Raw genomic sequence first — 85,275 nt, 5'->3', positions numbered from 1 at the left:
TGCCAATCGAGGTGACCGCGATGTCGTTGTTCTGGATCGCCGTCAGCAGCGACGATTCCGAATCCGACAGGTTGTAGCCGTGCGTGATCACCACGTTATGGTCGAGCAGCAAATCGGCATCGGCCACGCTCAGCGTGACGGCCGTTGCATTGGTGGTGCTCGCCGAGCCGTTAAACTGCGAGTTGGTCACCGATTGATCGGGATCGAGCGCCGCCAGCAGATTGGCCGCCGTGTCGGCCAAGCCGTAGCCATTCGTGATCGTCACATGATGGGTCAGCAGCGTATCGGCATTGGCCACGCTCAGCGTGACCGCCGTCGCATCCGTCGTCGCCAGACTAGTCACACCCGTCAAGCCAAGATCAGCGTGCCCGATCGCCGCGAGCAGCGCCGCAGCCGTATCATGCACCGCCCCAATCACCGTCGCCGCATTCAACGCATGCAGCGCATCCGCATTAGCCACCGACACAAAGCTGTCAGTCACCGTCACCGCCGGCGACGATGCAACCGCACTATGATTGGCCGAAAGCAGCAAATTAGCCGCCGTATCGTGAATCGCCTTGATCGTCGTGTGCACGTTCAGTGCATACAAGGCCGTCGCGCTACCCGCCGACACGAACGCGTCGGTCGTGATCACCGAGCCCGCCGCCGTAACCGCCGCGCCACCCGCCAGGATATGCGCCGCAGTATCGCTAATCGTATAGGCCTGCGTGCCGCTATTGGCGAACGCATGAATCGCCGTGGCTTGCGCCACCGTCGCCGCTGTCGTCGCGGTGACATTGACCACATTGCCGGCCAGGCCCGCCGGCGCCCCTGCCAGGTTGGCCGCTGTGTCCGACAGGTTGTATTTCGCAGTCGGGTCTTTCGCGACGAGTGCCTGCGCGCCCGCCACCGTTTCCGTCAGCGTCGTCAGCGTGGCGCTCTGCGCCCCCGCAACCGAGTGCGCCGAATTCGGGTTCAGCGTCGTTGCCTGCCCGATCGCCGTGTTGCTGATCGTCGTAGTGGTCAGTTCAGCCGTATTCAGCGGATCGCCGGCGTTGCTATTGATCGTGCTCAGTACCGTGCCGCTGGCCAGGTCGATCGGGGTCTGCCCCGCGTTCGCGACCGCGTTGGTAAGCGCAGTCACCATTGAAGCCTGCGCCGTCGGCGAAGTACTGCCCGCCGCGGAGTTCACCGTGACGGTCAGGAGCGTGGCAATCTGCGCCGCGATTTTCTGTACCGCCAGCGCGGTCGGATCGTTGGCGGCCGCCGTCAACGGGTCGTAGGTCGTCAGCGAGACACCGGCCGGAATGCCGAGCCCTTTCGCGATCACCGCCTCGGCTTGTGCGACCGACACGCTGTGCTGAGCCGCATACGCCTGAACCAGCGTCGTCAGCGGATTGACGACCGTCGATCCTTGCGGGGCCGTCAGCGTGATCGTGTTCGGCAGACCCGTATCGATGTTGACACCGCCCACCGCGATGATCGCGCCCTTCAGGGTGGTGGTCAGACTGAAATTGCCGTTCGCATCCGTCACCACACCGGTATCGCCGGCGGCGACCGGAATACCGTCGCCGTTCACGTCGATATAGATGTGCGCGCCCTTGATCAGACCATCCGCCACCTCGCCGGCAACCTTGGTGCCAGGCGTGGCGGCGGGAGAGCTGCTGCCGCTACTGCTACCGCCGCCACCACCACCGCCAGCAGCGGCGGCCGCCACGCCGCCGACCAGCGCAGCACCGAGCAAGCCCAACCATACGCTGGTCGGCACGCCACTCGAAGCAGCCGGCGCCGTTGCCGCGCCCGCCTCCGAACTGCCGTCCGTTGTGCCGCCGACATCCGTGCTCCCGCTCGCGTCGCCGGCCGAACTGCTGGCATCGCTCACGCCACCCGTCGAGGTGTCAGTCGTCGCGGTGCCGGTGTTGGCCGCTTGAACCGCGCCACCATCCGTGTCGTGCGACGTCACCCCTTCGCCCTTGTGGGCACTCGCGTCGTGTTCGACTTTGTCGCCCGTCTCGTGGCCCCGCGCCTTATTCGCATGCTTATGCTGCGGGTCCAGCGGATTCAAATGGTTAGCAATGACAGCGTCATTCGATGCAACTGCAACAGTATGATTCGCGTCAGTTTTCTTTACGCCCTGATTGCCACCAAGCTTCTTGACCGGCTGTACCGTTGAATTCTTAATGCTCACTGTCTTGCTCTCCGAAGAAATCGTAATAGCTCATGCCGCTACAGGCCGGATATTCGCTTCCGGTGCGGGCTACCACATTGAAGTTGATATGGGTTCAGGTATCGCGTCGATGACAACCCGAGGGGGGTGAACGACCGTACCAGTGGGTCCGCCAATGAAACTCGCAACGCTTTAGGAGATGTCCCTGCGGCAAGACAACACCTGATATCCGGCTTTGTTTCGACAGCCATTGACGCCACGATTTCAGGCGCGCAAACGTTGCCGAACAGTCCACTTTGCATGAGTTGGTGCCGGAGATCGGGAATGAACACAGGGCACTCATTGCGCGCGCATCTCTCAGAGCAATCCTGCGAGCGGTCCCGACATGCAGGCGCGAAAGTATGTTCTGGTGCGGCGACGCGGCGAGCCCGAGCAGGCCAGCCCCGATATGAAATGAATCAGTTCCACCATCTTCACGATGGGAACCTCCCCGTATTTTTGATTGGCATGTTTTTTTTCGCGCTTAGGTTTTAGGTCCGCGCTGACAGGTCGAGAGGATACCAGAGCTTTTCTCATAAAACTTTACCGTGCGTATCAGTTTTTCTAAGAACGATGAACTTCACAAAACAGCCTGACGTACCCCGCGAAGTTGATTTTGGTGCTATTTCACTCACACCATGACACCGAATCTAATCTGTCGAGAATGGCCTCCATGCGGGGAAATTTTCTCTACTCTTTTATTGGCAAACGTTTGCTATTCGAAATAACGACACACCTACTCTTTTATTAGCAAACGTTTGCCGTTCGAAATAACGGCGCACCTACTCTTTCATTGGAAAACGTTTGCTATTCGCCGTGAGTGCCCATTCAATCGGGGCACGTCTCAACAGCGTACGGGACACAACTTCTGCGTCATTCCGAGAAGAACATCAAAGGTCCCGCACACTGCGCCGATAGCCCCGTACGTCATGCAACGCAAACCGTTCGGTTGGCTTCATGCGAGCTGGCGTGAGCGGTCGAGGCTCGAAGTTCGTCACAAATTCGATCGTGGTAGCAGCGCCGTTGTGCAGACGCAACGGCTCGTCAGCGTCGTCTCAGTCTTTCACAAGAGCACAAAACATTCTGACAGCGCAACTCGTAATACCTCACTCAACCATGAGGTCCCTCTTACATCACGCCTCTTCGCTAATGAACAGATACAACGGACTCCGAACATTGATATTTATTGAGACGGAAAGACGTGCAATGATCGCCGCCGGTTCTGCGAATCACGCTGCAACGTTGCGTGAGCAGACGCTTTGGCAACACTGCAGATTCCCGCACTTTCATCCCGTCAACATGACCAATTTTCTGTTCGGCCTCGTCTCGAACCTTGCTTTGCTGGCTATCGTGCTGATCGTGTGTCATCTGTGCAACCGGCTTGCACCCGGCGCGGCGCTCAACGGTGCGCACATTTTCGTCGCGCTGGCTTTAGCCGCCTTGCTGTTCGATGCCGCGCTGACCTTTCTCGTGTTCGCCGATGCGCAGACCCGCTATGGCACATTCAGCACACCGACCGCGTTCTTCGAACGCGCCAGCGCGTATGTGCTGGCCGCCATTGCCGCGTTGGCGTGGCAGTACGTGGCAGATCGCGCACGCGCCACCAAAACGAACAAGAACACATTGGTCATTCGCACGTCCCCGTATTCCGAGTCACGTCTGCCGATGTAGCCCCACGCGGTCCAGGCACGAGATTTCGCCTGCGACAAATGCACGACACGAGCAGCATGTGCTACCAGGCGCCTACGCCCCTGGTATAAGGCACATTACGGCCCTCCTCAGCGCCGCAGCACACCATCGGTTTTCTCCCGTCACGCAATCCGCATCAACAGGAACGGACCTTGCGTATGCGCGTGCCGTCGCGTATAACTTCCGAAGATTGAGGGTTATCGCTTACGCCCGTCGTCGGGCATTTGCCGCTGTATTGCACTCCCGCCGTTCAATCAGTCGAAGGCAGCTTAACCAGCGAGGAATATCTTGGATCTCGAAACCGTACGCGTGTTCATCATGACCCGAGGCATCGACCTCGGCACCAAGGTACTCGGCGCAATCGTATTGTGGGTCGTCGGCCGCTGGGTCATTGGCTTGATCACCGGCCTGCTTCGCAAACTGCTGGCGAAAAACGGCCGAGTCGATCCAACACTCGCTCACTACCTCGGTTCGATTCTCGGCGCGCTGCTGAACCTGCTGCTGATCCTCGCGATCTTGCAAGTGTTCGGCGTTCAGACTACCTCGTTCGCCGCGTTGCTCGCCGGCCTCGGTCTTGCAATCGGCACTGCATGGGGCGGCTTGCTAGCCCACTTCGCGGCGGGCATCTTCATGCAGGTGCTGCGGCCGTTCAAGGTGGGCGATTTTGTCATGGCGGGCGGCGTCACGGGCACGGTCTCGGAACTGGGGCTGTTCGGCACAACCATCGTGACGCCCGACAATGTGACGACCATCGTCGGCAACAACAAGATCTTTTCGGACACAATCTCGAACTACAGCGCTTTGCCCGTGCGGCGCGTCGAGCTGACCGCGAAGATTGCGAACGGCGTCGATCCTACGGATGCGATGAACCGGTTGAAGGCGGCCGTTACGCAGATTCCGAACGTGGTCGAGAGTCCCTCACCGGATATCGAAGTGCTGAGCTTCACGCCCGAAGGACCGTTGCTGTGCGTGCGGCCCTACACGCACACCGATCATTATTGGCAGGTCTACTTCGACACCAACCGCGCAATCATCCAGACCTTCAAGGACGCAGGCTATCCAACACCGGAAACACCGCTTGCGCCGCGTATAGTCAGCAGTTGATCAAGAGCATGGCTTAGCAGGTCTGAACTGAGGCTGACGCTTGCCAAGATAAAGCGTCTTTGCGCTGCGCCAGCGGTACAAGCTACCCGTAACCAAGCCGCACCAAACGAAAACGGCGTCGCGAGATTCGCGACGCCGTTTGTTCATCCAGCTTCGTACTACGTGAAGCGTTAGCGGCTACCCTACTTGGCCGCGGCGTTCTTACGCATCACTTTCCACAGCGCGCCAAGCACCACCGGCACCACGGCCGCGCCGATACCCACCAGCACGATCACATTCAGATATTGACGGATGAACGGAATGTTGCCGAAGAAGTAGCCGAGCAATACCAGCAGCAACACCCAAAACAGCGCACCGAGGATGTTAAACAACTGGAACCGGCTCACCGTCATCTCCGAGGCACCGGCAACGAACGGCGCGAAGGTGCGCACCACCGGAATGAAACGCGCCAGCACGATTGTCTTGCCGCCATGCTTTTCATAGAAGTTATGGGTCTTCTGCAGCGCGGCGCGATCGAGGAAGCGCTCAAGGAAAGGAATGTGCGAATTGAACACCCGTGGCCCGATGGCCCGCCCAATCATATAGTTAACCGTATTGCCGGCGACCGCCGCAACAAGCAGCAGCACGATCAGCAGGCCGAGATTCATTTCGCCGCTCGCGCAGAAGGCGCCGCCGATGAACAGGAGGGAATCGCCCGGCAGAAAGGGCAGAACGACCAGCCCGGTTTCGCAGAACACGATAAGAAACAGCACCGCGTAGACCCAGGTGCCATACACGTGAATGAAGTCGCCCAGAAACTTGTCGATATGCAAGACAAGGTTGACGAAGTGTAGCAACGTGTCCAAAAAGCGTCCTTTATTAAGCGAATGTGAACGTAGCGGGAACGGCCGCGTCAGCGGCCTTGCAGGCGATGCGCAGCGAGCGCGTGCTCGCTGCCGGAAATTGACCGCGTCATGATACCGAAAGTGCCCCGTTGCGATTAAAAATCTGCTCGCGCCGAATCGCTATAATTTCGCCATGTCAGAATTCTCCGAAACGCCTGCCGGCACCGCCGACGCGGCCGCAATTTCCGCCGCCGCGCCCGTCCTACGCCCGTTACGGGCGATCCAGCCCCTTCCCGATCAGCTGATCAGCCAGATTGCCGCCGGCGAAGTGGTCGAGCGGCCAGCCTCAGTGGTCAAGGAATTGCTGGAAAATGCGCTCGACGCCGGCGCGCAGACGCTGCGCATCCTGCTCGACGAAGGCGGCGTCAAACGCATCTCGATCACCGACGACGGCTGCGGCATCCCCGAAAACGAACTCGCGCTCGCGCTGATGCGTCACGCGACCAGCAAGATCCGCTCGCTCGCCGAACTGGAAGCGGTCGCCACGCTAGGGTTTCGCGGCGAGGCGCTGGCGTCGATTGCGTCGGTTGCGCAGATGGCCATCACGAGCCGCACCGCTGACGCGCCGCATGCCGTTCGCGTCGACGCGCATACCGGCGTATTGAGTCCCGCCGCCGGCACCCAGGGCACCACGATCGAAGTCCGCGAGCTGTACTTCAACACACCCGCGCGCCGCAAATTCCTGAAAAGCGAGCAGACCGAACTCGGCCACTGCCTTGAGCAGATTCGCCGCGCTGCGCTGGCGCGGCCGGATGTGGCGATTTCTGTCCTGCATAACGGTAAGGCGGTCGAACACTGGAACGCCAGCGAGCCGCCCGCGCGGGTCGCGAAGATTCTTGGCGAGACCTTTGCGACTGCACATTTGCCGCTCGACGAATCCGCCGGACCGCTTGCCGTCTACGGCTGCGCCGGCTTGCCGACCGCGAGCCGCGGACGCGCGGATCAGCAGTATTTCTTCGTCAATGGCCGGTTCGTGCGCGACAAGCTGCTCACGCACGCCGTGCGCGCCGCCTACGAAGACGTGCTGCACGGCGACCGCTATCCGTCCTACGTGCTGTTTCTCGACCTGCCGCCGGAAGCGGTCGATGTGAACGTGCATCCGTCCAAAATCGAAGTACGGTTTCGCGATTCCCGTTCGATTCACCAGTTCGTGTTTCATGCCGTGCAGCGTGCGTTGGCGCGGCACGCGGGCGCGTCGCCGGAAACGACCGCTGGTGGGCATGCCGCGCATCTGGAAGCGTCGCCGCCGGGCGGCCCCGCTTCATTCGGCGCTACGCCGCTGGGCGGTGCGGGCGCTGGAAGCGGTGGTGGCTTCGGGAGTGGCGCAGGCGGCCTCGGTGGTGGAATAGGCAGCGGAATGGGCAGCGGATTCGGCTCCTCGCAGCCCGGCAATACCTGGATGCGTCAGGCTCGCATGACGCAGGGCACGCTGCCGGTTGCGCAACCGCTGGCGTTCTACGACGCGCTGTTCGGCCGTAGAGACACGACCACCGGCACAACGGAAGGCGCGACGTTGCTCGAAGCGCGCGACTCGGCGGCAGAAGCGCCGCCCCCGTACAACACTTCAGCGCCCTACGCAGCGCCTGGGTTCAATGCCTCAGACGAGCAACCGCTCGGCTTCGCGCTCGGCCAGATCCACGGCATCTATGTGCTTGCGCAGAACGCGCACGGACTCGTGATCGTCGACATGCACGCCGCGCACGAGCGCATCCTGTACGAGCAGTTCAAGAATGCTCTCGCCGATCGCACGATTGCGGTGCAGCCGCTGCTGATCCCGCAAACGATGCAGGCCGATCCGATCGAAATCGGCACGGTCGAAGAAGAGCGCGACACACTGGACGCGCTCGGTTTCGATCTCGCTGTGCTGTCGCCGACTACGCTCGCGATCCGCGCCGTGCCCGCGTTGCTGAAAGACGCCGATCTGCAGGCGCTGGCACGCGCGGTCCTCTCCGACCTGCATGCGTTCGGCGGTTCTCGCGTGTTGACCGAGCGTCAGCACGAGTTGCTCGGCACGCTCGCATGCCATCACGCGGTGCGCGCGAACCGGCGTTTGACGCTCGATGAAATGAACGCGCTGCTGCGTCAGATGGAGGCGACCGAACGCGCCGACCAATGCAACCACGGGCGCCCGACGTGGTACCAATTGACGCTGTCCGATCTCGATCGGCTGTTCATGCGTGGGCAATGACGGTGCGCCTGAATAAGCTTTTTCGGCGCGCGGCGTCTTGCCTATGACCTCAAGCACTTCAAGCATTCCCGCGCCGATCCCTTGCCTGCTCGGCCCGACCGCATCGGGCAAAACCGCTGCCGCGCTGGCGCTGGCCGCACGGCGGCCGGTGGAAATCATCAGTGTCGATTCGGCGCTGGTCTATCGCGAGATGGATATTGGCACCGCCAAGCCGACGGAGGAAGAACGCGCGGTGGCGCCGCACCATCTGATCGATATCGTCGATCCGGCCAACGCGTATTCGGCGGCGGAATTTCGCAGCGACGCGTTGCGCCTGATCGGCGAGATCAGCGCGCGCGGGCGGCTGCCGTTATTGGTCGGCGGGACCATGCTGTACTACAAGGCGCTCACGCAGGGGCTAAACGACCTGCCCGCCGCCGATGCCGACCTGCGTGCCACGCTCGATGCCGACGCCGCACGTGACGGCTGGCCGGCGCTGCATGCGCGGCTTGTCGCTGTCGATCCCGTGACGGCTGCGCGCCTCGCGCCGAACGATTCGCAGCGAATTCAGCGGGCGCTCGAAGTTTTCATGCTGACGGGGCAAGCGATGTCCACTTTACTGGCCGCGCCCGCTCGAACGGATGACGCCGCTTTGGCGTGGCGCTTCGTGCCTATCGCGCTGGAGCCATCCGAGCGTAGCGTGCTGCATGCGCGCATCGAAAAGCGCTTCGACGCCATGCTGGCCAACGGCTTTATCGACGAAGTCGTGAAATTGCGCGAACGCGGCGATTTGCTGCCCGAGATGCCGTCCATGCGCTGCGTGGGATACCGGCAAGTCTGGGAATATCTCGACGGGGCGGTCGATTACTCGACCATGCGGGACAAGGGAGTCTTTGCGACCCGGCAATTGTGCAAGCGGCAGCTCACATGGCTGCGCAGCATGACGGAGCGGGTTGTTGTTGATTGCTGCGATCCCAGTGCGACTGCGCAGGTCGTCAGCTTGATTGAAGAATTGATTTGAGGTTTTTACCCGCGCGGCGCTTTCTTTCCGTGCGCCGCGCGCAGGCAAACCAGCCCTAGGTCAAGCTGGTTAGAGGACCACCGTCTGAGCTTCACCGGCCGCGCTCTCGCGAATCACGCCGATCTTCCAGACCTGCTCGCCAGCCGCCGACAAAGACGCGATCGCAGCGTCGGCATCAGCAGCAGAAACAACCACCGCCATCCCGATGCCACAGTTGAACACGCGGTGCATTTCCGCATCCGCCACGCCGCCGTGCTTCTGCAGCCACGAGAACAGCGGCGGCATCGGCCAGCCGCGATGATCCAGCTCAGCCGTCAGACCTTCACGCAGAACGCGCGGAATATTCTCGACCAGCCCGCCGCCCGTGATGTGCGCCATACCCTTGACAGCGATCTGCTGCATCAAGGCCAGCAAAGGCTTCACATAAATATGCGTAGGCGCCATCAGCGCGTCGGCCAACGAACGGCCGTCAAAATCCGCGTTCAGATCGGGCTGCGCACGCTCGATGATCTTGCGCACCAGCGAAAAACCGTTCGAATGGATGCCGCTGGAAGCCAAACCCAGCACCACGTCACCTGGGGCGATCGTGCTGCCGTCGATAATCTTGCTCTTTTCCACCGCACCGACTGCAAAACCGGCCAGATCGTATTCGCCGTCCGGATACATACCAGGCATTTCAGCCGTCTCGCCGCCGATCAGCGCGCAGCCGGACAGTTCGCAGCCATGCGCGATACCCTTCACGACCGTCGCCGCGGTACCGACGTCCAGCTTGCCGCAAGCGAAATAATCGAGAAAGAACAGCGGCTCGGCGCCCTGAACCAGAATGTCGTTGACGCTCATCGCCACCAGATCCTGGCCGACGGTGTCGTGTTTGTTCAGTTGAAAGGCGAGGCGCAGCTTGGTGCCGACACCGTCCGTGCCCGAAACCAGCACCGGTTCCTTGTACTTCTTCGGCACTTCGAACAGCGCACCAAACCCGCCGATGCCGCCCAGCACGCCGTCGCGCATCGTCTTTTTGGCAAAGGGCTTGATCGCGTCGACAAGGGCGTCGCCCGCGTCGATGTCCACGCCGGCGTCACGATACGACAAACCTTGGGCCGAATCGGTTGAATGCTGGGCGGATTTCGGTTGATTCATGGGGAAGAGCTCGAAGGTCGGTAAAATGCGATTTTACCCGATGCCGACCAGAGTTGGCGCTTCAGCGCTTACTCTGGTCCCATACAGAGTTGCCGGCCGGCTGGCTGGAATTTGAATCATCCTGAATCTTCCGGTCGCGACGACACCTGGGAACAATTTTGCAAGAGAACTCCTCGATCCTGACGCCTGTACAGCGCCGCGCCTTCATCTGGCTGGCGATTGCGTTGGTTGTCGGCATTCTGCTCTGGCTCCTGAGTCCGGTCCTCACGCCGTTCCTGCTCGGCGCCATTCTCGCGTACATTCTGCAACCGGGCGTCGCGTGGATGGTGCGCCGGCGTGTGCCGCGCGTACTCGCCGCCTTGCTGATGATGCTGCTGTTTTCGTTGCTGATGACGATGCTCGTGCTGCTGGTGCTGGCCGTCATCCAGAAAGAAGTTCCGCAGTTGAAGCAACAGGTACCCGTGCTGTTCGCGCACGTGAGCGCCTGGCTGCAACCCAAGCTGGCGATGCTGGGCCTCGCCGACTCGCTCGATTTCGCCAGTATCCGCGATCTGGTGATGGGGCAGCTCGAAGGCAGCGCGCAGCAGGTCGCGCTTTATGCATGGACCTCGATCCGCACCAGCGGCAATGTGATGATGACGGTGGTCGGCAACCTCGTGATGGTGCCGCTCGTGCTGTTTTATCTGTTGTACGACTGGAATCGCATGCTCGCTCGCATGCAGATCGTGGTGCCGCGGCGCTGGCTCGAGAAGACGCTGCAACTCGCGCGCGACATGGACCAGATGCTGTCGCAATACCTGCGCGGCCAGTTGCTCGTGATGGCGGTGCTCGCGATCTACTACGCGATTGCGCTGACCGTCGCGCGCTTCGAAATCGCGCTGCCGGTCGGTATTTTCACGGGCCTCGCTGTGTTCATCCCGTACATCGGTTTTGCAACCGGGCTCGCACTGGCGCTGCTCGCGGCACTGCTGCAGTTCGGCGACTGGTACGGCTTCGGCGCGGTCGCATTGATTTACGGTGTCGGCCAGATCGTGGAGAGCTTTTATCTCACGCCGCGCCTGGTTGGCGAACGGATCGGCCTGCACCCACTCGCGGTCATCTTCGCGTTGCTCGCGTTCGGCCAGTTGTTCGGCTTTTTCGGCGTGTTGCTGGCGCTGCCGGTCAGCGCCATTCTGTCGGTGGCGATGCGCGAGTTGCGGCAAAGCTATCTGGCGAGCACGCTTTACAACAACTGAGTCACTGACTGCTCATTGACTGTTTATTGATGTTTTAGGGCCCGCGGTTCGGGCCATTTGCGGCCTAAGCCCCATTTTCGGCATTAACCTACTGTGCTTCGTCAACTGACGCTCGATCTCGGCACACCGCCGCCATCGACATTCGACAATTTCTTCGCCGGCGCCAACGCCGAGCTGGTCACGCGGCTGCGCGAGCTCGACAACGCGCTCGCGGCCGGGCCAGTGGCCGATCGCACCTTCTACATCTGGGGCGAAGCCGGCAGCGGCCGCACGCATCTGCTGCAGGCGCTCGTCCACGAAGCGCCGCCGGGCCATGCGCGCTTTGCCGGTCCGCAGAGCAGCCTCGCCGCCTTCACGTTCGACCCGCGCGTCGCGCTGTATGCGATCGACGATTGCGACGGCCTGTCCGCGGCGCAGCAGATTGCCGTGTTCAATCTGTTCAACGAAGTGCGCGCGCACCCCACCAGCGCGCTTGTCGCCGCGGGCAATGCGCCGCCGATCGGCATGACGGTGCGCGAAGATCTGCGCACGCGCCTCGGCTGGGGCCTCGTGTTTCACCTCGCGCCGCTGCCGGACGAAGGCAAGGCCGCGGTTCTCAAACACGCGGCGCGCGAGCGCGGCATCATGCTTGCCGACGACGTGCCCGCCTACCTGCTTACGCATTTTCGCCGCGACATGCCGAGCCTGATGGCGTTGCTCGACGCGCTCGACCGCTTCTCGCTCGAACAGAAACGCGCGGTCACGCTACCGCTTCTACGCACCATGCTGGCCTCGCCCGAAGCCGATGACCGGCGCACAGCGCCCGCCTCATCTGCGTCACCCGCTGCGTCTCCCGCCGCTTCAAGTAAAATAGGCCCCCATGGCTAACCTCGCACTCTTCGACCTCGACCACACCCTCATTCCCACCGACAGCGACCATGAATGGGGCCGCTTCATGGTGAAACAAGGCATGGTCGACGCTGAAAACTTCGCCCGTGAAAACGACCGCTTTTTCGCCGACTACAAAGCCGGCAAGCTCGACATCCACGCTTATCTGATCGCCATGCTCACGCCGCTCGCGAAATACACGCGCGCTCAGCTTGCCGACCTTCACGCGCAGTACATGCATGAAGTGATCAAGCCGGCGATCTTCCCGGTCGCGCTGGAGCTGGTCAGGGAGCACCGTGAAGCCGGCGATCTCTGCTGCGTGGTCACCGCGACCAACGAATTCATCACCCGCCCGATCGCTCAGGCGTTCGGCGTCGATGCACTGATCGCCTGCGAAGCGGAAACCGTCGACGGCCAGCCGCATTCGCCGTACACCGGCCGCCCCACCGGCACGCCGAGCTACAAGGAAGGCAAGATCGTCCGTACCGAGGCGTGGCTGGCTTCGCTCGGCAAAACCTGGAGCGACTTCGAGCACAGCTATTTCTATAGCGACTCGCACAACGACATCCCGCTGCTCGACAAGGTCACCGATCCGATCGCGACCAATCCCGACGACACATTGCGCGCCCATGCGCAGGCCAAAGGCTGGCGCATCCTCGAACTCTTTCAACCCTCGTGATCAAAAAACTTATCCGCAAGCTATTCGGCCAGGACTCGGCGCCCGCTGACGACACCCCGCCCGCCGAAGCCGAAACAGACGAAGCCGGCGAGGCACCGGCACGCAACGCGTCCGGCGCCAGCAAAGCGCGTCGCAAACCGGCACGCCCAGCCGCCAAAGCCGTGCGGGACCCCGACGTGCCGGTCATCATTCCGCACGACGTGCATGGCATCGATCAGTCGCTGATCTCGAGGAACGCGATTCGCGTCACCGAGGGCCTGCAGGAAGCGGGGCATCGCGCGTTTATTGTCGGCGGTGCGGTGCGCGATCTGCTGCTCGGCATCAAGCCGAAAGACTTCGACGTCGCGACCGACGCCACGCCCGAACAGGTGCAGAAGCTGTTCCGCCGCGCCCGCATCATCGGCCGCCGGTTTCAGATCGTGCACGTGCAGTTCGGCCAGGAAATCATCGAAACCTCGACGTTCCGCGCGCTGGTCGATCCACCCGCGGCCGACGCAGCGCCGCCGCGCCGCCTGAAGCGCGACGAGCTCGACCGCCGCACCCATGCGGTGGACGCCAGCGGCCGCGTGCTGCGCGACAACGTCTGGGGCGAGCAGCACGAAGACGCCACGCGCCGCGACTTCACGATCAACGCGATGTACTACGATCCGGCCACGCAAACCGTGCTGGACTACCACAACGGCATGGCCGACATGCGCGCGCGTCTGTTGCGCATGATCGGCGACCCGGCCACGCGCTATCGCGAGGATCCGGTGCGCATGCTGCGCGTGGTGCGTTTTGCCGCCAAGCTCGAGTTCGAGATCGAAGACCAGACCCGTGCACCGATCGCCAAAATGGCCGATCTGATCAACAACGTGCCCGCCGCGCGTCTGTTCGACGAGATGCTCAAGCTGATGCTGTCGGGCCACGCGCTCGCCTGTTTGAAACGTCTGCGCCAGGAAGGCCTGCATCACGGTCTGCTGCCGTTGCTCGACGTGGTGCTGGAGCAGCCAATCGGCGAGAAATTCATCACGCTTGCGCTGACCAACACGGACGCCCGCGTACGCGCCGGCAAGCCGGTTTCGCCGGGCTTCCTGTTCGCCACGCTGCTGTGGCACGACGTCCAGACGCGCTGGCAACAATTTGAAGCGAACGGCGAATATCCGGTGCCGGCGCTGCATCGCGCGATGGACGAAGTCCTCGACATGCAAACCGAGAAGCTCGCGATCCACAAGCGCTTTTCGTCGGATATGCGCGAGATCTGGGGCCTGCAGCTGCGCCTCGAGAAACGCTCGGGCAGAAGCGCGCTGAAGCTGCTGGAACACCAAAGATTTAGAGCGGGGTATGATTTCCTCCTGTTGCGCTGCGAATCGGGCGAACTCGATGAGTCGGTCGGTGCGTGGTGGACGGAGTTCATTGAAGGAGACGTCGCTGCGCGTGAGACTTTGCTCACGCAAGGCGGGAAGGACCGGAGCCCCAGAAAACGACGGCGGCGCAGCAGTGGCGCCAGAACCCGCAAAGCGGGCGAGGGAATGGAGGGCGGTTCGCCAGAACGCACAGCCAACGACGCGGGCCACGACGGCTCGCACGATGACTGACACAGCGTCGGCGGTTGCCGTCGAACGATAGTCGCAGGAAGTTATGCCATGACGGTTGCTTATCTCGGCCTCGGCGCGAATCTCGGGGACGCGCGCCAGACCCTGAAAGACGCGGTGGTGTGCCTGGCCCAACAGCACACCATCACCGTGCTCGCCAAGTCGAGCCTGTATCGCACCGCCCCGATCGACGCGGGCGGCGACGATTATTTCAACTGCGTCGTGAAGGTCGATACGACGCTCCCCGTGCGTCATCTGCTCGCGCTGTGCCACAAGATCGAGCATCAGTTCGGCCGCGAGCGGCCGTTTCGCAACGCCCCGCGCACCCTCGATCTGGACATACTGCTGTTCGGCGATCAATCGATCGACGAAACCGATCTGATCGTGCCGCATCCACGTTTGATCGAACGCGCCTTTGTACTCGTGCCGCTCGTCGAGATCGACGCAGCGCTGATCATCCCGCGGCACGGCCGCGCCGAGGCGCTGCTTGACGGCGTGAGCAATCAACGCATCGAAAGGGTAAAGGGGGCCTGCCAGTGTTCAATGCTTAATGCATTGACTGCGGACGAGTCTGATTTGGACAAGGGCCGTTGCGAATGAATTCGCCGCCGCTCACCGTCACCGCGCCGCAACTACGGCCGCCCTTCGGCTATCTCGCGATCGAAGGGCCGATCGGCGTCGGCAAGACCTCGCTCGCGCGGCGGCTCGCACAGCGCTGGTCGATGCAGGAGCTGTTCGAGCGGCCACAAGACAATCCCTTTCTCGAACGTTTTTATCGCGACACCGCGCGTTATGCGCTGCCCGCGCAATTGCACTTCGCCTTGCAGCGCGCGCAGCAGGCCCAGAACGTGGTGGCCGCGCATGGGGCGGGCACACCGCTTATCGCCGATTTCATGACGCAGAAGAACGACATCTTCGCGCGTCTGACCCTGCAGGAAGACGAGTGGCAGCTTTATCGCGCCCTCGCCGCGCGACTCGACGTGAGCGCGCCGGCACCGGATTTCGTGGTCTATCTGCAAGCCAGTCCTGAAGTGCTGTTCGCGCGCATCCAGAAACGGGCCGTGCCAATGGAACTGCAGATTTCCGATGCCTATCTGCACGCGCTCTGCGACGCCTACAACGAGTTTTTTTATCACTACGACCAGACGCCCGTGCTGACGGTCAACGCTGAACATCTGAATCCGCTCGACTCGGACGCGGACCTTGCGCTACTCGCCGAACGCATCGAAACCATGCGTGGCCGCAAGGAATTCTTTGTCAAAGGCACGTCGCTTTAAGCGGCGCGCGCCTCTCTTTTTTCCAACGGATTTCCCCATGACCTATTTGCAGGAAGCGAGCCGGAACGCTATCACCGTGCCGAAACTGCAGGCGATGCGCGATGCAGGCGAAAGGATCGCCATGCTCACCTGTTACGACGCGAGCTTCGCCGCGCTGCTGGATCGCGCGGGCGTCGACGTTCTGTTGATCGGCGACTCGCTCGGCAATGTGCTGCAAGGCCAGACGACCACGCTGCCGGTGTCGCTCGCCGACATCGCGTATCACACGGCGAGCGTTGCGCGGGCGCGGCCCTCGGCGCTGGTGGTAGCCGACCTGCCGTTCGGAACATACGGCACGCCGGAGGACGCCTTCAGGAGTTCGGTGGAACTCATGCGCGCCGGCGCGCAGATGGTGAAGCTCGAGGGTGGTGAGTGGCTCGCGGACACGGTGCGCTTTCTGGTCGAACGGTCGATTCCGGTGTGCGCGCACGTCGGCCTCACGCCGCAATCGGTACATGCGTTCGGCGGCTTCAAGGTGCAGGGCAAGACCGACGCCGCCGCAAGCCAGGTACTGCGCGACTCGCTCGCCGTGCAGAACGCGGGTGCCCAGCTAATCGTGCTAGAAGCGATCCCGACGCTGCTCGGTAGTGAAGTCACGAAGCAATTGCGGATTCCGACGATCGGCATTGGCGCGGGCCTGGACTGTTCGGGTCAGGTGCTGGTACTACACGACATGCTGGGAATTTTCCCCGGCAAGCGGCCGCGCTTTGTGAAAGATTTCATGCAGGGGCAGCCGAACATCCAGGCTGCCGTAGAGGCGTATGTGCGTGCCGTGAAGGATGGCTCGTTCCCGGGGCCTGAGCACACGTTCTGAACACGCAGTCTGATATCGGATCGCGCCGTGCGGGCGCGGTCAGGCGTGTTTGTCCTGTTTTGCCCTCTTTTGCGTCCTATTTGGGACCCGTCTGATATCGCCCGAAAAGCGGGGCATCTATCTTCGTCTACCTTGCTGACGCGGCTCTGCCGCTTGCCGAAGAGAGATGACCATGAGCCCCTTTTGCCTGATCGACGTAGCGGGAATCCGCAACCACGCCTCCGCACCGCATGACGTGCGGGAATCCACATGGCTCGCAAGCCTGTCAGGATGGATGACCCGCGTGCTGCACGTTCGCCACAGTTAAGCCGGCGGGTGGCTCGCGGCGCTCAAAGCCGGCAGCGCGGATGCCTTGGCTTTTAAGCCCTTCAACTGCCTAGCCCCTTATCCTTCTTAGCCCAGGACGTGCGCCTGAACCGCGCCTCGCAGCGCGTTGCACACGAGAAGCGCTTCGGCATTCTGCACATCGACTCGAGTCAGCACGCGTTCAGCCGCGTGAAGGTTGATATCCTCCAGCAGCACGCCCCGCATGATCCCGGGCAGTAGGCCCGACGTTAATGGCGGCGTCCACCACCGGCCCCCCAGCTTCACAAACACATTCGACCGGCCGCCTTCGGTCAATTCGCCGCGCTCGTTAAAGAACAGCGTGTCGAAAGCACCCTTTGCTTCCGCTTCGCGCCAAGCGCGATCATAGTCCGCGCGACGTGTGGTTTTGTGCTGCAGCAGCGGATCATTGGCATCCGTCGCGGGGAACGCGTGGTCCGGCCCGAGCAGCACGCCGACGGTCGAGCCGGCCAGCGGCGTCAGCACCATCGCCGTTATTTGCACCGCGCCGTTTTTGCTCAACGCGAGGCGGATACGGTGCGGCGTTTGCGCTGGCAACGCCGCACATTTCTCCGCGATTTGCGCGCGAATATCGTTTTCATCGTCGAATTTGAAGCCTAGCGTCGCAGCACTCGCCGAGAGTCGCGCAAGATGGCGCAACAGATGGCGCACGCCCTCTTCCCGCGCCGCATACATCGTCTCGAAGAGCTCGAAACCCGGCTCCGCGCCGGTCAGAAAGCTGGCCTTCAATTGGCACTCCGCATATTCGTCGGCGGCGACGCTGTCGAGCACGATACCGGCGCCAACGCCCATCTTGCCTTGCAGTTCACCCGGCTGCCCGGTCGGGGTTAAGATCAATGTGCGAATCGCGACGGACAGGCAGAAGTCGCCGCAGGCGGTGTCGCTTATGGCCGTTGAAGGTGCATCGAGCCAGCCGATCGCGCCAGTGTAAAGACCGCGCGGCGTGCTTTCGAGCTCGTCGATCAATTGCATCGTGCGATGCTTCGGCGCACCGGTGATCGAGCCGCATGGAAACAGCGCGCGCATGATCTCGGCGAAAGACGTGCCGGCGTGCAACGTCGAATGCACCGTCGACGTCATCTGCCAGACCGACGCATACGGCTCGACCGAAAACAGCGCCGGCACATTGACCGAGCCCGTCTGCGCCACGCGTGACAGATCGTTGCGCAACAGATCGACAATCATCACGTTCTCGGCGCGATTCTTCGGGTCGTTTGCAAGGAACTCGGCGGCACGACGATCGGCTACGGGGTCGGCTGATCGCGGCGCCGTGCCTTTCATTGGCCGGGCGCGCAACATGGCGCCTTCCTTCTCGATGAACAATTCCGGCGAGCACGATAGCACCCACTTGTCGCCCGGCAACGCGATCAGCGCGCCGTACGGCACCGGCTGACGAGCCCGCAGCCGCCGATAAAGCGCGGTCGGCGAGCCGAATACGTCGAAACCAAGCCGATACGTGTAGTTGACCTGGTAAGAATCGCCTGCGCGCAGGGCGGCATGGATCGCGTCGATCGCTTCGTTGAATTGCTGTGGATCGACGCTCGCGCGCACGTTCGCCGTGCCCGCCACAGACGCCTCGGCCGCGCCGCCGTCGCGTTCCGCGAGCCACGCATCTACGTCGTCACGCGACAGTTTCTCGCAATGTTCAAACAATAAAAAACGCAGCGTGGCATCGCCACGCTGCGTTTCTTTCACTGCCCGGTGAGTTTGGCTGCCGTCGAGAAGGTGCCGGCCAAACTCGTAGTCGGCGAGCACGACGGCATGCAAACCACGCCGGGTGTCCGCGGCCACGGTCTTACACACGGCTTCGAGTTGCGCGGCGTCCGCGCAACTCCGTTCATGCACAAAACCCGTGTACAGACGACTCGAACGGCGCGCCGCCGTCGCGCCGCAATCGTCGAGCAACGCGAAAACTGCGTCGCGCTCATCTGCCGTCATGCTTACCGCCAAATCAAACCGCTATTAATCGAAGAAGCTCTTCACCCGATCGAACCAGCTCTTGCTCTGCGGGCTATGTCGCGCGCCGCCTTCCACGAGCGCCTTTTCGAATTGCTGAAGCAATTCGCGCTGCGGCTCGGTGAGCTTGACCGGCGTTTCGACTTGCACGTGCACGTACAGATCGCCGGCAATGCTCGAACGCAGCCCCTTGATACCCTTGCCACGCAGACGGAAGGTCTTGCCCGACTGCGTGCCTTCCGGCACCGTGAAGCTCGCGCGGCCCGCCAGGGTCGGCACTTCGATTTCGCCGCCGAGCGCCGCCGTGGTGAACGGAATCGGCATCTGGCAGTGCAGGTCGTCGCCGTCGCGTTCGAACACCGAGTGTTGCTTGATGTGAATCTCGACGTACAGATCGCCCGACGGACCGCCGTTGATACCCGGCTCACCGTTGCCGGCCGAGCGGATGCGCATGCCGTCGTCGATACCTGCCGGGATCTTCACTTCCAGCGTCTTGGTTTCCTTCACCTTGCCCGCGCCGTGGCAGTGGCCGCACGGGTCAGGGATATGGGTGCCCGAGCCGTGGCACTTCGGGCAGGTCTGCTGGATGCTGAAAAAGCCTTGCGACATCCGCACCGAACCCGAACCGCTACAGGTCGGGCAGGTTTCCGGCTTGGTGCCGGGCTTGGCGCCCGAACCGTGACAGATTTCGCACGACACCCAGCTCGGCACGCGAATTTGCGTGTCGTAGCCGTGCGCGGCCTGTTCCAGCGTGATTTCCATGCTGTAGCGCAAATCGGCGCCGCGATACACCTGCGGGCCCGCACGGCCGCCGCCGCCGCGGGCGGCACCGCCGGCCGCCTGACCGAAGATGTCGCCGAAGATATCGCCGAACGCATCGGCAAAACCGCCGAAGCCTTGCGCACCGGCTCCGCCCATGTTCGGATCGACGCCCGCGTGGCCGTACTGATCGTACGCGGCACGCTTTTGCGAGTCCGACAGCATTTCATAGGCTTCCTTCACCTCTTTGAAATGCTCTTCCGCATCCTTGTTGCCGGGATTGCGGTCGGGGTGGTGCTTCATCGCAAGCTTGCGATAAGCCTTCTTGATTTCGTCGTCGCTCGCGTTCTTTGCGACGCCCAGAACCTCGTAGTAATCCCGTTTCGCCATATCGGTTCAACGCCACTCGCGCAATGCGACGCGGTGGCTCCTCTTGAATGCTGGAGTCTTGCGACTCGTCCGGCCGCTGTTTCCCGCCGCTTTCACGCGACTCAAAACAACGCCCTCCATAAAACAAATGTGCCCGGAGAGCCCAAAAAGGCTCACCAGGCGCGATAACCGCTTTGCAGGTTCATGCACCCGGACGGGAGCAAACCGTTTTGCAGCCAGGCCGCACACATCGCTGTGTGCGGCTTTACGGTCAAATTGCGACCTGGCTTTAGTCTTTCTTCACTTCCTTGAACTCGGCGTCGACCACGTCGTCCTGCTGCTGGCTCGCGCCACCAGTCGAAGCACCCGCGTCTGCCGCGCCCGCAGCCGCTGCTTCCGCACCTTGCGCAGCCTGCATGTCGGCGTACATCTTCTCGCCCATCTTCTGCGAGGCCGTGGCCACCACTTCGATCTTGGCTTCGATGGCAGCCTTGTCGCTCGAACCGCTCTTCAGCGTTTCTTCGAGGTCCTTCAGCGCGGTTTCGATCGCTTCCTTCTCGCCCGCTTCCAGCTTGTCGCCGTATTCGGTGAGCGCCTTCTTCGTGCTGTGGACCAGCGCGTCGCCCTGGTTGCGGGCATCGGCCAACTCACGCAGCTTGTGATCTTCTTCCGCGTTCGCTTCGGCGTCCTTCACCATCTTCTCGATTTCGGCTTCGGACAGACCCGAGTTCGCCTTGATCGTGATGCGGTTTTCCTTGCCGGTCGCCTTGTCTTTCGCGCCGACGTGCAGAATGCCGTTCGCGTCGATGTCGAAGCTCACTTCGATCTGCGGCGTGCCGCGCGGTGCCGGCGGAATGCCTTCGAGGTTGAACTCGCCCAGCAGCTTGTTGCCCGCTGCCATTTCGCGTTCGCCCTGGAACACCTTGATCGTCACGGCGCCCTGATTGTCGTCAGCCGTCGAGTAGACCTGTGCGTGCTTGGTCGGGATCGTGGTGTTCTTGTTGATCATCTTCGTCATCACGCCGCCGAGCGTTTCGATGCCGAGCGACAACGGGGTCACGTCGAGCAGCAGAACGTCCGTGCGGTCACCCGACAGAACCTGGCCTTGAATCGCGGCGCCAACGGCCACGGCTTCGTCCGGGTTCACGTCACGGCGCGGATCCTTGCCGAAGAACTCCTTAACCTTTTCCTGCACCTTCGGCATACGGGTCATACCGCCGACCAGAATCACGTCGTCGATTTCGCCGACCTTCACGCCCGCGTCCTTGATCGCCGTGCGGCACGGTTCGATGGTGCGCTCGATCAGTTCTTCAACCAGCGCTTCCAGCTTCGCACGCGTGATTTTCAGGTTCAAGTGCTTCGGACCCGACGCGTCGGCCGTGATGTACGGCAAGTTGATTTCGGTTTGCTGGCTCGACGACAGCTCGATCTTCGCCTTTTCAGCCGATTCCTTCAGGCGTTGCAGCGCGAGCACGTCTTTCGACAGGTCGACGCCTTGTTCCTTCTTGAACTCGCCGATGATGTAATCGATGATGCGTTGGTCGAAGTCTTCACCGCCAAGGAACGTATCGCCGTTCGTGGACAGCACTTCGAACTGCATTTCACCGTCGACGTCAGCGATTTCGATGATCGACACGTCGAACGTACCGCCGCCCAGGTCATACACCGCAATCTTGCGGTCGCCCTTTTCGGCCTTGTCCAGACCGAATGCCAGAGCAGCTGCGGTCGGTTCGTTGATGATCCGCTTCACTTCCAGACCGGCGATGCGGCCTGCGTCTTTGGTCGCCTGGCGCTGGCTGTCGTTGAAGTACGCGGGAACCGTAATCACCGCTTCGGTGACCGGCTCGCCGAGGTAGTCTTCAGCGGTCTTCTTCATCTTGCGCAGCACTTCCGCCGAGATTTGCGGCGGGGCCAGCTTGTCGTCGCGCACCTGAACCCATGCGTCGCCGTTGTCGGCCTTCATGATCTTGTACGGCATCAGACCGATGTCTTTCTGCACTTCTTTTTCTTCGAAGCGGCGGCCGATCAGGCGCTTGACAGCGTACAGCGTGTTCTTCGGGTTCGTGACCGACTGACGCTTAGCCGGCGCGCCGACGAGAATTTCGCCGTCTTCCATGTAAGCGATGATCGACGGCGTGGTGCGCGCACCTTCCGAGTTCTCGATCACTTTGACCGAATTGCCTTCCATGATCGCCACGCACGAGTTGGTCGTGCCGAGGTCGATACCGATGATTTTGCCCATTTTTACTAATCTCCTGACTTTGATCGCTGCGGGAATCGCCGTTTTTGCCCATCTGGCGGTACGGCGATCCGCTCTCAATTCCTACCTGCACTCAACATAAGTGCGTCCGCATCGTTTTCAAGACCTCTTTTACGATGCGGTCTTTAATTTTTTTCAATCAGCCGAACTTTTGCCGCTTTTTTTACCATTTGCCGCGCTGCCGACCGCGTTGACCGCGTTGACCGCCCGGATCTTTTCCCGCGCGGCCGCGGCCGCGACCGCCGCCTCGAACTGTCCAAGGCCCTGCCAGCCGGTTGCCCGGCCGAGGCGCTTGCCTCGGTAAAATAAGAACCGGGTGGGCACGCCGTGAGGCATGAAACGCCGGCCGGGTTCGCGATGCTCGTTGACGTTGCTGTGAAACCATCTGAAACCGAGCGCACGAATCGCGTCCGGCTGCGCCGACGTTGCCTTCTTGACGATCTCGCAGTTGAAGCAGTCCAGCCCCCGGAAAAACACCACGGCCAACCATCACCGGCCTGCGCCAGCCCGGCGTCGAATGACTCGGCGCCGAACTCCCGCATGCAGAAGACGGCGAACGCAGTAGCGTCGACAGGAATGCTGGCCATGACAGTGCCTGTCAGGCGGAACGGCTGATAATCGGCCTGCGACGCGGCCTTTGATGCTTACTTCGGCGCCGCGACGGTCACGAGGGCCGGGCGCAGCACGCGGTCGGCGATCACAAAACCCTTTTGCAGCACAGCAACGACGGTGTTCGGTTCCTGATCGGCCGGCACCATCGAAATAGCCTGGTGACGGTGCGGGTCGAACTTCTCGCCAACCGGGTTCAGGGCGACGACGCGGCCCTTCTCCAGCGCGCCGGAGAGCTGGCGCAGCGTAAGTTCGACGCCCTCACGGACCTTTTGCAGGTCGTCGGACGAGTGGGCAACCGCGGCTTCGAGGCTGTCGACCACCGGCAGCAAATGCTCCGCGAAGCTTTCGATCGCGAACTTGTGGGCCTTGGCGACATCTTCCTGGGCGCGGCGGCGCACGTTCTCAGTCTCAGCCTTCGCTCGCAGGAAGCTTTCCTGCAGCTCGACGATCTTCGCTTCCGCTTCGGCCAATGCGGCTTGCGCGCCGGTTGCTGGCGCTTCAGGAGCAGCGTTTGCAGCCGCGTCCTGCTGGGGTGCTGCGGCCTCGGCGGCCTGGCGCGCGGTTTCGTCGGCGGGCGTGGGATTCTGGCTCGTCGGGTTCTCTTGCGTGTTTTCCATGTCGCTGAAAGTCGTTAAAAAGTTAAAGCTAACGGTGGCGGCAACGCGTCAAAGTCAGCGCAATTTGTGCGTTGCATAATTGCGACAGACAACTTGGTGCACCACTTGGCGCACTAACGCGCATCGAAACGGCAGATGGGGCCGGAAAGACCCATTTCAAGCGCCTCTCCCGGAACTTTTCGCACCGTGGACGTGCGGCGGAAATGCCCGGTTACAACCATTATTGCGTCGCAATCAGATTGAGATTGAGTGCGCCCGACAAGTGGCCTATGCTCCAATAAAGCGTCGGAAAAGACACGTTAACCCTAATCTAACGTAAGCCTTACCGGCATTTTTTAATTCCACCTGATTCGCCTGTTTCCGTCCTGAATCTTCCCAAGGGGAGTACCGTGAAACTGACCTTTGCAATATCGGTGGTCGCATTGGTACTGATCGCGGGCACCACGACCATCTGCATGTCCGGGGCCGTCAACGATCACACCACCGAGTACGGCGGCGTGCATGCGACGATGGAACAGTTGTTCAATCCCCACCTGAAAGTTTGTCGATAGTGCGCCGGTCGCGCTTGGTCGGCCTGCCGTGCAACGCCGCGGCCGGTTCGCGGTACGTCTTGCGCCGCTCCTGCTCGACCTGCCGCTTCACCTTGCTCTCTTCGGTTTCCGCATAAAGCGTCTGGGCGACGCTGGCCGGGCCACGTACGTCGCACACGCCCAGCACTTCCACCTGCCACACAATCCGCTCGATCTCGACCTCGACCAGGTCGCCGACGCGTACATCCTTGGCCGGCTTGATGCTGGCGCCGCCGATCCGCACATGCCCTTTGTCGACGGCATCTGTCGCGAGCGAGCGGGTCTTGAAGAAGCGCGCCGCCCAAAGCCATTTGTCGATGCGCAGCTTCGCGCCCGGTTCAGTTGAAATCCTGTAATTCATAAGCCTGCTTAAGCCCCGGTCGTGTGCGGCACCGGCACCGCTTGCACGGGCCAGCCCTGCAGATTCTGCGCGACGATTTCACCTAGCGCGGCGATCCACGGCTGCGAGGCGTTCACACAGGGAATCCGATGAAACTCCTTGCCGCCCGCTTGCAGGAACTCGCCGCGCACCTCCATGCCGATTTCTTCAATCGTTTCAAGGCAATCGGCGATGAAGCCCGGACAGAAAACGTCGGCGCGCCGCACGCCCGCTGAGCCCAATTCCTTCAGCGTGGGGGCGGTGTACGGCTGCAGCCATTCGGCCTTGCCGAAGCGAGACTGAAACGTGATGCGGCATTCCACCTGCGTCAATCCGAGCGCCTGCGTCAACAATGCACCGGTCTGCTGGCATTGCTCGTGGTATGGATCGCCGAGATCCATCGTGCGCTTGGGCACGCCGTGAAAACTCAGCACCAGCTTGTCGCCCGCCGCGAAATCCGGCCGGCCATGCTGATGCCAATAGTGATGCACCTGAGCAGCGAGCGCGGCGATATACGCCGGATGATCGGCGTACTGGCGCACCGTGCGGACTTCCGGCTGATTGCGCATGCGTTTGAGGGCCGAAAAGGCGTCGTCGAAGGCCGTGGCCGTGGTTGACGACGAGTACTGCGGATACATTGGCATCAGCAGCACGCGCTCGGCGCCCGCCAGCTTCAGCTGGTTCAGCATGGCCGGAATGCCGGGCGTGCCGTAGCGCATGGCGTAGTCGACCAGCACCGTGTAGTCGTTCAATTGCAGCAGATGGCGCAAACCCTCTACCTGCTTCTCCGTGAAGACACGCAGCGGCGAGCCTTCCGGCATCCACACGGCCGCGTACTTCTTCGCTGACGCACGGCTGCGGGACGGCAAAATCAACACCCGCAGGATCACCTGCCAGAGCAGCGCCGGAATTTCGACCACCCGAGGATCGGACAGGAACTGCGCAAGATAGCGACGGACCGCACGCGGCGTCGGCGCGTCGGGCGTGCCGAGATTGATCAGCAGCACGGCGACACGGTGTGACGTGGCGTTCTGTGAAGGCCGCTCGAGGTCGAAGCGCATAGGCAACAGAGATAACCGCTTTAGGCGGCACGTCGGTTCAGGTGGAATTCATTATAGCGGCGCGGTCCATTGCGAGGTCCGCCATGGACCCCTGGCCATTCGGCCAATTGGCAAGCCGCGCGCCGTCGCGCATCATTTGCAGCATGAGGTGCTACAGTCGGCAGTGGCCGGTAGTTACTGCCGGTTACTGCTGACTAAGCGTGAGGGAAAGCAGCCGCGCGGTGATGTCGACAATCGGAATCACGCGGTTGTAGGCCATGCGGGTTGGCCCGATCACGCCGAGCGTGCCGACAATCTTGCCGTTCACCTCGTAAGGCGCGGTCACCACGCTCATTTCCTCGATCGGCACGAGATTCGACTCGCCGCCGATGAAAATCTGCACGCCCGCGGCGTGACTCGACACGTCGAGCAACTGAAGGAGACTGGTCTTTTGGTCGAACACATCGAACAGCTTGCGCAAGCGCGCCATGTCCGACGACAGGTCGGCGACTTCGAGCAGGTTGCGCTCGCCGGAAATCAGCACGTGTTCACCGGTGTCGGTTTCATCCGTGCTGGCCGTGACCGCGGCATGCATCAGCGTGGTCATATCGCCGCGCAATTCGTCGATTTCTTCGCGCAGACGGCGGCGCACGTCGTCGAACGAGAGGCCCGCGAAGTGCGCATTGATGTAATTGGAGGCCTCCACCAGTTGCGACGGCGAAAAGTCCCGCTGGGTCGCCATGATGCGGTTCTGCACGTCGCCCTCAGGCGTCACGATGATCAGCAGAATGCGCTTGTCCGACAGGCGCATGAATTCGATCTGCTTGAACACGTGGCTGCGGCGCGGCGTAAGCACCACACCGGCGAACTGCGAGAGGTTGGACAGCACGCTGGCCGCCGCGGCGACGATTTTCTGCGGTTCACCCGCCTGCAGCGTAGTTTTGACGGTGCGCATCACCGCTTCTTCGTCCGCGGCGGATTCCACCGTCAGCATGGTATCGACGAACAGCCGGTAGCCACGCGGCGTCGGAATGCGACCCGCCGAAGTATGCGGACTGATCACGAGCCCCAGGTCCTCGAGATCGGACATCACGTTGCGGATCGTCGCCGGACTCAGTTCGAGGCCGGAATAGCGCGACAACGTGCGCGAGCCGACCGGCTGACCTTCGGCGATGTAGCGCTCGATCAGCGTTTTGAGGAGGGTTTGTGCGCGGGGATCTAGCATGACGGAAAATTTTAGCTTAATGACGCGTCTACAGCGAGCGCTAACGGCGGCAACCCCTGACTATCGCGCCACCGATTGGCGGGGCGGCGCATGTCATCAAGATTTCACCATTCTAACGATAATCGCCCAATGCGCTGGCAGCCCGCTTGCGCAGGCCTGCTACCGGGTCTGTCTGCGGTTTTTTTCAGGCCCTACCTATGGTGTAATGCCGGCATGCAAGTGACCAGCCAGTTCAAGACCGTCGCGCTCGTCGGGCGCAACAATACGCCGGGTATCGGCGAGCCACTGACCGAACTCGCCTCGTGCATCGCGAGGCGCGGCTTCGAGGTCGTGTTCGAAGCCGACACCGCCGCCGAAATCGGCATCACCGAGTATCCGGCGCTGCGTCCCGCCGAGATCGGCGCGCGTGCCGACGTAGCCGTGGTGCTGGGCGGCGACGGCACGATGCTGGGCATCGGCCGCCAGCTTGCGCCCTACCGCACGCCGTTGATCGGCATCAACCACGGGCGGCTCGGTTTCATTACCGACATCCCGATCTCCGACATGCGCGAGATCGTGCCGCAAATGCTCTCCGGAAACTTCGAGCGCGAAGAGCGCATGCTGCTTGAAGCGCGGATCATGCGCGGTGGCAATCCGATCTATCACGCGCTTGCCTTCAACGACGTGGTGGTCAACCGTAGCGGCTTCTCGGGGATGGCGGAGCTGCATGTCTCGGTGGACGGCCGCTTCATGTACAACCAGCGCTCGGACGGCCTGATCGTCGCCACGCCCACGGGCTCGACCGCCTACGCGCTGTCCTCGCAGGGGCCGATCCTGCACCCGCAGTTACAAGGCATCGTGCTGGTGCCGATCGCGCCGCATGCGCTGTCGAACCGGCCCATCGTGCTGCCGGACGACTCGAAGGTGAGCATCCAGATCGTCTCGGGCCGCGAAGTGAACGTCAATTTCGACATGCAGTCGTTCACCTCGCTGGAACTGAGCGACACGATCGAAGTCCGCCGCTCGCGCCATACGGTGCCGATGCTGCACCCGGTCGGCTACAGTCACTACACCACGCTGCGCAAGAAGCTGCACTGGAACGAATACCCGTCGCACGAAGAAGATACCAAGCCCTGAGCGGCCGGAACGCCGGAACACTGGAACGCCGGAAGGCCGCTCCCCCCGAACGCGAACGCCGCCACTGCCGAACCCTGAATATCAAGCTCATCAGACGACCTCCATGCTTCGCCACCTCTCGATACGCGACTTCGTCATCGTCGCCGCGCTCGATCTCGAATTCGACAGCGGCTTTACCGTTTTTTCAGGCGAAACCGGCGCCGGCAAGTCGATCCTGATCGACGCGCTGGCCCTCGCGCTCGGCGCCCGCGCCGATGCAAGCGTGGTGCGCACCGGCGAGAGCCGCGCCGACATCACTGCGGAGTTCGAGACGCATGCGCAAGTCGAGCAATGGCTCGACGAGCAGGCGCTCGGCACGCCCGCCGACGACGGCCATCATGGCGGCACCGTGATGCTGCGTCGCGTGGTGGATGCGAACGGCCGCTCGCGGGCATTCATCAACGGCACGGCGGCGACGCTCGCGCAGTTGCGCGAAGTCGGCGAGATGTTAGTGGACATTCACGGGCAGCATGCGCACCAGTTGCTGATGCGCCCGGAGGCGCAACGCGAGCTGTTCGACACCCATGCCGGCCTCACGGAAGCCGCAGCAACCGTCACGCGTGCATGGCGGTCGTGGCGCGAAAAGGTTCAGGCCGTCGAGCATGCCCAAACGCGCGACCGCGAACTGCAGCTGGAGCGCGAGCGGCTCGCCTGGCAGCTCGCCGAACTGGACAAACTTTCGCCGCAAGCGGGCGAATGGGAAGAGGTCAACACCGAGCACCGGCGCCTGTCGCATTCAGCCAATCTGATCGACGGCGTTCAAGGTGTGCTCGGCGCGCTGTCCGAATCAGACGAGGCGATGATCACGCATCTCGCCTCGATCGTCTCGAAGGTGCGCGACCTGGCTGAGATCGACCCGGCGCTGAACGACGTGCTGGCGGCGCTGGAGCCGGCCGAGATCCAGTTGCAGGAAGCGGCCTATTCGCTCAGCCACTACGCGCAGAAGCTCGAACTGGATCCCGACCGGCTCGCCCAGGTCGAAAAGCGTCTCGACGCGCTGCACTCGGCCGCACGCAAGTTCCGCTTGCAGCCGGAGACACTGCCGGTAGAACACGAAGCGCGTCGCGCGCAACTTGCTGCCCTCGACGCCGCAGCCGATCTCGACAGCCTGCACGCCGCGGAAGCCAAAGCCAAAGAAGCCTTCCTGACCGAAGCGAAAAAACTGTCGAAGGCGCGCGCCAAGGCCGGCAAGGCCTTGGGCGCCGCAGTGACCACCGGCATGCAGGAACTGTCAATGAAAGGCGGCAGCTTCGAAGTGGCGCTGGTGCAGTTGCCGGAAGGCGGCGCACACGGGCTCGAGCAGATCGAATTCCGCGTCGCCGGCCATGCCGGCGTGCCGCTGCGGCCGCTCGCGAAGGTTGCTTCAGGTGGCGAACTGGCGCGGATCAGTCTTGCATTGGCTGTCATTGCGAGCGCCGCGAGCCCGACACCGACCCTGATCTTCGACGAAGTGGATACGGGGATCGGCGGCGGCGTCGCTGAAGTGGTTGGACGGCTGCTGCATCAACTGGGGCAAGCACGTCAGGTGCTGTGCGTCACGCACTTGCCGCAGGTCGCCGCGCGCGGCGACCATCATTTCCAGGTGGCGAAGTCGGGCAACGGCAAAGGCGGCACGGTCAGCAGCGTGACCTCGCTCGACCGCGCGAGCCGTGTCGAAGAAGTCGCGCGGATGCTCGGCGGGCTCGAGATCACCGCCACCACCCGCAAGCACGCGAAGGAAATGCTGGCGGCCTAGGAACTCGGGCTGGGAATCATCTCGGCTCTCTGCGAATGCAACGCAAGATCGGCGGCCAGCGCGACTTGCGCAACGTCTCCCGCCTCTGACACCTGACACCTGGCGCCTTCAGCCGCAGCCAAACACCCGCTCCCAAAGCCCCAACACCGCCTCACACTCAGTCACCACCAGCGCCGGATCGACCCGCGCCTTTTCCATCCCATCCAGCCGCAGCTGGTGCTGCAACTTCCGGTAAACCCGATAAGCCGCACCGACCGTCTCCGCTTCCTCCTCACTCATCAAGCCAAACCGTGACACCTCACGCAGCAATGCGATGTTGCCGGTATTGCGGATCAGTTCAGGATCGCTCGCCGCATGCAGGAGCACCCAGTACTGCACGGTGAATTCGATATCGACCATGCCGCCGCGGTCGTGCTTCAGGTCGAACAGCGCCGTATGGTTCGGATGCCCCGCCTCGACGCGCTCGCGCATCTCGACGATTTCCTTCGCGAGCGGCGCGGCTTCGCGCGGCGTGGTCAGCACCTGTTCGCGGATCTGCTCGAATTTCGCGCCAATTTCGGCATCGCCCGCGCAATAGCGCGCGCGGCTCAAGGCCTGATGCTCCCACACCCACGCCGTATTGGCGGCATCGCCTTCGCGCAGTTGATAACGGCGGAACGCGTCCAGATCGGTGACGAGCAGGCCCGACTCGCCGTTCGGCCGCAGCCGCAGATCGACATCGAACAAGGTACCCGCGCCGGTCGCCGTCGTCAGCCAGGTGATGAGGCGGCGGGTGTAGGTGGCGTAGACGTCGGCGGCGGCATCGTCCGGATCGTCGTAGAGGAAAATGACGTCGAGGTCGGACGCGTAACCGAGCTCCTTGCCGCCCAGCTTGCCGTACGCGATCACCGCAAACTTCGGCACCTCGCGGTGGCGTTTGGCCAATTGGTTCCAGACGGCTTCGAGCGTGACGTCGAGCACGGCGTCGGCGAGTTCGGACAGACGGTCGCTCACATGCTCGACACTCAGCCTGCCGGCGAGATCGATCAGCAGGATACGGAACACCTCGGCCTGGTGCGCGTGGCGCAGCAGATCCATCTGTTGCTCGACGCCGTCCGCTGCGGCCAGACGCAAACGCAGGGTGCGCTTGAATTCCGGCCAGTCGAACGGACTGTCCATCGCCTCGTCATCGAGGAGCTCGTCGAGCAATTGCGGGTGGCGAATCAGATAGCCGGCGGCCCAGCGCGAACCGCCCAGCACCGACAGCACCCGATGCAGCGCCTGCGGGTATTCCGTCAGCAGCGCAAGGTACGCGCCGCGCCGGCTCACGGCTTCGAGCAGGTCGAAGAAACGCGCGACCGTATCGCCGCGCCGTTCGGGCGGCTCCAACGTACGCGCGGCTTCCAGCGCCCGCTGCGCGACGATGTCGAAGCGTTGCCGGCTACGCTCGGCGAGCCCCGCGTAACGCGACGACTGCCATATCCCGCGCAAGCGCGCCAGCAGCTCGCCCGGCTCGGGCACGCCCAGTTCGATCAGGCGCGCGCCAAGCGCTTCGTCAGCGCTGTCGTCGGCCAGCGCGCTGCTCCAGACCCACGCCGCCGCGCCGTCTTCCGGTGCGCCGCAGCCGTCGCGGCCACTCACCTTGTCGGCGAAAATCTGGTCGAACTGCTGTTCGACGAACTCGCGGTGCGCGTCGAGCTTGAGCATCAGCGCGGCATAGTCGTCGCAACCCATGGCGCGCGCGAGCGCCGCACGCTCCTCGGGATCGACCGGCATCGCGTGGGTTTGCGCGTCGTTGCGGTATTGCAGGCGGTGTTCGAGTTCGCGCAGGAAGCGGTAAGCCTGTGAAAGCTTCACGCAGACCGAGGTATCGAGCAGCCCGTGCGTGGCCGCATGCCGCAACACGGCGAGCGTCGGACGCACCCGGAAACCGGCATCCTGGCCGCCCCGGATCAGCTGAAATACCTGCGCGCTGAATTCGATTTCGCGAATGCCGCCGCGGCCCAGCTTGATGTCGTCAGCCTTGTCGGGCCGCATCGAGGCGCGCCGCTGCGCTTCCTGGCGAATCTGCAAATGCAGCGCACGAATCGCGCTGATCACGCCGAAGTCGAGATAACGTCGATAGACGAACGGCGTGACGATCGCGTCGAGCTGCTTCTGCAGCCGCTCTGCCGCCTCGCTCGCGCCTTCGGACACGAGCCGCCCCTTGATCCACGCATAGCGCTCCCACTCGCGGCCCTGCACGTAGAAATACTCTTCGAGCATGCCGAGACTGCACACGAGCGGCCCCGAATCGCCGTTCGGCCGCAAACGCATATCGACCCGGAATACGTAACCATCGGCGGTCACCTCGGCCAGCGCGCCGATCAGGCGCTTTCCCAGACGCGTAAAAAAGTCTTGCGTCGCGATTGGCGAACGCTGACCGCCCGCAGTCTCGCCGTCTTCTTCATAGACGAAGATCAGGTCGATATCCGACGACACGTTCAACTCGCGCCCGCCCAGCTTGCCCATCCCGACCACGCCGAGCGCGAGCCGCTCGCCCAGCGGTCCCCGTGGTTCGCCGTAAAGCGTTTCGAGTTCGGCGGACACGACCGCCAAGGCACGCTGGATCGACGTCTCCGCCAGATCGGTCATCGCGCCGGTGACCTCGGCGACATCCGCCTCGCCTGCCAGATCGCGCTCCATCACGGCGCAAAATACCTCCGTGCGCAACTGGCGCAAGGCCCGTTTGAGTGCATCCTCACTCAACGGGCCGCCTCGCGCGCCGGCTGCCTCGGCGCACAGCGCGTCGAAGCGCGCGTCGATCCGTTCGCGTGTGAGGGGCGCGGACGCGAGCGCCGCCACCTGCGCCACGATTTGCGGACGGGCCGCTGCGGCACGCGCCGCGTAGTGTGAATAGCTGGAACTCAGGAGAGTGGCATCAGTCATCAAGGGTCTGGCTCGCTCGTTGCTTGATCAGCGTGGTTCAGTTTGCTGCAACACACGGTTCCAGGCGGGCCCAAGCGCGGCCCGGCGGCCTCGCGCAAGTCGCGAGACGGCATGCAGAAAGGGTTTGCCGGAGGCCCGCCGACGCTTTCTCGTGTGTTACATTTCGTCGTTAATTCGCAAAACTACCATACGCCCACCCGCTGCAGCATGTCCGAGCGAAACGAATCCGCCGACCCGCACGAAACCAGGCAGGTCCGGCCCGCGAGCGGAAGCGCCCATGTGGTGCTGCATCGGACGTCCCATGTGGTGATGGCGCTCGCACTCGCCTTCTATTTCATTGCAGCGGGTCTTTTTCTCGGTTTGCGTTACGTCCTGTTGCCGCATATCGACTCGTTCCGGCCGCGCATTGAAGCCGCCGTCTCCGAGAATCTGCACACCCAGTTCACCATCGGCAAGCTGGCGCCGCATTGGAGCGGCTTTCAGCCGGGCCTCGACGTCACCGATATCGTCATTCGCGACCCTGAAGGCAAAGCGGCGCTGACCATTCCGCACGCCACCGCCGCGCTCTCGTGGAAGTCGCTCTGGCAGTTCCATCCCGCGCTTTCCAGCCTGATCGTCGATCAACCCGACGTGCTAGTGTCGCGCAGCAGCGACGGCGTGATCTCGGTGGCGGGCGTGCCGGTGCCGACCCGGCACAGCGGCAACGACACCCTGTCCACGTGGCTGCTGCGCCAGCAGGCGATCGTGGTGCGCGGCGGCGTGCTGCGCTGGCGCGATGCCCAGCATGACGCGCCGGAGCTCGCCCTGCACGACATCCGGATCGCGATTCTCAACGAGGGCTACGATCACCGGCTCGCATTGCAAGCGCCCGCCGACGGCCATGTCCTGCACGGGCCGATCGACTTCCGCACGCATTTCAAACACGCCCGGCTCTCCGCGATCGGCAAGCCGGTCAACTGGGCCGGAGGGGTCTATATATCGACCGGTCCGGTCGATCTGCCGACCCTTGCGCGCTACATCAATTTTCCGATCGAGATGTTCGCCGGCCGCATCGACAATGCGATCTGGGCCGACTTCGCCGATGGCCATATGAAGTCGGCGAGCGGGAAACTGGCCGGCACGGATGTCGCGATGCGGGTCCGCCCGACCCAGCCCAAGCTGGTCGTGCCGATCGCCAATTTCTCGTGGCGTCTCGAGGCCGACCAGGGCGACTACACACTGCAACTGATCGACTTGCACGCCGAACTCGGCCAGCCGCCGCTCGACGACGGTACGCCGCTCACCCGCACTCTCGCGCTCTCCACGCTGGACGGCCGCTACCGGACCGCCTCGCTGCAGCACGGGCAACTCGTCAGCGTCAGCGGCGACCGCGTCGACCTGGGCATCCTCGCGGAATTCAGCCGGGCGCTGCCGTTGCCGGGCCCCTTGCTGAACAGTCTGGTGCGCTTCAATCCGCGCGGCATGGTGTCGAACTATGTGATCGAAGTCGAACGCGGCAAACCCGAATCCGGCGAAGCGGGCAGCGACCACCGGCCAAGCGGCGCCGAGCCGATCGAGCGCTATCGTTTCAAGGGCGACCTGCAAGGCATCAGCTTCGCCGCGCAGGAACCGCCGCCGGGGCTCACCCCGCTGAATCACCCGCGCGCGGGCATTCCCGGTATCGAAAACCTGTGGGGCAGGGTCGACGCCGACGAAAACCACGGCACCGCGACGCTCGACACCTCCAACGTCGCGATTACGCTGCCGGGCGTGTTCGACGACCCGCGCCTGACACTCGACCGTCTGCACGGCCGGGCAGACTGGACCATCACACCCAAGGCGCCGGGCGAAAATCACCGTGCCTTTACCGTCAAGCTGGCCGACTTCGGCATCTCGAACGCGGACGCTGACGCCACCGCCACCGCCGATTACAGCAACCCAGGCCATGGGCGCGGCACGCTCGACCTGAAGGCCGACTTCCAGCGCGCGCAGGTTACGCGCATCGTCCGCTATCTGCCGACCAGCATCGGCGAAAAGCTGCGCATTTACCTGGGCCATGGGCTGCAAGCCGGCATATCGCGCGGCGCGACGATCGAAATACACGGCGATCTGACCAAATTCCCCTACTCCCGCGCCCCGGAGGCCGGGATCTTCCATATCGTCGCGCCGTTCAAGGGCGGCAAGTTCGACCCTTCGCCGTACCCGCCGCGCAGGATGAAGAACGGCACACCGAACGTGTGGCCGCCGCTGGATGGCATCGACGGCGTGTTCGAACTCAAAGAGAACGTGCTGCGCTTCGATATCGACCGCGCCCATTACAAGCGGGTCGCTTTAAACAAGGTGAACGGCAGGATCGACGACCTCGGCACCAAGGCGTCGGACCTCGTCATCACGGGCAACGGCCGCGGACCGCTTGCTGACATGCTCGACTACGTCGATGAAAGCTCGCTTGGCCCCATGTCCAAACATGCGGCCGAGAAAGTGCGCGCCGAAGGGCCCGCCGCGCTGGCGCTCAAACTGACCGTGCCGCGCACGCCGAAGCCGCATATCGGCGTGGAAGGCGCGGTGGGCTTCCAGAGCAATCGCCTGACGGTCGATAACGTGCCACCGCTGTCGCAACTGAACGGCAAGGTGCGCTTTACCGAGCATACGGCGCAGCTCGACCGGCTCTCGGGCCAGTTCCTCGGCGGCGACGTGCATGCGAATGGCGGCCTGAAGCAGGACGGCACGTATGCACTCGAGCTTGGCGGCCACATCGCCGTCGATGCCGCGCGCGACCTGAATCTGCATGGCCCGGCCGCCCAGGTGCTGACGCGCATGAGCGGCAGCGCGCCCTACGCGCTCAACGTGCGCGGCGCCAAGGGGCGCTTGCCGGAGGTCACGGCGAACTCCGATCTGACCGGGCTTGCGCTCGACTTCCCCGCGCCGTTCGACAAACCGGTCGGCACGCCGATGCCGTTGCACTTCGCGGTCGGCCCGTCCACCGACGCGAGCGAAGCGGGTCTGGAACGCGCCGACCTCACCTTCGGCCCGATCACCGCCGCCTACCTGCTGCGCTACCAGCCGAAAACGCCGCCGACGGTCGTGAGCGGCGCAATCGGCGTCAACAAGCCCGCCGACTTGCCGTCCGACGGCGTGATCGCCGCCGTCGACGTCGAAAGCTTCGACGCCGACGCCTGGCGCGCGCTCGTCACGCAGATGCGCAACAAGGAAGCGCCAACTGCCGCGTCCGCCGCCGCCATTGCGCCGGCTGCGCCGAATCCGACCCTCGCGCAATTCCTGCCGAGCCGCTTCGCGGTGCACGTCGGCACGCTGACGCTGCTCAAGCGGCACTGGGACAGCGTGATCGTCGGCGCGTCGCATGCGGACCGCAAATGGCAGGCCAACATTGCGTCGAACCAGGTGTCCGGCCACGTTTCCTGGCTGCCGGGCGCCAATAAGGAATCGCCGGGCACGCTGCAGGCGCGCTTTGCCCGTGTGGTGATTCCGTCTGCCACGGATAAGGATCTGCTCGGCCAGGCCATGTTGGCGCCGGCGCAGAACATGCCGTCCATCGATCTGGTGGTCGACGAGTTGATCTTTCGCGATCGCAACATAGGCCGGCTCGAAGTCGACGCGCACAACTTCGAAGAAGACGGCGTGCCAGTCTGGCAACTCGACAAGTTCGACATCGCCAACCCCGCAGCCACGCTGACCGCCACCGCGAACTGGCGCACGTCGACGGGCCTCGGCAACACCGCCGACGAGACGACGCCGCGCCGCACCGTGTTCGATTTCAAACTCGACATCAAGGACGCCGGCGCGCTGCTGGAGCGCCTTGGCCAGCCGCACACGATCAAGGCCGGCAACGGCACGCTGTCGGGCAAGGTCGTCTGGCGCGGCGGTCCGGCCGCCATCGACTACCCGACGCTCAACGGCAATCTGGCCGTCGATCTGCGCCATGGACAGATTCTCAAGGTCGACCCGGGCGTCGCGAAACTGCTCGGCGTGCTCAGCCTGCAAAGCCTCGCGCGCTTCGCCACGCTCAATTTCCGCGACGTGATCGGCGAGGGGCTGCCGTTCGAACGCGTCACCGGCACGGGCCAGATCCACAATGGCATTGGCCGCACCGAGAACTTCGAGATGGTGACGGCGCCGGCCCGCGCTGAAATGAAGGGCTCGGTGGATCTGGCACAGGAAACCCAGGATCTGCACGTGCAGATCGTGCCGACCGTCAGCGCCGGCGCCGCGGTGATCGCCGCGACCGTGGTCAATCCGCTCCTCGGGCTCGGCGCACTGGTGGCCGATCTGGCGTTCAGCAAATCGGTCTCCTCGGCGTTTGCACGCGAGTACGCGATCACCGGTTCGTGGTCGAAACCGCACATCGAGCGGGTGAAGAGCGATCGCGGTAAGATGGACGCTCCGGCTTCGACCGTGGAAGCGCACTGAGCCCGATCCGATCCTCTGTTGGATCAGAAGAGCGCCGTGCCGCGCCACAGGCCCCAGCCAGCCTTAAACGACGTATGCGGCGCCAGCGGTTCGCGCCGCCGCCTTGCCGGGAGTTTTTCGAAACGCTCATGAGCGAAACACACGTCTCTCCATCTTCGTCCACCGCCTCGCCCATTGCGACGTCCAGCGGGTCTTCCGACAGCGCCTTCCGCGTGGCCGCGCTGCAAATGGTGAGCACGCCGGATCGCGAACGCAATCTGGCCGAAGCGGAACGCCTGATCGCCGAAGCCGCCGCCGACGGCGCGCAACTCGTCCAGCTGCCTGAGTACTTCTGTTTCATGGGCTTCAAGGACACGGACAAGCTCGCCGTGCGCGAGCCCTACCAGGACGGCCCGATCCAGCGCTTTCTCGCCGATGCCGCGCGCCGCCACAAGGTGTGGGTGATCGGCGGCACCTTGCCGTTGATGTCGCAGGAACCGGCCCGCGTGCTGAACACCACGCTGGTGTTCGACCCGCAAGGCAACGAGGCCGCGCGCTACGACAAGATCCATCTGTTCAACTTCGAAAAGGGCGAAGATTCGTTCGACGAGGCACGCACCATCTGCCCCGGCGGCGAAGTCCGCACCTTCGAGGCGCCGTTCGGCCGGGTCGGCCTGTCGGTCTGCTACGATCTGCGCTTTCCGGAGCTGTACCGGCGCATGGGCGACTGCGCGCTGATCGTGGTGCCGTCGGCATTCACTTACACCACCGGCCGCGCGCATTGGGAGATGCTGCTACGCGCCCGGGCGGTCGAAAACCAGTGTTACGTACTGGCTGCCGCGCAAGGCGGCAAACATGAAAACGGCCGCCGGACATGGGGTCACAGCATGCTGATCGACCCGTGGGGCGAAATCGTCGCGGTGCGCGACGAAGGCGCCGGCGTGGTGGCCGGCAATCTCGAGCGTGCGCGCATCGACGAAGTGCGGCAGAGCCTGCCCGCCTGGCGTCACCGCGTACTGAGTTGCTGATGCGTTCCCTGACATTGAAAGTGCGGCGCCTGTCACTCATATAGTGATGCAGGCGCTAACCGAATCCTTCGTATCGAGCAGAACATACTTCGCATGAACATCATCGAACCCGGTATCCGTAATCTCGCCACCGCCAAGGACATCCTCCTGACGCCCTACGGTCTCGACGAATCCCTGCTCACCCGCACGCTCGCCGAAATCTTCACGCACAAGATCGACTACGCCGACCTGTATTTCCAGGCCACGCGCAGCGAAGCGTGGAGCCTCGAAGAAGGCATCGTGAAGTCGGGCAGCTTCAGCATCGATCAGGGCGTCGGCGTGCGCGCCGTGTCGGGCGACCGCACGGCTTTCGCGTATTCGGACGACCTGTCGCCCGAAGCGATCCGCCAGGCGGCCATCGCCACGCGGGCAATCGCCAAGGCAGGCGGCGGCAAGCAGAAGATCAAGGTGGCCTCGTCGCTGACCGGCATCGCCGGGCGCGATCTGTACCTGCCGTCCGATCCGCTGCATTCGCTCGACGCAACCGCCAAGGTCAAGCTGCTCGAGCGCATCGAACAGATGGCGCGCGGCCGCGACCCGCGCATTCAGCAAGTGATGGCAGGCCTCGCCGGTGAATACGACGTGGTGCTGGTCGCGCGCAGCGACGGCGGCTTTGCGGCCGATATCCGTCCGCTCGTGCGCGTGTCGGTCACGGTGATCGCCGAGCAGAATGGCCGCCGCGAAATCGGCAGCGGCGGCGGCGGCGGCCGCTTCGACTACGGCTATTTCACTGATGAAGTGCTGTCGCGTTACGTCGACGACGCCGTGCATGCGGCGCTGGTGAACCTCGACGCCCGTCCGGCCCCGGCCGGCGCGATGACCGTGGTCCTCGGACCGGGCTGGCCCGGCGTGCTGCTGCACGAAGCGATCGGCCACGGCCTCGAAGGCGACTTCAACCGCAAGGGATCGTCGGCGTTCGCGGGCCGGATCGGCGAGCGGGTTGCGGCGAAGGGCGTGACGGTGGTGGACGACGGCACGCTGCCGAACCGCCGCGGCTCGCTGAATATCGACGACGAGGGCAATCCGACCCAGTGCACGACGCTGATCGAAGACGGCATCCTGAAAGGCTACATCCAGGACACGCTGAACGCGCGCCTGATGAAAATGCCGGTCACGGGTAACGCGCGCCGCGAATCGTATGCCGCGCTGCCAATGCCGCGCATGACCAATACGTACATGCTCAACGGCGACAAGGACCCGCAGGAGATCATCGCTTCCGTGAAGAACGGTTTGTACGCGGTGAACTTTGGCGGCGGCCAGGTCGACATCACGAACGGCAAGTTCGTGTTCTCGGCCTCCGAGGCGTACATGATCGAAAACGGCAAGGTTACCTACCCGGTCAAGGGCGCGACGCTGATCGGCAGCGGCCCGGAATCGCTCAAATACGTCAGCATGATCGGCAACGACATGAAGCTCGATTCGGGCGTCGGCGTGTGCGGCAAGGAAGGCCAGAGCGTGCCGGTGGGCGTCGGTCAGCCGACGCTGCGTATCGACAAGATGACGGTCGGCGGCACAGCCTGATTTTGATGTATACGCATACTTCGTGCACACAATGCTCGAAGTATGCGGATTTACCGCATTTTTGCACCCTGCGGCTTGCCAGCCAAGCTTGAACGGGTTATAAAGTCACTCACCCTTTTTGACCAGCGACCCAATTTCGCCATGTCCGCCAAGTTTTACTTTTACTTTTTTTGGCATCTCAGACCGCTGGCGGATCGAGAGGGGTGTTAGTGCACGCAAGACACCCAGAATTCACGAAAACCGCCAGCTAGCCTGGCGGTTTTTTTTCGCCTCACGCCTTTGACACTTTTGCCGTTGAAATCTTTTTGATTGTTGTTCGCCGTGGCATCGCTGCCTGATCGCCGTCTGATCGCAGCCTTCATTGCCCGCGCGAACACGCTACGACCCGATTCAGGAGAACCAGCATGCCCCCGCACAACACCGACGATGTCCGCATCCGCGAATTGAAAGAACTCACGCCGCCCGCTCACCTGATCCGCGAATTCGCTTGCGACGAAACGGTGTCCGATGTGATCTACAACTCGCGCAACGCGATGCATCGCATCCTGCACGGCATGGAAGACCGTCTGATCGTCATCATCGGACCGTGCTCGATTCACGATACGAAGGCGGCGATGGAATACGCCGGGCGTCTCGTCGAACAGCGCAAGCGCTTCGCCGGCGAACTCGAAATCGTGATGCGGGTGTACTTCGAAAAGCCGCGTACGACGGTGGGCTGGAAAGGCCTCATCAACGACCCGCACATGGACAACAGCTTCAAGATCAACGACGGCCTGCGCACCGCCCGCGAACTGCTGCTGCGTATCAACGAGCTCGGCCTGCCGGCCGGCACCGAATACCTCGACATGATCAGCCCGCAATACATCGCCGATCTGATCTCGTGGGGCGCGATCGGCGCACGCACGACCGAATCGCAAGTGCACCGCGAACTGGCTTCCGGACTGTCCTGCCCGGTCGGCTTCAAGAACGGCACGGACGGCAACGTCAAGATCGCCGTCGACGCCATCAAGGCCGCGTCGCAACCGCACCATTTCCTGTCCGTCACCAAGGGCGGCCACTCGGCGATCGTCTCAACCGCCGGCAATGAGGACTGCCACATCATCCTGCGCGGCGGCAAGACGCCGAACTACGACGCGGACAGTGTCAATGCGGCATGCGCCGACATCGGCAAGGCCGGCCTCGCGGCGCGGCTGATGATCGACGCGAGCCATGCAAACAGCTCGAAGAAGCACGAGAACCAGATTCCGGTGTGCGCGGACATCGGCCGCCAGATTGCTTCGGGTGACGAACGGATTGTCGGCGTGATGGTGGAATCGCATCTGATCGCGGGCCGCCAGGATCTGCAGGAAGGCTGCGCGCTGACATACGGCCAGAGCATCACCGATGCGTGCATCGGCTGGGACGAAAGCGTCGCCGTGCTGGAAGGTCTCGCCGAAGCGGTCAAGCAACGACGTGTGGCGCGCGGCAGCGGCAATTAAAAAATCGCTACGCGCCTCAGCGCGATGGCTGTAGTTTGCTCAACGAAAACCCGGCTCATGCAGCCGGGTTTTTTGTTAGCCGAATGGACGAATGGTGCGCCATGCGCCGCCTCTGTACCGTAACAACTCGTTTGCCAGGTCGGATACGACTTGACCTGGTTGGGTGTTGCGTATAATATTTTGTACATCAAAGGCGGCTATGGGGCATGAAAAAGAAATTCGCTGGATGGGCTCCAGCTATCACGATTTACTCGCTTTTCCCGAAGAGCCACGTCGCCGGGCCGGATTTCAGCTTGGCAAGATTCAGGCAGGACTTGACCCCGACGACTAGAAGCCGTTTGATTCGATCGGCGCTGGAACACGCGAAATTCGCATCAGAGAGGCTGACGGCATTTACCGCGTGATGTATGTCACCAAGTTTGTGGAAGCGCTGTACGTTCTGCATTGCTTTCAGAAGAAAACGCAGAAGTTGGCGCCGCAGGATAGAAAGATTGCCGAGATGCGGTACCGCGCCATCATCAATGATAGGAAAACTTAACAAATGACGATCGACACGAAAATCCGTCACGTAACAAAACCCGGTGCAAACCTGTTTCTCGAACTCGGCTTCTCCGCCGAAGAAGCGAAGCGCTTGCACGCCGCTTCGCAAAAACAGATCAACGACACGCGGCTGCTCAAGGAGCAGTTGATGACCGAACTGTCCAGCTGGATCGAACAGCATCATCTGAAGCAGGCCGAGGCGGCGGAGATTCTGATGGTGTCGCGGCCGCGCGTGTCAGATGTGGTCAACAAGAAGACCACCAAGTTCACCATTGATACCCTGGTCGAAATGATGAGCCGGATCGGCAAGCCGGTCACCCTGGCGGTTGGGTAAGGTGCACGGCAGACTCCCGCGTGCTTTCACACCCGGCTTGCCATGCGCCCCCGCTTCACTGCACTACGCCTGAACCAAACACTTCGGTGTGAATCCGTGCCGCATCCACACCGAGCGAGGCCAACGCCTCGCATTGCGCGCGCATGAAAGGCACCGGCCCGCAGATGTAGCAATCCGCATCGGGAACGATCACCTTGTCGGCGATTTTCGCGATGTTGAGGCGGCCTTCGAAATCGTAGCCGATGCCGGCACGATCGCACGCGTCAACGGCTTCGTAGAACACCGCGCGCGTAACGCTCGGATGCGCTGCCACCTTATCGTTAAGCCACTGCCGGAACGCATGCACGCGGCCATTGCGGCAGGCATGCACGAAAGTCACGCTGCGCTCACTCTGGTCGGCGAGCAACGTGGACAGCATTGAGGTCATTGGGGTTACACCTACACCGCCGCTCATCAGCACCACGGGCGTCGTTTTCTTGCGGTCCAGCGTGAAATCGCCCATCGGCGCGCTGACATGTACCACCGCGCCCACTTCCACACCGTCGTGCAGAAGATTCGATACGTGGCCGGGCGCCGTATCTTCGCGGCCGGCCTCGCGTTTCACCGAAATACGCAGCCAGTTACCGTTCGGCGCATCCGACAAGCTCGGTGAGCGCGGTCATAACTACTTCTCCTTAAAGATGCATTTACAACACCTTTTTAAGAAGAAATTCTCACCCGGACAGATTGTCACAGGACTTAAAGGGACTAAAACGCGGTGTTAGCCAGCGCTACGATCGTGCTGCCATAACACGTCGCTGCCGCCGTCCGCGCGATTGAGCACGCGCGCGAGCACGAACAGCAGGTCGGACAGCCGGTTCACATACTGCCGCGGCGCCTCATTGATCGCCTCGCCTTCACCCAGGGCGACGATCGACCGTTCGGCGCGCCGGCACACCGTACGGCACACGTGCGCAAGCGCAGCCGCACGCGAACCGCCGGGCAGAATGAATTCCTTCAACGGCGGCAGGGTCGCGTTGTAGTCGGCCAGCCAATCGTCGAGTTGGCCGAGCTGCTTGTCGGTAATCATCGTGTGACCGGGAATGCAAAGCTCACCGCCGAGATCGAACAGGTCGTGCTGAATCGCGACCAGCGCCGCCCGCACGTTGTCGGGCAGCGTTTCGCACAGCAGCACGCCGAGATTCGAGTTGAGTTCATCGACGTCGCCGATTGCCGCAATGCGCACGCTGTCTTTGCGCACGCGGCGGCCGTCGCCGAGACCGGTGGTGCCGTCGTCGCCCGTACGGGTGGCGATCTTGCTCAAGCGGTTGCCCATGATGTCTCCCATGCATTCATTCAGTGACGATGCGTCAGCGCAGGGCCGGCGGATCCATCCGGCGAATCCGGCAAATGAGCCACCAGGTTAGCCACCGCGTTTATCCATATTGCGCGCATCGCGAGATCGCCGCCATTATAGGTGCGGCAACCGCCCCCGATGCCGGCATGGACGATCGGCGTAAAATGACGCACAAGCTGTAGAACAACTCCGCCCCGATATCAGGAGATATGCGTGAATCATCCCGTGCCGCCGGCCCCGCTGCGCCGGCCGTTTCCCGCCGAGTTGCTGACCGCCCTCGAAACCGTCTTCGGCGAACGCGTGTCCACGGCAGAAGCCGTGCGCGCCCACCATGGCCGCGACGAATCACCGTTCGATCCCCAACTGCCCGACGCCGTCGTATTTGCGCACAATACGGAAGACGTGCAAACCGCCGTCAAGCTGTGCGGCCAATACAACGTGCCGATCATCCCCTACGGCAACGGTTCGTCGCTCGAAGGGCATCTGCTGGCGGTGCAAGGCGGCGTGTCGATCGATCTATCGGAAATGAACCGCGTGTTGTCGATCAATGCCGAGGACCTCACCGTCACCGTGGAGCCCGGCATCTCGCGCAAGCAGCTGAACGAAGCGCTGCGCGACACCGGCCTGTTTTTCCCGATCGACCCGGGTGCGGACGCAAGCATCGGCGGCATGTCGGCTACGCGCGCCTCAGGCACGAATGCCGTGCGCTACGGCACGATGCGCGAAAACGTACTCGGGCTGACGGTGGTTCTCGCCGACGGCCGCGTGATCAAAACCGGCACGCGCGCGCGCAAGTCGTCGGCGGGTTACGACCTCACACGTCTGTTTGTCGGCTCGGAAGGCACGCTCGGCGTGATTACCGAAATCACCGTTCGGCTGTATCCGCAACCGGAGGCGGTCTCGGCGGCCGTCTGCACGTTCCCGTCGATGGGAGATGCGGTGCGCGCGGTCATCGAAACGATTCAGATGGGCGTGCCGATTGCACGCGTCGAGTTCGTCGACTCGCTCGCGATCCGCTCGATCAATCGCCATTCGAATCTCACGTTGCGTGAGGCGCCCACGCTCTTCTTCGAATTCCACGGCACCGAAGCCGGCGTGAAAGAGCAAGCCGAACTGGTGCAGGAGATCGCCGCGCAGAATGCCGGCGAAGGTTTTGAATGGGCGACCCGCCCGGAAGACCGCAGCCGCCTGTGGAACGCGCGCCACAACGCCTATTTCGCGATGCTGCAACTGAAGCCCGGTTGCCGCGCCGTCACGACCGATGTCTGCGTGCCGATCTCGCGCCTCGCGGAATGCGTGGTGGAAACCGAGCAGGATCTGAACGCGTCGCCACTGCCCTGCCCGATCGTCGGCCATGTCGGCGACGGCAACTTCCACGTCGCGATCCTGATCGATCCGAACAAGCCGGAAGAGCTCGTCGAAGCTGAGCGCCTGAACCAGCGCATCGTGCAGCGCGCGCTGCGCATGGACGGCACTTGCACGGGCGAGCATGGTGTCGGTCTGCACAAGATGAACTTCATGCTCGAAGAACACGGTGAAGTCGCCGTCGATACGATGCGCTCCATCAAGCACGCGCTCGACCCGCGTAATCTGATGAACCCGGGCAAAATCTTTTCCTGGGTAGCTTGAGGCGTCGTTGACACCCGGTTGCGGCAGCGGCAACGCCTGCTGCCGCACAACCAGGCCAGACCGGACACGCAGGGTGAAGGACACCAGGAGACAAGTCATATGAACGCACCCGTCGAACTGACGGCCGAAGTTCTCGCCCAGCGCCAGCGCGAAGTCGTGCAGGCGCTGATGGCCGTGCTGCCGACCCACTGTCTGTTGTATCGCGAAGAAGACACCGTCGCCTACGATTGCGACGGCCTCGCCGCCTATCGGCGTCTGCCGCTCGCGGTCGCATTGCCGGAGACGGAATCGCAGGTCCAGCGCATCGTGCAAATCTGTCACCGGCTCGACGTGCCGATCGTGCCGCGCGGCGCGGGCACCGGTCTATCCGGCGGAGCGATGCCGATTCGTCACGGCGTGGTGGTGTCGCTCGCGCGCTTCAGGAAGATCGTCGAAGTCGACCCGTATGCCCGAACCGCCACGGTGCAACCGGGTGTGCGCAATCTGTCGATTTCCGACGCCGCCGCGCCCTACGGCCTTTACTACGCGCCCGATCCGTCGTCGCAGATCGCCTGCACGATCGGCGGCAACGTCTCCGAGAATTCGGGCGGCGTGCACTGCCTCAAATACGGCCTCACCGTGCACAACGTGCTGCGTGTGCGCGCTGTGACGATGGAAGGCGAAATCGTCGAATTCGGTTCGCTCGCGCCCGACGCGCCAGGGCTCGATCTGCTCGCGGTGCTGATCGGCAGCGAAGGCATGTTCGCAATCGTCACCGAAGTCACCGTCAAGCTGATCCCGAAACCGCAAACGGCGCAGGTCATCATGGCCAGCTTCGACGATGTCGTGAAAGGCGGCGACGCGGTCGCCGGCATCATTGCAGCGGGCATCATTCCGGCTGGTTTGGAGATGATGGACAAACCGGCTACGCGCGCCGTCGAAGAGTTCGTCAACGCGGGCTACGACCTCGACGCGGCGGCAATCCTGCTGTGCGAATCGGACGGCACGCCGGAAGAAGTGGCCGACGAAATCGTGCGCATGACTGCGGTGCTGCGTGAACAAGGCGCCACCCGCATCCAGATTTCACGCTCGGAAAATGAGCGGCTGCGCTTCTGGTCCGGGCGCAAGAACGCGTTTCCGGCGGCTGGCCGTATTTCGCCCGACTACTACTGCATGGACGGCACCGTGCCGCGCCGCAGTATCGGGCCGCTGCTGGCGCGCATCGAAGTGATGGAGAAGAAATACGGCCTGCGCTGCATCAACGTATTCCATGCCGGCGACGGCAACATGCATCCGCTGATCCTGTTCAACGGCAACGATCAGGACGAGTGGCATCGGGCTGAGGCGTTCGGTTGTGACATTCTCGAAACGTGCGTCGAACTGGGCGGCACGGTGACCGGCGAGCACGGCGTCGGCATCGAGAAAATCAATTCGATGTGTGTGCAGTTTTCGCCCGAAGAGCGCGATGCATTCCACGCGGTCAAACGCGCCTTTGACGCGCCCGGCTTGCTCAATCCCGACAAGGGCATTCCCACCCGCGCCCGCTGCGCCGAGTACGGCAAGATGCACGTGCGCGGCGGCTTGCTGCCGCATCCGGACCTGCCGCGGTTTTAAGGCGGCTGGTGACGCTGCCGGCCCAAGGCGGGCATCAGCGTCACCGGGCGCGGCCGCCGCGCGGCGCCACTTGTCCACATAGAGGGGCGCCCACACACCACCAGGCCGCTTCCTGACCCGCCTTCCGGCACGATTCCTCCCGCCTACACGTCCCGCATATCGCGCGCCCGCGGCGCTTTCCACCCCCCACCCTGATTACCCGATGCGGGTCCGCTCCGGCTTGCCAGCCAGCCGCCGCCCGGTACAATCGATCGAAACACAACTAAGCAGGGCACCATGGAAGAGGATGACATCGTCGCCGTTTGGTCCGAACGCGTGCGTTCAGCCAGCGCCGAAGGGCGCACATTGCGCATCCGTGGCGGCGGCACCAAAGACTGGTACGGTCAGACGCTGAAAGGTGAGATCCTCGACACGCGCGCTTATCGCGGCATCATCGCTTACGATCCGGCCGAACTGGTTATCACGGCGCGCGCGGGCACGCCCCTGCTGGAGATCGAGGCCGCGCTCGCCGAACGCGATCAGATGCTCGCCTTCGAACCGCCGCACTTCGGGCTGCAGGCCACCTTCGGCGGCTGTATCGCGGCGGGCATTGCCGGTCCACGCCGCCCTGCCGCGGGTGCGGCGCGCGACTTCGTGCTCGGCGCCGTCATCATGAACGGCCAGGGCCAGAAGTTGCATTTCGGCGGCCAGGTGGTGAAGAACGTCGCCGGTTATGACGTCTCCCGTTTGATGGCAGGCTCGCTCGGCACTCTTGGGCTGATCCTCGAGTTGTCAGTCAAGGTGCTGCCAATACCGCAGGCCGAAGCGACCCTCAAATTCGACATGAACGGCACCGACGCGGTCCGCAAGCTCAACGAATGGGGCGGCCGCCCGCTGCCGATTACGGCGAGCGCATGGCGTCACGGCACGCTGGCCGTGCGGATGGCCGGCGCGGAAGCCGCGGTCAAGGCCGCCCGCACGGCGCTTGGCGGCGAAGTGGTCGATGCCGTCGAAGCGGAGCGCTTCTGGGCCGGCCTGCGTGAACAGACAGACTCGTTCTTTGCGGCCATCCCGCCGAAGGCCGCGCTGTGGCGGCTCGCGCTGCCGTCGATCACCGAGCCGCTGCAATTACCCGGTGCGCAACTGATGGAATGGGGCGGCAGCCAGCGCTGGTGGATCACCGACACCGACGCGCAAACCGTGCGTATCAGCGCCAAACAGGCCGGCGGCCACGCCACCATCTTCCGGACCGGCCCCGGCTACGACCGCAGCGCAGGGGTGTTTACGCCGCTGCCCGCACCGCTGATGAAAATCCATCGCGGCCTGAAAGCCGCCTTCGACCCAGCCCGCATTTTCAATCGCGGCCGTCTCTACCCCGACTTCTGAGCGACGCGATGCAAACCAACCTCGCGGACTTCATTCGCAATACGCCCGATGGCGACGAAGCCGACGCCATCCTGCGCAATTGCGTGCATTGCGGTTTCTGTACGGCGACCTGCCCGACCTATCAGATCCTCGGCGACGAACTCGACGGCCCACGCGGACGCATCTATCTGATCAAGCAGATGGTGGAAGGCGCGGCGGTCACGCGCAGCACCCAGGTCCATCTGGACCGCTGCCTCACCTGCCGCAACTGCGAGACCACTTGCCCATCCGGCGTGCAATACGGCAGGCTGGTCGAGATCGGCCGCAAGATCACCGAGGAAAAAGTCACGCGTCCGTTCAGTCAGCGAATGGTGCGCCGGCTGCTCGCGAGCTTCGTGCCGAACAGCGCGCTGTTCACGCCGGCCATGCGCATCGGTCAGCATATCCGTCCGCTGCTGCCCAAAAAACTGCGCGACAAGGTGCCCGCGCGGCAGCGTCCGCTCGAATGGCCGACCGCGAAACATCCGCGCAAGATGCTGATGCTCGCGGGCTGCGTGCAACCGTCGATGATGCCGAACGTCAACGTCGCCACCGCGCGGGTGCTCGACGCGCTCGGCGTCGAAACGTTGATCGCCGCCGAAGCGGGCTGTTGTGGTGCGATCCGTCTGCATCTGGGCTACAACGACGAAGCGCTCGACGATCTGCGCGCCAACATCGACGCGTGGTGGCCGTATATCGAACAAGGCGTGGAAGCAATCGTGATGAACGCGTCCGGCTGCGGTGCGACGGTGAAGGAATACGCGCATCTGCTGCGCAACGATCCCGCTTATGCGGAAAAGGCGCGCCGCGTGACCGAGCTGACGCGCGACATCGCGGAGGTCCTGCCGGAGTTCGAAGAGGCGCTCGTCGCCGTGACGCGCCGCCGCGCGATCCATACGGTAGCGTTCCATCCGCCATGCACGTTGCAGCATGGTCAGCAGGTGCGCGGCAAGGTCGAACATCTGCTGGCAGCGCTCGGCGTGGAAGTGCGCCTGCCTGCCGACAATCATCTCTGCTGCGGCTCGGCCGGCACTTATTCGCTGACGCAGCCCAAGCTCTCGTATGCGCTGCGCGATCAGAAGCTCGAGCGGCTGCAGGCGCAGGAGCCGCAAGTGATCGTGTCGGCGAACGTCGGCTGCATTGCGCATCTGCAAAGCGGCACGTCCACGCCGGTCGCACATTGGATCGAACTGGTGGAGCATATGCTGTCCACCTGAGGCGATCTATTTGCCGCAAGTGCGGCACGTGGCTTGCGATACGTCACCGCAAGCGCCTTCGCCTGTCCGGCGGCGGCATGAGGCGGCGGCGTCCGTATAATTCGACCATTGCTTTTCGCTGGACTTCCAGTTCCGTTCCATGCCCGATCTGATTCACAACCTCGAAGCGGTGCAGCAGCGCATCGCCCTCGCCGCCCAGGTGGCTGGACGCGATGCGCGTTCGATCACCCTGCTCGCGGTCTCGAAGACGTTTCCCGCCGAAGACGTGCGCGCCGCCTACGCCGCCGGTCAACGCGCGTTCGGTGAGAACTATGTGCAGGAAGCCATCACCAAAATCGAAGCGCTGGCCGATCTGCGGGCAGCGCTCGAATGGCATTTCATCGGACCATTGCAATCGAACAAAACGCGGCCGGTTGCCGAGCATTTCGACTGGGTGCATTCGGTCGACCGCCTGAAGATCGCGCAGCGGCTATCGGAGCAGCGCCCGGATAACCTGCCGCCGTTGAACGTCTGCCTGCAGATCAACATCAGCGGCGAAGCGTCGAAAAGCGGTGTGAGCATTCCCGAGGCCGTGGAAGTCGCGCAGACAATCGCCGCGCTGCCGAAACTGAATCTGCGCGGTCTGATGGCGATTCCGGAACCGGCCGGCAGCATCGAAGAGCAGCGCGTGCCGCATCGGCAATTACGCGAGCTGTTCGAACGCCTGCGCAATGACGGCCTCGAACTCGATACGCTCTCGATGGGCATGTCGAGCGACCTCGAAGCCGCCGTGCGGGAAGGCGCGACGATCGTGCGCGTCGGCACCGCGATTTTCGGCGCGCGAGATTACTCTCACTGACCCTTTCGCACCTTTCCTTTCTTGACGCCTCACGAGACATCTTTCGGAACATCATGAAAATTGCTTTTATCGGTGGCGGCAACATGGCCGCCGCGTTGATCGGCGGTCTCATCAAGCGCGGCGTCGCACCCGCTGACCTGTACGCAATCGACCCCAACGAAGACGCGCGCAAGCGCAATGAGCAGCAATTCGGCATCAAGACCGGCGCCGCCGCGGATGCCGCGCTCGCGTCCCACGACGCCGTCGTGCTGGCGGTGAAACCACAGATCCTGAAGAGCGTCGCCGAGGCGCTGGCGCCGCATCTGCAGGCCTCGCAACTGGCAATCAGCATCGTCGCGGGCATTCGCATGGATGACATGTCGCGCTGGCTCAACCGCCACGCGCGCATCGTGCGCGTGATGCCGAATACGCCGGCGCTGATCGGCATGGGCGTGACGGGCCTCGTCGCGACCGGCAGCGTCGACGCAACCGGCCGCGCGCTCGCGTCGCAGGTGCTGGGCGCGGTTGGCGAGACCGTCTGGTTCGACGACGAAGCGAAGATCGACGCCGTCACCGCGATATCGGGCAGCGGTCCCGCTTACGTGTTTTATTTCATCGAGGCTTTGCAGGAAGCCGCGCGCCGACTCGGCATGGATGAAGCGCAAGGCCGCGCGCTGGCGGTCGCAACCTTCACCGGCGCGGCGCAATTGGCCGCGAACTCGGACGAGCCGCCGAGCCTGTTGCGCGAACGTGTGACGTCGAAGGGCGGTACTACGGCGGCCGCGCTGGCGTCGTTCGACGCCAGCGGGATCAAGGACGCGATCGTGCGTGGCGTGCTCGCCGCCGATGCGCGCGCCAGAGAAATGGGCGACGAGTTCGGCAAGCTGTAAGCGCGGTCTGGGGTTGGCCGGCGCGGAAGAATTAGAAAGAAGCCACCGCGTAATGCGCGGCAATGCCGACAAACAACGCGCCGCCCAACCAGTTGTTGTGACGGAACGCCGCGAAGCACGCCATCCGCTCGCGATTGCGGATCAGCGTGTAGTGATAGATCGCGCAGCCCACCGCCGCCGCCCATCCGAGCCAGTACAACACGCCGAAGCCGAGCATCACGCCGATGCCGACGTAAATTCCCAGCGTCACCGCATAGCAAAGCATGATCGCCGCCACGTCGAAGCGGCCGAAGGTCAGCGCCGAAGTGCGGATGCCGATCTTGATGTCGTCGTCGCGATCGACCATCGCGTATTCCGTGTCGTACGCAACCGACCAGAACACGTTGGCCAGCAGCATGACCCAGGCGAGCATCGGCACGTGGTCCTGAATCGCGGCAAACGCCATCGGAATGCCGAAGCCGAACGCAATACCAAGGTACGCCTGCGGAATCGCAAAGAAGCGCTTGGTGAACGGATACGAACCGGCGACGAACAGCGCCGCCACCGATAACTCCTTGGTAAGCGTATTCAGCGGCAGGATCAGCAGAAACGCCAGCAGCGACAAACCGGCCGCCAGCGCCACCGCCTCCCATGCCTTGATCTTGCCCGACGTGATCGGACGGTTTTCCGTGCGTTTCACGTAGCGATCGAAGTCGCGATCCGCGTAGTCGTTGATCGCGCAGCCTGCCGAGCGCATCAGCACCGTACCCACTGTGAAGATCACCAGCAGCGGCCACGAAGGATGGCCCTCGGACGCAATCCACAGCGCATTGAGCGTCGGCCACAGCAGCAGCAGGCTGCCGATCGGCTTGTCCATGCGCACGAGGCGCAGATACAGAGGAAGTCGGGCGAACATGGGCGGATTCGGTGAAGTGCGGGCGGTGCCGCTATTTTACGGGATGTGGGCGGCAGGCAGCCTTCAGGCCGGCGAGGCTGAAATGCTGGGCGCCGAAACCGAGGTCGCAACGGCAACCGGGGCCTGAACCAAAGCTGGGGCTAAATCCGGTACCGCAAATCGGGAGAGTTACAAATGATAGTTGGAAATAGGTATTTCGGCGAAAACCTGATTCATATCAGAACGCTTTGCGGATGGTCATGCATGGCCTTCGTTGAGGTTTTGAGCGTGAACACGGATTCAAAAGGGCATCGAAATATCCGTAGGCATGTTCAAAATGCGGAAGATCGGGATCAGTGCCGTTCGATTCTCGCAAAGCCACTGTCGACGGCTTTCGGCATTCCAATTCGAAAGCTGACGACCGAATATCTGACAGCAGACACGCTGGGAAGCCTGCGCGAACGTTTCGGATTCACCCCGTCCGAAGTGTGCAAGCGTGGGGCGGATTTCAGGCCCTAAACACTGGGAGCCTAACCGGCCGCGCATTTGTCGCCTGGCCGGCCACAGACGCAGCACGTTGATCGTCGTCGCCGATCCCGAGTTCGCTGCGCTCAATGACCCGTTTCATCGAGTTCGACGGCAGCCCTTACTTCGATTTGCGAATCGTTGATTGTCGCGGTCAACGATGACGTGTACCGGGTGTTCCCATTCGCTGTAAATCGTACCTCCCATGGTTTGCACCTCCGCAGGATGCCCCGCATGGCGGGCGTTGTTGGCGCGCAGATTAGCGCCGCTCCTGCCTTGAAGCTGTCAATTTCAGCCGGTCTGTGAAGATGTGTCGCGCGACGGCCTTTTTCCGAATTGTCCTATTTTGGCTCCCAACTCCCCGATGCAGTGTCGCCTTATTACGCATTTCTAACGACACGTTACAAAAGGGAGATGCATGAGAATAAACAAACCGTCCTGCGGGCCAGCAGGCAACCTAACCCGTCTATGGGCCGCATTCATGCTGCTACTGGTGGCATTCGGTGCGAACGCCGACAGCGGCGACGACATCTGTTTTCCCCTGTATGCGAGAGCAGGTGCCATTCCCGGCAATAAAGACTGCCCGTTGATTGCTGCGAGCCGGACATCAACCGGCATGGGTACGTATTTCTGCACTGCAAATGCGCAGGAAATGATCGCCCGGTACTGCAAGGGACCCGATCCTGTCCTGCCTGACGACTCCTGCCCGGTGGCGGACCCGGTGTACCCGTCTAGCGGCGCTGTGACATTGACAGAAAACGATTTCGTCAGTGGCGATGAACTGCCGGTCACGTTCACACGCACATACCGATCTACCGTGTTTCTGAAAAGTGCGAGCGCTGTCGGGCCAATGTGGTTTCACAATTGGCAACGGCAGTTGAATGTCACCGGGGCCGCAGGCAGTTCTGGCAACGTCATCGCATATCGTGCAAACGGAGAGCCGCTAACGTTCATCTTGACGAACGGCACATGGCGAACGAAGAGCTTTAGCGGTCTCACACTCACGCAGAACGGCGTGGGCTGGACGCTCACCGACCTGGTAACAGAAAACACCGAAACGTACTCTTCGCAAGGCGTTCTGCTATCGGAGGCAACCAAGACCGGGTTTGTCAGAACGTTGAGCCATGACGGATCGGGACGGCTTGTTGCGATCACGCAGCATGGTCCCGACACCAGGACAGTCTATGACCTCACCCTCCGCCTCGAATATGACGATAAAGGCCGTATCGCGCGACTAGTCGACCCCGCGGGCCACTTCACGCAGTACCAGTACGACGCGAACAGCAATCTCGCTTCTGTCACCTGGCCCGATGGAAACGTACGGCAGTACGCGTACGGCGACTCTCGTTTCAAGGGCGCGCTGACCGGCGTTATTGACGAGACCGGCTCGCGAATCGCAACGTGGACATACGACGCACAAGGCCGAGCGACTGCTGTCAGCCATCCCGACACGACACAGAACGTACAGTTTTCCTATGGATCGGGGACGACCACTGTCACGGATAGCAATGGTGCAAGAACGCTTTCCTTCTCGACCATAGGTGACAAGGTTCGCCCAACCGGCAGCAGCGGTTCCCTATTCGGCGGAATGACGTGGGACGCATCGGGCAGTCTCCTGACGACGACTGCGCCGGGACGCAATGCCGTCTACAGCTACGACGAAACTGGTCGTCCGGTGAAAGCGACCGTGCGGACCTCTTTCGCCATCTCGGTCACTTCGGTGCAGTACGCCGACGCAACGAGTCTTCATCCTGCGTCCGTCGCCATGCCGGGAAAGTTGATGTCATTCGTCTATGACGCCAATGGCAACGTCACGGGGTATAGCGAACGCATCACCAATGACCTGACAGGTGAAGCCGGTTTCGATGCTACCTGGGACGGGCAGCAGCAGCGAACTGTTGGTGCCCGATACGACAAGTTCAACCGGTTGACCGAGGCGATCACTTACATCAACAACGTTAAGGCTTTGAATTGGTTCTACTTCTACGACGAAACCGGCAATCTCAACACTGCGCAGAATATCGTTTCGAAGTGGCTCTTGGGTAATCAGGGTCGCGATGCGGCGCACCGTGTGACCTGGCAAACCGGCAACTATCGCGAGGCCCGTATCGCATACGACCTCAGAGGGCGAGTTACCCGGTTCACATACGATGAGCAGCCAATAGCTCAAATCGGCCGGGTTCGTCGTCTACTGACCGTAGATTACGGCTACTCACCAGACGGTCGCGTGGTATCCCGCAACGGTACGGTAGCAACCAGTGGTGGGGCTGCGGTAGCAATCAGCAGTGACGACACCGACAAATGGCTCGATAACTATCAGGCCGGTCTTGATCCCGTAGGTCCCCCGGCCACCCGCCTTGGCTGGTTGCGGTCGAACACGTCCGACGCACCGCCAGTTACAAGCGCTGTGTGCGTGGATTGCGGGTTCATTCAGGCGCGTCTTGCATGGTCGCTGTTCCTTCGCGACCTTTATTTCAGCGCGCAGACGGGCGAACCCATTGAGGACAATCCGGTGGAAATTCAGGTTGCCGCACAGAATCAGTTACCGTTTCCGGTGTTGGTTCCGAACCTGTCCCAACGGAGTGCGCTCTATGCAAAAGTTTTCCCGAGCGCTGCAGCACAAACGTCCGGCTTCGTGAAATGCAAGGACACTTCGGATTGTGGGGCAGTTAGAACAGCCTGCCGGAAAAAGTGCTCATTTTCGGCATTGCCGACCGGCGATTTCGGAGTCACGTTCTGGAACTGCGTTAACGACTGCGCTGAGCTTTCGGACTGTCCACGAATATAACGCGCACAATCAGTGCCAGCGTAGCACCAGGACACGCAATGTCCCGGCAGCGAATTTCGGGTTCCACAAATTAATTTGGAGTAGATGCATGATTAAAGATAAGGCATTGGCCCTGGAAGTGTGCAACCGTATGTTGAAGATAAACGGATCACTCGACGAAGCGATTGTCTTTGTTCAGGCGCATTGCTCCGCCGAAGAACTTGATATCTTCAAACAGGCCATGGGAGAGGTCATGTACATGGTGTTCGAGCAAGCGCTTATCCCTATCTACAAACAACACCCGGACCTCGTTCCGGAGGGGCAGCGTGTAAGCGGAATCACGGACTAAATCAGGCTTGAACAAAAAGGGGGCGAGCAATCGCGCCTTCTTCATGTGCGCCCATGCTGGGCGCACAAAACAAAGCCCCCCGAAAAGGGAGGCTTTGTTTGTATTCAGGGCAACGCCAACACCGAAGCACTGCGCTGAAATCCAGACTAAACGCCCGGAACGCTCAAGCTATTCAAGCCAGCATCGAGCGCAGCATCCAAGCAGTCTTTTCATGCGTTTGCATGCGTTGCGTCAGCAAGTCGGCGGTCGGCTCGTCGTTGGCGGCTTCCGTCGACGGGAAAATCGCGCGGGCGGTACGCACCACCGCTTCCTGGCCTTCCACCAACTGGCGGATCATTTCTTCCGCAGCCGGCACACCGTCCGCTTCCGGAATCGACGACAGCTTCGCAAATTCCTTGTAGCTGCCCGGCGCATGTACACCCAGCGCGCGGATACGTTCAGCGATCGAATCGACCGCGAGCGACAACTCGTTGTACTGCGTTTCGAACATCAGATGCAGCGTGTTGAACATCGGACCCGTCACGTTCCAGTGGAAGTTGTGGGTCTTCAGGTACAGCGTGTAGGTGTCGGCGAGCAGTCGCGACAGACCTTCTGCAATCTTCTTCCGATCCTTGTCGCTGATCCCGATATTGACGTGCTGTACGGCGTCTTTCTTGGCCATGATGACTCCCTTGAAGAGTGATACGAACCGGTCGGCAGAGTGGCGGCGCGCCGATAGCAAACCCGGCACTTCGAACGCACGCCAGTTTATATTAGAAAGCAGCTGCGTTCGTGTGACGCGTGGTCGCTTGCCGCACCACGGCCTCGCGCTCAATCACGCGCCCAGCGCGTGTTGCACGGCTTGCACAACGATCACCGCCAAGCCGCTCGCGACGATCGCGAATCCCACTAACTTGCGCAGCAAAAATGCTCGCTGCTGTTGCGCACCGCGTACGGCCGACGAGCCGCCAATGGTGGACATCATCAGCTGGATCATGATCGTGCTCCCTCGATTCGTATCGTTACCGGCGGGGCGCCGATGCGCCCCGTCCTCCTGCATCAATTCACTTCAACTGCCTACTGCTTACTGCCTACTGCCTACTACTTACTGCCTACTACTTATTGCTTACTTCGTGCCGGCTTCGGCGAGTTCGGCCATCGCGGCGATCACGCCTTCCGCATAGGCCGGATCGGCCCGACGGAAATGCTCGATCTGACGCGCGACGATCTCTTGCGGCACACCGTTGATATGGCGTGCAATGTTGCCAAACAGACGTTGGCGTTGCGCCGCATCGAAAAGCGCAAACAACATGCCCGGCTGCGTGTAGTAGTCCTCGTCCTCGCGATGATCGTAACGATCGACCGTACCCGCCGCGAGCGGCGGCTCCGCCGCACTGGTGTCCTGCCCGAAGTCACCGAAGCGACTCGGCTCGTAGTTCACATTGCCGCCGAGGTTGCCGTCCGTGCGCATCGCGCCGTCGCGATGAAACGAATGATGGACCGGGCAGCGCGGTGCATTCACCGGAATCTGATGGTGATTGGTGCCGAGGCGGTAGCGCTGCGTGTCGCCATACGAGAACAAACGGCCTTGCAACAGACGGTCCGGCGAGAAGCCGATACCCGGCACCACGTTGGCCGGCGTGAACGCTGCCTGCTCCACGTCCGCGAAGTAGTTCGCCGCGTTGCGGTTCAACTCGATCGTGCCGACGTCGATCAAGGGGTAATCCTTCTGCGACCACACTTTCGTGATGTCGAACGGATTGAAGCGATAGTTCGCGGCTTCCGCTTCCGGCATCACCTGAATGGCAAAACGCCATTTCGGGAAGTTGCCAGCTTCAATGCTCGTGAGCAGATCGTGTTGCGCGCTTTCACGGTTCTGTGCCACCACTTGCGCCGCTTCGGCATCGGTAAAGTTCTCAATGCCTTGCATCGACTTGAAGTGGAACTTCACCCAGAAACGCGCGTTGTCCGCGTTGATGAACGAGTACGTGTGCGAGCCGAAGCCGTGCATCTGGCGGTAGTTTTGCGGAATGCCGCGATCGCTCATCAGGATGGTGACCTGATGCAGCGACTCCGGATGACGCGACCAGAAATCCCATGCCGCGATATTGCTGCGCATGTTGGTGTACGGGTCACGCTTTTGTGTGTGGATGAAGTCCGGGAACTTCAGCGGATCGCGGATGAAGAACACCGGCGTGTTGTTGCCGACTACGTCCCAGTTACCTTCTTCCGTATAGAACTTGATCGAGAAGCCGCGCACGTCGCGTTCCGCATCGGCTGCGCCACGCTCGCCCGCCACCGTCGAAAAGCGCATGAAGAGCGGCGTGTCCTTGCCGAGCTGGGCGAACACTTTCGCCTTCGTGAAACGCGAGACGTCATGCGTGACCTTCAGCGTGCCGAATGCGCCCGAACCCTTGGCGTGAACGCGGCGCTCCGGAATCACTTCGCGATCGAAGTGAGCGAGTTTTTCGAGCAGCCAGACGTCTTGCAGGACGACCGGACCACGCGCCCCGGCGGTCATCGAATTCTGGTTGTCGGCAATGGGCGCGCCGGCTGCATTGGTGAGCTTACGTTCGGACATGCGTGACTCCTGAGTGGCTTTTAGCGGAAACAGAATGTGGGCAGAGGTACAGCGCGCTGATGCCTACGGCTCATGCGGACAAGGCCCGATCGACCAGCAAGGACAGCGCGACCGTGCGCATGCTGAGCGCCGAGGCGGCAAAGGTGCGGGTTGTCACGCCGGCGGATTGAGTGGCGACGGTTTGGACTGGCTGCAAGTTCGATTGCGTCATGATTTCCTCCGGGTCTTATGGGATCGGGCGATCCATGGAGGAAACTATAACAACACTATTGAATTATCGTGTTTGATTAATTTTATCTATTCAATAGGGGTTGCGGCCTTCGGCACCCAAGTGCGGTTGGCCGACCGGCCGCCGGGGCGCGCGACGGCCGGCCTGGGTGAAACGCGCCGCCTAGCTGACGGCGACAGGCAGATCGAGCTTTTTGACGCCCTGCAGATCGCAGGCGTTGATGGCGTCGCAGATGGCGTCGATCGCGGGCGTCCGCGTGAAGCTCTTGCGCCAGGCGAGCACGACGCGGCGATCCGGCACCGGCTCGTCGAAGGCGACGTAGCTGAGCAGGCCCGCGTCGATACCGCCGGCGTGCGGCTTGACCTCTTGCACCGACATGCGCGGCAGCACGGTAATGCCGACACCGCTCGCCACCATATGACGGATCGTTTCCAGCGACGACCCTTCGAAGGTCTTCTGGATGCCATCCGCGTTCTGCGAGAAACGCATCAGTTCAGGGCACACGCCCAGCACGTGGTCGCGGAAGCAGTGGCCGCTGCCGAGCAGCAGCATGGTTTCCTGCTTGAGATCCTCGGCATCGATCTTCGTGCGGTTTTCCCACGCGTGACCGGACGGCAGTGCGACGACAAACGGTTCGTCATAGAGCGCGCGTTGCATCAGGCCCGTTTCCGGGAATGGCAGCGCCATGATGGCGACGTCGATTTCGCCCTGCTTGAGCAGTTCGATCAGCTTGACCGTGTAATTTTCCTGCAGCATCAGCGGCATCTGCGGAACGCGCTTGATCATCTGCTTGACGAGCGTAGGCAGCAGATACGGCCCGATCGTATAGATGACGCCAAGGCGCAACGGCCCGACCAGCGGATCTTTGCCCTGTTTCGCGATCTCTTTGATGGCCAGCGTTTGTTCGAGGACGCGCTGGGCCTGCGTGACGATCTGCTCGCCGATCGGCGTGACACTGACTTCGCTCGTGCCGCGCTCGAAAATCTGCACGTTGAGCTCGTCTTCGAGCTTTTTGATTGCCACCGACAAGGTCGGCTGGCTGACGAAACACGCTTCGGCGGCCCGGCCGAAGTGCCGCTCGCGGGCAACCGCGACGATGTATTTCAATTCGGTGAGCGTCATTGGGGGACCAATCAGTGCGATGAGTTCGATAGGTTCTAGTTATACACCTATAGGGTCGGTTCGCCAACCTTTTGGTCTTTTGCCCGCTGGGCAGACGGGCGCCTCCGTCGTCAAAGGCAAATCCTCAAGCCTTCAGATATTGCTCCCGCGCCCCGAGCCAGCGGGCCAGATGCTGGATCACCACCTCGGGATACTTCTCGAGCAAAGCCGCGGCGGCCTCTCTGGCCGGCTCGATGAGCCACTGATCATTCTGGAGATCGGCAAACCTCAACATGGCCGCACCCGACTGCCGGGCGCCGAGAAACTCCCCTGGACCACGAATCTCAAGGTCGCGCCGGGCGATTTCGAATCCGTCAGTCGTCTCGCGCATGGTCTGCAAGCGCGCCCGCGCCGTCAGCGACAGCGGCCCGGTGTACAGCAACACGCACACCGAAGCCGCGCTTCCGCGCCCCACTCGCCCGCGCAGCTGGTGCAACTGCGCGAGACCGAACCGCTCGGCATGTTCGATCACCATCAGCGAGGCATTCGGCACGTCGACACCGACTTCGATCACCGTCGTCGCCACCAGCAACTGCACCTCATTACGCGTGAACGCATCCATTACAGCAGCCTTCTCCGCTGGCGCGAGGCGTCCGTGCACCAGACCGACCTTCAATTCGGGCAACGCGGCAACCAGCGTCTCGTAGGTCTCCACCGCAGTCTGCAACTGCAAGGTCTCGCTTTCCTCGATCAGCGGACACACCCAGTACACCTGCCGCCCCGTCAGCGCGGCCTCACGCACACGGCCGATCACCTCTTCGCGCCGCGCGTCGGAGACCAGCTTGGTCAGAATCGGCGTGCGGCCAGGCGGCAGTTCGTCAATGGTCGAAACGTCGAGGTCGGCGTAATAGGTCATCGCCAGCGTGCGCGGAATCGGCGTCGCCGACATCATCAATTGATGCGGCTGGAAATCGCGCGCGCCGTCGGCGGCGCTCCGCCCCGGAGGAAGTCCTCCTGGGGGATGCGCCTTGGCGCGCAAGGCGAGACGCTGCGCCACGCCGAAGCGATGCTGCTCATCGACGATCACCAAGCCCAGCCGCGCAAACTCAACGGCGTCCTGGATGATCGCGTGCGTACCGATCACGAGCTGCGCCGTACCAAGCGCCGCCGCTTCGATCGCGGCGCGCTTTTCCTTGGTCTTCAGACTGCCGGCGAGCCACGCGACGCTCACGCCCAGCGGTTCCAGCCAGCCGCGCAATTTGCGCGCGTGCTGTTCGGCGAGGATTTCGGTCGGCGCCATCAGCGCGGCCTGATAGCCGGCGTCGATCGCCTGTGCCGCAGCCAGCGCGGCCACGATCGTCTTGCCACTGCCGACATCGCCTTGCAGCAGCCGCTGCATCGGATGAGGCTGCGTCAGATCGAGCGCGATCTCGCCGCCCACGCGCTCCTGCGCCGCCGTCAGCGAAAACGGCAACGCCTTCAGCAAACGCGCGACTAGCGCCGATTCGTCGCCCAGCTTGCGGCGCGGCATGGCCGGCGCGGCACGCGTGCGGCGCTCCTCATGTGCGCGCTTCAACGACATCTGCTGCGCGAGCAATTCTTCGAACTTGATACGCACCCACGCGGGATGCGTGCCGTCGATCAACGCGGTCTCATCAGATTGCACGCCCGGATGATGCAGCGTGCGCACTGCGTCCATCAACGTCGGCACGCCGAGCGGCTGCATATAGGTTTGCGCGATCGGCCCGGGCAGCAGCTCCGGCAACGACGTGCGCGACAGCGCGTTGTCGATCGATTTGCGCAGATACGCCTGCGTCACGCCCGCGGTGCTCGGATATACCGGCGTCAACGCCTGCGGCAGCGGCGTGTCTTCGTCGACCACGCGCACCGCCGGGTGCACCATCTCCATGCCGAAGAAACCGCCGCGCACGTCACCACGCACGCGCAGCCGCGCGCCGATCGCCATCTGCTTGACCTGCGAGCCGTAGAAATTCAGAAAGCGGAGCACGAGTTCGTCGCCGGCGTCGTCGCGCAGTTTCACCAGCAACTGGCGGCGCGGGCGATAGGCAATTTCGTTGTCGAACACCACGCCTTCCGTTTGCGCGATGCCGCCCGGCAGCAGATGCCCGATCGGTGTCAGCGAGGTCTCGTCTTCGTAGCGCATCGGCAGATGCAGGACCAGATCGATGTCGCGCGTGAGGCCGAGTTTGGCGAGCTTGTCGGCGGGTTTAGCCGCGGGCTTGGCGCCGGCTTCGGCAGCAGGCTTCCTGGTGGCTTTGCCCGCGGGTTTGCCGGCAGGCTTGTCACCGAATGGGTCAACCATTTCACCCTCACGCGCGGCCTTGTCGCGCTCCGGCGCGACACCCGCGCCGAGGTCGTTCAAGTCCGGCGCCGCTGCTTTGCCCCGCGCGACGCGGCGCTTGGGCTCGGCGCTCACTTCATCGGTAGCGGAGGGCAATCGGCGTTCGGACAAAGGCATGGGTTGCTTCGCAAGTACAATATCGGCTGTCAAAGGTGTCGGCGCCAACCAGCGCGCGGGCTCGCGGGCCGCTCCGGCGTCCCGCAATCATAGCCGCCCGGCCCCGGCTTCGGCTCAATTCAGTCCCAATTCGCTTCCAGTCGTCCGCATGTTTACGCTTTCCGATTTCGATTTCGATCTGCCACCCGAGCTGATCGCGCAAGTCGCGCTGCCCGAGCGCAGCGCCAGCCGTCTGCTCGAAGTGGCCAACACAGCCGACGCGACCGATGCCGCGCGCCTGATCGACCGCCGCTTTGCCGAGTTGCCCGAGTGCATCGTGCCCGGCGATCTGCTGGTCTTCAACGATACCAAAGTCCTGAAGGCGCGCTTCCTCGGCCAGAAGGCCAGTGGCGGCAAGATCGAAGTGCTGGTAGAGCGCCTGACCGGCGAACGCACCGCGCTCGCGCAGATCCGCGCGAGCAAGAGCCCGCAGCCGGGCACCACGATCCGTCTCGCCGACGCGTTCGACGTGACGGTCGGCGAACGCGTCGAGCCGTTCTACACGCTGCATTTCCCCGACGACTGTCTGACGCTGATCGAGCAATTCGGCCGCCTGCCGCTGCCGCCGTACATCGAGCACGACCCCGACGCAACCGACGAAACCCGCTACCAGACGGTGTTCGCGCAGAATCCCGGCGCGGTGGCAGCGCCCACCGCCGGCCTGCATTTCGACGACGCGCTGCTCGCGCGGCTCGACGCCCGCGGGGTGGAGCGCGCGACGCTGACGCTGCACGTCGGCGCCGGTACTTTCCAGCCGGTGCGGGTCGAAAACCTCGCCGAGCACAAGATGCACAGCGAGTGGTATCACCTGCCACAATCGCTCGCCGACAAGATCGCGGCGACGCGTGCGCGCGGCAACCGCGTGATCGCGGTGGGCACGACGTCGATGCGCGCGCTCGAAGCCGCCGCGCGCGATGCGGATGCGGCCGGACGCCCGCTCGGCGCAGCCAGCACGGAAACCGACATCTTCATCACGCCGGGCTATAAATTCCGCGTGGTCGACCGGCTAGTGACCAATTTCCATTTGCCGAAGTCGACCTTGCTGATGCTGGTGTCGGCGTTCGCGGGCGTCGAGACGATTCGCGAAGCGTATCGCCACGCGATCGAACAGCGTTACCGCTTCTTCAGCTACGGCGACGCCATGCTGCTGACGCGCCGCGACGTTTGAACCGTTTCGTGTCGCACAGCGATATCCCGTGCGATAGCGTTGCGCGCCGGCTGCGCACGCGGTAGTCTGCCGCTCCTTGCCGCGTTGATGTAAAGGCAGTCGCTGCTGCAGTCTTGCACCCGCGTGCAGCGGCAAATCTGTGCTGCATCTTGAGTTTTCTTCACCCAGCCGCCGTGGCTTACCCGGCGGCGTTCATCATTTGCGCCGGACTTGTCGATCCGGAGTTAGCGCTTCAGCGCTTATTCCGGTCCCATGCAAAGCTGTTCTCCGGTGGCACAGGAGTCCCCATGACCGACGGTCTTACCCACGATACAAGCGGCACCTGCGGTACCTGCGCGAGCGCCGCGTCGCGCCCTGACAACGGCCTCAAATTCGAACTGCTCGGCACCGACGGCCAGGCCCGCCGCGGCCGCGTCACGCTGAATCACGGCGTGGTCGAAACGCCGATCTTCATGCCGGTCGGCACCTACGGCACGGTGAAGGCGGTCCAGCCGCGCGAGCTCGAAGAAATGCACGCGCAGATCATCCTCGGCAACACCTTCCACCTGTGGCTGCGCCCGGGCCTGGAAACGATCGAGGCGCACGGCGGCCTGCATGGCTTCATGGGCTGGAAGAAACCAATCCTGACGGACTCCGGTGGCTTTCAGGTGTTTTCGCTTGGCGATCTGCGCAAGATCACCGAAGATGGCGTCACGTTCGCGTCACCAATTAACGGCGACAAACTCTTCCTGTCGCCGGAAGTGTCGATGCAGATCCAGAAGGTGCTGAACTCGGACATCGTCATGCAGTTCGACGAGTGCACGCCGTATGCGACCAACAACGTGCCGACGTCACATCAGGAAGCCGCGGATTCGATGCGCATGTCGATGCGCTGGGCCCAGCGCTCCATCGACGAATTCAAGCGTCTCGGCAATCCGAATGCCCTCTTCGGCATCGTCCAGGGCGGCATGTTCGAAGACCTGCGCGACGAGTCGCTGGCAGGTCTCGCGGAGATGGATTTCCACGGTCTCGCAATCGGTGGCCTGTCGGTCGGCGAGCCAAAAGAAGACATGATGCGCGTGCTGAACCATATCGGCCCGAAGCTGCCGGCCGACAAACCGCACTACCTGATGGGCGTCGGCACGCCGGAAGACCTGGTGGCGGGGGTGGCCGCCGGCGTCGACATGTTCGACTGCGTGATGCCGACCCGCAACGCGCGCAACGGCTGGCTCTTCACCCGTTTCGGCGACATCAAGATCCGCAACGCCGCGCACAAGAACTCGCTGCGCCCGCTCGACGAGCAATGCGGTTGCTATACCTGCCGAAATTTCACCCGCGGCTACCTGCACCATCTGCATCGTGTAGGGGAAATCCTCGGTGCGCAATTGAACACGATTCACAACCTGCACTACTACCTCGAGTTGATGCAGGAAATGCGCGACGCGATCGACGCAAAGCTGTTCGAGCCCTTCCGCAAGCGCTTCCACGAGAACCGCGCGCGCGGCATAGATTAGCGGGCAAGCGGGAATCAGCTGACGAATTTGCCTGAGGAATCGGTCGGCCTCGCACGGCAGACATTACAATTTACTTTCGTGCGCAGCAAAAAAGGCTTTAAACGGTTGATCGGAAAGCCGATTCGCCGCGCCGACCCCAGTCAGGCCAGTGGTAGAATAACCGGCTGATTTTTTTGATCGTTTTGATTTATAACGGAGAGACCAACGTGTCGTTCATTTCCAATGCCTTCGCCCAAGGCACAGCAGCAGGTGGCATTGAATCGAACCTGATGAGCTTCCTGCCGCTGATCCTGATGTTCGGCGTGCTGTACTTCATCATGATTCGCCCGCAAATGAAGCGCCAGAAGGACCATCGCAACATGCTCGCCGCGATGGCCAAGGGCGATGAAGTGGTGACGAATGGCGGCATCGTCGGCAAGGTGACCAAAGTAGGTGAAGCTTACGTCGGCGTCGAAATCTCGGAAGGCACGGAAATCACCGTGCAAAAAGCGTCGGTCACGACGATTCTCCCGAAGGGCACGATCAAGTCGCTGTAAGGCCTGCTCTCTCGCGTCCGGCGCGGCCTCGCCGGCGGTTCTCGCATAACAACGCTGAACGGCCCGCGCTCATCGCCGGACGCATCGCTTCCAAGCCAACCTTCCCGTTGGACCGCTCATGAATCGTTACCCTCTCTGGAAATATGCCGTGATGCTGGTGGCTCTGGTCATCGGCCTCGTGTACACGCTGCCCAATCTGTTCGGCGAAGCGCCGGCGGTGCAGGTGTCGAGCGGCAAGGCGACGGTCAAGCTCGACTCGACCACGCTGTCGGCAGTCGAAACGGCGCTGGCCGCCAATCAGATCAAGCCTGACGAAGTCACGTTCGACAATTCGTCGACCAACGCGAACATCCGCGTGCGTCTGCTGGACACCGACACGCAACTGCGCGTGAAGGACCTGCTGCAAAAATCGCTGAACAGCGACCCGACCGATCCGCAGTTCGTCGTGGCGCTGAACCTGCAAAGCGCGTCGCCGCGCTGGCTAAGCGCCTTGCATGCACTGCCGATGTACCTCGGTCTCGATCTGCGCGGCGGCGTGCACTTCCTGCTGCAGGTCGACATGGCCGGCGCGCTCAACAAGAAGCTCGACTCCGACGCCTCGGATGCACGCACCATGCTGCGTGACAACAACATCCGCGACGGCGGCGTGAACCGCGTCAACCAGACGGTGGTGATCAATTTCGCCGACCAGGCCACGGCAGACGCGGCATCCAGGCAACTGGGCCGCGGCATCAGCGAACTCCAGTGGGCCTCGCAAGCGAACCCGGACGGCGGTGTGCAACTGGTCGGCACGTTCACGCCGGCGGTGCAGAAAGCCGTGCAGGACGCCGCGCTCAAGCAGAACATCACCACGCTGCATAACCGCGTGAACGAGCTCGGCGTGGCCGAGCCGGTGATCCAGCAGCAAGGCTCGGACCGTATCGTCGTCGAACTGCCGGGTGTGCAGGACACGGCGAAGGCGAAGGACATCATCGGCCGCACGGCAACACTCGAAGCGCGCCTCGCCGACCCGGTGAACACGCATCCGAATCCGTCCGATCCGGTGCCGCCGGGTGACGAACTGTTCACCCAAGGCAACCAGACGCCGGTGCTGCTGCGCAAGCAGATCATCTTCACGGGTGACCGCATTATCGACGCGTCGGCAGGCTTCGACGAACATCAGCGTCCGTCGGTGAACATTCGCCTCGACTCGGCCGGTGGCCGCGCGGTGCGCAGCGTCTCGCGCGACAACATCGGCAAGCCGATGGCCATGGTGCTGTTCGAAAAGGGCAAGGGCGAAGTGCTGACGGTGGCGACCATCCAGTCGGAACTGGGCGACCGCTTCCAGATCACCGGCCAGGCCACGCCGCAAGGCGCTGCCGACCTCGCGCTGCTGTTGCGCGCCGGTTCGCTCGCCGCGCCGATGGACATCATCGAAGAACGCACGATCGGCCCGAGCCTCGGCGCGGACAACATCAAGAAGGGCTTCCACTCGGTGGTGTGGGGCTTCGTGGCAATCGCCGTCTTCATGATCGCGTACTACATGCTGTTCGGCGTGATCTCGATGATCGGCTTGTCGGTCAACCTGCTGCTGCTGATCGCCGTGCTGTCCATGTTGCAGGCCACGCTCACCTTGCCGGGTATCGCCGCTATCGCGCTCGCGCTCGGCATGGCGATCGACGCGAACGTGCTGATCAATGAGCGCGTGCGCGAAGAACTGCGCCATGGCGCGCCGCCACAACTGGCGATCCAGAACGGCTACGCGCATGCATGGGCGACGATTCTCGACTCGAACGTCACCACGCTGATCGCTGGCCTCGCGCTGCTCGCCTTCGGCTCCGGCCCGGTGCGCGGCTTCGCGATGGTCCACTGTATCGGCATCTTGACCTCGATGTTCTCGGCGGTGTTCTTCTCGCGCGGTATCGTCAACCTCTGGTACGGCGGCAAGAAGAAGCTCAAGTCGTTGGCCATCGGCCAGGTGTGGCGTCCGCAACCGGAAGGTATCGACGGCGCCGCCGCTTACCTCGGCAATGAAGATGCTGCGACCGACACGGCACGAGCCGTCGCCGCTGCAAGCGCCAAGCCCAAGGCCAAAGCCGCGGCCCAGGCGCGTGCCAAGCCGACCGTGCGCCGCCGCGACGCGTCCAATACGCCGCAGAAACCGGGTTCATCCCGCTGAGTCCCGGAGAACAAGACCATGGAATTTTTCCGTTTTCGCAAAGACATTCCGTTCATGCAGCGTGCGTTGATCTTCAACGCAATCTCGCTGCTGACGTTCCTTGCCGCTGTGTTCTTCCTGGTGCATCGCGGGCTGCATCTGTCGGTGGAATTCACCGGCGGTACCGTCATCGAAGTGCAGTATCCCGGCGCCGCGCCGCTCGAACCGGTGCGCGGCACGCTCAACAAGCTCGGCTATCCCGACGCGCAAGTGCAGAACTTCGGCACTTCGCGCGACGTGCTGATCCGTCTGCCGCTCAAGCACGGCTACACGTCGGCGCAACAGAGCGACCAGGTGATGGGCGCGCTGAAGGGCCAGGACCCGCAGGTGCAGTTGCAACGCGTCGAGTTCGTCGGCCCGCAGGTCGGCAAGGAACTCGCTACCGACGGCCTGCTCGCGCTGGCCTGTGTGGTGGTCGGCATCGTGATCTATCTGTCGTTCCGCTTCGAATGGAAGTACGCGGTCGCCGGCGTGATCGCGAACTTGCACGACGTGATCATCATTCTCGGCTTCTTCGCGTTCTTCCAGTGGGAGTTCTCGCTGTCGGTGCTGGCCGCGGTGCTCGCAGTGCTCGGCTACTCGGTGAACGAATCCGTCGTTATCTTCGACCGGATTCGTGAAACCTTCCGCCGCGAACGCAAGATGACCGTGATCGAGGTGATCAACCACGCGATCACCAGCACGATGTCGCGCACGATCATCACCCACGGCTGTACGCAGATGATGGTGCTGTCGATGTTCCTGTTCGGCGGCCCCACGCTGCACTACTTCGCTCTCGCGCTGACGGTCGGTATTCTGTTCGGCATCTACTCGTCGGTGTTCGTCGCCGCGGCGCTTGCCATGTGGTTCGGCGTGAAGCGCGAAGATCTGGTGAAGGACAAGAAGGAACGCGTCGATCCGGACGATCCAAACGCCGGCGCACAAGTCTGATTCTGCTGCAGGCAGACATCTGGCCCGATCGTGAAAAAAGGAAGGCCGGTTCTCGCGAACCGGCCTTTTACGTTTACCGCCTTTACCGCCTTTACCGCCTTTGCGGCCTTTGCGGCCTTTGTGGCCTTTGTGGCCCTGCTGCTCCGTCCCGCCGTCCTCGCACCCTGCACGCTCGCTCGCCAAGCTCTGTCGCGCAGCAGGACAACGCGGCAACGTGTTAGCGGAACCCAAGCTTGCGTCTCGCCGCCATCAGCGCCACCAGGCTGACGGCCGCGGCAAAAATCATGTAGTAGCTCGGCGCGGCCTTCGACCCCGTGAAGCTGATCAGCCACGCGATGATGAAAGGCCCGAAGCCACCGAAGATCGTCACGGCGATGTTATAGGCCAGCGACATGCCGGTGGTACGCGTCTGCACCGGGAACATCTCGGAAAGCAAACCCGGCAGCGCCGCGAAGTAGCCTGTCATCAGAAAGCCGAACACAATTTGCAGCACGATCAGCGTGCCGAAGCTCGGATGCGCGACCAGATAGATGAAGGCCGGATTGATCAGGATGAGAAGCAGCAGCGCCGAAATCAGCATGATCGTGGTGCGGCCATGGCGGTCCGAGAGATGGCCAACCAGCGGCGAGAACACCATCTGGATCACGCCGGTCAGCGCGATCGCCGCGAACGCGACCGACGGCGCCAGCCCCAACTGCTTCACGCCGTAGGTCGGCATGAACAGCACCAGATAGCTCGACACCGTACCGAGCACCACCACGCCGATCGCAATCACGAGGCGCAGCTTCTGGCTGGCGAAGGTGTCGCGCAGCGGCGTCGTGGTGGCTTCCGCCGCGAGGAACTCAGGCGTTTCGTCGAGTTTGGTGCGGATATACCACGCGACCGGCCCGATCATAAGACCGAAGAAGAATGGCACGCGCCACCCCCACGAGGCCATCTGCTCCGGCGACAACTTGCCGGTCAGCAGCACGCCGAAGCCGGCCGCGAGCAGCGTGGTGAGCCCCTGGCTCGCGACCTGCCAGCTCGCGAAAAAGCCGCGCCGCCCCGGTACGTGTTCCGCGAGAAAAGCCGTGGCGCTGCCGAACTCGCCGCCCGCCGAAAAGCCTTGCATCAGGCGCGCCACTACGAGAATCACGGGCGCGGCAATGCCAATGCTCTGATACGTCGGCAGAACCGCGATGATCAGCGTGCCGCACATCATCAGCAGGATCGACAGCGTAAGCGCCGCCTTGCGTCCGGCGCGGTCGGCGTAAGCACCGATCACGATCGCGCCGAGCGGCCGCATGAAGAACGACACGCCGAAAGTGCCAAGCGTCAGGAGCAGCGAGACCGTGTCGTTACCCGCCGGGAAAAACAGCTTCGCGATGATGACCGCGAAAAAACCGTACACGACCAGATCGAACCATTCCAGCGCGTTGCCGATCGAGGCGGCGGCCACCGCGCGCCACGAATTCCGCCGGCTCCCCGCCAGGCTTGCCGCTGCCGTTGCATTCATGCAGATCTCCAACGCGCGCGAAATATTGTTGACGTAGGTTCTACGCTGGATATCGCCGAACTGGATGCGCGCACAACCAATCCGGAACCAGCGCTCTATGTACCTGAAAAATTAAGGCGGCGCGAGCGGCAAATGACCCATGACTGCTGCACAAGGCTCCCCGCGTTTCAAGCGGGCAATAAAAAGCCGCTTCATCGCACATGCGAACGAAGCGGCTTTTTTGTTGCGATGCAACGGCCGCGCCATGAGCGGCATTCAATACGAATAGGCAAAAGGCTCGTTAAAGCGCTTATTGCTTGATGCCTTCCGACTGAATATGCAGCGTGGTATCCATGCTAAAGCCATACTTGGCACCGGAATCCATGCCGTATTCGCTGCGGTTGAAATGAGCGCTCGCTTCCACGCCGCACACTTCACGCTTGAGCACCGGGTGCTGCATGCACTTGAACGATTCGATCTTCAGATTCAGCGGCTTGGTCACGCCGCGGATCGTCAGGTTGCCGACCACTTCGACCGGCTTGTCGCCGTCGAACTTGATATCGGTCCCTTTGTAAGTCACCGCAGGGTACTTGGTAACGTCGAAGAATTCGTCCGATTTCAGATGCTCGTCGAGTTTGCCGTTGCCGGTCTCGACCGAAGCCGGGTCAACCGTCACGTCCACCGTGCCGGTTTTCGCCGCACGGTCGAGCGTGACCGTGCCGGAACTCTTGACGAACTTGCCGCGCCACACGGAGAGGCCGCCGAAATGATCCGCCTCGAAGCTCGGATACGTGTGAGTCGGGTCGAGCTGATAAGTGTCGGCGGCAGCAAACGCGCCGAGCGAGAAGGAAGAGGCCAATGCACCGACGGCGATCAACAGAGATGTTTTCAATTCAGGCTCCTTATGTTTCTGGAAGTCTTGAAGGATAGCGGCCGCACCCAAAGAGCGCGGCGAACGTCAATTGCGTGCAGCGACGATATGAAATTTGATCACCACGTCATCAGCAACCACCGAGGTGTCTTTCCATTCGCCGGTGCCGATGTCGAATTGCGAGCGCTTGATCGGCAGCGAGCCGTCGAAAGTTTGCGTCGCGCCCTGCTGGGTGACCGTGACCGGCACCACGACGGTCTGCGCTTTACCCTTGATGGTCAACTTTCCGGTGACCTTGAACTGATTGCCGCCGGCCGGGGCGATCGCGCTCGATATGAAAGTTGCAGCCGGGTAGGTCTTCGCGTCGAACCAGTCCTTGCCGCGCACCTGATCGTTATAGCTTTCGTCACCGAGGTCATAACTGCCGACGTCGATGCTCAACTGCGCGCTGCCGTCGGCCGGTTTTGCCGGATCGAACTTCACTTGCGCGGTGAATTTGCCGAATTTGCCTTCCACCGGCACGTTCATCTGCTTCGACGTTGCCGTCACCGAACTTTTGGCGACGTCGACCTGCGCGAGCGCACTGCCGGCTGCGGTCAGAGAGGCCGCTGCGAACGTGGCGAGCATGTAACGATAAAACGAAACTTTCATGGTTATCCTTATTTGATGAAAGGGAGCATGCGCGACAGCAGGCCGTCGCGGTCGAGCCATTGATGCTTGAGCGCCGCCGCGACATGCAGCACGACCAGCACGAGCAAGGTGTAATTCAGCGCGATATGCACGTTCTTCAGCAGCTCCTTGAGATGCGGGTCTGGTGCGATCAGGCGCGGCAGCGGAATCAGGCCGAGGTACACCACTGGCACGTTGGCCGCCGAGCTATACAGATAGCCGGAGACGGGAATCACGATCATCAGCACGTAGAGCAGAAAATGTGTGAGATGCGCGGCGCCGCGCTGCCAGGCCGGCATGCGGCGCGGCATCGACGGGCCCGCGTGGGTGGCGCGCCATAGAATGCGCAGCACGGCGAGCACGAACACCGTCACGCCGATCCACTTGTGGTACGAAAAGTAGCGCAGCTTGGTGGGCGTGAAGCCGGGGATATCGGTCATCACCCAACCGAGCGCGAAGCTGCACACGATCAGCAGCGCGATCAGCCAGTGAAAGGCGATGGCCGTCCGCGTGTATGACTCCCGGCCACCAAAAGAAGGATTGAGTGCCATGACAGGTCAACGCAAGTTAAGAGAGGTTAACGGCGCAGCCGGCCCGGCTATTCCACGCATGCCAATGCATGTTGCATCGTGCGGCTCGATAGAAAGCATGGCGGCTGCGGCACACGCCAAGGCCGCCATGCTACCGCAAGCGGAAAAAGCTGGGTCGATCAGAGTTAGCGCTTTAGCGCTTACTCTGATCCCATGCAAAGCTCTTACTCTGATCCCATGCAAAGCTGTCGACCCGGAATGCCGCCCGGCCAAAAGTCTTCCACGTGCAGAACAGTATTGAACAATTGGGGACCGAGACTGTCAAAATCTGTCGCTTTCACGTAAGACCAGTCCAGATGCTTCCGCTGCCCGACTCACCCCGCACCGGGTGCAATGGCCGTCCCGGCCGCGAAGCGCGTTTGGTACTATTGCTCCACGCTTTCTTCTGCCCGGCCCTAAAACCGGCATTGCACGCCTCCCTTCATGTCGTTAGCTCTTCTGCCGTATGGAACATGACAACCTGATCGCGTGCCATGAGTGCGATACGCTGTTCTACAAGCGCCGGCTTATCGGGCGGGAGGTCGCGCGTTGTTCGCGCTGCGGCGCGACGCTCTATCAAGGCGTCTCCCGCAAGCTCGACAGTATCTGTGCGATGACGCTGGCCGCGCTGATTACCTTCGTGATCGCCCAGGCCTTCCCGATCGTCGAACTCGAAACCAACGGCATCACCTCGCAGACCACGCTGTTTGGCGCGCTCATCGCACTGTGGGGCGAGGACATGCAGATCGTCGCGGTCATGGTGTTCTGCTCGACCATCCTGTTCCCGCTGACCGAGCTGGTCGCGCTGCTCTATGTGCTGCTCCCGCTGAACGCCGGCTACGTGCCGCCCGCCTTCAACCGCGTGTTGCGCGCCATTCAATTCGTGCGGCCATGGGGCATGATCGAAGTGTTCATGCTTGGCGTGCTGATCACCATCGTGAAGATGGTGAGTCTCGCACGCGTGATTCCCGAAGCGGCGCTATTCGCGTTCGGCGTGCTGACGCTGATGATCGCGGTGGTGCTCACGTTCGATCCGCGCGAACTGTGGGACCGCGCCGACGAAATGGCTAACCGCAGCCAGAGACCGCGGCCGCGCACCGCCGCGGACAGCGCGGCGGCTGCCGTCAGTTCGCTTGACGGGCCGCCCCCGCCGCCTGAGGTGCAAGGCACGGCCCAATCCGCATTGCCGCCGGCGCCGCCGGTGCCGCCAGCGCCGCATCAAGGATGAACGCACGATGAAATACGTGACCGCGAAGCGCGCGGGCCTGGTCGCCTGCCACGCGTGCGGACGCGTCGAGCCGCGTATCCGCTCCGTCACGCCGCAACACTGCGGACGCTGCGGCGCGGTGATGCACCGGCGCAACCCCGACAGCCTGATGCGCACCTGGGCGCTGCTGATCGCCGCGGCCTTGCTGTATATTCCGGCGAATCTGTTACCTGTGATGCACACGTCGTCGCTGCTCGGTTCGGAAGACGACACCATCATGAGCGGCGTCGTGTACTTCTGGACCTCGGGCGACTGGCCGTTGGCCGTGATCGTGTTCATCGCCAGCATCATGGTGCCGATGCTCAAGCTCAGTGTGCTCGTGTTGCTCACCACCACCGCGCAGCGCCGCTCGCGCTGGCGGCCGGAGCAACGCGCCACGCTCTACCGGATGGTCGAACGGATCGGGCGCTGGTCGATGCTCGACGTGTTCGTCGTCACGCTGACCGTCGCGCTGGTCCGTTTCAAGTCGCTTGCTGTGATCACGGCTGGACCGGGCGCAATCGCCTTCGGCTCGGTGGTGATTCTGACGATGATGGCATCCATGCAATTCGATCCACGGCTCATCTGGGACAACGTGGAAGGCAGTACTCAAAAACCTCAGGACCTCGACCATGACTAGCCCGCAAGGACCGACGCCCGCCTCCGATGCGCCGCGCAACGATTCGAACGGACCGAAGCTGCCGCCCCAACTGCCTGACCCTGACATCGAGCCGCGCAGCCGCTGGCTGCCCTCGCTCGTCTGGGTGATTCCGCTGATCGCCGCGCTAATCGGCCTTGCGCTCGTGATCAAGTCGGTGACCGAAAAAGGCCCAACCATCACGATCACGTTCGTCAGCGCCGAAGGCCTCGAGCCCGGCAAGACCAAGGTCAAATACAAGGATGTCGATGTCGGCTCGGTGAAGACCATTACGCTCTCGAAGGATCTGTCGCACGTGCTGGTTCAGGTGCAACTCACCAAGGAAGGCGAAAACTTCGCGGTCAAGGATTCGCGCTTCTGGGTGGTGCGCCCTCGCGTCGGCGCGAGCGGCGTGTCCGGACTGACCACGCTGCTCTCCGGTGCGTACATCGGTGCGGACGCCGGCCATTCACCGGACACCGAACAAGACTTTGTCGGCCTCGAAACACCGCCGCCGATTACGGGCGACCAGAAAGGCCACCAGTTCATTCTGCATGGCGACTCGCTCGGCTCGATCGACATCGGTTCGCCGATTTTCTACCGGCGCGTGCAGGTCGGCCAGGTGGTCGGCTTCTCGCTCGACAAGGACGGCACCGGCGTGACGATGCGGGTCTTCGTGTCGGCGCCGTTCGACCAGTACGTCGGCACCAATTCGCGCTGGTGGCATGCGAGCGGCGTCGATTTGCGGCTCGACTCGAGCGGCTTCAAGCTGAATACGCAGTCGCTTGCCACGGTGATCGTCGGCGGCTTGTCGTTCCAGTCGCCGCCGGGTCAGGGCGTGGGTGCGCAGGCGCCGAACAACATGACGTTCCGCCTAGGTTCGGATGAACAGGACGCGATGCGCGAACCGGATGGCGTGCCATTGCGTGTGGTGATGAACTTCAATCAGTCGCTGCGCGGGCTGTCGGTCGGCGCGACGGTCGACTTCCGCGGCATCGTGCTGGGCCAGGTGACCAACATCGGCATCGACTACGATCCGAAGACGCGCAGCTTCACGATGCCGGTAACGATGAACCTGTACCCGGACCGCCTCGGCAAGCGCTTCCGCGAAACCGCGCCGACACCGGGCAGCCTCGCGGGTCAAACCTTGCTGCAACAGCTCGTCAAGCATGGGCTGCGCGGCCAGTTGCGTACCGGCAATCTGATTACGAGCCAGTTGTACGTAGCGCTCGATATCTTCCCGAAAGCGCCGCCGGCCACGGTTGACGTAACGGGCGATCCGCTCGAGTTGCCGACCATTCCGAACTCGCTCGACGAACTGCAGGTGCAGGTTGCCGACATTGCGAAGAAGCTCGACAAGGTGCCGTTCGACCAGATCGGTTCGAACCTGAACAGCGCGTTGAAGAATGCCGACCAGCTGTTCACGCGACTCGACAAGGAAGTCGTGCCGGAGGCGCGCGACACGCTGGCTGCGGCGAAGCAGACCTTCGGTTCGGCCGAGGCGACATTGCAGCAGGACTCGCCGTTGCAGTCGGATGTTCACCAGGCGTTGCAGGAACTGACACGTACGTTGCAGTCGCTGAATGCGCTGTCGGATTATCTGGAACGTCATCCGGAATCGCTGTTGCGCGGTAAAACAGGAGATAAACCATGATGTTTGCCCGGCTCCCCCGCCCGCCGCGCGGGCTTGTGCGCGGCGCTGTTTATGTCGGCGCTCTGGCCGGACTGATAGCGATGGCGGCGTGTTCGTCGCCGTCGAGCCGCTTTTATACGCTCGGCGCGGATAGTGCGCCTGCTGGCTCCGCGGCGGCGGTTAGCGCCCGGACATCGGCTGCGCCGGCGTGGCTGATCGAAGTCGCGCCGATCGATGTCCCGCCGCAAGTGGCGAAGAATCAGCTTGTGGTGCAGACGGGACCGACGCAGGTTCAGGTGCTCGAGCAGGAGCGTTGGGCTTCGTTGCCGGGTGACGAGCTTCGTCGGGCTTTGTCGACCAGTCTTACGCAGCAGCTGGGCACGATCGATGTGTATGGCACTGCGTATGCCGATACGACACCGGTGTATCGGGTCAGCATGAATGTGCAGCGGTTCGAGTCATGGCCGGGGTCGCATGCGTTGATCGATGCGGTTTGGAGTGTGCGGGCTGTGCGTAGTAATGCTGTGATGACCTGTCGGAGCGTGGTGAGTGAGCCGGTTGGCGGCGGCTACGATGCGCTTGTCAATGGGCATCGGGTGGCGTTGCAGCGGATTGCTTTGCAGGTGGCGGGTGCGGTGCAGGCTATGGCTTCTGCTGCTCCGCAAGGGAAGGTTGGGGGTGCTACGGGCGCTGGTTTTGCCGTGCCGGCGTGTCCTTCAGCTGTTGCGGCTGCCAGTGCGGGGAGTTGAAGGTTTCTTTGCCAGATCAGGAAAAGGCCAAAACGACCCGTAATCCCGACCGCGTACAATAGCGCCTTATCTAACGCCTTCCGGCAACCTCAATGTCCTTCGATTTCTTCCTTCCCTGTCCGCGTGGCCTTGAAGCCTCGCTCGCCACCGAGCTCGCGGAAATTGCCGCGAAGCACCTGAACGGCGCGCCGTTCACGGCTGGCGCGCAAGTGCCCGGCGGTGTGCATTTCCGCGGCGGCTGGGCCGCCGGCATGGCCGCCAACCTGCACTCGCGCCTCGCGAGCCGCGTGCTGCTGAAAATCGCGCATCGGCCGTATCGCAGCGAACAGGACATTTACGCGCTTGCGGTCGAACAGCGCTGGGAGCAGTGGTTCTCGGCAAACGAAACGCTGCGCGTGGACGTCACCGCCATCAAATCGCCGCTGCGCAGCCTGGAATTCACGACGCTGCGCGTCAAGGACGCGATCTGCGACCGTCTGCGTGAAGTGAGCGGTGCGCGTCCGAACATCGACACCGCCATGCCCGACGTGCGCGTGTTCGCGTTCCTCACCGCCACCGATTGCACGCTCTATCTCGACACCTCCGGCGACCCGCTCTTCAAGCGCGGCTGGCGGCTGGACAAGGGTGCGGCGCCGCTGCGCGAGAACCTCGCGGCGGGCATCCTGCGCCTGACCGGCTGGACCGCCGGCACGCCGCTGTACGACCCGATGTGCGGCAGCGGCACCTTCCTCGCGGAAGCCGCGCAAGTGGCGCTGAATATCGCGCCGGGCGCGGAGCGCCGCTTCGGCTTCGAGAAGCTCAAGCAATTCGACGCCAGGACCTGGCAAACGCTGAAGGCCGCCGCGCTCGACGCCAAGCACGCCGCCCGCAGCTCGCGCGCCGATCTGCAGATCTTCGGCAGCGATATTTCCGGCGACATGCTCGACAAGGCGCGTGCGAACTTCCAGCGCGCTGGCCTGCCGTCAATTCCGCTCAAGCAGGTCGACGCACGCGGCATGACCGCACCGTCGGCTGAGCCGGGCATCCTCGTCGCAAATCCGCCGTACGGCGAGCGGATCGAAGTGCGCGGGCGCAACGCACGTGGTGAAATCCGCGAAGGCCGCGCCACACGTGAAGGCCGCGACGACGAGAGCTTCCACCGGGCCCAGGAAGAAGCACCGGATAGCGAGTTTTTCCAGTCGCTCGGCGATGCGCTGAAGCAGCGCTTTACCGGCTGGCACGCGTTCATCCTGACGTCGGATCGCAAGTTGCCCGGTCAGTTGCGTCTGCGTGAATCGACCAAGACGCCGCTCTTCAACGGCGCGCTTGAATGCCGGCTGTTCCGTTTCGACCTGATCGCGGGCAGCGTGCGTCAGCGGCCGCAGAACAACGACACGCCGCCGGCCTGAGCCCTTGCAGAGCAGCACCGGAAAAAGCCGCGGATCCAGGTCCGCGTTTTTTTCGCCGGTATGCCAGCGATCGGCGCACGCGGGGAGTTGGTTTCGCGGCCCGCCGCGAGGCAGGCCGCGCAGCACAGCGGTCCGTTATTCCACCGCCTTCACCATATCCTCGATCACCTTCTTGGCGTCGCCGAACACCATCATCGTCTTGTCCATGTAGAACAGGTCGTTGTCGAGGCCGGCATAACCTGCTGCCATAGAACGCTTGTTCACGATGACCGTGCGCGCCTTGTAAGCCTCGATGATCGGCATGCCCGCGATCGGCGACTTCGGATCGTTCTTCGCCGCCGGATTCACCACGTCGTTCGCGCCGAGCACCAGCACCACGTCGACCTGACCGAACTCGCCGTTGATATCGTCCATTTCGTAGACCATGTCGTACGGCACTTCGGCTTCGGCAAGCAGCACGTTCATATGCCCCGGCATCCGCCCGGCTACCGGGTGAATCGCGTACTTCACCTCGATGCCCTTCTCGACCAGCTTGTCGGTCAGCTCCTTCAACGCATGCTGCGCGCGCGCGACCGCCAGACCGTAACCCGGCACGATCACCACCGTTTCAGCATTGCCGAGCATGAACGACGCATCGTCAGCCGAACCGGATTTCACCGGACGCTGCTCCGCCGACCCACCTGCAGCCGCCGCACCCGCCTCGTTGCCGAAGCCGCCGAGAATCACGTTGAAAAACGAGCGGTTCATCGCGCGGCACATGATGTACGACAGGATCGCACCCGACGAACCCACCAGCGAGCCCGCGATGATCAGCATCGGATTGTTCAGCGAGAAGCCGATGCCCGCCGCCGCCCAGCCCGAGTACGAGTTGAGCATCGACACGACCACCGGCATATCCGCGCCGCCGATCGGGATGATGATCAGCACGCCGAGCACGAACGCGATGATCGTCATGATGATGAACGGCAACCACGACTGCGTGAGGAAGAAGATCACGCCGAAGCCGAGCATCGCGAGCGCGAGCAGCAGGTTGATCAGATGCTGCCCCGCATAGACCACCGGTGCGCCCTGGAACAGGCGGAACTTGTACTTGCCCGACAGCTTGCCGAATGCGATCACCGAACCGGAGAACGTAATCGCGCCGACAAACGTGCCAATGAACAGCTCGACGCGATTGCCGTATGGCAGGAAGCCCGGAATTGCATTCTCTGGATCGACGAGGCCGAAGGCCGACGGCTCCGACACCACCGCATACGCGATGCACACCGCGGCAAGACCGATCAGCGAGTGCATCGCCGCGACCAGTTCCGGCATCTTGGTCATCTCGACGCGCGCCGCGACGAACGCGCCGATCGCGCCGCCGATCACCAGCGCGACCAGCAGGAGGCCAAGCCCTAACCCAAGATTCGAGCCGAGCGCATTCGCCTGTTTGACGATCAGCGCGATCGTGGTGAGGATCGCAATCGCCATCCCGACCATGCCGAAGGTATTGCCGGTGCGCGCCGTCTTCGGATTGGACAGCCCCTTGAGCGCCTGGATGAAACAGACCGACGCGACCAGATAAAGCAGCGTGACGACGTTCAGACTCATTACGCGTTCTCCTTTGCAACTGCGGGGAGCTTCTTCGGCTCTTTCTTGCGGAACATCTCCAGCATTCGCCTCGTCACCAGAAATCCGCCGAACACGTTCACTGCCGCGAGCGCGACCGCGAGCGTGCCGAAGAACTTGCCGGTGTCGCCCACGGTGAGGCCGGCTGCCAGCATTGCGCCGACGATCACGATCGCCGAGATCGCGTTGGTCACGGCCATCAGCGGCGTGTGCAGCGCGGGCGTGACGTTCCAGACGACGTGGTAGCCGACGTAGATCGCCAGCACGAAGATGATCAGGTTAATGACGGTGTGGTTGATGACTTCCATCGCCGCTCTCCTATGTATTGATTCGATGTCGGCCAGAGTAAGCGCTTTAGCGCTTACTCTGGTCCCATGCAATTAATTGCTCAGGCCTTGCGCGTGACTTCGCCGTCGCGGGCCAGCAGCGTGGCCGCGACGATGTCGTCCGCGAGATCGATGTTCAGGGCGCCTTCCTTGGTGATGATCAGCTTCAGGAAGTCGAGCAGGTTGCGTGCGTATAAGGACGACGCGTCGGCGGGCACCATCGACGCCAGGTTCGTGTAACCCACGATCTGCACGCCGTGTTTTGTAACGACCTGGTCCGCTACGGTGAGCGGGCAGTTGCCGCCGCGCTGGCCTTCATACTCCGCGCCACGGCCTGCGGCGAGGTCCACCAGCACGGAGCCGGGTTTCATCGCCTGCACGGTTTCGACCGAGATCAGCGTCGGCGCGGCCCGGCCTGGAATCAGAGCGGTGGAAATCACTACGTCGGCCTGCTTCGCCCGTTCGTGGACCAGCGCCGACTGGCGCGCAAGCCACGATGGCGGCATTGGCCGCGCGTAGCCGCCGACGCCCTGCGCGGCTTCGCGCTCCTCGTCGGTTTCGTACGGGACGTCGAGAAACTTGGCGCCGAGCGATTCGATCTGCTCCTTGACCGCCGGACGCACGTCGGAGGCTTCGATCACGGCGCCCAGGCGCTTGGCAGTTGCGATCGCCTGCAAACCGGCCACGCCCGCGCCGAGAATCAGCACGCGGGCCGCTTTCACGGTGCCGGCAGCCGTCATCAGCATCGGCATGAAGCGCGGATAGAGCGTGGCCGCCAGCAGCACCGCCTTGTACCCGGCGATGTTCGCCTGCGACGACAGCACGTCGAGGCTCTGCGCGCGGGTGGTGCGCGGCGCGGCTTCGAGCGCGAACGCCGTCACACCCGCAGCCGCGAGCTTTGATGAGTTTTCGGTATTGAAAGGGTCAAGCATGCCGACCAGCGTCGCGCCGCGCTTCAGAAGCGGCAACTCGGCATCGGTCGGCGACTGGACCTTCAGGACCAGATCCGCGCCAAACGCGGTGGCCGCATCAACGACCTCCGCGCCAGCGGCTGTAAAGGCCTCGTCAGGAAAGCTTGCGCCGGTACCGGCGCCGCTCTGGATCGTGACCCGGTGGCCCTGGGTCACATACTTCCTGACCGTTTCGGGCGTCGCGGCGACGCGGGTTTCGTGCGCGCGCGTCTCGGCTGGCACTCCGATGTGCATCTTTTCTCCTCCTCGACTTCCTGTTTTACGACAGAGCTGCCGACGAGGCACGCCGGCATTCCGGTGCAACGGCTAACGGCGTCACTTTAACCGAAACTTGGTGCGGCGCAAAAATCGGGGACAATCCGGAGTCTTCGCCGCCGCCCGCTTCCCGGCAGCCCGGGCCCATAAACGGTAAAATGCGCACCCATGAAACCGGAAACCTGGCTGCCGCACGTCACCGTTGCGGCCATCGTCGAGCGTGACGGGCGTTTTCTCGTGGTCGAGGAACATACCGCCGACGGCCTGCGCCTGAATCAGCCCGCCGGCCATCTGGAAGCAGGCGAAACGCTCCTGGAAGCGGTCGTCCGCGAAACGATCGAGGAAACCGCCCATCCGTTCAAGCCCGCGGCGCTGGTCGGCATGTATATGACGCATTTCGAGCGGCCCGGCAGTGAGGGGGTGACGTATCTGCGCTTCACCTATTGCGGCACGAGCGGCGCAGCGGATGCAGCGCGCGCGCTCGATCCCGACATCGTCCGCACGCTATGGATGAGCGCCGACGAATTGCGCGCCTGCCCCGAACGGCATCGCACGCCGCTTGTCATGCAATGTCTCGACGATTACCTCGCAGGACGGCGTTTCCCGCTCGACTTCGTGCACACGCATTCGGTCGCGCGCAAGCAGGTATAAGCAGACGTAAGCAGGCATCGCCAGGCCGAACCGGTCATAAACGGGCCTGATCCGTCACGAGCGGCCAGGCTGGCGACCGGGCAACACGGTCAACCTACGATCAATGAAGTCACGCAGTACCCAGTGAGCATCTTATGAGCAAGCAGAAAGTCGTTGTAGGCATGTCGGGCGGCGTCGATTCGTCGGTTACCGCGTGGCTGCTGAAGGAACAGGGCTACGACGTGGTCGGCCTGTTCATGAAAAACTGGGAAGACGACGACGACAGCGAGTACTGCTCGACACGGCAGGACTGGATCGACGTTGTTTCGGTGGCGGATCTGATCGGCATCGACGTCGAAGCGGTCAACTTCGCCGCCGAATACAAAGACCGCGTGTTCGCCGAATTCCTGCGCGAATACTCGGCCGGCCGCACGCCGAATCCAGACGTGCTGTGCAACGCCGAGATCAAGTTCAAGGCCTTCCTCGATCACGCGATGTCGCTCGGCGCGGAAACCATCGCGACCGGCCACTATGCGCGCGTGCGCGAGAACAACGGCCGCTTCGAGTTGCTGAAGGCCTTCGATCATACGAAGGACCAGTCGTACTTCCTGCATCGGCTGAATCAGGCGCAGTTGTCGAAGACGCTGTTTCCGCTCGGCGAGATTCCGAAAACCAAAGTCCGCGAGATCGCCGAACAGATCGCGCTGCCGAATGCGAAGAAGAAAGATTCGACCGGCATCTGCTTCATCGGCGAACGGCCGTTCCGCGACTTCCTGAACCGCTATCTGCCGACCAAACCCGGCCCCATGAAAACCACCGACGGTAACGTGGTCGGTGAACACATCGGCCTCGCGTTCTACACCTTCGGGCAGCGCAAGGGTATCGGCCTCGGCGGCAGCAAGGAAGGCAGCGGCGAGCCGTGGTTCGTCGCCGGTAAGGATATTGCGTCGAACACGCTGTATGTCGCGCAAGGCCACGACCATTCGTGGCTGCTGAGCCATACGTTGAGCGCAGGCAATACGAGCTGGGTCGCGGGCGAAGCGCCGGCCGACGGTTTCGCGTGCGGCGCGAAAACCCGTTACCGGCAAGCGGATGCGCCGTGCTCCTTTAGTGCGGCGGCCAGCGTAGCAGGTCGCGACGAAGGCCTTTTCGAACTGAATTTCGACGCCGCCCAATGGGCTGTCACACCAGGGCAATCTGCAGTGCTCTACGATGGCGACGTGTGTCTCGGCGGCGGCATCATCGAACATGCGGTGACCGGGCAGCCAACGGCGCGCCAGCCGCAACAGGCAGCGTTGCTAAGCGCCCGTTGAGCCAAGGGATTGATCGTGCGGCTACGCCTTGGCCCCGCTGCACGCGCTTCACCTTCATGTCTCATCTCCAAGCTTCATACTTCACGCTTCACCCATGCGTTTCATCTTCGAGCGCAGCTAGCTTCACCCTAACAAGCAGTGGTTCGTTTCCCTTCGCGGCGAATTCCGTCTGCGCCGACAGCGTCGACGATCCCTCCGCGACGATACTCACTGCACTGGAGTCCCCATGCTTTCCCGACGTTATCTGGCGATGTGGTGCGCAGTCATTCTGCTCGCAGCCTGTGCTCTGCTTGCCGCGACGCATCACCTTTCGTGGTTCTGGATCATCGTGCCGGTGGCGCTCGTCGCGCTCGGCCTGTTCGACCTCACGCAGCAGCGTCACGCGATTCTGCGTAACTATCCGCTGTGGGGCCACTTCCGTTTCCTGTTCGAATTCATCCGCCCCGAAATCCGCCAGTATTTCGTCGAGGACGATACCGACGAGAAACCTTTCTCGCGTGCGCAACGCAGCATCGTCTATCAGCGTGCGAAGAACGACGTGGATAGCCGCCCGTACGGCACCGAGCTCGACGTCAAAGCCGTCGCGCACGAATGGATCAGCCACTCGCTCGCGCCGACCAAGGTCGATAGCCACGACTTCCGTATCGTCGTCGGACCCGACCGTGCGCAGCCTTATTCGATGTCGATCTTCAACGTCTCCGCGATGAGCTTCGGCTCGTTGTCGGCGAACGCGATCATGGCGCTGAATCTCGGCGCGAAGAAAGGCAACTTCGCGCACGACACGGGCGAAGGCTCGATGTCAAAATATCACCGCGAGCATGGCGGCGATATCATCTGGGAAATCGCCTCTGGCTACTTCGGCTGCCGTAACGACGACGGCACCTTCAGCGCGGAGAAGTTCGCCAGGCAGGCCGCCGAACCGCAGGTGAAGATGATCGAGGTGAAGCTCTCGCAAGGCGCGAAGCCCGGTCACGGCGGCGTGCTGCCGGCCGCGAAGATCACGCCTGAGATTGCTGAAACGCGCGGCGTGCCGATGGGCCGCGATTGCATCTCGCCCGCCACCCATTCCGAATTTTCTTCGCCACGCGGCCTGCTCGAATTCGTCGACCGGTTGCGCACGCTGTCCGGCGGCAAGCCGACCGGATTCAAGCTGTGCATCGGGCATCCGTGGGAATTCTTCGGCATTGCGAAGGCGATGCTGGAGACGGGGATTCTGCCGGACTTCATCGTGGTCGACGGTGCGGAGGGCGGCACGGGCGCAGCGCCGCTGGAGTTCACCGATCACGTCGGCGTGCCGTTGCAGGAAGGGTTGCTGCTGGTGCACAACACGCTGGTCGGCATCGGCTTGCGTCAGCGCATCCGCATCGGCGCGAGCGGCAAGATGATTACCGCATTCGATATCACGAAGACGCTGGCGATCGGCGCGGATTGGGTCAACGCGGCGCGCGGCTTCATGTTCGCGGTCGGTTGCATTCAGGCGCAGACCTGCCACACCGGCCGCTGCCCGACCGGCGTCGCGACGCAGGACCCGGTGCGTCAACGTGCGCTGGTCGTGCCGGACAAGGCCGAGCGCGTGTTCAACTTCCATCACAGCACGCTGCATGCTCTGAAGGAAATCATTCAGGCCGCGGGGCTCAAGCATCCGGCGGAACTGCGCGCGCATCACATCGTGCGGCGCGTGTCGTCGCATGAAGTGCGGTTGATGTCCGATCTGTTGAAGTATCTCGATCCGAACGATCTGCTGAACGGCAACTATCGCTACACGTTGTACGAGAAATATTGGCCTATGGCGCAAAGCGATTCGTTTGCGCCGAAAGTTGAACTGGCCGCGACGTAAGCCGGTTGTGACGGCGATTGGCTCGTGGGCCGATCGCCGCCTAAGTCTTAAATTTTCACGACGAGTTCTTGCAGAAAAATAAGAATCCTTAAGAGCTCGTCTTATATACAAGGACGGCGGCGGACCGTACATTTGCGTGATCTTTTTCCCGCTCAATGTCCATGGTTACGCCCCCTCCTGCTCCGCTGCCGCTCGGCGAGCACACACAACTCGTCCAGACCCGTCATGGCTGGATGCTCGCCAATCCAAACGACTTCTATCTCGGCCGCGCGCTCATCGAATACGGTGAATGCAGCGAACTCGAATCCGCTGTGTTGCGACAGTTGCTGGTGCAGCCGGGCATCGTCGTGGAAGTGGGCGCGAATATCGGCGTGCATACGATCATGCTGGCGCGTGAGGCGCAGGCGCGTCGGCAGGTGCTCGTCGCGTTCGAGCCTCAGCCGGTGATCTTTCAGAACCTCTGTGCGAATCTCGCGGCCAATGGTGTGCGCAATGTGCTGGCCTGGCCGTATGCGTGCGGGGCGAGTGCGGGGACACTGTATTTTGCGCGGCCGGACTATGACGCGCCGGGCAATTTCGGCGGAGTATCGATGCAGACCGAGGCTGCGGCGAATACGCTCCCCGTCCCGTGCGTGCGGCTTGACGATGTGCTCCGCTCTCATACCGTGGGGCTGCTGAAGCTCGACGTGGAAGGGTTCGAGTTGAACGCGCTGCTAGGGGCTGAGGAAACGGTTGCCCGCTCGCGGCCTGTGATTTATGTGGAGAACGACCGGCTCGATCAGTCGCAGGCGTTGATTGAGTGGTTGTGGTCGAAGGAGTATCGGATGTGGTGGCACTTGCCGCCTTTGTTCAACCCGAGGAATTTCTTTGGGCGCGCTGAGAATATCTACGGCCGCGTGGTGTCGTGCAATATGCTCGCTATACCGCGGGGGTTGGAGATGGAGATTGATGGGTTTGTCGAGGTGACGGATTCGGCGGCGCATGCGTTGCTGAGTTTGAGCAGTTAGCGGACTTCACACGTGGAAACCGAACTACTCTGCACACTCGATAACGCGATTTTC

General features: G+C 62.6%; 70 protein-coding genes and 3 pseudogenes. 45 read left to right on the top strand and 28 right to left on the bottom strand.

From position 1 onward, the window contains the following. The coding region (locus P3T22_RS23265; protein WP_429326248.1) for a hypothetical protein at positions 1-2,167 on the bottom strand (2,167 nt) is incomplete at its 3' end. 1,317 nt (positions 2,168-3,484) lie between these two features. Between P3T22_RS23265 and P3T22_RS23260 the strand changes: the two genes are divergently transcribed. Together P3T22_RS23260 and P3T22_RS23255 are read left to right on the top strand one after the other, a co-directional pair. Then, a complete protein-coding gene (locus tag P3T22_RS23260; protein WP_429326247.1) occupies positions 3,485-3,856 on the top strand; it encodes a hypothetical protein in 372 nt (123 codons plus the stop codon). 306 nt (positions 3,857-4,162) lie between these two features. Then, the gene (locus P3T22_RS23255) at positions 4,163-4,978 is read left to right on the top strand and encodes a mechanosensitive ion channel family protein (RefSeq protein WP_063494845.1); all 816 of its coding nucleotides are present in this window, start codon (positions 4,163-4,165) and stop codon (positions 4,976-4,978) included. Between the two features lie 182 nt (positions 4,979-5,160). On the opposite strand, the gene P3T22_RS23250 is transcribed toward P3T22_RS23255, so the two are convergent. Further along, a complete protein-coding gene (locus P3T22_RS23250) occupies positions 5,161-5,823 on the bottom strand; it encodes a VTT domain-containing protein (protein ID WP_063494844.1) in 663 nt (220 codons plus the stop codon). Positions 5,824-5,995: 172 nt separating this feature from the next. On the opposite strand from P3T22_RS23250, the gene mutL reads away from it, so the two are divergent. Beyond that, positions 5,996-8,050: a DNA mismatch repair endonuclease MutL gene (gene mutL, locus P3T22_RS23245; RefSeq protein WP_429326246.1), complete on the top strand. Its 2,055-nt coding sequence runs from the start codon at positions 5,996-5,998 to the stop codon at positions 8,048-8,050. A 43-nt stretch (positions 8,051-8,093) separates the two neighbouring features. Then, entirely contained in the window at positions 8,094-9,050 is a 957-nt protein-coding gene (gene miaA, locus P3T22_RS23240; protein WP_429326245.1) for a tRNA (adenosine(37)-N6)-dimethylallyltransferase MiaA, read from the top strand. A 69-nt stretch (positions 9,051-9,119) separates the two neighbouring features. Here the strand turns inward: miaA and purM are convergent, their stop codons facing one another. Beyond that, on the bottom strand, positions 9,120-10,187 hold the full coding sequence (gene purM, locus P3T22_RS23235; RefSeq protein WP_063494841.1) for a phosphoribosylformylglycinamidine cyclo-ligase: 1,068 nt from the start codon (positions 10,185-10,187) through the stop codon (positions 9,120-9,122). A 158-nt stretch (positions 10,188-10,345) separates the two neighbouring features. On the opposite strand from purM, the gene P3T22_RS23230 reads away from it, so the two are divergent. The 8 genes from P3T22_RS23230 to P3T22_RS23195 all read left to right on the top strand — a co-directional run bounded on the left by P3T22_RS23230 (position 10,346) and on the right by P3T22_RS23195 (position 16,979). After that, positions 10,346-11,422, top strand: coding sequence for an AI-2E family transporter (locus tag P3T22_RS23230; protein WP_429326244.1), 1,077 nt, complete (start codon positions 10,346-10,348; stop codon positions 11,420-11,422). A 93-nt stretch (positions 11,423-11,515) separates the two neighbouring features. Beyond that, a complete protein-coding gene (gene hda, locus P3T22_RS23225; protein WP_063494839.1) occupies positions 11,516-12,289 on the top strand; it encodes a DnaA regulatory inactivator Hda in 774 nt (257 codons plus the stop codon). Continuing rightward, complete coding sequence (locus P3T22_RS23220; RefSeq protein WP_074285363.1) at positions 12,282-12,968, top strand: HAD family hydrolase; 687 nt, start codon at positions 12,282-12,284, stop codon at positions 12,966-12,968. The genes hda and P3T22_RS23220 overlap by 8 nt, the downstream gene beginning before the upstream one ends. Further along, the gene (gene pcnB, locus P3T22_RS23215) at positions 12,965-14,545 is read left to right on the top strand and encodes a polynucleotide adenylyltransferase PcnB (RefSeq protein ID WP_429326243.1); all 1,581 of its coding nucleotides are present in this window, start codon (positions 12,965-12,967) and stop codon (positions 14,543-14,545) included. Before P3T22_RS23220 ends, pcnB begins: the two co-directional genes overlap by 4 nt. Positions 14,546-14,593: 48 nt before the next feature. Beyond that, positions 14,594-15,142 carry a 2-amino-4-hydroxy-6-hydroxymethyldihydropteridine diphosphokinase gene (folK, locus tag P3T22_RS23210; RefSeq protein ID WP_063494836.1) on the top strand — a complete coding sequence of 183 codons (549 nt, stop codon included), beginning with the start codon at positions 14,594-14,596 and terminating at the stop codon, positions 15,140-15,142. Beyond that, on the top strand, positions 15,139-15,819 hold the full coding sequence (locus P3T22_RS23205) for a deoxynucleoside kinase (protein ID WP_063494835.1): 681 nt from the start codon (positions 15,139-15,141) through the stop codon (positions 15,817-15,819). Before folK ends, P3T22_RS23205 begins: the two co-directional genes overlap by 4 nt. 37 nt (positions 15,820-15,856) lie before the next feature. Then, complete coding sequence (gene panB / locus P3T22_RS23200; protein ID WP_429326242.1) at positions 15,857-16,672, top strand: 3-methyl-2-oxobutanoate hydroxymethyltransferase; 816 nt, start codon at positions 15,857-15,859, stop codon at positions 16,670-16,672. A gap of 172 nt (positions 16,673-16,844) precedes the next feature. Then, positions 16,845-16,979 carry a hypothetical protein gene (locus P3T22_RS23195; protein ID WP_429326241.1) on the top strand — a complete coding sequence of 45 codons (135 nt, stop codon included), beginning with the start codon at positions 16,845-16,847 and terminating at the stop codon, positions 16,977-16,979. A gap of 86 nt (positions 16,980-17,065) precedes the next feature. On the opposite strand, the gene pabB is transcribed toward P3T22_RS23195, so the two are convergent. From pabB to grpE, 5 genes and pseudogenes are all read right to left on the bottom strand, one after another. Further along, on the bottom strand, positions 17,066-18,955 hold the full coding sequence (pabB, locus tag P3T22_RS23190; protein ID WP_429326240.1) for an aminodeoxychorismate synthase component I: 1,890 nt from the start codon (positions 18,953-18,955) through the stop codon (positions 17,066-17,068). A 24-nt stretch (positions 18,956-18,979) separates the two neighbouring features. Continuing rightward, on the bottom strand, positions 18,980-20,122 hold the full coding sequence (gene dnaJ, locus P3T22_RS23185; protein WP_063494832.1) for a molecular chaperone DnaJ: 1,143 nt from the start codon (positions 20,120-20,122) through the stop codon (positions 18,980-18,982). 268 nt (positions 20,123-20,390) lie between these two features. Next, the gene (dnaK, locus tag P3T22_RS23180; protein WP_063494831.1) at positions 20,391-22,343 is read right to left on the bottom strand and encodes a molecular chaperone DnaK; all 1,953 of its coding nucleotides are present in this window, start codon (positions 22,341-22,343) and stop codon (positions 20,391-20,393) included. 153 nt (positions 22,344-22,496) lie between these two features. Further along, positions 22,497-22,948: pseudogene (locus tag P3T22_RS23175) on the bottom strand (thioredoxin family protein). A 57-nt stretch (positions 22,949-23,005) separates the two neighbouring features. Continuing rightward, positions 23,006-23,590 (bottom strand): nucleotide exchange factor GrpE, encoded by a 585-nt coding sequence (gene grpE / locus P3T22_RS23170; protein ID WP_063494830.1) that lies wholly within the window; start codon positions 23,588-23,590, stop codon positions 23,006-23,008. Between the two features lie 389 nt (positions 23,591-23,979). On the opposite strand from grpE, the gene P3T22_RS23165 reads away from it, so the two are divergent. Further along, on the top strand, positions 23,980-24,141 hold the full coding sequence (locus P3T22_RS23165; protein ID WP_012431795.1) for a hypothetical protein: 162 nt from the start codon (positions 23,980-23,982) through the stop codon (positions 24,139-24,141). Here P3T22_RS23165 and P3T22_RS23160 read toward each other — a convergent pair. The 3 genes from P3T22_RS23160 to hrcA all read right to left on the bottom strand — a co-directional run bounded on the left by P3T22_RS23160 (position 24,113) and on the right by hrcA (position 26,803). Beyond that, on the bottom strand, positions 24,113-24,520 hold the full coding sequence (locus P3T22_RS23160) for an RNA-binding S4 domain-containing protein (protein ID WP_063494829.1): 408 nt from the start codon (positions 24,518-24,520) through the stop codon (positions 24,113-24,115). The genes P3T22_RS23165 and P3T22_RS23160 overlap by 29 nt on opposite strands. Before the next feature lie 8 nt (positions 24,521-24,528). Further along, the gene (hemH, locus tag P3T22_RS23155) at positions 24,529-25,599 is read right to left on the bottom strand and encodes a ferrochelatase (protein WP_429326239.1); all 1,071 of its coding nucleotides are present in this window, start codon (positions 25,597-25,599) and stop codon (positions 24,529-24,531) included. Positions 25,600-25,783: 184 nt separating this feature from the next. Then, positions 25,784-26,803, bottom strand: coding sequence for a heat-inducible transcriptional repressor HrcA (gene hrcA / locus P3T22_RS23150; RefSeq protein ID WP_429326238.1), 1,020 nt, complete (start codon positions 26,801-26,803; stop codon positions 25,784-25,786). Between the two features lie 213 nt (positions 26,804-27,016). Here hrcA and P3T22_RS23145 point away from each other — a divergent pair, with 213 nt between their 5' ends. Further along, a complete protein-coding gene (locus tag P3T22_RS23145; RefSeq protein ID WP_429326237.1) occupies positions 27,017-27,919 on the top strand; it encodes an NAD kinase in 903 nt (300 codons plus the stop codon). A gap of 103 nt (positions 27,920-28,022) precedes the next feature. After that, positions 28,023-29,693, top strand: coding sequence for a DNA repair protein RecN (recN, locus tag P3T22_RS23140; RefSeq protein ID WP_063494825.1), 1,671 nt, complete (start codon positions 28,023-28,025; stop codon positions 29,691-29,693). A gap of 108 nt (positions 29,694-29,801) precedes the next feature. Here recN and glnE read toward each other — a convergent pair whose 3' ends face one another. After that, positions 29,802-32,600: a bifunctional [glutamate--ammonia ligase]-adenylyl-L-tyrosine phosphorylase/[glutamate--ammonia-ligase] adenylyltransferase gene (glnE, locus tag P3T22_RS23135; protein WP_429326236.1), complete on the bottom strand. Its 2,799-nt coding sequence runs from the start codon at positions 32,598-32,600 to the stop codon at positions 29,802-29,804. Between the two features lie 207 nt (positions 32,601-32,807). On the opposite strand from glnE, the gene P3T22_RS23130 reads away from it, so the two are divergent. The 6 genes and pseudogenes from P3T22_RS23130 (at position 32,808) to P3T22_RS23105 (ending at position 41,926) form a co-directional block, all read left to right on the top strand. Then, on the top strand, positions 32,808-37,007 hold the full coding sequence (locus tag P3T22_RS23130; protein ID WP_429326235.1) for a YhdP family protein: 4,200 nt from the start codon (positions 32,808-32,810) through the stop codon (positions 37,005-37,007). A 128-nt stretch (positions 37,008-37,135) separates the two neighbouring features. Then, on the top strand, positions 37,136-38,014 hold the full coding sequence (locus tag P3T22_RS23125) for a carbon-nitrogen hydrolase family protein (RefSeq protein ID WP_082855144.1): 879 nt from the start codon (positions 37,136-37,138) through the stop codon (positions 38,012-38,014). Between the two features lie 93 nt (positions 38,015-38,107). Continuing rightward, the gene (gene tldD / locus P3T22_RS23120) at positions 38,108-39,574 is read left to right on the top strand and encodes a metalloprotease TldD (RefSeq protein WP_063494822.1); all 1,467 of its coding nucleotides are present in this window, start codon (positions 38,108-38,110) and stop codon (positions 39,572-39,574) included. Between the two features lie 404 nt (positions 39,575-39,978). After that, the gene (gene aroG / locus P3T22_RS23115) at positions 39,979-41,052 is read left to right on the top strand and encodes a 3-deoxy-7-phosphoheptulonate synthase AroG (protein WP_172175315.1); all 1,074 of its coding nucleotides are present in this window, start codon (positions 39,979-39,981) and stop codon (positions 41,050-41,052) included. Between the two features lie 199 nt (positions 41,053-41,251). After that, a pseudogene (locus P3T22_RS23110) lies at positions 41,252-41,590 on the top strand (type II toxin-antitoxin system RelE/ParE family toxin). Between the two features lie 3 nt (positions 41,591-41,593). Next, the gene (locus P3T22_RS23105; RefSeq protein ID WP_063494819.1) at positions 41,594-41,926 is read left to right on the top strand and encodes a helix-turn-helix domain-containing protein; all 333 of its coding nucleotides are present in this window, start codon (positions 41,594-41,596) and stop codon (positions 41,924-41,926) included. A gap of 55 nt (positions 41,927-41,981) precedes the next feature. On the opposite strand, the pseudogene P3T22_RS23100 reads toward P3T22_RS23105, so the two are convergent. Both P3T22_RS23100 and P3T22_RS23095 read right to left on the bottom strand, forming a co-directional pair. Next, positions 41,982-42,584, bottom strand: a pseudogene (locus P3T22_RS23100) (nitric oxide dioxygenase); the annotation flags it as partial. Positions 42,585-42,686: 102 nt separating this feature from the next. Continuing rightward, positions 42,687-43,241 (bottom strand): cob(I)yrinic acid a,c-diamide adenosyltransferase, encoded by a 555-nt coding sequence (locus P3T22_RS23095; protein WP_429326234.1) that lies wholly within the window; start codon positions 43,239-43,241, stop codon positions 42,687-42,689. 234 nt (positions 43,242-43,475) lie between these two features. On the opposite strand from P3T22_RS23095, the gene P3T22_RS23090 reads away from it, so the two are divergent. From P3T22_RS23090 to proC, 6 genes are all read left to right on the top strand, one after another. Beyond that, positions 43,476-44,891, top strand: coding sequence for an FAD-linked oxidase C-terminal domain-containing protein (locus P3T22_RS23090; RefSeq protein ID WP_063494818.1), 1,416 nt, complete (start codon positions 43,476-43,478; stop codon positions 44,889-44,891). Between the two features lie 99 nt (positions 44,892-44,990). Continuing rightward, complete coding sequence (locus tag P3T22_RS23085; protein WP_429326233.1) at positions 44,991-46,484, top strand: FAD-linked oxidase C-terminal domain-containing protein; 1,494 nt, start codon at positions 44,991-44,993, stop codon at positions 46,482-46,484. Between the two features lie 276 nt (positions 46,485-46,760). Next, positions 46,761-47,849 carry a glycolate oxidase subunit GlcE gene (glcE, locus tag P3T22_RS23080; RefSeq protein ID WP_063494816.1) on the top strand — a complete coding sequence of 363 codons (1,089 nt, stop codon included), beginning with the start codon at positions 46,761-46,763 and terminating at the stop codon, positions 47,847-47,849. Between the two features lie 8 nt (positions 47,850-47,857). Next, positions 47,858-49,084 (top strand): glycolate oxidase subunit GlcF, encoded by a 1,227-nt coding sequence (glcF, locus tag P3T22_RS23075; protein ID WP_063494815.1) that lies wholly within the window; start codon positions 47,858-47,860, stop codon positions 49,082-49,084. Positions 49,085-49,223: 139 nt separating this feature from the next. After that, entirely contained in the window at positions 49,224-49,922 is a 699-nt protein-coding gene (locus P3T22_RS23070) for a YggS family pyridoxal phosphate-dependent enzyme (RefSeq protein WP_063494814.1), read from the top strand. A gap of 53 nt (positions 49,923-49,975) precedes the next feature. Continuing rightward, on the top strand, positions 49,976-50,791 hold the full coding sequence (gene proC / locus P3T22_RS23065) for a pyrroline-5-carboxylate reductase (protein WP_429326232.1): 816 nt from the start codon (positions 49,976-49,978) through the stop codon (positions 50,789-50,791). A gap of 31 nt (positions 50,792-50,822) precedes the next feature. Here the strand turns inward: proC and ubiA are convergent, their stop codons facing one another. Further along, the gene (ubiA, locus tag P3T22_RS23060) at positions 50,823-51,686 is read right to left on the bottom strand and encodes a 4-hydroxybenzoate octaprenyltransferase (protein ID WP_063494812.1); all 864 of its coding nucleotides are present in this window, start codon (positions 51,684-51,686) and stop codon (positions 50,823-50,825) included. On the opposite strand from ubiA, the gene P3T22_RS23055 reads away from it, so the two are divergent. The 4 genes from P3T22_RS23055 (at position 51,685) to P3T22_RS23040 (ending at position 55,306) form a co-directional block, all read left to right on the top strand. Continuing rightward, a complete protein-coding gene (locus tag P3T22_RS23055) occupies positions 51,685-51,813 on the top strand; it encodes a hypothetical protein (RefSeq protein ID WP_256390472.1) in 129 nt (42 codons plus the stop codon). The genes ubiA and P3T22_RS23055 overlap by 2 nt on opposite strands. 116 nt (positions 51,814-51,929) lie before the next feature. Continuing rightward, the gene (locus tag P3T22_RS23050) at positions 51,930-52,184 is read left to right on the top strand and encodes a hypothetical protein (protein WP_429326231.1); all 255 of its coding nucleotides are present in this window, start codon (positions 51,930-51,932) and stop codon (positions 52,182-52,184) included. A 487-nt stretch (positions 52,185-52,671) separates the two neighbouring features. Further along, entirely contained in the window at positions 52,672-54,978 is a 2,307-nt protein-coding gene (locus P3T22_RS23045; RefSeq protein ID WP_429326230.1) for a DUF6531 domain-containing protein, read from the top strand. An 88-nt stretch (positions 54,979-55,066) separates the two neighbouring features. Beyond that, positions 55,067-55,306 (top strand): hypothetical protein, encoded by a 240-nt coding sequence (locus P3T22_RS23040; RefSeq protein ID WP_063494809.1) that lies wholly within the window; start codon positions 55,067-55,069, stop codon positions 55,304-55,306. A gap of 172 nt (positions 55,307-55,478) precedes the next feature. Here P3T22_RS23040 and P3T22_RS23035 read toward each other — a convergent pair whose 3' ends face one another. The 6 genes from P3T22_RS23035 to recG all read right to left on the bottom strand — a co-directional run bounded on the left by P3T22_RS23035 (position 55,479) and on the right by recG (position 61,675). Continuing rightward, positions 55,479-55,967 carry a Dps family protein gene (locus P3T22_RS23035; protein WP_063494808.1) on the bottom strand — a complete coding sequence of 163 codons (489 nt, stop codon included), beginning with the start codon at positions 55,965-55,967 and terminating at the stop codon, positions 55,479-55,481. Positions 55,968-56,120: 153 nt separating this feature from the next. Further along, positions 56,121-56,282 carry a hypothetical protein gene (locus P3T22_RS23030; protein ID WP_181448399.1) on the bottom strand — a complete coding sequence of 54 codons (162 nt, stop codon included), beginning with the start codon at positions 56,280-56,282 and terminating at the stop codon, positions 56,121-56,123. A gap of 129 nt (positions 56,283-56,411) precedes the next feature. Beyond that, positions 56,412-57,866, bottom strand: a complete 1,455-nt coding sequence (locus tag P3T22_RS23025) for a catalase (RefSeq protein WP_429326229.1) — start codon at positions 57,864-57,866, stop codon at positions 56,412-56,414. A gap of 70 nt (positions 57,867-57,936) precedes the next feature. Continuing rightward, a complete protein-coding gene (locus P3T22_RS23020) occupies positions 57,937-58,077 on the bottom strand; it encodes a hypothetical protein (protein ID WP_181448398.1) in 141 nt (46 codons plus the stop codon). 180 nt (positions 58,078-58,257) lie between these two features. Then, positions 58,258-59,217: a hydrogen peroxide-inducible genes activator gene (locus tag P3T22_RS23015; protein ID WP_063494806.1), complete on the bottom strand. Its 960-nt coding sequence runs from the start codon at positions 59,215-59,217 to the stop codon at positions 58,258-58,260. A gap of 124 nt (positions 59,218-59,341) precedes the next feature. After that, positions 59,342-61,675: an ATP-dependent DNA helicase RecG gene (recG, locus tag P3T22_RS23010; RefSeq protein ID WP_429326228.1), complete on the bottom strand. Its 2,334-nt coding sequence runs from the start codon at positions 61,673-61,675 to the stop codon at positions 59,342-59,344. 148 nt (positions 61,676-61,823) lie between these two features. On the opposite strand from recG, the gene queA reads away from it, so the two are divergent. The 5 genes from queA to secF all read left to right on the top strand — a co-directional run bounded on the left by queA (position 61,824) and on the right by secF (position 68,038). Beyond that, positions 61,824-62,882 (top strand): tRNA preQ1(34) S-adenosylmethionine ribosyltransferase-isomerase QueA, encoded by a 1,059-nt coding sequence (gene queA, locus P3T22_RS23005; RefSeq protein WP_429326227.1) that lies wholly within the window; start codon positions 61,824-61,826, stop codon positions 62,880-62,882. Between the two features lie 287 nt (positions 62,883-63,169). Then, on the top strand, positions 63,170-64,375 hold the full coding sequence (tgt, locus tag P3T22_RS23000; RefSeq protein WP_063494804.1) for a tRNA guanosine(34) transglycosylase Tgt: 1,206 nt from the start codon (positions 63,170-63,172) through the stop codon (positions 64,373-64,375). A 206-nt stretch (positions 64,376-64,581) separates the two neighbouring features. Next, positions 64,582-64,911: a preprotein translocase subunit YajC gene (gene yajC / locus P3T22_RS22995; protein WP_063497799.1), complete on the top strand. Its 330-nt coding sequence runs from the start codon at positions 64,582-64,584 to the stop codon at positions 64,909-64,911. A 118-nt stretch (positions 64,912-65,029) separates the two neighbouring features. Then, positions 65,030-67,069: a protein translocase subunit SecD gene (gene secD / locus P3T22_RS22990; RefSeq protein ID WP_429326226.1), complete on the top strand. Its 2,040-nt coding sequence runs from the start codon at positions 65,030-65,032 to the stop codon at positions 67,067-67,069. Positions 67,070-67,087: 18 nt separating this feature from the next. Next, on the top strand, positions 67,088-68,038 hold the full coding sequence (gene secF / locus P3T22_RS22985; RefSeq protein WP_063494802.1) for a protein translocase subunit SecF: 951 nt from the start codon (positions 67,088-67,090) through the stop codon (positions 68,036-68,038). Positions 68,039-68,255: 217 nt separating this feature from the next. Here the strand turns inward: secF and P3T22_RS22980 are convergent, their stop codons facing one another. The 4 genes from P3T22_RS22980 to P3T22_RS22965 all read right to left on the bottom strand — a co-directional run bounded on the left by P3T22_RS22980 (position 68,256) and on the right by P3T22_RS22965 (position 71,603). Continuing rightward, the gene (locus P3T22_RS22980) at positions 68,256-69,533 is read right to left on the bottom strand and encodes an MFS transporter (RefSeq protein ID WP_429326225.1); all 1,278 of its coding nucleotides are present in this window, start codon (positions 69,531-69,533) and stop codon (positions 68,256-68,258) included. 289 nt (positions 69,534-69,822) lie between these two features. Then, the gene (locus tag P3T22_RS22975; RefSeq protein WP_429326250.1) at positions 69,823-70,392 is read right to left on the bottom strand and encodes a YceI family protein; all 570 of its coding nucleotides are present in this window, start codon (positions 70,390-70,392) and stop codon (positions 69,823-69,825) included. Positions 70,393-70,470: 78 nt separating this feature from the next. Continuing rightward, positions 70,471-71,034, bottom strand: coding sequence for a YceI family protein (locus P3T22_RS22970; protein WP_429326224.1), 564 nt, complete (start codon positions 71,032-71,034; stop codon positions 70,471-70,473). Between the two features lie 8 nt (positions 71,035-71,042). Beyond that, positions 71,043-71,603, bottom strand: a complete 561-nt coding sequence (locus P3T22_RS22965; RefSeq protein ID WP_429326223.1) for a cytochrome b — start codon at positions 71,601-71,603, stop codon at positions 71,043-71,045. Positions 71,604-72,087: 484 nt separating this feature from the next. On the opposite strand from P3T22_RS22965, the gene P3T22_RS22960 reads away from it, so the two are divergent. From P3T22_RS22960 to P3T22_RS22940, 5 genes are all read left to right on the top strand, one after another. Beyond that, positions 72,088-72,849, top strand: coding sequence for a paraquat-inducible protein A (locus P3T22_RS22960; protein WP_429326222.1), 762 nt, complete (start codon positions 72,088-72,090; stop codon positions 72,847-72,849). A gap of 7 nt (positions 72,850-72,856) precedes the next feature. Beyond that, positions 72,857-73,507, top strand: coding sequence for a paraquat-inducible protein A (locus P3T22_RS22955; RefSeq protein ID WP_063494797.1), 651 nt, complete (start codon positions 72,857-72,859; stop codon positions 73,505-73,507). Beyond that, positions 73,500-75,158: an intermembrane transport protein PqiB gene (locus tag P3T22_RS22950; protein WP_063494796.1), complete on the top strand. Its 1,659-nt coding sequence runs from the start codon at positions 73,500-73,502 to the stop codon at positions 75,156-75,158. The genes P3T22_RS22955 and P3T22_RS22950 overlap by 8 nt, the downstream gene beginning before the upstream one ends. Then, complete coding sequence (locus P3T22_RS22945) at positions 75,155-75,886, top strand: PqiC family protein (RefSeq protein WP_429326221.1); 732 nt, start codon at positions 75,155-75,157, stop codon at positions 75,884-75,886. The genes P3T22_RS22950 and P3T22_RS22945 overlap by 4 nt, the downstream gene beginning before the upstream one ends. A 92-nt stretch (positions 75,887-75,978) precedes the next feature. Beyond that, positions 75,979-77,274, top strand: a complete 1,296-nt coding sequence (locus P3T22_RS22940) for a THUMP domain-containing class I SAM-dependent RNA methyltransferase (RefSeq protein ID WP_429326220.1) — start codon at positions 75,979-75,981, stop codon at positions 77,272-77,274. A 135-nt stretch (positions 77,275-77,409) separates the two neighbouring features. Here P3T22_RS22940 and P3T22_RS22935 read toward each other — a convergent pair whose 3' ends face one another. The 3 genes from P3T22_RS22935 to P3T22_RS22925 all read right to left on the bottom strand — a co-directional run bounded on the left by P3T22_RS22935 (position 77,410) and on the right by P3T22_RS22925 (position 80,413). Continuing rightward, complete coding sequence (locus tag P3T22_RS22935) at positions 77,410-78,864, bottom strand: NAD(P)(+) transhydrogenase (Re/Si-specific) subunit beta (RefSeq protein ID WP_063494793.1); 1,455 nt, start codon at positions 78,862-78,864, stop codon at positions 77,410-77,412. Beyond that, a complete protein-coding gene (locus P3T22_RS22930) occupies positions 78,864-79,190 on the bottom strand; it encodes an NAD(P) transhydrogenase subunit alpha (protein WP_063494792.1) in 327 nt (108 codons plus the stop codon). Before P3T22_RS22930 ends, P3T22_RS22935 begins: the two co-directional genes overlap by 1 nt. 80 nt (positions 79,191-79,270) lie before the next feature. Then, complete coding sequence (locus tag P3T22_RS22925) at positions 79,271-80,413, bottom strand: Re/Si-specific NAD(P)(+) transhydrogenase subunit alpha (RefSeq protein WP_063494791.1); 1,143 nt, start codon at positions 80,411-80,413, stop codon at positions 79,271-79,273. A gap of 189 nt (positions 80,414-80,602) precedes the next feature. Between P3T22_RS22925 and P3T22_RS22920 the strand changes: the two genes are divergently transcribed. The 4 genes from P3T22_RS22920 (at position 80,603) to P3T22_RS22905 (ending at position 85,221) form a co-directional block, all read left to right on the top strand. Beyond that, positions 80,603-81,085, top strand: a complete 483-nt coding sequence (locus tag P3T22_RS22920; protein WP_429326219.1) for an NUDIX hydrolase — start codon at positions 80,603-80,605, stop codon at positions 81,083-81,085. Between the two features lie 134 nt (positions 81,086-81,219). Further along, positions 81,220-82,377 (top strand): tRNA 2-thiouridine(34) synthase MnmA, encoded by a 1,158-nt coding sequence (mnmA, locus tag P3T22_RS22915; RefSeq protein WP_063494789.1) that lies wholly within the window; start codon positions 81,220-81,222, stop codon positions 82,375-82,377. Between the two features lie 226 nt (positions 82,378-82,603). Continuing rightward, positions 82,604-84,214, top strand: coding sequence for an FMN-binding glutamate synthase family protein (locus tag P3T22_RS22910; RefSeq protein WP_429326218.1), 1,611 nt, complete (start codon positions 82,604-82,606; stop codon positions 84,212-84,214). A gap of 161 nt (positions 84,215-84,375) precedes the next feature. Then, complete coding sequence (locus tag P3T22_RS22905) at positions 84,376-85,221, top strand: FkbM family methyltransferase (protein ID WP_429326217.1); 846 nt, start codon at positions 84,376-84,378, stop codon at positions 85,219-85,221. The last annotated feature ends 54 nt before the right edge of the window (positions 85,222-85,275 follow it).

The organism is Paraburkholderia sp. GAS348, assembly GCF_050434205.1.
Lineage (GTDB): Bacteria > Pseudomonadota > Gammaproteobacteria > Burkholderiales > Burkholderiaceae > Paraburkholderia.
The sequence above is the reverse complement of the archived record's forward strand: the minus strand, read 5'-3'. Positions and strand labels throughout refer to the sequence as shown.

Bases quoted from the DNA above. Each gene is read 5' to 3' on its own strand.
- glcF (WP_063494815.1), top strand. From the start codon at position 47,858: ATGCAAACCAACCTCGCGGACTTCATTCGCAATACGCCCGATGGCGAC.
- P3T22_RS23045 (WP_429326230.1), top strand. From the start codon at position 52,672: ATGCTGCTACTGGTGGCATTCGGTGCGAACGCCGACAGCGGCGACGAC.
- P3T22_RS22960 (WP_429326222.1), top strand. From the start codon at position 72,088: ATGGAACATGACAACCTGATCGCGTGCCATGAGTGCGATACGCTGTTC.
- P3T22_RS23105 (WP_063494819.1), top strand. From the start codon at position 41,594: ATGACGATCGACACGAAAATCCGTCACGTAACAAAACCCGGTGCAAAC.
- mutL (WP_429326246.1), top strand. From the start codon at position 5,996: ATGTCAGAATTCTCCGAAACGCCTGCCGGCACCGCCGACGCGGCCGCA.
- grpE (WP_063494830.1), bottom strand. From the start codon at position 23,590: ATGGAAAACACGCAAGAGAACCCGACGAGCCAGAATCCCACGCCCGCC.
- P3T22_RS23070 (WP_063494814.1), top strand. From the start codon at position 49,224: ATGCCCGATCTGATTCACAACCTCGAAGCGGTGCAGCAGCGCATCGCC.
- P3T22_RS22905 (WP_429326217.1), top strand. From the start codon at position 84,376: ATGGTTACGCCCCCTCCTGCTCCGCTGCCGCTCGGCGAGCACACACAA.
- hemH (WP_429326239.1), bottom strand. From the start codon at position 25,599: ATGCGCTTCGACCTCGAGCGGCCTTCACAGAACGCCACGTCACACCGT.
- P3T22_RS22925 (WP_063494791.1), bottom strand. From the start codon at position 80,413: ATGCACATCGGAGTGCCAGCCGAGACGCGCGCGCACGAAACCCGCGTC.
- purM (WP_063494841.1), bottom strand. From the start codon at position 10,187: ATGAATCAACCGAAATCCGCCCAGCATTCAACCGATTCGGCCCAAGGT.
- P3T22_RS22940 (WP_429326220.1), top strand. From the start codon at position 75,979: ATGTCCTTCGATTTCTTCCTTCCCTGTCCGCGTGGCCTTGAAGCCTCG.
- folK (WP_063494836.1), top strand. From the start codon at position 14,594: ATGACGGTTGCTTATCTCGGCCTCGGCGCGAATCTCGGGGACGCGCGC.
- P3T22_RS22955 (WP_063494797.1), top strand. From the start codon at position 72,857: ATGAAATACGTGACCGCGAAGCGCGCGGGCCTGGTCGCCTGCCACGCG.
- glcE (WP_063494816.1), top strand. From the start codon at position 46,761: ATGGAAGAGGATGACATCGTCGCCGTTTGGTCCGAACGCGTGCGTTCA.
- pabB (WP_429326240.1), bottom strand. From the start codon at position 18,955: ATGACGGCAGATGAGCGCGACGCAGTTTTCGCGTTGCTCGACGATTGC.
- P3T22_RS22965 (WP_429326223.1), bottom strand. From the start codon at position 71,603: ATGGCACTCAATCCTTCTTTTGGTGGCCGGGAGTCATACACGCGGACG.
- P3T22_RS23085 (WP_429326233.1), top strand. From the start codon at position 44,991: ATGAACGCACCCGTCGAACTGACGGCCGAAGTTCTCGCCCAGCGCCAG.
- P3T22_RS23055 (WP_256390472.1), top strand. From the start codon at position 51,685: ATGGGCGGATTCGGTGAAGTGCGGGCGGTGCCGCTATTTTACGGGATG.
- P3T22_RS23160 (WP_063494829.1), bottom strand. From the start codon at position 24,520: ATGAATTACAGGATTTCAACTGAACCGGGCGCGAAGCTGCGCATCGAC.
- aroG (WP_172175315.1), top strand. From the start codon at position 39,979: ATGCCCCCGCACAACACCGACGATGTCCGCATCCGCGAATTGAAAGAA.
- P3T22_RS23195 (WP_429326241.1), top strand. From the start codon at position 16,845: ATGAGCCCCTTTTGCCTGATCGACGTAGCGGGAATCCGCAACCACGCC.
- P3T22_RS23145 (WP_429326237.1), top strand. From the start codon at position 27,017: ATGCAAGTGACCAGCCAGTTCAAGACCGTCGCGCTCGTCGGGCGCAAC.
- panB (WP_429326242.1), top strand. From the start codon at position 15,857: ATGACCTATTTGCAGGAAGCGAGCCGGAACGCTATCACCGTGCCGAAA.
- P3T22_RS23030 (WP_181448399.1), bottom strand. From the start codon at position 56,282: ATGATCCAGCTGATGATGTCCACCATTGGCGGCTCGTCGGCCGTACGC.
- P3T22_RS23050 (WP_429326231.1), top strand. From the start codon at position 51,930: ATGGCCTTCGTTGAGGTTTTGAGCGTGAACACGGATTCAAAAGGGCAT.
- P3T22_RS23020 (WP_181448398.1), bottom strand. From the start codon at position 58,077: ATGACGCAATCGAACTTGCAGCCAGTCCAAACCGTCGCCACTCAATCC.
- ubiA (WP_063494812.1), bottom strand. From the start codon at position 51,686: ATGTTCGCCCGACTTCCTCTGTATCTGCGCCTCGTGCGCATGGACAAG.
- miaA (WP_429326245.1), top strand. From the start codon at position 8,094: ATGACCTCAAGCACTTCAAGCATTCCCGCGCCGATCCCTTGCCTGCTC.
- P3T22_RS23125 (WP_082855144.1), top strand. From the start codon at position 37,136: ATGAGCGAAACACACGTCTCTCCATCTTCGTCCACCGCCTCGCCCATT.
- P3T22_RS22935 (WP_063494793.1), bottom strand. From the start codon at position 78,864: ATGAGTCTGAACGTCGTCACGCTGCTTTATCTGGTCGCGTCGGTCTGT.
- P3T22_RS22910 (WP_429326218.1), top strand. From the start codon at position 82,604: ATGCTTTCCCGACGTTATCTGGCGATGTGGTGCGCAGTCATTCTGCTC.
- tgt (WP_063494804.1), top strand. From the start codon at position 63,170: ATGACCGACGGTCTTACCCACGATACAAGCGGCACCTGCGGTACCTGC.
- P3T22_RS22980 (WP_429326225.1), bottom strand. From the start codon at position 69,533: ATGAATGCAACGGCAGCGGCAAGCCTGGCGGGGAGCCGGCGGAATTCG.
- P3T22_RS23015 (WP_063494806.1), bottom strand. From the start codon at position 59,217: ATGACGCTCACCGAATTGAAATACATCGTCGCGGTTGCCCGCGAGCGG.
- P3T22_RS23025 (WP_429326229.1), bottom strand. From the start codon at position 57,866: ATGTCCGAACGTAAGCTCACCAATGCAGCCGGCGCGCCCATTGCCGAC.
- recN (WP_063494825.1), top strand. From the start codon at position 28,023: ATGCTTCGCCACCTCTCGATACGCGACTTCGTCATCGTCGCCGCGCTC.
- P3T22_RS23035 (WP_063494808.1), bottom strand. From the start codon at position 55,967: ATGGCCAAGAAAGACGCCGTACAGCACGTCAATATCGGGATCAGCGAC.
- P3T22_RS22920 (WP_429326219.1), top strand. From the start codon at position 80,603: ATGAAACCGGAAACCTGGCTGCCGCACGTCACCGTTGCGGCCATCGTC.
- tldD (WP_063494822.1), top strand. From the start codon at position 38,108: ATGAACATCATCGAACCCGGTATCCGTAATCTCGCCACCGCCAAGGAC.
- dnaK (WP_063494831.1), bottom strand. From the start codon at position 22,343: ATGGGCAAAATCATCGGTATCGACCTCGGCACGACCAACTCGTGCGTG.
- glnE (WP_429326236.1), bottom strand. From the start codon at position 32,600: ATGACTGATGCCACTCTCCTGAGTTCCAGCTATTCACACTACGCGGCG.
- P3T22_RS23220 (WP_074285363.1), top strand. From the start codon at position 12,282: ATGGCTAACCTCGCACTCTTCGACCTCGACCACACCCTCATTCCCACC.
- secF (WP_063494802.1), top strand. From the start codon at position 67,088: ATGGAATTTTTCCGTTTTCGCAAAGACATTCCGTTCATGCAGCGTGCG.
- P3T22_RS23205 (WP_063494835.1), top strand. From the start codon at position 15,139: ATGAATTCGCCGCCGCTCACCGTCACCGCGCCGCAACTACGGCCGCCC.
- P3T22_RS23130 (WP_429326235.1), top strand. From the start codon at position 32,808: ATGTCCGAGCGAAACGAATCCGCCGACCCGCACGAAACCAGGCAGGTC.
- P3T22_RS22945 (WP_429326221.1), top strand. From the start codon at position 75,155: ATGATGTTTGCCCGGCTCCCCCGCCCGCCGCGCGGGCTTGTGCGCGGC.
- mnmA (WP_063494789.1), top strand. From the start codon at position 81,220: ATGAGCAAGCAGAAAGTCGTTGTAGGCATGTCGGGCGGCGTCGATTCG.
- dnaJ (WP_063494832.1), bottom strand. From the start codon at position 20,122: ATGGCGAAACGGGATTACTACGAGGTTCTGGGCGTCGCAAAGAACGCG.
- hrcA (WP_429326238.1), bottom strand. From the start codon at position 26,803: ATGCTAGATCCCCGCGCACAAACCCTCCTCAAAACGCTGATCGAGCGC.
- P3T22_RS23260 (WP_429326247.1), top strand. From the start codon at position 3,485: ATGACCAATTTTCTGTTCGGCCTCGTCTCGAACCTTGCTTTGCTGGCT.
- recG (WP_429326228.1), bottom strand. From the start codon at position 61,675: ATGCCTTTGTCCGAACGCCGATTGCCCTCCGCTACCGATGAAGTGAGC.
- P3T22_RS22950 (WP_063494796.1), top strand. From the start codon at position 73,500: ATGACTAGCCCGCAAGGACCGACGCCCGCCTCCGATGCGCCGCGCAAC.
- P3T22_RS22930 (WP_063494792.1), bottom strand. From the start codon at position 79,190: ATGGAAGTCATCAACCACACCGTCATTAACCTGATCATCTTCGTGCTG.
- P3T22_RS23040 (WP_063494809.1), top strand. From the start codon at position 55,067: ATGATTAAAGATAAGGCATTGGCCCTGGAAGTGTGCAACCGTATGTTG.
- secD (WP_429326226.1), top strand. From the start codon at position 65,030: ATGAATCGTTACCCTCTCTGGAAATATGCCGTGATGCTGGTGGCTCTG.
- proC (WP_429326232.1), top strand. From the start codon at position 49,976: ATGAAAATTGCTTTTATCGGTGGCGGCAACATGGCCGCCGCGTTGATC.
- P3T22_RS23095 (WP_429326234.1), bottom strand. From the start codon at position 43,241: ATGGGCAACCGCTTGAGCAAGATCGCCACCCGTACGGGCGACGACGGC.
- P3T22_RS22970 (WP_429326224.1), bottom strand. From the start codon at position 71,034: ATGAAAGTTTCGTTTTATCGTTACATGCTCGCCACGTTCGCAGCGGCC.
- queA (WP_429326227.1), top strand. From the start codon at position 61,824: ATGTTTACGCTTTCCGATTTCGATTTCGATCTGCCACCCGAGCTGATC.